Below are 112408 nucleotides of genomic sequence, written 5' to 3' on the forward strand. Positions count from 1 at the left end.
GAATTTCTTGACGACCATAGAGCGTTGGAACCACCTGATCCCATCCCGAACTCAGAAGTGAAACGATGCATCGCCGATGGTAGTGTGGGGTTTCCCCATGTGAGAGTAGGTCATCGTCAAGATTAAATTCCGAAACCCCAATTGCGAAAGCAGTTGGGGTTTTGTTTTGTCCGCAGGAAAGTGGTGTGCTTGATTTCTATGCAATCGCCCAGCTCATGGATATTATTCGGGCCTCATTGTGAGGCGAGACCTGCATGCTGACGTTGTTGAATCTTTTAAAGGATGGTCGATTCCATTCCGGCGAGGCTTTGGGGATAGCGCTGGGGATTAGCCGAAGTGCGGTCTGGAAGCAGCTTCAGCATCTTGAGGCTGAACTCGGGCTGTCCATTAACAAAGTCCGGGGTAGAGGCTATCAACTGGCCTCGCCCTTGACGCTGCTCGATCCCCTCAAGATTGCTGCTTTGGCACCGGTTTGGCCAGTTACAGTCTTTGATTCCATTGATTCCACCAATGCAGAGGCGCTGCGAGCGATCAATCAAGGTCGAGTGGCGCCGTTTCTGGTATTGGCAGAGAGGCAAATTTCTGGTCGCGGTCGCAGGGGGCGTAAGTGGGTAAGCCCTTTTGCTGAAAATCTCTATTACAGCCTTGTCCTGCGCATCGAAGGTGGCATGCGCCAGCTTGAGGGCTTGAGTCTTGTGGTCGGTTTGGCGGTTATGCATGCTCTTCGAAAGCTGGGAGTGTCAGGCGCGGGATTGAAGTGGCCCAACGATGTGCTGGTCGGAAACAAGAAAATCGCCGGTATTCTTCTTGAGCTTGTAGGGGATCCGGCAGATGTTTGTCATGTTGTGCTGGGTATAGGCGTTAATGTGAACATGCAGGTTGCTCAGGAGGTTGACCAGCTATGGACGTCGATTCGGCTCGAGACGGGCAAAAGCTGTGACCGCAATGTCTTGACGGCCGAGCTAAGCGAGCAACTGCGCGGCTATATCCATCGCCATCAGATCGACGGTTTCTCTGCGCTCCAGGAGGAGTGGGAAAAGGATCACATGTGGCAAGGTCGTCCGGTTTCGTTGATTGCGGGCGTTAGTCATATAGACGGCGTAGTGCTTGGCATTGATAGTCAGGGTGCGCTGCGCTTGAAGGTGGACGGCGTGGAAAAAGTATTTAGTGGTGGTGAGCTCAGCCTGAGGTTGCGTGATGATTCTTGAGCTCGACTGTGGGAATAGCTTTATCAAGTGGCGTGTATTGAATACAGCCGCTGGCGGTCTTTTCGCGGAGGGTGTGGTCGACTCGGATCAGACTCTGGTAGATAGCCTGTGTGCATTTGACAGCCTGTCGTTGCGTAAATGTCGGTTGGTCAGCGTAAGAACCAGTGAAGAAACTGCCGCGCTCACTCGAATTCTCGAGCAGACGTTCGGGGTCTCGGTCGTGTGCGCCAGGTCGGCCCGTGAAATGTCTGGCGTCAGGAATGGCTATGAGGACTATGAGCGCCTGGGACTGGACCGCTGGTTGGCGATGCTTGGTGGCTTTCACCTGGCTGAAGGTGCTTGCCTGATTCTGGATTTCGGTACTGCTGTGACGGCGGATTTTATTAGTGCCGAAGGTGAACATCTCGGGGGGTACATTTGTCCAGGGATGCCCTTGATGCGAAATCAATTGCGTACTCATACCCGGAAAATCCGTTATGGGGACTTGGCTGCCGAGCAAGCGCTGACGAGTCATGCTCCGGGACGCAGCACTGTTGAGGCGGTGGAGCGTGGGTGCTCTTTAATGTTGAGAGGTTTCGTCCTGACCCAGATGGAAATGGCTCGGACCTATTGGGGGGAGCGCTTTACTGTCTTTATTACAGGTGGCGATGCTGGATTGGTTGCGGACGTAGTGCCTGATGCTCGGATTGTCCCTGACCTCGTATTTGTAGGGTTAGCCATGGCGTGTCCTTTATCTTGAGGTTTATATGCGTTGGTTGTTCCTGCTGCTTGTTGTACTCAATGTGTTCTATTACGTCTGGCATCAGCAGGAAGCGCCCTTGCGTGCAAAGGATGTCACACCTCTCAGCATGTACCGTGGGTCCCAGCAAGATATTCGCCTGCTGAGTGAGGCAGGTGGTGACTCCCGAGAAGCGCAGGGCGCGCGACGTGTGGGGCAGGACTGTCTGTTTCTGGGTGGTTTGACTCGCGAGGAGGGTGTTTCCGGGCTGCAGCGGCGGCTGGTAGCCATGAATGTGAAGGCTCAGCCATTGCAAAAGGATCTCCCTGAGCCTGGTTACTGGTTGCGCATTGCGCCCGAAAGCCAGCGTTTATTGGGGGATGTGCAGTTGCAGAACCTTTCCAAGGAATTCAATGAGTTAAAACATAAAATAATGCTGTGTGAGGGGGTTGCACCGCTGGAATAGTTTGCATAGAATGGCGCCCGCTCCACAGCGAACACCTAAACAGGTTGTCAAAGCGGAGCGGTGTCAACGCAGCTAACCTCAGGTTTTTAATGAGAAAATGCTTGACAGAAGGTCGGCATAGTATAGAATGCCGGCTCGCTTAGGAGGGGTTCCCGAGCGGCCAAAGGGATCAGACTGTAAATCTGACGTCTACGACTTCGAAGGTTCGAATCCTTCCCCCTCCACCATTTTTAGCGTGAGCTGCAAGCTCCGCGGGTATAGTTTAGTGGTAGAACCTCAGCCTTCCAAGCTGATGATGCGGGTTCGATTCCCGCTACCCGCTCCAAGTTTGCAGGTTGTGCAAAGTGTTACGCTCTTGTAGCTCAGTTGGTAGAGCACACCCTTGGTAAGGGTGAGGTCAGCGGTTCAAATCCGCTCAAGAGCTCCATATAACAAGGCAGATATGAAAATATCTGCCTTTGTTTTAATGGTAGATATCGTTCGTCTAATTCTTCTGTTGAGGGTGTTATCGATGGCTAAGGAAAAATTTGATCGTTCCCTGCCCCACGTCAACGTAGGGACCATTGGTCACGTTGACCACGGTAAAACCACTCTGACCGCTGCTCTGACTCGCGTCTGCTCCGAAGTTTTCGGTTCGGCCGTAGTTGAATTCGACAAGATCGACAGCGCTCCAGAAGAAAAAGCTCGCGGTATCACCATCAACACCGCGCACGTTGAGTACAACTCGCTGATCCGTCACTACGCTCACGTTGACTGCCCAGGTCACGCTGACTATGTGAAGAACATGATCACCGGTGCTGCTCAAATGGACGGCGCTATCCTGGTTTGCTCGGCCGCTGATGGTCCGATGCCACAAACCCGTGAGCACATCCTGCTGTCCCGTCAGGTAGGCGTTCCGTACATCGTGGTTTTCCTGAACAAGGCTGACCTGGTAGACGACGCTGAGCTGCTGGAACTGGTTGAGATGGAAGTTCGCGACCTGCTGTCCACCTACGACTTCCCGGGCGATGACACTCCAATCATCATCGGTTCGGCTCGTATGGCGCTGGAAGGCAAAGACGACAACGAGATGGGCACCACTGCCGTCAAGAAGCTGGTTGAAACTCTGGACAGCTACATCCCAGAACCAGTTCGTATGATCGACAAGCCGTTCCTGATGCCAATCGAAGACGTATTCTCGATCTCGGGTCGCGGTACTGTTGTGACTGGTCGTATCGAGCGCGGTATCGTTCGCGTTCAAGATCCGCTGGAAATCGTTGGTCTGCGTGACACTACCGTTTCCACCTGCACCGGTGTTGAAATGTTCCGCAAGCTGCTCGACGAAGGTCGTGCTGGCGAGAACTGCGGCGTTCTGCTGCGTGGTACCAAACGTGACGACGTTGAGCGTGGTCAGGTTCTGGTTAAGCCGGGTTCGGTTAAGCCGCACACCAAGTTCACTGCAGAAGTTTACGTTCTGAGCAAGGAAGAAGGCGGTCGCCACACGCCGTTCTTCAAAGGCTACCGTCCACAGTTCTACTTCCGTACTACTGACGTGACTGGTAACTGCGAGCTGCCAGAAGGCGTTGAAATGGTAATGCCAGGTGACAACATTCAGATGACTGTTACCCTGATCAAAACCATCGCGATGGAAGACGGCCTGCGTTTCGCTATCCGTGAAGGCGGTCGTACCGTCGGCGCTGGCGTCGTAGCCAAAATCATCGAATAAGCGGTTGTAATGTATTTTTCGGGCCGGCATAATGGTCGGCCTGATTTTGTTTTAGGTCAGTAGCTCAATTGGCAGAGCGACGGTCTCCAAAACCGTAGGTTGGGGGTTCGATTCCCTCCTGACCTGCCAGATTCACTCGGTGTGTCTGGCTTTCTTTTCACAGGATCTTCATAGATGACTCCTAAAGCTGAAGCTCAAGGCTCTCGCTTCGATCTGCTCAAGTGGCTTGTAGTAGTTGCTTTGGTGGTTGTAGGCGTTGTTGGCAATCAGTATTACGCTGCTTCGCCGATCCTGTACCGTGTACTCGCTTTGCTCGTCATTGCTGCTGTAGCTGCATTTGTAGGCCTGCAGACTGCAAAGGGCAAGTCGTTCTTTGTACTGGTTAAGGAAGCTCGCACCGAGATTCGTAAAGTCGTATGGCCAACTCGCCAGGAAACCACGCAGACAACGTTGATCGTTGTTGCTGTGGTTATCGTTATGGCGTTGCTGTTGTGGGGTGTTGACTCCCTGCTCGGCTGGCTTGTTTCCTTGATTGTCGGCTAAGGGTGTCCCGTGGCTAAGCGTTGGTACGTTGTGCATGCTTACTCGGGTTACGAGAAGCATGTCATGCGCTCGCTGATTGAGCGCGTAAAGCTGGCTGGCATGGAAGATGGCTTCGGCGAAATTCTGGTTCCCACTGAAGAAGTGGTTGAAATGCGTAATGGCCAGAAGCGCAAAAGCGAACGCAAGTTCTTCCCAGGTTATGTGCTGGTACAGATGGATATGAACGAGGGTACTTGGCACTTGGTCAAGGATACTCCTCGGGTGATGGGCTTCATTGGCGGTACCGCCGACAAGCCTGCGCCAATCACTGATAAAGAGGCGGAAGCCATTCTGCGTCGCGTCGCTGATGGTAGCGATAAGCCGAAGCCGAAGACTCTGTTTGAGCCGGGTGAGGTGGTTCGTGTTACTGACGGTCCATTCGCTGACTTTAACGGCACCGTCGAAGAAGTTAACTACGAAAAGAGTCGTGTCCAGGTGGCAGTGCTTATTTTCGGTCGCTCTACTCCGGTAGAGTTAGAGTTCAGTCAGGTCGAAAAGGTCTAACTGAACAAGCATCCCAACCCCGCAGCCCTAGGCTGTGGGGTTTTGTCGTCACTGGGATAAACGCGCAAGTAACCGGGGAGCCTTTCGAGGCGTTCGAACCCGTAATTGGAGTGCCTCATGGCCAAGAAGATTACCGCTTACATCAAGCTGCAAGTGAAGGCCGCTCAGGCTAACCCAAGCCCACCTGTTGGTCCTGCTCTGGGTCAGCACGGCGTGAACATCATGGAATTCTGCAAGGCTTTCAACGCCCGTACTCAGGGTCTTGAAGCAGGTCTGCCGACTCCAGTGATCATCACTGTCTACAGCGACCGTAGCTTCACTTTCGAAACCAAATCCACCCCTGCTTCGGTTCTGCTGAAGAAGGCGGCCGGTCTGACCAGCGGTTCCGCTCGTCCGAACACCGTTAAGGTTGGCACTGTTACCCGTGCTCAGCTGGAAGAAATCGCGAAAACCAAAAACGCGGATCTTACTGCAGCTGATATGGATGCAGCCGTGCGTACTATCGCCGGTTCTGCTCGTAGCATGGGCCTTAACGTGGAGGGTGTGTAATGGCTAAGCTGACCAAGCGTCAAAAGGCTATCGCCGGCAAAATCGAAGCAGGCAAGGCCTACAACATTGTAGACGCTGCTGCTCTGCTGGCTGAGCTGTCGACTGTCAAGTTCAGCGAGTCGTTCGACGTTGCTGTAAACCTGGGCGTAGACCCGCGTAAATCCGACCAGGTTGTCCGTAGCGCTACTGTGCTGCCACACGGCACTGGCAAGACCGTTCGCGTTGCTGTGTTCACCCAGGGTCCAGCTGCTGAGGCCGCTCTGGCTGCCGGCGCTGACCGTGTAGGTATGGACGACCTGGCTGCCGAAATGAAAGGCGGCGACCTGAACTATGACGTAGTGATCGCATCCCCGGATGCCATGCGCGTTGTAGGTCAACTGGGTCAGATCCTCGGTCCACGTGGCCTGATGCCTAACCCGAAAGTCGGCACCGTAACTCCAGACGTAGCTACCGCGGTTAAAAACGCCAAGGCTGGTCAGGTTCGTTATCGCACCGACAAAAACGGCATCATCCACACTTCCGTTGGCAAGATCGGCTTCGATGCCGTCAAGCTGAAGGAAAACGTTGAAGCCCTGATCGCTGATCTGAAGCGCATCAAGCCCGCTTCCTCGAAAGGTATCTACGTCAAGCGCGTTACCCTGAGCACAACTATGGGCCCAGGTCTGGTTATCGACCAGAGCTCGCTGGACGCGTAAGACAAAGGTTGGTGCGATTATTCGCGCCAATTGAAAGATTGGGGTCCCTGCCTGGCGGGGGCTATCCAAGACCGTAGGCGGCGCAAGCCTTAAACCACAAGCCTACGCAGATGGTGCTCCCGGTTCCTTACCGAATCAGACACCAAAACGACATTCGGTTCCGACCGAGTGAAACGGTAACAAGCAGGAGTTAAACCCGTGGCAATTAATCTCGAAGACAAGAAGGCCATCGTCGCTGAAGTCAACGAGGCTGCCAAAGTCGCTCTGTCCGCTGTCGTGGTTGATGCCCGTGGCGTAACAGTAGGCGCAATGACCGGACTCCGTAAAGAGGCTCGTGAAGCTGGCGTTTACGTACGTGTTGTACGTAACACCCTGCTCAAGCGCGCTGTTGCCGACACTGAATACAGTGTCCTCAACGACGTGTTCACCGGCCCGACCCTGATCGCATTCTCGAACGAACATCCGGGCGCTGCTGCCCGTATCTTCAAAGAGTTTGCCAAGGGTCAGGACAAGTTCGAGATCAAGGCAGCTGCGTTCGAGGGCAAGTTCCTCGCAGCTAATCAGATCGACGTACTGGCAACTCTGCCGACCCGTGACGAAGCAATTTCTCAGCTGATGAGCGTGATTCAAGGCGCTACCAGCAAGTTGGCTCGTACTCTGGCGGCAATTCGCGACCAGAAAGAAGCTGCCGCAGCCTAAGGCTCGTCAACTTCTCGCGTTTTTTGTTTATTTCGATGGTCGCGTAGGCCGTCCCCCAATTCAGGAATTGAGTCATGTCTCTGACTAACGAACAAATCATCGAAGCAATCGGCCAGAAATCCGTAGTGGAAATCGTTGAGCTGATCAAAGCGATGGAAGAAACTTTCGGTGTTACCGCTGCTGCTGCTTCGGCTGGCCCAGCTGTAGCTGCTGCTGCTGTTGAAGAGCAAACCGAGTTCAACGTTGTTCTGCTGGAAGCTGGCGAGAAGAAGGTTAACGTGATCAAGGCAGTTCGTGAACTGACCGGTCTGGGCCTGAAAGAAGCCAAAGAGAAAGTAGACGGCGCTCCTCAGGTTGTAGCTGAAGGCGTTTCGAAAGAAGCTGCTGAAGACGCCAAGAAGAAGCTGGAAGAAGCAGGCGCTAAAGTCGAACTGAAATAAGTATCGACTTTGCTCCTCCAGCCCGAGCGTCAAGCGACAGGCTGATGGCTGGTGGCTCTTGCCACCGGCCTTTTTCCGTTATTGGCAGCCGACTGGGTCGGCGCCGATAACGAGCTGTAACCACCCGATGCGGTGGCGCAAACCATGGGGTTTGCACGATTTTCTGGCTGCTCCCGTCGGGAGGGGCCAAACAAGCAGGTGACCAAGCTGGGGAACGCTGATGGCTTACTCATATACTGAGAAAAAACGTATCCGCAAGGACTTTAGCAAGTTGCCGGACGTCATGGATGTGCCGTACCTCCTGGCCATCCAGCTGGATTCGTATCGTGAATTCTTGCAAGCGGGAGCGACTAAAGATCAGTTCCGCGACGTGGGCCTGCATGCGGCCTTCAAATCCGTTTTCCCGATCATCAGCTACTCCGGCAATGCTGCGCTGGAGTACGTCGGTTATCGCCTGGGCGAACCGGCATTTGATGTCAAAGAATGCGTATTGCGCGGTGTAACTTTCGCCGTACCTTTGCGGGTAAAAGTGCGCCTGATCATTTTCGACAAAGAATCGTCGAACAAAGCGATCAAGGACATCAAAGAGCAAGAAGTCTACATGGGCGAAATCCCATTGATGACTGAGAACGGTACCTTCGTAATCAACGGTACCGAGCGTGTTATCGTTTCCCAGCTGCACCGTTCCCCGGGCGTGTTCTTCGACCACGACCGCGGCAAGACGCACAGCTCCGGTAAACTGCTGTACTCCGCGCGCATCATTCCTTACCGCGGTTCGTGGCTGGACTTTGAGTTCGACCCGAAAGACTGCGTATTTGTGCGTATCGACCGTCGTCGCAAGCTGCCGGCCTCGGTACTGCTGCGCGCGCTCGGCTACACCACCGAAGAAGTGCTGGACGCTTTCTACACCACCAACGTATTCCACGTTAAAGGCGAAGGCCTGAGCCTGGAACTGGTGCCTCAGCGTCTGCGCGGTGAAGTAGCTGTCCTCGATATCCAGGACGATAAAGGCAAGGTTATTGTCGAGCAGGGCCGTCGTATTACTGCCCGCCACATCAACCAGCTGGAAAAAGCCGGGATCAAAGAGCTGGACGTGCCTCTGGACTACGTCCTGGGTCGCACTACCGCCAAGGTCATCGTGCATCCGGCTACCGGCGAAATCCTGGCAGAGTGCAACACCGAGCTTTCCACTGAAGTCCTGGCGAAAATCGCCAAGGCCGGCGTCGTTCGCATCGAAACTCTGTACACCAACGACATCGACTGCGGTCCGTTCGTCTCCGACACGCTGAAGATCGACTCCACCAGCAACCAATTGGAAGCGCTGGTCGAGATTTATCGCATGATGCGTCCAGGCGAGCCGCCAACCAAAGATGCTGCCGAGACCCTGTTCAACAACCTGTTCTTCAGTCCTGAGCGCTATGACCTGTCTGCGGTCGGCCGGATGAAGTTCAACCGTCGTATCGGTCGTACCGAGATCGAAGGTTCGGGCGTGCTGTGCAAGGAAGACATCGTCGCGGTCCTGAAGACTCTGGTCGACATCCGTAACGGTAAAGGCATCGTCGATGACATCGACCACCTGGGTAACCGTCGTGTTCGCTGCGTAGGCGAAATGGCCGAGAACCAGTTCCGCGTTGGCCTGGTACGTGTTGAGCGTGCGGTCAAAGAGCGTTTGTCGATGGCTGAAAGCGAAGGCCTGATGCCGCAAGACCTGATCAACGCCAAGCCAGTGGCTGCGGCGGTGAAAGAGTTCTTCGGTTCCAGCCAGCTCTCGCAGTTCATGGACCAGAACAACCCGCTGTCCGAGATCACCCACAAGCGTCGTGTCTCTGCACTCGGCCCTGGCGGTCTGACTCGTGAGCGCGCAGGCTTTGAAGTCCGTGACGTACACCCGACTCACTACGGTCGTGTATGCCCGATTGAGACGCCGGAAGGTCCGAACATTGGTCTGATCAACTCCTTGGCTGCTTATGCCCGCACCAACCAGTACGGCTTCCTGGAAAGCCCGTACCGAGTGGTGAAAGAAGGTGTCGTCACCGACGAGATCGTGTTCCTGTCCGCCATTGAAGAAGCCGATCATGTGATCGCGCAGGCTTCGGCGACCATGAACGAGCAGAAAGTTCTGATCGACGAACTGGTAGCCGTACGTCACCTGAACGAATTCACCGTCAAGGCGCCGGAAGACGTCACCCTGATGGACGTTTCGCCGAAGCAGGTAGTTTCGGTTGCAGCGTCGCTGATTCCGTTCCTCGAGCACGACGACGCCAACCGTGCGTTGATGGGTTCGAACATGCAGCGTCAAGCTGTACCAACCCTGCGCGCTGACAAGCCGCTGGTAGGTACCGGTATGGAGCGTAACGTGGCTCGCGACTCCGGCGTTTGCGTCGTGGCTCGTCGTGGCGGCGTGATCGACTCCGTTGATGCCAGCCGTATCGTGGTTCGTGTTGCCGATGACGAAGTTGAAACTGGCGAAGCTGGTGTCGACATCTACAACCTGACCAAGTACACCCGCTCGAACCAGAACACCTGCATCAACCAGCGTCCGCTGGTGAGCAAGGGTGATCGCGTTCAGCGTAGCGACATCATGGCCGACGGTCCGTCCACCGACATGGGTGAGCTGGCACTGGGTCAGAACATGCGCATCGCGTTCATGGCATGGAACGGCTTCAACTTCGAAGACTCCATCTGCCTGTCCGAGCGTGTGGTTCAGGAAGACCGCTTCACCACGATCCACATTCAGGAACTGACCTGTGTGGCCCGTGACACCAAGCTTGGCCCAGAGGAAATCACTGCGGACATCCCGAACGTGGGTGAAGCTGCACTGAACAAGCTGGACGAAGCCGGTATCGTTTACGTAGGTGCTGAAGTAGGCGCAGGCGACATTCTGGTGGGCAAGGTCACTCCGAAAGGCGAGACCCAACTGACTCCGGAAGAAAAACTGCTGCGTGCGATCTTCGGTGAAAAAGCCAGCGACGTTAAAGACACCTCCCTGCGTGTACCTACCGGTACCAAGGGTACTGTCATCGACGTACAGGTCTTCACCCGCGACGGCGTCGAGCGTGATGCTCGTGCACTGTCGATCGAGAAGTCCCAGCTGGACGAGATCCGCAAGGATCTGAACGAAGAGTTCCGTATCGTAGAAGGCGCGACCTTCGAGCGTCTGCGCTCCGCTTTGGTAGGCCATAAGGCTGAAGGCGGCGCCGGTCTGAAGAAAGGTCAGGACATCACCGACGAAGTACTCGACGGTCTTGAGCATGGTCAGTGGTTCAAACTGCGCATGGCTGAAGATGCTCTTAACGAGCAGCTCGAGAAGGCTCAGGCCTACATCGTTGATCGCCGCCGTCTGCTGGACGACAAGTTCGAAGACAAGAAGCGCAAACTGCAGCAGGGCGATGACCTGGCTCCAGGCGTGCTGAAAATCGTCAAGGTTTACCTGGCAATCCGTCGTCGCATCCAGCCGGGCGACAAGATGGCCGGTCGTCACGGTAACAAAGGTGTGGTCTCCGTGATCATGCCGGTTGAAGACATGCCGCACGATGCCAATGGCACCCCGGTCGACGTCGTCCTCAACCCGTTGGGCGTACCTTCGCGTATGAACGTTGGTCAGATCCTCGAAACCCACCTGGGCCTCGCGGCCAAAGGTCTGGGCGAGAAGATCAACCGGATGGTCGAAGAGCAGCGTAAAGTCGCTGAACTGCGGACCTTCCTGGACGAGATCTACAACCAGATCGGCGGTCGTAACGAAGATCTGGACAGCTTCTCCGATCAGGAAATCCTGGATCTGGCGAAGAACCTGCGTGGCGGCGTTCCAATGGCCACTCCAGTGTTCGACGGTGCCAAGGAAAGCGAAATCAAGGCCATGCTGAAACTGGCAGACCTGCCGGAAAGCGGCCAGATGCAGCTGACTGACGGCCGTACCGGCAACAAGTTCGAGCGTCCAGTTACCGTTGGCTACATGTACATGCTGAAGCTGAACCACTTGGTAGACGACAAGATGCACGCGCGTTCTACCGGTTCGTACAGCCTGGTTACCCAGCAGCCGCTGGGTGGTAAGGCACAGTTCGGTGGTCAGCGTTTCGGGGAGATGGAGGTCTGGGCACTGGAAGCATACGGTGCCGCTTACACTCTGCAAGAAATGCTCACAGTGAAGTCGGACGATGTGAACGGCCGTACCAAGATGTACAAAAACATCGTGGATGGCGATCACCGTATGGAGCCGGGCATGCCCGAGTCCTTCAACGTGTTGATCAAGGAAATTCGTTCCCTCGGCATCGATATCGATCTGGAAACCGAATAACACGTGACGCGATCGAGAGCGGGGCAGGATTGCCCGCTCTCTGCTCCGCCAGGAGGAAAGGCCTTGAAAGACCTACTGAATTTGCTGAAAAACCAGGGTCAAGTCGAAGAGTTCGACGCCATCCGTATCGGATTGGCCTCGCCTGAGATGATCCGCTCGTGGTCGTTCGGTGAAGTTAAAAAGCCGGAAACCATCAACTACCGTACGTTCAAACCTGAGCGTGACGGTTTGTTCTGCGCCAAGATTTTTGGCCCGGTAAAGGATTACGAGTGCCTGTGCGGTAAGTACAAGCGCTTGAAGCACCGTGGTGTGATCTGCGAGAAGTGCGGCGTTGAAGTTGCACTGGCCAAGGTTCGTCGTGAGCGCATGGCGCACATCGAACTGGCTTCGCCGGTTGCCCACATCTGGTTCCTGAAGTCGCTGCCGTCCCGTATCGGCTTGCTGATGGACATGACCCTGCGTGATATCGAGCGCGTTCTCTACTTCGAGAGCTATGTCGTTATCGATCCAGGCATGACCACCCTTGAAAAAGGTCAGCTGCTGAACGACGAGCAGTACTTCGAAGCGCTGGAAGAGTTCGGTGACGACTTCGACGCCCGCATGGGTGCAGAAGCTGTCCGTGAACTGCTGCACGCTATCGACCTGGAACACGAGATTGGCCGTCTGCGCGAAGAGATTCCGCAAACCAACTCGGAAACCAAGATCAAGAAGCTGTCCAAGCGTCTGAAGTTGATGGAAGCCTTCCAGGGTTCCGGCAACCTGCCAGAGTGGATGGTGCTGACCGTTCTGCCGGTTCTGCCGCCAGATCTGCGTCCGCTGGTCCCGCTGGATGGTGGTCGTTTCGCGACTTCCGACCTCAACGATCTGTATCGTCGAGTGATCAACCGTAACAACCGTTTGAAGCGCCTGCTGGATCTGTCCGCTCCGGACATCATCGTGCGCAACGAAAAGCGTATGTTGCAGGAAGCTGTCGATGCACTGCTCGACAACGGTCGTCGTGGCCGCGCTATCACCGGTTCGAACAAGCGTCCTCTGAAATCCCTGGCTGACATGATCAAGGGTAAGCAAGGTCGTTTCCGTCAGAACTTGCTCGGTAAGCGTGTTGACTACTCCGGTCGTTCGGTAATTACCGTAGGTCCGACCCTGCGTCTGCACCAGTGTGGTCTGCCGAAGAAGATGGCTCTCGAGCTGTTCAAACCGTTCATTTTCGGCAAGCTGGAAATGCGTGGTCTCGCGACCACCATCAAAGCGGCCAAGAAAATGGTCGAGCGCGAACTGCCAGAGGTTTGGGACGTTCTCGCTGAAGTGATTCGCGAACACCCGGTTCTTCTCAACCGTGCACCGACCCTTCACCGTCTGGGTATCCAGGCGTTTGAACCGGTACTGATCGAAGGTAAGGCTATCCAGCTGCACCCTCTGGTCTGCGCCGCGTACAACGCCGACTTCGACGGCGACCAAATGGCCGTGCACGTACCGCTGACGCTGGAAGCCCAGCTCGAAGCGCGTGCGTTGATGATGTCGACCAACAACATTCTGTCGCCAGCCAACGGTGAGCCAATCATCGTTCCGTCGCAGGACGTTGTATTGGGTCTGTACTACATGACTCGTGAAGCGATCAACGCCAAGGGCGAAGGTCGTGTATTCGCGGATCTGCAGGAAGTTGACCGTGTGTTCCGTGCCGGCGAAGCCGCACTGCACGCCAAGGTCAAGGTTCGTATCAACGAGACCGTCAACGACCGTGACGGCAACAGCGTGAGCGGTACCCGTATCGTCGACACCACCGTCGGCCGTGCGCTGCTGTTCCAGGTTGTGCCAAAAGGTCTGTCGTACGATGTCGTCAACCTGCCGATGAAGAAAAAGGCGATCTCCAAGCTGATCAACCAGTGCTACCGCGTGGTTGGTCTGAAAGAGACCGTGATCTTCGCTGACCAGTTGATGTACACCGGTTTCGCTTACTCGACCATCTCCGGCGTTTCCATCGGTGTTAACGACTTCGTTATCCCGGACGAAAAAGCCCGCATCATCGGTGCAGCCACCGACGAAGTGAAAGAGATCGAGAGCCAGTACGCCTCCGGTCTGGTAACCCAGGGCGAGAAGTACAACAAAGTGATCGACCTTTGGTCGAAGGCGAACGACGAAGTTTCCAAGGCGATGATGGCCAACCTCTCGAAAGAGAAAGTCATCGACCGTCACGGCGACGAAGTCGACCAAGAGTCCTTCAACTCGATGTACATGATGGCCGACTCGGGTGCGCGGGGTTCCGCAGCACAGATTCGTCAGCTGGCCGGTATGCGTGGTCTGATGGCCAAGCCGGACGGTTCCATCATTGAAACGCCGATTACTGCGAACTTCCGTGAAGGTCTGAGCGTACTCCAGTACTTCATCTCGACTCACGGTGCTCGTAAAGGTCTGGCGGATACCGCGTTGAAAACTGCGAACTCCGGTTACCTGACTCGTCGTCTGGTAGACGTGGCGCAGGATCTGGTTGTAACCGAGATCGATTGCGGCACCGAACACGGTCTGCTGATGACTCCGCACATTGAAGGCGGTGACGTTGTAGAGCCGTTGGGTGAGCGCGTATTGGGTCGTGTTATTGCCCGTGACGTATTCAAGCCAGGTACCGAGGACGTCATCGTTCCTGCCGGTACTCTGGTAGATGAGAAGTGGGTCGAGTTCATCGAGCTGAACAGCATCGACGAAGTGATCGTGCGTTCGCCAATCAGTTGCGAAACCCGCTATGGCATTTGCGCCAAGTGCTACGGCCGTGATCTGGCTCGTGGTCACCAGGTGAACATCGGTGAAGCGGTCGGCGTTATCGCTGCCCAGTCCATCGGTGAGCCGGGTACCCAGCTGACGATGCGTACGTTCCACATCGGTGGTGCGGCAAGCCGTACTTCCGCAGCCGACAGCGTTCAGGTGAAGAATGGCGGTACCGTCCGTCTGCACAACCTGAAACACGTTGAGCGTGTGGATGGCCATCTGGTTGCTGTGTCCCGTTCCGGTGAGCTGGCAATCGCTGATGACTTCGGTCGTGAGCGCGAGCGTTACAAGCTGCCGTACGGTGCCGTGATTTCGGTTAAAGAAGGTGACAAGGTCGACGCTGGCGCAATCGTGGCCAAGTGGGATCCGCACACTCACCCGATCGTTACCGAAATGAAAGGTACCGTGACCTACGTGGGCATGGAAGAAGGCATCACGATCAAGCGTCAGACTGACGAATTGACCGGTATGACCAACATTGAAGTACTCGACGCGAAAGATCGTCCAGCTGCCGGCAAGGAAATCCGTCCTGCAGTGAAGATGGTCGACGACAACGGCAAGGATCTGTTGCTGCCAGGCACTGACGTTATCGCTCAGTACTTCCTGCCAGCCAACGCCCTGGTTGGTGTTGCGGACGGTGCGAAGATCGCGATCGGTGATGTTATCGCTCGTATCCCGCAAGAAACTTCGAAGACTCGTGACATCACCGGTGGTCTGCCGCGTGTTGCCGACCTGTTCGAAGCTCGTCGTCCGAAAGAAGCGTCGATTCTGGCTGAAGTCAGCGGCACCATCGCGTTCGGTAAAGAGACCAAAGGCAAGCGCCGTCTGGTCATTACCCCGAACGACGGTAGCGATCCGTACGAAGAGCTGATTCCGAAGTGGCGTCACCTGAACGTGTTCGAAGGCGAACAGGTAAACCGCGGCGAAGTTATCTCCGACGGTCCAAGCGATCCGCACGACATCCTGCGTCTGCTGGGTGTGAGCGCGCTGGCCAAGTACATCGTGAACGAGATCCAGGACGTTTATCGTCTGCAAGGCGTGAAGATCAACGACAAGCACATCGAGACCATCCTGCGTCAGATGCTGCGTAAAGTTGAGATCTCCGAGTCTGGCGATTCCAGCTTCATCAAGGGCGACCAGATGGAACTGACTCACGTACTGGTAGAGAACGAGCGTCTGAACGCGGAAGACAAATTTGTCTCCAAGTTCACCCGCGTTCTGCTGGGTATCACCAAGGCGTCGTTGTCGACCGAATCGTTCATCTCGGCGGCTTCCTTCCAGGAAACCACCCGCGTACTGACCGAAGCGGCAGTCACCGGCAAGCGCGACTACCTGCGCGGCCTGAAAGAAAACGTGGTTGTGGGTCGTCTGATCCCGGCCGGTACCGGTCTGGCTTATCACAGCGAGCGCAAGCGTCGTCGTGATGCAGACAAGCCGTTGCGCGTAAGCGCCAGTGAAGTGGAAGCTGCACTGACCGAAGCGCTGAACTCGAGCGGTAACTGAGTTCTGCGATAAATGAGCTAAGGCCCTGATCGCTCCGTTCGTCGAATCGAGACAAATTGTCAAGGTTCGAAGGACGGGGAGGTCGGGGCCTTGCCTTGACTGGGGACAAGATCCTCTTTAGACTCTTGATCCCCTAAATTTGGCGGGAATCCGTTCCTGCCATTTTGCTTTTCTTGCAAGACAATAGCGTCGCAAGACAACAGTGGAGCTAGTAGATGGCAACTATCAACCAGCTGGTACGTCAGCCGCGTAAGCGTATCGTCGAGAAATCCGACGTACCTGCGCTGCAGAACTGCCCGCAACGTCGTGGCGTGTGCACCCGTGTGTACACCACTACGCCGAAAAAACCTAACTCGGCACTGCGTAAAGTATGCCGTGTGCGTCTGACCAACGGTTTCGAGGTTTCCTCGTACATCGGCGGTGAAGGCCACAACCTGCAAGAGCACAGCGTGGTACTGATCCGCGGCGGTCGTGTAAAAGACTTGCCAGGTGTTCGTTACCACACCGTTCGCGGCTCCTTGGATACTTCCGGCGTTAAAGGTCGTAACCAGGGTCGTTCGAAGTACGGTACCAAGCGTCCGAAGTAATCGGCCGTTTTGCAGATTTTCATTTTATTGAGTCGATAAGAGTAAGGTCGGGCTTGCATCCAATGGATCTGTCCCGAACTAACCTGAAGACCGCTTGAGGGCTTATCATGCCAAGACGTCGCGTAGCAGCAAAGCGTGAGATTCTGGACGATCCGAAATACGGAAGCCAGATCCTCGCCAAATTCATGAACCACGTTATGGAAAGCGGTAAGAAAGCCGTTGCCGAACGTATCGTTTATGGTGCCCTGGAAACCGTGAAGGCTCGTAAGGCCGGCACCGATCCCCTGGAACTCTTCGAAAAAGCACTCGACGCCATCGCTCCGCTGGTCGAAGTGAAGTCGCGCCGCGTTGGTGGTGCTACTTACCAGGTTCCGGTCGAGGTTCGTCCTTCCCGCCGTAACGCTCTGGCAATGCGCTGGTTGGTAGACTTCGCCCGTAAGCGTGGCGAGAAGTCTATGGCTCTGCGTTTGGCTGGCGAACTGCTGGATGCTGCTGAAGGTAAAGGTGCTGCTGTTAAGAAGCGTGAAGACGTGCACCGTATGGCCGAAGCCAACAAAGCTTTCTCGCACTACCGCTTCTAATTTTAGCTTCACTAATTTTGCGAGGGCTTTATGGCTCGTACTACTCCGATTAGTCGCTACCGTAACATCGGTATCGTCGCTCACGTGGATGCTGGTAAAACCACCACCACCGAGCGCGTCCTTTTTTACACTGGCAAAAGTCACAAAATGGGCGAGGTGCATGACGGCGCCGCGACCACAGACTGGATGGTTCAGGAGCAGGAGCGTGGTATTACCATTACTTCTGCTGCCATTACCGCCTTCTGGAAAGGTTCCGAGAAGCAGTATCCTCACGAACACCGCTTCAACGTCATCGATACCCCGGGCCACGTAGACTTCACCATTGAAGTTGAGCGTTCCCTGCGCGTACTCGACGGCGCTGTCGTTGTATTCTGCGGTACTTCGGGTGTTGAGCCACAGTCGGAAACCGTATGGCGTCAAGCCAACAAATACGGCGTTCCACGTCTTGTTTACGTAAACAAGATGGACCGTGCTGGTGCCAACTTCCTGCGCGTGATCGGTCAGATCAAGCAGCGTCTGGGTCACACTCCGGTGCCGATTCAGTTGGCTATCGGTTCGGAAGACAACTTCCAGGGCCAGATCGACCTGATCAACATGCAGGCTGTTTACTGGAACGACTCTGACAAGGGTATGGTTCCTGTTCGCAAGGAAATCCCTGCGGACATGCTCGAGCTGGCTACTGAGTGGCGCAGCAACATGGTTGAGGCTGCGGCCGAAGCCAGTGAAGAGCTGATGAACAAGTACCTGGAAGGCGAAGAGCTGTCGATCGAAGAGATCAAGGCCGCTCTGCGTCAGCGTACTATCGCTGGCGAAATCGTTCTGGCTGTGTGCGGTTCGTCGTTCAAGAACAAGGGTGTTCCCCTGGTTCTCGACGCCGTTATCGACTTCCTGCCTGCTCCAACCGACATTCCAGCTATCAAGGGCTCGAACCCTGATAACGAGGAAGAGGAAATGGAGCGTCACGCAAGTGACGACGAGCCGTTCGCGGCACTGGCGTTCAAAATCGCTACCGACCCATTCGTGGGTACCTTGACCTTCGTCCGCGTTTACTCGGGCGTGTTGAACTCCGGCGACGGCGTGATCAACTCGGTTAAAGGCAAGAAAGAGCGCGTGGGTCGTATGGTGCAAATGCACGCAAACGCCCGTGAAGAGATCAAGGAAGTACGCGCTGGCGACATCGCGGCCCTGATCGGCATGAAGGATGTCACCACTGGTGAAACCCTCTGCAACGCTGACAAGCCAATCATCCTGGTTCGCATGGACTTCCCGGAGCCGGTTATTTCGGTTGCCGTAGAGCCTAAGACCAAGGATGACCAGGAAAAAATGGGTATCGCACTGGGCAAGTTGGCTCAGGAAGACCCGTCTTTCCGCGTTAAAACTGATGAAGAGACTGGTCAGACGATCATCTCCGGCATGGGCGAGTTGCACCTGGACATCCTGGTTGACCGGATGCGCCGTGAGTTCAACGTCGAAGCCAACATCGGTAAGCCTCAGGTTTCCTATCGTGAGCGCATCACGAAGAACTGCGAAATCGAAGGCAAGTTCGTTCGCCAGTCCGGCGGTCGTGGCCAGTTCGGTCACTGCTGGATCCGTTTTGCTCCTGCTGACGAAGGTCAGGAAGGTCTGCAATTTGTGAACGAAGTCGTAGGTGGTGTGGTTCCTAAGGAATACATCCCGGCTATCCAGAAGGGTATCGAAGAGCAGATGAAGAACGGCGTTGTTGCCGGCTATCCGCTGATCGGCCTGAAGGCTACCGTGTTCGATGGTTCTTACCACGACGTCGACTCCAACGAGATGGCGTTCAAGGTGGCTGCTTCCATGGCGACCAAGCAACTGGCCCAGAAGGGCGGTGGTGAGTTGCTCGAGCCGATCATGGCGGTAGAGGTTGTTACGCCTGAAGACTATATGGGTGATGTAATGGGCGACCTTAACCGTCGTCGCGGCATGATCCAGGGTATGGAAGACACAGTGTCCGGCAAGGTTATCCGTGCCGAAGTTCCACTGGGTGAAATGTTCGGTTATGCGACCGACGTTCGTTCCATGTCTCAGGGTCGCGCAAGCTACTCTATGGAATTCAAAAAATACGATACGGCTCCGTCGCACATCGTCGAGTCCGTAACCAAAAAACAAGGCTGATTCAGCCCCTTTAGGCTAGGAGTTAATTGTCGTGGCTAAAGAAAAATTTGATCGTTCCCTACCGCACGTCAACGTTGGCACCATCGGTCACGTTGACCACGGTAAAACCACTCTGACCGCTGCTCTGACTCGCGTCTGCTCCGAAGTTTTCGGTTCGGCCGTAGTTGAATTCGACAAGATCGACAGCGCTCCAGAAGAAAAAGCTCGCGGTATCACCATCAACACCGCGCACGTTGAGTACAACTCGCTGATCCGTCACTACGCTCACGTTGACTGCCCAGGTCACGCTGACTATGTGAAGAACATGATCACCGGTGCTGCTCAAATGGACGGCGCTATCCTGGTTTGCTCGGCCGCTGATGGTCCGATGCCACAAACCCGTGAGCACATCCTGCTGTCCCGTCAGGTAGGCGTTCCGTACATCGTGGTTTTCCTGAACAAGGCTGACCTGGTAGACGACGCTGAGCTGCTGGAACTGGTTGAGATGGAAGTTCGCGACCTGCTGTCCACCTACGACTTCCCGGGCGATGACACTCCAATCATCATCGGTTCGGCTCGTATGGCGCTGGAAGGCAAAGACGACAACGAGATGGGCACCACTGCCGTCAAGAAGCTGGTTGAAACTCTGGACAGCTACATCCCAGAACCAGTTCGTATGATCGACAAGCCGTTCCTGATGCCAATCGAAGACGTATTCTCGATCTCGGGTCGCGGTACTGTTGTGACTGGTCGTATCGAGCGCGGTATCGTTCGCGTTCAAGATCCGCTGGAAATCGTTGGTCTGCGTGACACTACCGTTTCCACCTGCACCGGTGTTGAAATGTTCCGCAAGCTGCTCGACGAAGGTCGTGCTGGCGAGAACTGCGGCGTTCTGCTGCGTGGTACCAAGCGTGACGACGTTGAGCGTGGTCAGGTTCTGGTTAAGCCGGGTTCGGTTAAGCCGCACACCAAGTTCACCGCAGAAGTTTACGTTCTGAGCAAGGAAGAAGGCGGTCGCCACACTCCGTTCTTCAAAGGCTACCGTCCACAGTTCTACTTCCGTACTACTGACGTGACTGGTAACTGCGAGCTGCCAGAAGGCGTTGAAATGGTAATGCCAGGTGACAACATTCAGATGACTGTTACCCTGATCAAAACCATCGCGATGGAAGACGGTCTGCGTTTCGCTATCCGTGAAGGCGGTCGTACCGTCGGCGCTGGCGTCGTAGCCAAAATCATCGAGTAATCTCTTTTATAGAGTCTGCTTGATGAATTGAAAAAGCCCCCGCTCAGCGGGGGCTTTTTTATTGGGTTGACACCTATCTGGGGCGTCTATAGAATTGCGCCTCCTTTTAACGGGCGTATTGCGCCCGGTGGGAATAGCAGCCGGAGTCTGAAATCCAATGCAAAATCAGCAAATCCGTATCAGGTTGAAGGCCTTTGACCATCGCCTGATCGACCAATCAACCCAGGAAATCGTGGAAACCGCGAAACGTACTGGTGCTCAAGTGCGTGGTCCAATTCCACTGCCTACCCGTAAAGAGCGGTTCACTGTTCTGGTTTCCCCGCACGTCAACAAAGACGCGCGTGACCAGTACGAAATCCGCACTCATAAGCGCGTTCTGGACATCGTCCAGCCAACGGATAAAACCGTTGATGCTCTTATGAAGCTTGATCTTGCGGCCGGTGTGGAAGTGCAGATCAGCCTCGGCTAAGACTCGGTCTTGGTCGTGTAACGCTCTGAAATGGGCGGCCATAGCGGGTGAAAGCCCCGTACACTCATGAGGTTTACAACATGACTATTGGTGTAGTCGGTCGTAAATGCGGTATGACCCGTATTTTCACCGAAGAAGGTGTCTCCATTCCGGTCACGGTCATTGAGATCGAGCCGAATCGCGTCACCCAGTTCAAAACTGAAGAGACCGATGGCTATCGTGCAGTGCAAGTCACTGTCGGCGAGCGTCGTGCTTCGCGTGTAACAGCAGCTCAAGCTGGCCACTTCGCTAAAGCGAACGTTGCCGCTGGTCGCACCACCATGGAATTCCGTCTTGAAGAAGGCGAGTACCAGGCTGGCGATCTGATCAACGCTGAAATCTTCGCCGCTGGTCAACTGGTTGATGTAACCGGTCAGTCCAAGGGTAAGGGCTTCCAGGGTACGATCAAGCGTTGGAATTTCCGCGGGCAAGATAACACCCACGGTAACTCCGTATCCCACCGCGTCCCAGGCTCTATCGGCCAGTGCCAGACTCCTGGTCGTGTATTCAAGGGCAAAAAAATGTCCGGTCATATGGGCGCTGAGCGCGTGACCGTGCAGTCCCTGGAAGTAGTGCGCGTGGACGCTGAACGCAATCTGTTGTTGGTCAAGGGCGCTGTTCCTGGCGCTACTGGCGGCAACCTGGTTGTACGTCCAGCAGCCAAGGCTCGCGGTTAAGGGGAAGCTGACATGCAATTAAATGTAAATGACGCTCAAGCGATCGAAGTTTCCGAACTGACATTTGGCGGCGAATTCAACGAGACGCTGGTTCACCAAGCAGTCGTGGCCTACATGGCCGGCGGCCGTCAAGGTAGCAAGCAGCAGAAGACCCGTTCCGACGTTCGTGGTGGCGGCAAGCGCCCATGGCGTCAGAAAGGTACTGGCCGTGCTCGTGCCGGTACTATCCGTAGCCCAATCTGGCGTGGCGGCGGTACCACTTTCGCGGCTCGTCCACAGGATCACTCCCAGAAGCTGAACAAGAAGATGTATCGCGCAGCAATGCGTTCCATCCTTGCTGAGCTGGTGCGTACTGATCGTCTGGTCGTGGTTCAGGATTTCGCTGTTGAAACTCCGAAAACCAAAGATCTGCTGGGCAAGCTGAACAACATGAGCCTGACCGATGTTCTCATCGTGTCGGATGCTGTTGATCAGAACCTGTACCTGGCTGCTCGTAACCTGCCACACGTAGATGTACGTGACGTGCAAGGTTCCGATCCAGTTAGTCTGATCGCATACGACAAGGTGTTGATCACCGTGTCGGCCGTGAAGAAATTCGAGGAGCTGCTGGGATGAACCAGGAACGCGTATTTAAAGTTCTGCTTGGCCCGCACGTTTCCGAGAAGGCTACGGTTCTGGCAGACAAGAAAGGCCAGTTCGTTTTCAAGGTTGCTACTGATGCAACCAAGCTGGAAATCAAGAAGGCCGTCGAAAGCCTGTTCAGCGTGAAAGTAGAGCGCGTCACTACCCTGAACGTTCTGGGTAAGAGCAAGCGCACTGCTCGCGGTCTGGGCAAGCGTAATGACTGGAAGAAGGCAGTTATCTCCCTTCAGCCAGGCCAAGATCTCGATTTCAGCAGCAGTGCTGAGTAAGGAAGGGGTGCATCATGGCAATCGTTAAATGCAAACCGACTTCCCCTGGCCGCCGTTTTGTGGTCAAGGTGGTCAACCAGGAGCTGCATAAAGGCGCTCCTCACGCACCGCTGCTCGAGAAAAAATCGAAGACTGGTGGTCGTAACAACAATGGCCGTATTACCACTCGTCACATCGGTGGTGGTCATAAGCAGCATTACCGTATGGTCGATTTCCGTCGCAACGACAAAGATGGCATCGTCGCCACTGTCGAGCGTATCGAATACGATCCAAACCGTACTGCTCACATCGCACTGCTCTGCTACGCAGACGGCGAGCGTCGCTACATCATCGCCCCTAAAGGCGTGAGTGCTGGCGACCAGCTGATCGCAGGTGCTCTGGCTCCAATCAAGCCAGGCAACGCTCTGCAACTGCGCAACATTCCAGTCGGTTCTACCGTACACGGCATCGAACTGAAGCCAGGTAAAGGCGCGCAGATCGCTCGTTCCGCTGGTGCTTCGGCTCAGCTGATCGCTCGTGAAGGCGTGTACGTTACCCTGCGTCTGCGTTCCGGTGAAATGCGTAAAGTCCTGGCTGAATGCCGTGCGACCCTGGGCGAAGTCTCGAACTCCGAGCACAGCCTGCGTTCGCTGGGTAAAGCTGGTGCCAAACGCTGGCGTGGCGTTCGCCCAACCGTTCGTGGTGTTGCCATGAACCCGGTTGACCACCCACATGGTGGTGGTGAAGGTCGTACCTCTGGTGGTCGTCATCCGGTATCGCCATGGGGCTTCCCGACTAAGGGCGCGAAGACTCGTGGTAATAAGCGTACCGACAAAATGATCGTCCGTCGTCGCAAGTAAATAGAGGGATACGACAGTGCCACGTTCTCTGAAAAAAGGTCCTTTTATTGATCTTCACCTACTGAAGAAGATCGAAGTGGCGGCGGAAAAGAACGATCGCAAACCAATTAAGACTTGGTCGCGTCGTTCGATGATCCTGCCACAAATGGTCGGTCTGACCATCGCAGTACACAACGGCCGTCAGCACGTCCCAGTTCTCGTGAACGAAGACATGGTTGGCCATAAACTGGGCGAGTTCGCCGGTACCCGCACTTATCGTGGGCACGTGGCAGACAAGAAAGCCAAGCGTTAAGGGGTAAGGAAATGGAAGTAGCCGCTAAGTTGTCGGGCGCTCGAATCTCCGCCCAGAAAGCCCGCTTGGTCGCCGACCAGATCCGCGGGAAGAAGGTGGGCGAAGCGCTCAACCTGTTGGCTTTCAGCAGTAAGAAAGCCGCCGAGATCATGAAGAAAGTGCTGGAGTCGGCCGTAGCCAACGCCGAGCATAACGAAGGCGCAGACGTTGATGACCTGAAGGTCAGCACTGTTTTCGTCAACGAAGGGCGTTCGCTGAAGCGCATCATGCCACGTGCCAAAGGCCGTGCTGATCGCATCGTCAAGCGGTCTTGCCATATCACTGTCAAGGTTGCTGACAAGTAACGGAGTCGAAGAGATGGGTCAGAAAGTACATCCCATTGGCATTCGCCTGGGAATCGTCAAGGAGCACACCTCCGTCTGGTACGCAGACGGTCGGACTTATGCGGACTACTTGTTCGCAGATCTGAAAGTGCGTGAGTATCTCCAAGACAAACTAAAAAGCGCGTCCGTAAGCCGTATCGATATCCATCGTCCGGCCCAAACTGCACGCATCACCATCCACACCGCTCGTCCAGGTATCGTTATCGGGAAGAAAGGTGAAGATGTTGAGAAACTGCGTCAGGACCTGACCAAGCAAATGGGTGTGCCTGTGCACATCAATATCGAAGAGATCCGCAAGCCGGAGCTCGACGGTATGCTGGTTGCGCAGAGCGTAGCTCAGCAGCTGGAGCGTCGTGTAATGTTCCGTCGCGCTATGAAGCGCGCAGTACAGAACGCCATGCGCATTGGTGCCAAAGGCATCAAAATCCAAGTGAGCGGTCGTCTCGGCGGTGCTGAAATCGCACGTACTGAATGGTATCGCGAAGGTCGTGTGCCACTGCACACCCTGCGTGCCGACATCGACTATGCCAACTACGAAGCTCACACCACCTACGGTGTGATCGGTGTAAAGGTTTGGATCTTCAAAGGCGAAGTAATTGGTGGTCGCCAAGAAGAGCTGAAGCCACAAGCACCAGCGCCTCGTAAAAAAGCTGCTAAGTAAGGGGTACGCCAAATGTTGCAACCAAAGCGTACGAAGTTCCGCAAGCAGATGACCGGCCACAACCGTGGTCTGGCACTGCGCGGTAGCAAAGTCAGCTTCGGCGAGTTCGCGCTGAAGTCTGTTGCTCGTGGTCGTCTCACCGCTCGTCAGATCGAGTCAGCGCGTCGTGCTCTGACCCGTCACGTAAAACGTGGTGGCAAGATCTGGATCCGTGTATTCCCGGACAAGCCGATCTCCAAAAAACCTCTCGAGGTTCGTATGGGTAAAGGTAAGGGTAACGTGGAGTACTGGGTTGCCCAGATTCAGCCAGGCAAAGTCCTGTATGAAATCGAGGGTGTTTCTGAAGAGCTGGCGCGTGAGGCTTTCGCCCTGGCTGCTGCAAAGCTGCCGCTCGCCACCTCCTTTGTTAAACGGACGGTGATGTGATGAAAGCGAATGAACTTCGTGAAAAATCCGCACAGCAGCTGAACGAGCAACTGCTCGGCTTGCTGCGCGACCAGTTCAATCTGCGTATGCAGAAAGCAACTGGCCAGTTGGGGCAGTCTCATCTGCTCTCGCAAGTTAAGCGTGACATCGCTCGCGTGAAGACTGTGCTCAACCAGCAGGCAGGTAAGTGATCATGGCTGAAGCCGAAAAAACTGTCCGTACGCTGACTGGCCGTGTTGTCAGCGACAAGATGGACAAAACCATCACCGTTCTGATCGAGCGTCGCGTTAAGCACCCGATCTACGGTAAATACGTTAAGCGTTCGACTAAGCTGCACGCGCACGACGAAACCAATCAGTGCCACATCGGCGACAAAGTCACTATTCGTGAAACTCGTCCGATGGCCAAGACCAAGTCTTGGGCGCTGGTTGATGTTCTCGAACGCGCTGTGGAAGTCTAAGGGCTAGGGGTCGGAGAAATTATATGATTCAGACTCAATCCATGCTCGATGTGGCCGATAACAGCGGCGCTCGCCGCGTTATGTGCATCAAGGTGCTGGGTGGCTCCCATCGTCGTTACGCTGGTATCGGTGACATCATCAAAGTTACCGTGAAGGAAGCAATTCCTCGCGGTAAGGTGAAAAAAGGCCAAGTGATGACTGCTGTTGTAGTCCGCACTCGTCACGGCGTACGTCGTGCTGATGGCTCCATTATCCGCTTTGATGGCAACGCTGCTGTTCTTCTGAACAACAAGCAAGAGCCGATCGGCACCCGTATCTTTGGGCCAGTGACCCGTGAACTTCGTACTGAGAAGTTCATGAAGATCGTCTCGCTCGCCCCAGAAGTGCTGTAAGGAGATCCGACATGCAAAAGATTCGTCGTGACGACGAGATCATCGTGATCGCCGGCAAAGACAAAGGTAAGCGCGGTAAGGTGCTGAAGGTTCTTGCTGACAACCGTCTGGTTGTTGGTGGTCTGAACCTGGTCAAGCGTCATACCAAGCCTAACCCGATGTCGGGCGTACAGGGCGGTATCGTCGAGAAAGAAGCGCCACTGCACGCTTCCAACGTCGCCATCTTCAACGGCGAAACCAACAAGGCTGACCGCGTTGGTTTCAAAGTAGAAGACGGTAAGAAAATTCGTGTCTTCAAGTCGACCCAAAAAGCGGTTGATGCTTGAACACTGCTAGGTAGAAGACCATGGCACGACTAAAAGAGATTTACCGGAAGGAAATCGCTCCGAAACTTAAGGAAGAACTTAAGCTTTCGAACGTGATGGAAGTTCCGCGCGTTACCAAAATCACCCTGAACATGGGTCTGGGCGAAGCGATCGGCGACAAAAAAGTCATCGAGCACGCTGTTGCTGACCTGGAAAAGATCACCGGCCAAAAAGTCGTTGTGACCTACGCTCGTAAATCCATCGCTGGCTTTAAAGTCCGTGAAGGATGGCCGATCGGCGTCAAAGTGACTCTGCGCCGTGAGCGTATGTACGAGTTCCTGGATCGTCTGCTGTCGATCTCCCTGCCTCGGGTTCGCGACTTCCGCGGCCTGAATGCCAAGTCCTTCGATGGTCGTGGTAACTACAGCATGGGCGTGAAAGAGCAGATCATTTTCCCGGAAATCGACTACGACAAGATCGATGCTCTCCGCGGTCTGGACATTACCCTGACCACCACTGCCAAGAACGATGATGAAGGCCGCGCTCTGCTGCGTGCTTTCAAATTCCCGTTCCGCAACTGATTGGAGTAGGAAAATGGCCAAGAAGAGCATGAAGAACCGTGAGCTGAAGCGTCAGCTCACTGTTGCCAAGTACGCCACCAAGCGTGCAGCGCTGAAAGCTATCATCGTTGATCTGAACGCAAGTCCAGAAGCACGTTGGGAAGCTACCGTAGCTCTGCAGAAGCAACCACGTGACGCAAGTGCTTCGCGCATGCGTAACCGTTGCCGCCTGACTGGTCGTCCGCATGGCGTTTACCGCAAGTTCGGCCTGGGCCGTAACAAACTGCGTGAAGCGGCAATGCGTGGTGACGTTCCAGGTCTGGTTAAAGCCAGCTGGTAATCGCTGTCAAAGCCTTGATGGTCGGGTTTGCAAGAACCTGACCATCGGTGGCCTTGAATCTGAATCAAGCCCCTTTTGGGGCTTGATTCATTTCTGGGGTGTGTCTAGAATGACCGGCTCGCCTGAGCCCGTGTTTTTCTGCCCGGAGTTTCTCGGCGACAAGTAGTAGCCGCAAGGCTAATTTTTCTGTATTAGGAGCGTCTAGCCCATGAGTATGCAGGACCCGTTAGCGGACATGCTAACTCGAATCCGTAATGCCCAGATGGCTGAAAAGTCTGTCGTAAGCATGCCGTCTTCCACGCTGAAGGTGGCTGTAGCAAAAGTCCTGAAGGACGAAGGTTACATCGCGGATTTTCAGATCACCACCGACGCTAAGCCGTCGTTGTCCATCTCGCTGAAATACTTCGAAGGCCGTCCGGTCATCGAGGAAGTGAAGCGCGTTAGTCGTCCAGGCCTGCGTCAGTACAAGTCCGTTGAAGATCTGCCGAAAGTTCGTGGCGGTCTTGGCGTGTCTATCGTCTCCACCAACAAAGGTGTGATGACGGATCGTGCTGCGCGCGCTGCCGGTGTCGGCGGCGAAGTTCTTTGCACTGTGTTCTAAGGGGGGATAAGCATGTCTCGCGTCGCTAAGAACCCCGTTAAGCTGCCAGCCGGTGTCGAAGTAAAATTCGCAGGCCAACAGCTTTCGGTGAAGGGTGCCAAGGGTACTCTTGAACTGAACATCCATTCGTCCGTTGAGATCGTTGAAGAAGCTGGTGAGCTGCGTTTCGCTGCTCGCAATGGCGATCAACAGACTCGCGCAATGGCCGGTACCACGCGTGCGTTGGTAAACAACATGGTCCAAGGCGTAAGCCAAGGCTTCGAGCGCAAGCTCCAGCTGGTCGGTGTTGGTTACAAGGCGCAAGCAAAAGGTCAGGTGCTGAACCTGGCTCTTGGCTTCTCGCACCCAGTGGATTACGAACTGCCGCAAGGCATCACCGCTGAGACTCCTAGCCAGACCGATATCCTGATCAAGGGCATCGATAAACAGCTGGTAGGTCAAGTGGCCGCTGAGATCCGCGACTTCCGTCCACCAGAGCCGTACAAAGGCAAAGGTGTGCGCTACGCGGACGAAGTCGTCCGTCGTAAAGAAGCCAAGAAGAAGTAGGGCATAGCAAATGACCGACAAAAAAGTTACTCGACTGCGTCGCGCTCGCAAAGCACGCCTGAAAATGCACGAACTCGAAGTCGTGCGTCTCTGCGTGTTCCGCTCGTCGCAGCACATCTACGCCCAGGTCATCTCGGCCGACGGCAACAAAGTCCTGGCAAGCGCCTCGACTTTGGATAAAGAACTGCGTGATGGCGCCACTGGCAACATCGACGCGGCCACAAAGGTTGGCCAGCTGGTCGCTACGCGTGCTAAGGCCGCTGGCGTCTCGCAAGTGGCTTTCGACCGCTCTGGCTTCAAGTACCATGGCCGCGTTAAAGCGCTGGCTGATGCTGCTCGTGAAGCTGGGCTGGAGTTCTAAGTTATGTCAAATAACGACCAAAAGCGCGACGAAGGCTACATCGAGAAGCTGGTTCAAGTTAACCGCGTAGCCAAAACCGTTAAAGGCGGCCGTATCTTCACTTTCACCGCGTTGACCGTGGTTGGTGATGGTAAAGGGCGTGTTGGCTTCGGCCGTGGCAAGTCGCGTGAAGTGCCTGCTGCGATCCAGAAGGCAATGGAAGCTGCTCGCCGCAACATGATTCAAGTTGACCTGAACGGCACCACTCTGCAGTACGCAATGAAGTCCGCTCACGGCGCTTCGAAGGTGTACATGCAGCCTGCTTCTGAAGGTACCGGTATCATCGCTGGCGGCGCTATGCGTGCTGTCCTCGAAGTTGCTGGCGTTCAGAACGTTCTGGCCAAGTGCTACGGCTCGACTAACCCGGTAAACGTGGTTCACGCCACCTTCAAGGGTCTGAAAGCCATGCAATCTCCTGAGTCCATCGCTGCCAAGCGTGGCCTGACTGTCAAGGAGATCTTCTGATCATGGCTACCGTTAAAGTTACGCTGATCAAAAGCATGACCGGCCGCATCCCTAACCACAAACTGTGCGTTAAGGGTCTGGGTCTGCGTCGCATCGGTCACACTGTAGAAGTCCAGGATACTCCCGAGAATCGCGGGATGATCAACAAGGCTTACTACATGCTGCGTGTCGAGGGTTAATCGATGAAACTCAATGATCTGAGTCCAGCGCCGGGTTCCCGTCGCGAAAAGCATCGTCCGGGCCGTGGTATCGGTAGCGGTTTGGGTAAGACTGGTGGCCGTGGCCACAAAGGTCAAACCTCCCGCTCCGGTGGCACCATTGCTCCAGGCTTTGAAGGCGGTCAACAGCCGCTGCATCGTCGCCTGCCGAAGTTCGGTTTCGTTTCCCTGAAAGCCATGGACCGCGCAGAAGTGCGTCTGTCCGAGCTGGCTAAAGTGGAAGGCGACATCGTCACCGTGCAGTCCCTGAAAGATGCCAACGTGATCAACGTCAACGTACAGCGTGTGAAAATCATGCTGTCCGGTGAAGTGACTCGCGCTGTCACTATCGGCAAGGGAATCGGCGCCACCAAAGGTGCGCGTGCGGCTATCGAAGCAGCTGGCGGCAAGTTCGAGGAATAAATGGCTAAGCAAGGTGCTCTCTCTGCGCTCGGCAAAGGCGGTATGTCTGAACTCTGGGCTCGTCTGCGTTTTCTGTTCCTGGCGATTATCGTCTACCGAATAGGCGCACACATCCCGGTTCCAGGTATCAACCCGGACCGACTCGCAGACCTGTTTCGACAGAATGAGGGGACCATTCTTAGCTTGTTCAACATGTTCTCCGGCGGCGCGCTGGAACGGATGAGCATCTTTGCACTGGGGATCATGCCGTACATTTCGGCATCGATCATCATGCAACTGATGACCGCCGTCAGCCCGCAGCTGGAGCAGTTGAAGAAGGAAGGTGAAGCTGGCCGTCGCAAGATCAGCCAGTACACCCGCTACGGCACCGTCGTCCTTGCTCTCGTTCAGGCTATTGGCATGTCCATTGGTCTGGCAGGGCAGGGCGTTGCGTTCACTGGTGACTTTGGCTTCCATTTCGTCGCGGTATCCACTTTTGTGGCTGGTGCGATGTTCATGATGTGGCTGGGTGAGCAGATTACTGAGCGTGGTGTAGGCAACGGTATCTCGATGTTGATTTTTTCGGGTATCGTCGCCGGTCTTCCGAGAGCAATCGGGCAGTCTTTCGAGTCTGCACGTCAGGGTGATATCAATATCTTCGCCCTGGTTGCCATCGGTTTGCTGGCAGTAGCGATTATCGGTTTCGTGGTGTTTATTGAGCGTGGCCAGCGTCGTATCGCTGTTCACTACGCCAAGCGTCAGCAGGGCCGTAAGGTTTTCGCTGCGCAGACAAGCCACTTGCCGCTGAAGGTGAACATGGCCGGTGTTATTCCGGCTATTTTCGCGAGCAGCATTTTGCTGTTCCCGGCTTCGTTGGGTGCCTGGTTTGGTCAGTCTGAAGGTTTGGGCTGGTTGCAGGACATCTCGCAGTCGATCGCTCCTGGTCAGCCGTTGAATATTCTGCTGTTTAGTGCAGGGATTATTTTCTTCTGCTTCTTCTATACGGCGTTGATGTTCAATCCGAAAGACGTAGCGGAAAACCTGAAGAAGTCCGGTGCCTTTATTCCGGGTATCCGTCCAGGTGAGCAGTCTGCGCGCTATATTGATGGCGTTTTGACTCGCTTGACCATGTTCGGTGCTCTTTACATGACGGCCGTGTGCCTGTTGCCCCAGTTCCTGGTGGTTGCAGCAAACGTTCCGTTCTACCTTGGCGGGACCTCGTTGCTGATCGTGGTCGTGGTTGTGATGGACTTCATGTCCCAAGTACAATCGCACCTCGTTTCGCACCAGTACGAATCCCTGATGAAGAAAGCCAACCTGAAGGGTTACGGCAGCGGCATGTTGCGCTGAGTACCCATAAGGTTCGAGGAGTTGGTGATGAAAGTTCGTGCATCGGTGAAAAAGCTGTGCCGTAACTGCAAGATTATTCGCCGCGAAGGTGTTGTTCGAGTAATTTGCAGCGCGGAACCGCGTCACAAACAGCGCCAAGGCTGAGTGTGATTGTGCTTCAAGCCCGGCAGCTAGTGCGCTGCCGGGTTGATTATTTGTTATTACAGCGATATTATCTCGCGCCCTATTTCTTGGCTTCCGGGGCGTAGGTAGCTGTCAATTGGAGTCCCACTGAATGGCCCGTATTGCAGGCGTTAACATTCCAGATAACAAGCATACTGTTATCTCGCTGACCTACATCTATGGTGTCGGTCGCACTACTGCGCAGAAAATCTGTGCAGACACTGGGGTAAACCCAGCAGCAAAGATCAAAGATCTGAGCGACGAGCAAATTGAACAGCTGCGTGGCGAAGTGGCGAAGTTCACCACTGAAGGTGACCTGCGTCGCGAAATCAACATGAAAATCAAGCGCTTGATGGACCTCGGTTGCTATCGCGGTCTGCGTCATCGTCGCGGTCTTCCAGTACGCGGTCAGCGTACCAAGACCAACGCGCGTACCCGTAAAGGTCCGCGTAAGCCGATCCGCAAGTAATCGCCCCAGCGAATCGACAGGAATTTAATCATGGCAAAACCTGCTGCTCGTCCTCGTAAAAAAGTTAAAAAGACAGTGGTTGATGGCATCGCCCACATCCATGCTTCTTTTAACAACACCATCGTGACCATTACCGACCGTCAAGGTAACGCTCTTTCCTGGGCTACCTCCGGTGGTTCGGGTTTCCGCGGTTCCCGCAAGTCCACCCCGTTCGCTGCTCAAGTAGCTGCTGAGCGTGCTGGTCAAGCTGCGCTGGAATACGGCCTGAAAAACCTCGACGTTAACGTCAAGGGTCCAGGTCCAGGTCGTGAATCCGCAGTCCGCGCTTTGAACGGCTGTGGCTACAAGATCGCCAGCATCACCGACGTGACGCCAATCCCGCACAACGGGTGCCGTCCGCCGAAGAAGCGCCGCGTGTAATCCAGGAGATTGTAAAGAATGGCTCGTTACATTGGTCCAAAATGCAAACTCGCTCGTCGCGAAGGCACCGATCTCTTCCTGAAGAGCGGCGTGCGCGCGATCGAATCGAAGTGCAACATTGAAGCAGCACCTGGTATCCACGGCCAACGCCGCGGCCGCCAGTCCGACTACGGCACCCAACTGCGTGAAAAGCAGAAGGTCCGTCGTATCTACGGCGTTCTCGAGCGTCAGTTCAGCGGCTACTACAAAGAAGCTGCTGGCAAGAAAGGTGCAACCGGTGAAAACCTGCTGCAACTGCTCGAATGCCGTCTGGACAACGTTGTATACCGTATGGGCTTTGGTTCGACTCGTGCCGAATCCCGTCAGCTGGTATCGCACAAGTCGATCAGCGTTAACGGTCAGACCGTAAACGTTCCGTCGTATCAGGTTCGTGCTGGTGACGTGGTCGCAGTTCGCGAGAAAGCAAAAAACCAACTTCGCATTGTCCAAGCTCTCGATCTGTGTGCCCAACGTGGCCGCGTAGAATGGGTAGAAGTAGACACTGAGAAGAAGTCGGGCGTTTTCAAGAACGTTCCTGCTCGCAGTGATCTGTCCGCCGACATCAACGAAAGCCTGATTGTCGAGCTCTACTCCAAGTAAGGGCTAGAAAATAGGTGCATCCATGCAGATTTCGGTAAATGAGTTCCTGACACCCCGCCACATTGATGTGCAGGTTGTCAGTCCAACCCGCGCCAAGATCACTCTCGAGCCTCTCGAGCGTGGTTTTGGCCACACCCTGGGCAACGCGCTGCGCCGCATCCTGTTGTCCTCAATGCCCGGCTGCGCAGTAGTCGAGGCCGAGATTGACGGTGTGCTCCACGAGTACAGCGCCATCGAAGGTGTACAGGAAGACGTAATTGAAATCCTGTTGAACCTTAAAGGTCTGGCCATCAAGCTGCACGGTCGTGACGAAGTTACGCTGACCTTGTCGAAGAAGGGTTCGGGGGTGGTTACCGCTGCCGATATTCAGCTGGATCATGATGTCGAGATCGTTAACCCCGATCACGTAATCGCTAACCTGGCGTCTAACGGCGCCCTGAACATGAAGCTCACCGTAGCTCGTGGTCGTGGTTATGAACCAGCCGACTCGCGTCAGAGCGATGAAGACGAAAGCCGCAGCATCGGTCGCTTGCAGCTCGACTCTTCGTTCAGCCCGGTTCGCCGTATCGCATACGTGGTGGAAAACGCCCGTGTTGAGCAGCGTACCAACCTGGACAAGCTGGTTATTGATCTGGAAACCAACGGTACTCTGGATCCTGAAGAGGCTATCCGCCGCGCTGCAACCATCCTGCAACAGCAGTTGGCTGCGTTCGTCGACCTCAAAGGTGACAGTGAGCCAGTGGTTGTCGAGCAGGAAGACGAGATCGATCCGATCCTGCTTCGCCCGGTTGACGATCTGGAACTGACTGTACGTTCGGCTAACTGCCTTAAGGCGGAAAACATCTACTACATCGGCGACCTGATTCAGCGTACCGAAGTAGAGCTGTTGAAGACTCCGAACCTGGGCAAGAAATCCTTGACTGAAATCAAGGACGTTCTGGCCTCCCGCGGTCTGTCCCTCGGCATGCGCCTCGACAACTGGCCGCCTGCAAGTCTTAAGAAGGACGACAAGGCGACTGCCTGATCGTCGTAATCACCGAACGTAGTGTTTGGTAAGGAATGAACCATGCGTCATCGTAAAAGTGGGCGTCACCTGAGCCGCACCAGCTCGCACCGCAAGGCCATGTTCCAGAACATGGCGGTGTCGTTGTTCGAGCACGAGCTGATCAAGACTACTCTGCCAAAAGCCAAAGAACTGCGCCGCGTTGCCGAGCCGCTGATCACTCTGGCCAAGACAGACAGCCTGGCTAACCGCCGTCTGGCTTTCGACCGTACTCGTTCGAAAGCTATCGTTGGTAAGCTCTTCAACGACCTGGGCAAGCGTTACGCTACCCGTGAGGGTGGCTACCTGCGCATCCTCAAGTGCGGTTTCCGCGCTGGCGACAACGCGCCTATGGCGTACGTCGAGTTGGTTGATCGTGCTACTGCTGGCGAAGCTGTATCCGCCGAGTAAGACGTCAGTCTGAAACGAAAAACCGGGCCTAGTGCCCGGTTTTTTGTGCCCGCAAGAAATGCGCTGTTCGTACAAGCTTCTGACATTGTTCTGTTGTCACTATGTGCCGGGAAGCATCATTAGTAATTATCTATCGGTGACTACAAGTTAATGAATTTGTAGGTGTCACATCGATGATCAATACTTCCCAGCAAGCCGATTAGCCGGCAGTTTCAAGACTGACAGAGGAAGAAGACCGTATGAGCCAGATCAAAACGCTTACGACCGCCAGTGGCGCACCTGTCGCTGATAACCAGAATTCTCGCTCCGCCGGCCCTCGTGGCCCGCTGCTGCTCGACGATTTTCATCTGATCGAAAAGCTTGCCCATTTCAACCGTGAAAACATTCCTGAGCGCCGTGTGCACGCAAAAGGCTCGGGTGCTTACGGTACGTTCACCGTGACCCGTGATATCACCGAATACACCAGCGCCAAACTGTTTGAGGCCGTCGGCAAACAAACCCCGACGTTCCTGCGCTTCTCCACTGTAGGCGGCGAACGTGGCTCGGCTGACACCGAACGTGATCCGCGTGGTTTCGCCCTCAAGTTCTACACCGAAGAAGGCAACTGGGACATCGTTGGCAACAACACCCCTGTGTTCTTCATTCGTGATCCGCTGAAGTTTCCCGACTTTATCCACACCCAGAAACGCCTGCCGCAGAGCAACCTGAAAAGCGCGCAAATGATGTGGGACTTCTGGTCGCATTCGCCTGAAGCGCTGCACCAGGTAACTATCCTGTTCTCGGATCGCGGCATCCCTGACGGCTACCGCCACATGCACGGCTTCGGTAGCCACACTTACAGCCTGATCAACGCACAAGGCGAGCGTCACTGGGTGAAATGGCACTACAAGACCCAGCAAGGGATCAAGAATCTCGCGCCGGCGGAAGCTGCTCGTCTGGCGGGTACCGATCCGGATTACGCCCAGCGCGACCTGTTCGAGGCGATCGAGCGTGGTGACTTCCCGAAATGGCGGGTATGCATCCAGATCATGACCGAGGCGCAAGCCGCAGCGCATTACGAAAATCCGTTCGATGTGACCAAGACCTGGTCGCAGAAGGAGTTCCCGCTGATCGAAGTCGGTGAGCTGGAGTTGAACCGTAACCCGCTGAACTACTTTGCTGAAGTTGAGCAAGCGGCGTTCGGTCCGAGCAACATGGTGCCGGGTGTCGGTCTGTCGCCGGATCGCATGCTGCAAGGCCGCGTCTTCGCCTATGCGGATGCGCACCGCTACCGTGTTGGCACCAACCACCAGCAGTTGCCGGTGAACGCTCCACGCAGCCCGGTGAACACTTACCAGCGCGATGGTTCGATGGCCTTCGGCAGCAATGGTGGTGCAGCGCCTAACTACGAACCGAACAGCTACATCGAATCGCCGAAGCAAGCGCCGCGCTACGCCGAGCCTGCGCTGGCCTTGAGCGGTGCTGCTGACCGTTACGATCATCGCGAAGACACCGATTACTACAGCCACGCCGGTGCGCTGTTCCGTCTGATGAGCGACGAGCAAAAAGCCTTGCTGGTCAGCAATATCGCCGGCGCCATGAACGGTGTTTCGCCTGATGTGGTGGACCGGCAGTTGCAGCATTTCTACAAGGCCGATCCGGCGTATGGAGAAGCAATCGCAAAGCTGCTCGACGTACAGCTGAACGAAGTCTAAACGAGAAGCAGAACCGCCCTCATTAGGGCGGTTTTTGCGTTATTTAGGCCGCTTTTCTCAGAATATCTTCGCTTTTATTGCGCAAGATGGGTGACCTTCCGGTCAGCTTGGTTCAAACTACAGACTTTCAAGCAGGGAGATGTAGGGCGATGCAAGGCCACCCAGACGTTATCGATTACCTCAACACGTTGCTGACCGGCGAACTGGCCGCGCGTGACCAATATTTTGTGCACTCGCGGATGTATGAGGACTGGGGTTTCACCAAGCTCTACGAACGAATCAACCACGAGATGGAAGAAGAGGCCGGTCACGCCGACGCACTGATGCGCCGGATCCTGATGCTCGAAGGCACGCCGCGCATGCGCCCGGACGATCTCGACGTCGGCACCACCGTGCCGGAGATGCTCGAAGCCGATCTGCGACTTGAGTACAAAGTCCGCGCTGCACTGTGCAAAGGCATCGAGCTGTGCGAGCAGCACAAGGATTACGTCAGTCGAGAGATCCTGCGGGTTCAGCTCAATGATACCGAAGAAGATCACACTTACTGGCTGGAAAAGCAGTTGGGCCTGATCAAACTCATCGGTCTCGAGAATTACCTGCAATCTCACACCTGATTGCCGGATACAAAAAAGCCCCTGTCACTTCATCAGTGACAGGGGCTTTTTCATGCCTGGAGATCAGGCCCGATCGCGAATCAACAACGGCTTGAGGTAATGACCAGTGTGAGACTGCTTCATCTCGGCCACTTCCTCAGGGGTGCCGGTGGCAATGATCTGCCCACCCTTGGAGCCGCCCTCCGGCCCCAGGTCCACCAGCCAGTCGGCAGTCTTGATCACGTCCAGGTTGTGCTCGATCACCACCACGGTATTGCCGTGGTCGCGCAAGCGGTGCAACACGTCGAGCAGTTGCTGGATATCCGCGAAGTGCAGGCCAGTGGTCGGCTCGTCGAGGATGTACAGGGTCTTGCCGGTGTCACGCTTGGACAGCTCGCGTGACAGTTTGACCCGCTGCGCTTCACCACCTGAGAGTGTGGTCGCGGACTGCCCGAGTTTGATGTACGACAGGCCCACATCCATCAACGTCTGCAGTTTGCGCGCCAGCGCCGGTACCGCGTCGAAGAACTCCCGTGCCTCCTCGATGGTCATCTCGAGGGTTTCATGGATGCTCTTGCCCTTGTATTTGATCTCAAGGGTTTCGCGGTTGTAGCGCTTGCTCTTGCACACGTCGCACGGCACGTAGATGTCCGGCAGGAAGTGCATTTCGACCTTGATCAGACCGTCACCCTGGCACGCCTCGCAGCGCCCGCCCTTGACGTTGAACGAGAACCGCCCCGGGCCGTAACCACGGGAGCGCGACTCGGGCACGCCGGCGAACAGTTCGCGGATCGGCGTGAACAGCCCGGTGTAGGTCGCCGGGTTGGAGCGCGGCGTACGGCCGATCGGGCTCTGATCGATATCGACGACCTTGTCGAGATGTTCCAGCCCCTTGATGCTGTCGTGCGCCGCTGCTTCCAGCGTGGTCGCACCATTGAGTGCAGTAGCGCTCAACGGGAACAGCGTGTTGTTGATCAGCGTCGACTTGCCGGAGCCGGAAACACCGGTCACGCAGGTCAGCAGGCCGATCGGGATTTCCAGATCGACGTTGCGCAAGTTGTTGCCGCGTGCGCCTTTGAGCGACAGCGTCAGCTTCTTGTTGCGCGGCGTGCGTTTGGCCGGCACTTCGATCTTCACCCGGCCCGACAGATATTTGCCGGTCAGCGAATCCGGATGTGCCATCACTTCGGCCGGCGTACCTTCAGCCACGATCTGCCCGCCGTGCACCCCGGCGCCAGGCCCGATATCCACCACATAGTCGGCCAGACGAATCGCGTCTTCATCGTGCTCGACCACGATCACCGTGTTGCCGATGTCGCGCAAGTGCTTGAGGGTGCCGAGCAAGCGGTCGTTATCGCGCTGATGCAGGCCAATGGACGGCTCGTCGAGGATGTACAGCACCCCGACCAGACCGGCGCCGATCTGGCTGGCCAGGCGAATGCGCTGCGCCTCGCCACCGGACAGGGTGTCAGCACTGCGATCCAGCGACAGGTAATCGAGGCCGACATTGACCAGGAATTGCAGACGCTCGCGGATTTCCTTGAGGATCTTGTCGGCGATCTCGCCACGCCGGCCGGTCATCTTCAGCTCGCCGAAGTACTCGCAGGCATCGCCGATCGGCAGGTTGGTCACTGCCGGCAGGGTTTTCTCGCCCACCCACACGTGCCGCGCTTCACGTCGCAGACGGGTGCCACGGCAATCCGGGCAGGCCTGAGTGCTGAGGAACTTGGCCAGTTCTTCGCGCACGCTGGCCGATTCGGTTTCGCGGTAGCGACGCTCAAGGTTAGGCACGATGCCTTCGAACGGGTGCGAACGTTTGACGATGTCGCCGCGGTCGTTGAGGTACTTGAAGTCGACATTCTGTGAGCCGCTGCCGTGCAGGATTTGCTTCTGCTGTTCGGCGGTCAGCTCGTTGAATGGTTTCTCCAGGCTGAACTTATAATGCGACGCCAGTGAGCCGAGCATCTGGAAGTAATAGACGTTGCGCCGGTCCCAGCCACGGATCGCGCCCTCGGCCAGGGTCAGTTCACCATTGACCAGGCGCTTGATGTCGAAGAACTGTTTCACGCCCAGGCCATCGCAGGTCGGGCAGGCGCCGGCCGGGTTGTTGAAGGAGAACAGCTTCGGTTCCAGTTCGCTGATCGCGTGGCCGCAAATCGGGCAGGCGAAGCGCGCGGAGAAGATCATCTCTTCACCCGGCTCATCGTCCATCGGCGCAACCAGGGCAATGCCGTCCGCCAGCTTCAGTGCGGTTTCGAACGATTCGGCCAAGCGCTGCTGCAGGTCGGCACGGACCTTGAAACGGTCAACGATCACATCGATCGAGTGCTTCTTCTGCTTGTCCAGTTTTGGCAACTCGTCGAGTTCGCAGATCCGCCCGTTGACCCGGGCGCGGACGAAGCCTTGGGCGCGCAATTCTTCAAACACTGACAGGTGCTCGCCCTTGCGCTCGCGGATCACCGGCGCCAGCAACATCAGCTTGCTGCCTTCCGGTTGCGCCAACACCAGGTCGACCATCTGGCTGACGGTCTGCGCTTCCAGCGGAATGTCGTGATCCGGGCAGCGCGGCGTACCGACGCGTGCATACAGCAGACGCAGGTAATCGTAGATTTCGGTGATGGTGCCGACCGTGGAGCGCGGGTTGTGCGAGGTCGACTTCTGTTCGATGGAGATGGCCGGCGACAAACCTTCAATGGTGTCGACGTCGGGCTTTTCCATCATCGACAGGAACTGTCGGGCGTAGGCCGACAGGGATTCGACATAGCGGCGCTGACCTTCGGCGTACAGCGTGTCGAAGGCCAGGGAAGACTTGCCGGATCCGGACAGGCCGGTGATGACGATCAGTTTGTCCCGTGGCAGGGTCAGGTCGATGTTCTTCAGGTTGTGGGTACGGGCCCCACGTATCAGGATCTTGTCCAAAGTGGCCTCGCTCGGCGGGCGTCGAAAACGTAGGAGTATACGGGCAAATACTGGATGGATGCACACTATCAAACGAAGGGTTTTTACCTTGCATGAAGAGAGTTTCATCTATACGCGTCATAGCGTCGCGATATACCCCGTCTTTCGATGGGACTGGTAGAATCGCCGCCGGTTCACACGAGGTTTTTCCATGCACGATCCCCACAGCGAACGCATGAGTGGCAGCGAGACCCGCGCAGCGAGCGGTCTGGCCCTGGTGTTCGCCTTCCGTATGCTTGGCATGTTCATGGTGTTGCCGGTACTGGCGACCTACGGCATGGACCTGGCGGGAGCGACCCCGGCCCTGATCGGGCTGGCGATTGGCGCTTACGGCCTGACCCAGGCGATTTTCCAGATTCCGTTCGGGATCATTTCCGACCGTATTGGCCGGCGTCCGGTGATTTTCCTCGGGCTGGTGGTCTTCGCCCTCGGCAGTGTGCTGGCGGCTCAGGCCGATTCGATCTGGGGCGTGATTGCCGGACGCATTCTGCAGGGCGCCGGGGCGATTTCCGCGGCGGTCATGGCACTGCTTTCCGACCTGACCCGTGAACAACACCGCACCAAAGCCATGGCCATGATCGGCATGACCATCGGTCTGTCGTTCGCCGTGGCCATGGTGGTCGGGCCGTTGCTGACCCGCGCGTTCGGCCTGTCCGGGCTGTTCCTCGCCACTGGCGGCATGGCCCTGTTCGGGATCGTCATCGTGATGTTCATGGTGCCGAAATCCACCGGGCCGTTGAGCCATCGTGAGTCCGGCGTGGCGCGTCAGGCCTTGATGCCGACGCTCAAACATCCGGATCTGCTGCGCCTGGACCTAGGCATTTTCGTGCTGCACGCGATGCTGATGTCGAGCTTCGTCGCACTGCCGCTGGCGCTGGTGGAAAAGGCCGGTTTGCCCAAGGAGCAGCACTGGTGGGTTTACCTGACCGCGCTGCTGATTTCTTTCTTCGCCATGATCCCGTTCATCATCTACGGCGAGAAGAAACGCAAAATGAAACGAATTTTGCTCGGCGCCGTCCTGACGCTGATGCTCACTGAGCTATTCTTCTGGCAGTTCGGTGACAGCTTGCGGGCGCTGGTGATCGGCACGGTGGTATTCTTCACCGCGTTCAATCTGCTGGAGGCTTCGTTGCCGTCGCTGATCAGCAAGGTTTCACCGGCAGGCGGGAAGGGCACGGCCATGGGCGTGTATTCCACCAGCCAGTTCCTCGGTTCGGCACTCGGCGGGATACTCGGTGGCTGGCTGTTTCAGCATGGCGGTCTGTCGGTTGTGTTCCTTGGATGTGCCGGTCTGGCTGCCATCTGGCTGGCCTTTGCTGTTACCATGCGCGAACCTCCCTATGTGACGAGCCTGCGCTTGCCGTTGTCGCCCGAGGCGATCCGCGAAGCGGGTCTGGTCGAGCGCCTCAAGGCCCTCGTAGGGGTAACAGATGCAGTGATAGTTGCTGATGAAGCGGCTGTTTACATCAAACTGGACAAAGAATTAGTGGATCGCGACACCCTCGAACGCCTGGTGAACAACCCGGCCGGGGCTGCTTGCGAAGCCTAGGAGAACGTTATGGCCCGTGGGGTTAACAAAGTCATATTGGTCGGCACTTGCGGCCAGGATCCCGAAGTTCGCTACCTGCCTAACGGTAACGCCGTGACCAACCTGAGTCTGGCAACCAGCGAACAGTGGACCGACAAGCAAACCGGTCAGAAGGTCGAGAAGACCGAATGGCACCGTGTTTCGATGTTCGGCAAGGTTGCGGAAATCGCCGGCGAATACCTGCGTAAAGGTTCGCAGGTGTACATCGAAGGCAAGCTGCAGACCCGCGAGTGGGAAAAAGACGGTATCAAGCGTTACACCACCGAAATCGTGGTCGACATGCAAGGCACCATGCAACTGCTCGGCGGCCGTCCACAACAGGGCGACCAACAAGGCGGTGGCAACAACTATCAGCAGCAGGCGCCACGTCAACAGGCTCCGCGTCCGCAGCAGTCGGCTCCGCAACAGCGTCCAGCCCCGGCTCCACAGCAGGCTGCACCGCAACCGGCTCCGGATTTCGACAGCTTCGATGACGACATTCCGTTCTGATTCGTTGCTGCATCTGCGTTGAATAAAAAGGCCCGTCGTTCAAAACGACGGGCCTTTTTTGTGGTGCGTAATTTTACGGTCATCACCCGTAGGAGCTGCCGAAGGCTGCGATCTCTTGATCTTTTAAATCAAAAGATCGCAGCGTGCCGCTCCTCCTACAAGGGGCGGTGTCTCAGTCGAGGATCAGGTGCGGCAGAAACCGGCTTGAATCCTTGGTGATCAGACTGTTGTCTTCCCGCACGCCGATCCCCGCCGCCTGATCTCCAATCACCCACGAGCCGATCAGCGTGTAGCTGTTGTCGAACTTCGGCAATGGCGCAAACTCCTGCAGGATGAACGGCGCGTCGGTATAGGGCCCGTCCTCTTTGACGATCAGACCCTCTGCCGTTTGCAGCTCGATATTGGCGCCTTCGCGGGAGAAGTACGGTTTGCGTACCCAGCCCTTGGGCACTGCACTGGCCGGATTCGGATCAAGATGCGCCGCGAGCAGATTCGGATGGCCCTTGTGCAGTTCCCACAGCAGCGGCAGTGCACCTTTGTTCGACAGGATCGATTTCCACGCCGGTTCAAAGAACTGCGTATCGCTTTCGGCGATTGCTGCACCGAACGGCTCGTGGAAGATGAACTCCCAGGCGTGCAGTTTGAACAGGTGTGGGATCCAGCGATCCTGCAGATCGACGAAGCGACCTTCGGCGGTCAGGCCAATGTCTTCGATGTCGATGTGCCGGGATTCGATGCCGACCTTTTCCGCGATCAGGCGCAGGTAATCGGTGGTGCCCTTGTCTTCGACCGAGTCTTTCATCGAAGCAAAGTAGAACGGCCGCTTGAGCTGCAACTCGGCAAACGCTTGATGCAGCCTGGTGTCGATGCTGTTGAACTGATCGGCGTGGCGCGGCAGCATTCCGCGCTCGATGCACTGCTCCAGCCAGCCCCACTGAAACGCTGCCGCCTCATAGAGGCTGGTCGGGGTGTCGTAGTTGAGTTCCAGCAACTTGGCGGGGCCGTTACCGCTGTAGGAAAAGTCCATGCGCCCGTACAGATGCGGATGACCTTCCAGCCAGGAAGTACGAATCATGTCGTAGTACGGTGTCGGGATGCTCAGGCGATCCAGCAGCTCTTCGCTGTGCACCACCCGGTCGACCAGGTCCATGCACATCTCGTGCAGTTCGGTGGTCGGATCCTCCAGATCATTTTCAATCTGCGCGAGCGTGAACTGGTAGTAGGCGCTTTCGTCCCAGTATGGCTCGTCGTCGATGGTGTGGAACAGAAAACCGAGGCTTTCGGCAGTCTGTTTCCAGTCAGGGCGCTCGGCGCAGTGGATCTTCTTCATGGTCAGCTGCTCGAACTGCCCCAGCCGCCCCAACCACTGCGGGCGGAAGACTGGCTGCCGAAACCGCCGCGGGACGTCGACGAAGCGACGTTGACCGGTTTGCTTCGGGAGCTGTCGTAGCGGGTGTCGGTACGGGGAGCCGGCGCCGATTCGATTTTGCGGTACTGCGTCGAAGTGTTGTAGGTCTGGCGCGTATCGCGATCGCGATAGACCGTGCGATTGGCGTTGTTGCTCATCGCATTGCCGATCAGCCAGCCAGAGAGCCAGCCATTGCCGCCGCCACCACCGGAGGCGTGCGAAGTGCTTTGCACGTTCTGCGCGGCAGCCGTGTCGCCGGCAGGCATCTGCGCATTGGCAATCGCATTCAGGTCCTGCGGCGCGTCAGCGTTCTGCGGCACCTTGAAACCGCTGAGCTTCGGCACGAAGCGACCGTCGGAGTTTTTTTGGCACCAGTCGGCAGCAAAGTCTGCGTCGCACTTGGCCTTGTCGTCGTAGGCCGGTGCAATGCGTCGGTGTTCGGTGAGTGCCGCGACGTAGGCGTTCGAGCAGACGTCGGCCGCGACCGAGGCATCGACGCACTGTTCGACCGTTTGAAAGCGTTGCGGGTCCAGCGCTGCCGCTTCGCCGGAAATGGCCATGGCCACCGAGGCGGCGAGGGACAGTTGAACGTACTTGCTGCGTTTCATCGAAGGCTTCCTGCCGATCAGTTGGACGGGGTCATGCACGCGGCATTGAGCATGCCGACGCTGATGGCCACCGCGGCCACGTAGATACCCGAGGCGATTTCACCGTTGGCGATACGCTGCGACGTGCCCTTGAGCACCAGCCCCGTGGCGAGGAAGGCCAGCAGTTGCACCACGGCTGCAATCACGGCCCACAGCACGAAATCGAGAACGTTGACCGAAAACGCGATCACATTGCTGGCCGGAATCGCGAAGCCGATGATCGCACCCGCCAGGGCAATGGCGGCGGCGATGTTGCCGGAGCGGATCAGTTCGAACTCTTTATGTGGCGTGATGCGGGTGTAGACGAACTGGAACAGCATGAACAGCAGCACGGCGCCGATCAGGTAGACGACGAAACCGACCAGTGCGGTCTTGTTCAGGGAAACGGCCAGCACTTCCAGCATGGAAAACTTCCTTTTTCAAATGGTGCTCAAATCAGTCGTGTACAGCGAAATGCCCAGCGAGGTGCTCAAGCTGACGGTGCCTTCCTCATCCTGTTCGACGGAGAACAGCAGCAGTTCGCGGCGATCGGTCAGGCCGGTCTCGCGGGCGTAGAGCATCGAGTGGTGCTCGATGGTGTAGGACTCGTCAGGGTTGACCACGTGTTCGGTCAGCGGCACCAGTTCGGTCTGGCCTTGCTCGGTACCCCATTCACGGCTGTACTGGATGCCGTCATGGGTGTAGCTCGGCAGGCCGATCGGGCTTGCGGGGCCGGCGAGGCGCTGCAGTTCGGCGTCACTGTTGACGGTCACGTAACTGAGGTAGTTGAACAGGGTGACCGACTCGATCTGATCGTCACCGGTGACGTGGATCTGTACCCAGAAGTCCTCGTTGTTGAGGTAGTAGCGATGCAGCTTGTTGGATTGACCGAGATCGATCCAGCCGGCGCTCCAGATTGCCTCTGCAGCCGGAACCTGTACCGAGGTGCTGCCATCGAGCAGCAAGGCCAGAGTCGAATCGAACCGCACGCCTTTGCCTTGTGCCATTCCGAGTGGGCCGCCGGCCACTGGAGCGGGCGCGGCAGACTGCCAATTGCTGGTGCCCAGCAAGTCTTTGAACCATCCCATGGGTACATTCCTTGAGGCGGGTGGAGGTGTTCGTCGTAAAAAGCGCCGCTAGTGTACCGGGCCGGGCGACGAACGAGCAGGCAAAATGCAAATGTTGTGGATGCAAAAAACTGTAGGAGCTGCCGCAGGCTGCGATCTTTTGATCTGCATTCAAGATCAAAAGATCGCAGCCTGCGGCAGCTCCTACAGGAGAGCGATTTTACTGCGCGGACTTCTGCTTCAGACGCTCAAGGATCGCATTGGCGCTGCCTTCGTTCGGCGTGATGCCGGCGTCGCGCAGTTTGCGGTCCAGGTCGTTACCGGTCGAAGCGTCAGCCAGCTCATCGGCGGCGCTCAGCTCGGCAGCGCGTTGCTGCTGCTTGGCCTGCAGACGGTTCAAGGTGCCGACGGCGGTTTCCAGCTTGCCGTTGGCGCCGCCGCTGGCGATGGACGCGCTGACCTGCGCCTTCTGCACGCTTTCCCGGGCCTTGGCCATGTCCACCTGCTGGCGCAGGCTCTTGATCCGCGACTCAGCCTTGCTGATGTCCTTGCGCATGTTTTCGGCGTAGGTGCCGAACTCATCGCTCTGGGCTTTCTCGGCGGTCAGGTCGTTGGTCAGGGTCGAAATCGCTTCGGCCACTTCCATGGCCAGGTCTTCACGACCGGCGTTCAGCGCGGAAACCGCCTTGGCTTCCAGATCCTTGATCTTGGCGTCGTACTCGCTCACGCGGTCAGCGGCCAGTTTGTGCTTGGCCATGATGGTGACCAGCTCACGGCGGGCATTCGACAGCGCGGTGTCGGCGTCGCGGATTTCCTGGTCGAGGATGCGCAGGGCCTGTTGGTCGACGATCGCTTCGCCGACTTCATTGGCGCCGCCGCGCAGAGCGGTGAACAACTTGCTCCAGATGGACTGAGTCATTGGATATTCCCTGTTGATTACTTGAAGAAGTGTTCGAAGGCTTCGCTCGCGCGCTGCACGTTGTCGACCAGGGTTTTCACCTCGGTGACGACGTTGGTCAGGCTCGAGTCGGCGCTGAGGGCGCCAAACATGTTGTAAACGGTCTGGCCGTTAGGCATCGACTCGATACCGATCGACGACAGCGGGAACATTTCCCGGCTGCGCAGCACGGCGTCGTTGAAGGCGCGCACGTCAGTAATCGAATCGATATCCACCAGCACGGTGTCGACGATGATCTGCTGACCGGCCACGGCGATGTGAATCGGCAGACCGCCGAATTCGTTCATTTCCAGCCTGATGCTGGGTTCGGAGCTCTGGATCAGAGACAGCGTGATCTCATGCGAAGCCACCTCGTCCAGTGCCTTGAGGGCGTTGAAGAGGCTATCGATGTTCCAGTTGTTGCCTGCGCTCATGTAATTCTCCGACATGAATGAGCCAGCCAGAATCGGTTGGCGTAGCTGTTGCTCCATCTGCTTGAGCAAGCTTCGGTTTTCCGGAAGCACCCAAGTTTCGTGTTTCACATAACCGGCGGCAGCCAGGCCCGCGCGCATCTGCTTCATGTAGAAGCTCGACGGTTTTTTCGCGGACGGTTTCGAGCGCTCTCCCTTTGGGCTCTCTGACGCAACAGTGGGGGAGCGGCTTTTCATGGCAATGATTCCGTTATGAACATCTCACGCGTGAGCCACACTACAACCAATTCAAAGTGCCATCAATGGCTCACGCGTGAGATTTTTATGACAGCCGAAAAAGCGCCCGCAGCGTGGCGGGCGCAAGTTTTTACCAAGTGTGTCTGATCTCTCAGTGGCTGAGGAACTCGTCGGCTGACACCACGCTGGCGTAAGCAAAACCCAGTGCCGACATGAATGCCGCGTGCACCTGGGCAGCAGGCACCGTGACGCCGTTGAACTCCAGGTCGCGGCTGGCGCAGGCGTCATGAATCACCGTGACGCCGTAGCCCAGATCCGCCGCCGCACGGGTGATGCCGTCGATGCACATGTGGCTCATGCTGCCGACGATCACCAGATCCTTGATGCCTTGTTGATCGAGGATCGATTGCAACTCGGTTTCGCGGAAAGAATTGACGAAATGCTTGAGCACCACCGGTTCGTCGTTGCGGTTGAGCACTTTCGGGTGCAACTTGGCGCCCTCCGAACCCGGGACGAAGAAAGGGGCGTCCGCCGAGGTGAACTCATGGCGGATATGCACCACCGCATCACCGGCTTCGCGGAACGCGGCGATCAGCCGGGCGGCGTTGTCGGCGGCGGCGTCGACGCTCACCAGCGGCCACTTGCCTTGAGGGAAGTAGTCGTTCTGGATATCAACTACGATGAGCGCTTGTCTGGTCATGGGTGTGTCCTCGATGCATGGGCTGGAAGTGGCTTCAGTATTGACGCTGGCCGGCGATTCGAGGATTGGCCGGACCGACAATAAGCAGGGGAAAACTGACATGGGTGCAGAAACAGCCGCCGTGGAACTGGGCGTACTGATTTACCCGGGGGCGCAACTGGCGGCGGTGCACGGTTTGACCGACCTGTTCGCGGTCGCTAACCGGATTGCTGCCGAGCATCAAAGCGCGCAGTTGCCGGTGCTGCGGGTCAGTCATTGGCAATGCGATGCCGAGCAGGCGCCGCAGCGGGTCTACGACAGCCAGCCGGGCAACGACAGTGCTTTGTTGGCGGTGCTGATTCCGCCGTCCATCGGTGGTTTTTCTGCGTCCCGTGTGCCTGCCGCGTTGCTGCAGTGGTTGCGCGAGCAGCATGCCGGCGGCGCGACCCTCGGCGGTGTCTGCGTTGGTTCGTTGCTGCTGGCCGAAAGCGGCCTGCTCGACGGTCGCAGTGCCACCACGCACTGGACTTCGGCCAAGGCGTTTGCCGAGTGTTATCCGAACATCCGGCTCAAGGCGGACACGCCGATTGTCGATGACGGCGACCTGATCACCACCGCTGGGCTGATGGCCTGGTCGGAGCTGGGTTTGCGTCTGGTTGATCGTCTGCTCGGGCCAGGCATCGCCAGCGGCACCGCACGGTTTCTGGTGATGGAGCACAGCGACAGCGCCAGTGCCTGCGGGAGCAATTTTGCGCCGATCCTCAGTCATGGCGATGCGTCGATTCTCAAGGTGCAACATTGGCTGCAAAGCACCGGCGCCACCGATGTGTCGCTCGGCGGGATGGCCGAACGCGCGGGGCTGGAAGAGCGCACATTTCTACGCCGATTTCGCGCTGCGACCGGATTGAAACCGACCGAGTATTGCCAGCATCTGCGGGTAGGCAAAGCGCGGGAACTGCTGGAGTTCACCAATGGCACCATCGACCACATTGCGTGGACGGTGGGCTATCAGGATCCGGGAGCGTTTCGCGCGCTCTTCAAGAAAATCACCGGGCTGGCGCCGAGTGATTATCGGGCGCGGTTTGGTAGCATGTAGCGACTCATGGGACGTTGAACGTTGATAAACGACCTGCCTTGGCCGTCTGCAATGAGCTGATCGGCTTTTGATTCAAGTTAAATCAACAAGGACGTAAATGAACGATTCTCTGGACCAAAATCCGCGCGGTTCCGCTGGCGGCGCTGCTAGTACTGTTGGAGCGGTCTATGCCGGTTCAGTCGCTGCATGGTGTGCAGTTCAGCTCTTGCTCGGCAAGGGTGCGTCGCTTCCCTGGAAGTTAAGCGACGACCACAGCCTTGCATCGATTGCATGCGAAAGCTCGACCCATGTCGATGATCTGGTGTTGCAGCTCTTGCCTGAGGGCACTGTTTACATTCAGATCAAACATGGTCTGAAGTTTGGGCCGGAGTTCGACAAAGCCATGGCCCAATTGGTCCGACAGTTCTGGAGCAGCAGTTTTTCCTGCGCGAAAGATCGGTTGGTGATCGCTACCGACCAGTCAGCCTCAGATACGGTCAGGGTGGCAGTACGCAATGTTTTGCGCGCATGTCACGATTTGGCGACTGATGCCGCGCTGGAAGACAGGGCTACCAGTGAAGTCATGAAAAAGGCTTTCAGGCGGCTCAAGAAGTGTTTCGAATATGAGTCGGCGGTACTGCAGAAGTCCGCGCATGACATCACCCGTCGGTTCCGCGACTTTTTGGGCTGCACCCACCTCAGTATTTTTGAAACACTGGATGGGTGCCAGGAACACCAGGCGATAGAAAGTCTGCGCCAAGTCGTCAAACCGCAGCAGGCTCGGCAAACATGGACGTTGTTGAATTCAACGTGCCTGGATGTTGCAACCCTCAGACAGTCCCTCGATCGCCCGGGATTCTGGGGCATTCTTCGACGCTCCCAGATCGAGGTGTCTCATCGCCGCCTGTTGTTAGCGGGCGAGCATGTACAGCTTGAAGATGTCCTCAGAGGAATGACCAGGCAGCGGGTCGACCAACTGATAGCGTTGCGGCAATTCGATGAAAACCTCTACGTGGCGCGCGCAGTGCTCGATCAGCATTTCGAGGCATTCTGCGAATCGGCCGACAGTTTGATGGTGATCAGTGGCGGTTCCGGCCAAGGGAAAAGCTGTTGGTGTGCATACCGTAGCAAGTCGAGCCTGGATCGACCGACATTGCTCGTTGCGGCAGAAAACCTTGAAGCCAGCGATGCGAGTCTGAATGCAACGCTGATTCGACTTCTCAATCAACATATTCAAGCGCACGGCGGCTACCCACTGCCTCTGTTCGAGCTCACTGAGTGGCTTAAAAACACAAACATTCTGGTGATGATCGATGGCCTGGATCGCGCGCCTTCGTTCAGTCAGAGTCTGAGCCCTTGGATGGACGCCACGCTGGCGCAACTGAAGCAGTCGAAGCTGCAGGTCGTATTGACCGGACGCCCGGAAACCATGGTGCGCTTGAGATCCACTCTGGAAATGTCGCCGCAGGTTTATCGTCCGAAGAAGGATGTCTGGCAGGTCCAGCTCGAGGATTTTACTGGCAAGGAGGCCAGTATCGCTGCCGACCGTCTAGGTGATCCTGCGCTGGCTCAATATTCCCATCCGAGCATGATGTCCTTCTGCGCACAGATTCAGGAGCACGGTGACGTATTGCTGTCGGAGGTGCAGATTGTTGAACGGTTCATCCAGTGGCGGATCAGTCAGGTGAATATCCGCGCTGACATCCTCGATGAACACCTGAGTTTGTTTATCGAGCTTTTGTCGAAAGCGCTGGCGACCTCAGAGCAGGGCGTGCTGAGCAGCAATGAGGTGCTCGCTATGCCCGGCTTCGACAGACAGGCCTATGACGCACTGAGGCGCGGAAATTTTATTGTCGAGGCGCACGGTGTACTCCGTGTCGAACCGGACAAAATTTCCGAGCGTCTCCAAGGCCGGTATCTGGATGCAGTACAAACCATTACAGATCTGGACCAGGTAAAGGCCTTCCCGTTGAAAATGGGAGCATTGCGTTTTGCGTTGCTCGATCTGGCGATGCGCGATGAACGACAGGCCATCGAGCAATTGAAGCGACTGGTCGACCATTCGAAGAGCTTACGCATGCAGATGGCCCTTGGTCTGGCCTGCACATTGTTTGAAGCATTGCCTGACTGGAGCTCGCTGGAGCCTTTGGCAAGCGAGTTGGGCAAAGCCTCTGGGGACAACAATGTGCTGATGTATCTCGGCTCCGGCGGTGCCTTGATTGATCTGTTGGGATCCAGGCGCTGGAGGGGTGAGCAAAGACTTCGGCTGCTCTGGACACTGGCTCCTACGGAGTCAGGGTTTGACTGGCGGCAGAAGCATTGGGAGTACCCCTCCCGGTTTTCGAATTTTCATGTAACCCCTTGGCGCAAGCGAATGTTGGCAGTCTTGCAGGAACCCGACGTCGATGCCTGGAACTTTCTGGTGGAGCGATTCGATTCACAGGAGCCTTTTGAAGATTGCAATGAAGCGAATATGGGCCACCTCGCTCAAGGCTTGTTCTTCCTCGGCGCTGAAACTCGAATGTGGCCGGCGCTGCAAGCATTGGCACATTGCACAAACCGCCAACAACTGCTGATGCTGCAGATGCTGGCCAGGAACTACAGCGATCAAGTGGCGGTTTTGATGGAGCAGATTCTGTCTTCCGGCCTTTTCAGTCTGGACGAAAAGTACGAGTTGGCTGTTGGTCTGCAAGCGAACCTGCCTACACCTGCAATCATGGCCGCATTCAACCAATTGCTGGCTGACAGCGAAGACCCCGAGTTGCAAGCAGTTTGCCTGCGTGGGCTGGGATGTGGTGGCGATATCGCTGCAGTGCTGAAGTTGATCAATAGCCCAAGCGTGTGTGATTCCGATGTTGCCGTGTGCATGAGTTACTCCGGCGAGCAGTTTCAAGTGTTCGCCAAGCGGATTTTTGAAAGGGTTTGGCGGCGCGAAGTCACTGCACACGTATTGAACGGCTTTCTATATGGGGTGGGTAACCATGATCAAGCGCTGGCCCACTTCAAAATACTGGAACCGCTCTTCATGAAGGCTCTGCGGCAGATACCCGAAGCAGGGATCTCAGTAGCTCCAATTATTGAAATCTTCATCCGCATGGCTATTGACCATCCCGAGAAATGGCAGGGACTGTTTGAGCTGACCGAGGTTATCTTGTCCTCGACGGATGAGCGCGCCCGCAGGTTCATTGTGTATGCCTGTACAGCAGAGGAAAGCAATGCGCAAAGCGTGGAAGGTCTATGCCTGCGAGCCAGGATCATTCAGACGTTGATAGAGCGAGAAACCGATCGCGAGAATCTTGAACTGCTTCAGTTCAAGCTTCTGACCGTTCTTATCGATAACCCGACACTGCCGCAATGGCTGGCGGGGTTGATCGGAAAATTTCCTGACATGCCCAGCAAACGTACGGTGATCATCGCCGAAGCTAAAGGAATCGACGCGCAAAGGCTTGAGCAACTCGTGAGCAATGCACGATCCTTCGTCGCGACCTCCTGCCCTGTAAACGCTGTAGGTGTGGTTGACTAACGGGGACGGTCGACTAGTCTGATGCTGGCAGATTGACGCTATTGTCAATGCCCCTACGCATCCAAGGACGAACCCATGTCGACCATTCCCTTTGCCAGGTTTTTCAGGGCGGCAGCGTTGTCGGCTGTCAGCACGGCATTGATTGTCGGGTGTGCAGTGCCTACTGGAAAGGCACATCTGTATCGGGCCAAGAACGCTGCCAATGGCGACAACTCTGCTCAGGAATTGATCAACATCTATGATCCGTCCACCCGAGACACTGCGATAAAAAAAGCCGTGAAGGACAGTCTGGCGCAACAGGACGTCTTCGCTATTTATCTCACCGATGGGTACTTCAAATACCTGCGTGATTACGACGGTGTAAACGAAGTGGTGGTGGTCGCAGAGTTTACGGAAGTGAATTCTGGAACAAAAACCGACACGGTAAGCAAAGTCCTGGGGCCGTATCTGGGAGTCGCTGATCAGTCGGGAACGCCCTTTGTCGGAAAATTGCTATACGGACCGAAGAAGCTCGAGTCAGATCACGTCAATGTGCGTTTGACTGTTCTCGAGTATGACCAGGGCGAGAACGCCAACTCGGCGGCCTTTCTTGACTTCATCAGCTCCGCCAGCCAGACACTTTCCTTGGCAAACCCGGTCACGGCAGCGGAAATCACCTTTGCCAGGGAAGTCGCCAAAAGCCTGCTGAGCCTGAACAAGGATGATGTCGTCATGCAGATCGATTTCGATCTGGTGGGTGATACCGGTCAGGTGGGTCAAGGCAACTTTATTCCGCTGGCGCCTGGCAACTATGTCTTGATCAATCAGGAACGTTGCTCACTTGGGAACTGCTTTGGTTATTTGACCCATGATGGTCACTCTTACAATCCGGTGGCATGGGCCGGTGATGCAGTGCTCGCGATTCCTGTTGCCTTGCGCCGAGGGCTGACCGACACCCCGGACCAGGATGCCTTGAGTCCGATCAATCCGGAAAACATCAAACACTACAATCAGCAGGTCGTCAGTGAGACTGGCGGCAAGACCAATATTTTTACCGACAAGACCTGGCTAAGCTTTTCCGTGGTCAAGGGAGGCGATGCGGCTCTCTGGGAAAAACGTCGTTTACTGGCGACGGCCGAAGAGGCCATTCAGAACCTGAACAAGAAAAGCTCGGTGAGCGGACTTGAGAGCTCCGACTATAAGTTGGCGAAGGACGCGCTGGACGCAGCCCGGGCCAAGGAGTTGCAAAGCCGCGCTGCGCTGTCGTTCGTTTTACCAGTCAACGACAAAGGCGAGTTCGCGCCGACGATCACCACTGACCGGTATTGCCTGGCGCATCCAGCGACAGTGAAAGTCAGTAACGCGCAGTTTTATCGCTTGAGCGAAAATGCCTTTCCGAAGGAAATCGTTGCTCCAGATATTCAGAAAGTTGCCTTGGGTACGCCCAACAACACATGTTTTACGGTTGATCCGAAAAAAATAACGGCGGGTCAGTACCAGATGGTCGCGATTTATGGCACGGGTAGTGGCAATCAAGTGCAGACGCTTTCCTACACGGTGATTGACCCGGCTGCAAAACCACCAGCACCGGCGGCACCGGTTGCCGCGAAGGCACCTGGCAACACTGTTCCTTGATCGAATTCGTGCAAAATGCCGGGCAAATAAGCCCAGTCGTGCAAAATCTACAAGGCGTGATGCCATTATCTTTTGAGCAAGCAACTGATTTCATGACGTTTTCATTCTGATACTGCTTGGCCTGATCTCTGCACCGCTTACCGCTGAATCCATTGAGTCGCTGGAAGGGGGACGCATGACCCCGACACCCCGCAGAAAAATCGTCGTCGCACACTCGGTGCGCACTGATGCGCCGCAACACGAAGTGCAGACCAACAAGGCGCTGGCCCGTTGGCTGGCGCAAATTCTCGGGCTCAAATTTGCTGGCAGCTACGACCCGGAAAAACACCGCGGTCGTGACCTGTACTGGCTGCCCACGCAAACCATTGTCGGCGCCAGACAGGCGCAGGCCCTGGGCATCAAAAGCGCGGACGATTTGTGGGGCGGATTCGTCGAACACGATTTCATCTGCACCAAAGCCATCAGCCACGGCCTGCGTAGTCATCTGGCCCACGCGCCGCAGGGCTGGGCGCCGCTGTTTTCTGAGCGCGTGCGCGATGTGGTGCTCGACGGCTTGACGGTGTTTGCCGTGGAAGACGCGCGACCCGCTGCCGAACATCTGCTGTACAGCGGGCCGATCCGCCTGAAGCCGATTCACGCCTGCGCCGGTCGCGGCCAGGAAGTTATCAACAGCCTCGACGCGTTCGATGAAGTGCTCGCCCGTGCGGAGGCTGCCGAGCTGTTCCGCGATGGCGTGGTGCTGGAGCAGGACTTGAGCAAGGTTTTCACCCACAGCGTCGGCCAGTCATTCATCGGCGACAAAGTGCTGAGCTACTGCGGTGATCAATACTTGACCCAGGATGCTCACGGTGAAGACGTCTACGGCGGTTCGAATCTGTTGGTGGTGCAGGGCGGTTACGCCGATCTGCTGGCGCTGGACTTGCCGGACGATGTGCGGCTGGCCATCGAGCAGGCGCAGATTTTTGACCGGGCGGCAGACGAGGCCTACCCGGGGTTCTACGCCTCACGCCGCAATTACGACATCGCTCAGGGCCTGGACAGCAATGGCAACCCCCGCAGCGGGGTACTCGAACAATCCTGGCGCATGGGCGGTGCCAGCGGCGCGGAACTGGCCGCGCTGCAAAGCTTCGTCAATGATCCGCAGATGCCCGCGATCCGCGTGTCGACGGTGGAGACCTACACCGATCAGACCCTGCCGGCCGATGCCATCGAAATCTATCGCGGGCCGGCAGAGAACAGCGACTTCCTTCTCAAATACGTAACGGTCAAATCCTATGACGGCTAGAAGCGAAAGCATTCAGATCGACATTGATGACGAACAGATGAGCGGGACGTTTCTCAGTCCAAAATCGAAAGTCCCCGGCGTGTTGTTTGTGCACGGTTGGGGCGGTAGCCAGGAACGTGATCTTGAGCGCGCCAAGGGCATCGCCGGTCTCGGTTGTGTATGCCTGACCTTCGACCTGCGCGGGCACACCGGTGGCACCGGCATTCCGCTGACGCGGGTGACGCGCGAAGACAACCTGCGTGACCTGCTCGCAGCCTACGACCGCCTGCTCGCGCACCCGGCGCTCGACACCTCGGCGATTGCGGTGGTCGGCACCAGTTATGGCGGTTACCTCGCTTCGATCCTCACTTCGTTGCGTCCGGTGCGCTGGCTGGCGCTGCGAGTGCCGGCGCTGTATCGCGACGAGCAATGGCACACGCCCAAGCGCGAACTGGACAAGGCCGATCTGCGCGACTATCGGGCGACGTTGGTGCGGGCCGACAGTAACCGTGCGCTGCACGCCTGTTCGCAGTTCACCGGGGATGTGTTGCTGGTGGAATCGGAAACCGACGACTACGTGCCCCACGCGACGATCATGAGTTACCGCGCCGCCTGTCAGCAGACGCATTCGCTGACGCACCGGATTATCGACGGCGCCGACCATGCCTTGAGCGAGCCGGTTTCGCAGCAGGCCTATACCTCGATTCTGGTGGACTGGATTACCGAGATGGTGGTCGGTGAGCGGTTGAGCATTATTCAGGCAACATAATCTTTGGCGCCCTTTCGGCCGCCATCGCGAGCAGGCTCACTCCTACAATGTGCGACGTGCGCCCCTGTAGGAGTGAGCCTGCTTGCGATAGCCTTTTCAGTTTCACAGCAAAGTCAGGAAGGTTTCTTCTCGATCCGCAACGCCTTGGCCTTGGCCTCCACCAGCAAATACATCACCACCGTAATCAGTAACGGCAGCAGAAAGTAAATCGCCCGATACGCCAGCAACCCCGCCACCAGACTGCCCCGCGAAGCCTCATGCTGCAGCAGCGCGACGAACACCGCTTCCAACACCCCGAGCCCTGCCGGAATGTGCGTGATCACCCCGGCAATCGCGCTGATCAACAGCACGCCGAGCACCAACGGATAATCCAGTTTGCTCGGCAACAGAGTGAAAATCACCGCCGCCATCAGCGACCAGTTCAATGCACCGAGCAGCAACTGCAGCACAGCCATGCGCAGTGACGGCAGGTTGATTTCCACCCCGCGAATCGACCACTCGCGGCGCTTGGAGAATTGGCACGCGGCGAGGTAACCGGCACTCAACAGCAGCAACAGCACGCCGATGCCTTGCAATGCGCCACTGCTGATTTTCCAGCCCGGCGGCATGCTCACCAGGCCGCTGCTGAACACCACGCCGGCAATCGTCATGTAACCGAACCAGTTGGTGGCCAGGCTCAGACCGAGAATCTTGGCGATGTTGCTTTTGCTCACCCCCAAGCGCGAATACAGCCGATAGCGCATGGCAATCCCGCCGACCCAGGCGCTGAGATTGAGGTTGAACGCATAGCTGATGATCCCCACCGGGAGGATCTGTTTCCAGGTCAGGTCCTGGCGAATGTAGGTGCGTCCGATCAGGTCGAAACTGGCGTAGGTGAGAAAGCTCAGCAGGGTCAGGCTGGCGGCAATGATCAGCGTGCGCACCTTGAAGTCGGCCAGGGTTTGCAGGACTTCCGCCCATTCGATGCGGGTGGCGAACATCGTCAGCAACACAATCAACGCGAGGAAAAACAGCAGCGTCAGCGGGCGCTTCCAGCGACTCCATCGGGAATGCACAGCGGGTGCCGCTTGCGCTTGGGAATGGCTCATGACGTGTGCCCCCGAAATGGCTTGAGCCGCGGTTTGTGCGCCGGTAACCAACCGGCCATCGCCGGAAAATGCCGTAAAAAGTGAAACACCAGAAACCCCACGGTCATGTGCCAGATCCGTCCACGCGGCGAAATGCTCGCGTCCATCGCTTTGCAGTGATTCTGGCTCAGGTCATCCAGGCGCTGAAACAGATGCTGATTGAACGCGCGATCGCGGATCAGCACGTTGGCTTCCAGGTTCAGTGACAGGCTCAGCGGGTCGAGATTGCTCGAGCCGACGGTGCTCCATTCCTCGTCCACCAGCGCGACTTTGCCGTGCAGCGGGCGCTGGCAATATTCGTGGATTTGCACCCCGGCCTTGAGCAGATAGTCGTAGGTCATGCGCGCTGCCAGTTTGGCCACCAGCATGTCCGGTTGACCTTGCAGGATCAGCCGCACCTCGACGCCACGGCGCGCAGCATTGCGAATCTCGCGCAGCAGGCGGTAGCCGGGGAAGAAATAGGCGTTGGCGATCACCACCCGGCGTTTGGCCCGGCGCAATGCGTGCAAGTACACATCTTCGATGTCGGTGTGATGCTGATCGTTATCACGAAACACCAGACGTACCTGCCCGTCGTGGTCACTGAAGGCCATGTCCGCCCGGCGCTGGCGCCGACGTTGCCACCAGAACCGCGCGCGCCCCGGCCGACCACTTTGCAGCAGGGCGAAATGATGGATGTCAGCGACCGCCGGCCCCTGAATCTGCACCGCATAATCCTGTTTCGCCTCGGGGCCGAAATCGGCCAGGTGATCGCCGGAGAAGTTGATCCCGCCAATGAACGCGATCAGTCCGTCGACCACCACGATCTTGCGGTGCAGGCGGCGGAACCAGTTGGTACGAAAACCCAGGTGTTTGGGCGCCGGGTCAAACATCTGCAGGTGCACACCCGCATCGCTCAGTGCCGCGAGATAAGCGGTGGTCAACTCGCCGCAACCAAAACCGTCAAGGCTGACGGTGGTGCGCACGCCGCGCCGGGCGGCGTCGATCAAAATCTGCTGCAACTCTGCGCCGACCTTGTCTTCGAAAACGATGAAGGTCTCCAGCAGAATTTCACTCTTTGCCGCACGCATGGCGTCGAACACTCGGGGGAAATACTCCTCGCCGTTTTCCAGCAACTCGACACGGTTGTTGCCCTGCCAGCCGTACTCGACATCAACATGCCCGGGTTCGCGCACCGGCGGGTTGATGCTGATCGGTTCCACGGCGGATTTCTCCAGCGGTGCGCTGCTCATAGTTCGATCTCCACCGATAACGGGACGTGGTCGGAAAGGTGTGACCAGGGCCGGTTGGCCAGGACTTTCGGCTGGCTGGCCTTGAGGTTGCGTACGTAAATACGATCGAGCCGCAGCGTCGGCAGGCGCGCCGGAAAGCTGCGCGCCGGTTTGCCGTGATGCTCGGCGAACACCTCGCGCAGACCGCAGGGTTCAAGCAGTGCATCGGCGCGCTGGCGCCAGTCGTTGAAGTCACCGGCGACGATCACCGGCGCGTCAACCGGCAGCTCCGCCAGACGCTCGCCGAGCAGTTTCAATTGCGCATTGCGATGGCTTTCGCGCAGGCCCAGATGCACACAGATCGCATGCACCTCGACGCCATCGCCCGGCATGCGCAGCACGCAATGCAGCAGCCCGCGGTTCTCGTGGCCGCTGATCGAGACGTCGAGGTTGTCGTGGCGGATGATCTGGAACTTCGACAGCAACGCATTGCCGTGATCGCCCTCCGGGTACACCGCGTTGCGCCCATAGGCGAACTGCGGCCACAGACTGTCGGCGAGGAACTCGTATTGCGGCATCGTCGGCCAGTTGCTGTAGCGCTTGGGATGATGTTCGTGGGTGCCGTGGACTTCCTGCAAAAACACCACGTCGGCCGCCACGCTACGCACCGCTTCGCGCAACTCCGGGAGGATGAAACGGCGATTGAGGGCGGTGAAGCCTTTGTGCGTGTTGACCGTCAACACAGTGAAGCGGCGCACCGACACTTCAACGCTGGTCTGCTCGTCGGTGAACCCGACCGGCTCTGGAATACTCATGCCAACACCCCTTCGGCAGCCGGTTCGCCGGGGGTGGTGGCGAGCGTTTTATCCAGCTCGAATCGGTGGAGCAAACTGCGCGCGTCGTAGGGCGCGCGAACTTTGATGTCGTTGTCGAAATAGCAGAACACTTCGCGGGATTTGCGCGCCCGCGGCTTGAGGCGCGGCGCGATCAGATGTGCATCGCCGGGCTGCTGACCGTGGTGCCAGGCGTCGATGCGTTCGGCCCAGTTCTGCAACGCCGATTCGGTGTAGCCGCTGGCGTACAGCTCTTCGGCGCCGTGCAGACGCAGGTAAACGAAATCGCTGGTGAGGTCTTCGCGGTACGGCCATTTGCCGGCGGTGTCGGCGATCACCAGGGCGGTGTTGTAGCGTTTCAACAAGCGCACGAAGTCGGGGTCGATGAACGTGTCGTTGCGCACTTCCACGGCATGACGCAACGGTTTTTTGCGCCAGGCTTTGAGGCTGGCGTGGCCGTGCAGGTGCGAGTCGTGCTGACGGGCGAGGGCGGCGGCCGCTGCAGTGTCGTGGGGCAACAAGGCAAGAAAGTGTTCGAAGCGCCCGGGATCGAATTTGAAGTTCGGCGGAAACTGCCAGAGGATCGGCCCGAGCTTGTCCTTGAGCTCCAGCACCCCGGAGGCGAAGAAATTCGCCAGCGGTTTTTCGATCTCGCGCAAACGCCGGACGTGGGTGATGAAACGCGGCGCCTTGACGCTGAACACGAAGTCGTCGGGCGTTTCGCTGTACCACTGGGCGTAACGTTCGGGCCGTTGCAGGGCGTAGAACGATCCATTGATTTCGATGCTGTTGACCGCCCGCGAAGCGAATTGCAGTTCGCGCTTCTGCGTCAGTCCTTTCGGGTAGAAATCCCCGCGCCACGGAGCGTAGCGCCAGCCGGAAATACCGATGTGAATCGTTGTCATGCCGCCCTCCCGTTGTCAGTCCTCGTACAGCCTGTGTCTGCTGATGACTGCGGGCGGTTCGGGAAAGTTTCGGTGGCGTTACGGACGGTAGTCTGTAGGAGCTGCCGGAGGCTGCGATCTTTTGATGTTGCCTTTCAAGATCAAAAGATCGCAGCCTCCGGCAGCTCCTACAGAGGGATATCATTGAGACAGATATTTGATCAGTGGCCGGTGACGACTCGCGAAGTGCTTTCAGCATAGGCCGGGCCGAGGCGATCCAGTCGCCCGCTCCACGCGGTCAGCGCCAGCGCCAGCAACACCACCAGCCCGCCGATCCACGCCGTGTGAATCAGGCCCAGATGTTCGACGATCAGGCCACCGCCCCATGCACCGCCGGCAATTCCGAGGTTGAACGCAGCAATGTTCAGTCCCGATGCCACATCCACTGCCTGCGGCGTGTGATGTTCAGCCTGACGCACCACATACACTTGCAGCCCCGGCACGTTGCCGAACGCCACCGCGCCCCATACCAGCACCGTGGCCAGCGCCAGCCAAGGATTGCCGGCGGTGAAGGTCAGCACGAACAGCACCGCCGCCAGCAGAGCGAAGATGATTTTCAGGGCGCTGATCGGCCCGCGTTTGTCTGCCAGTTTGCCGCCCCAGATATTGCCGACCGCCACCGACACGCCGTAAACCAGCAACACCAGGCTGACAGTGCTGGCGCTGAAGCCGGAGATGTCCTGCAGGATCGGCGCGAGGAAGGTGAAGGCGATGAACGAGCCGCCGTAACCGATCGCGGTCATGGCGTACACCAGCAGCAGACGCGGTTGTTTCAGCACTTGCAGTTGCTGCAGCAAGGACGCCGGTTTGCTATGGGTGATGTTGTTCGGCACGTACAGCAGGCTGCCGATGAAGGCGATCACACCCAGCGCCGAAACGGCGAGGAAGGTTTCGCGCCAGCCGAAATGCTGACCGATGAATGTGCCCAGCGGTACGCCGGTGACCAGGGCCACGGTGAGACCGGTGAACATGATCGCGATCGCACTGGCAGCTTTTTCCTTGGGCACCAGGCTGGTGGCGATGGTCGAGCCGATGGAGAAGAACACCCCGTGCGCCAGACCCGTGACGATCCGCGCCAGCACCAGCGATTCATAACTCGGCGCCATCCAGGCCAGCAGGTTGCCGAGGGTGAACAGCACCATCAGCGACAGTAGCAACAATTTGCGCGGGACTTTGCCGGTGAGGGCGGTCAGCACCGGCGCGCCAATGGCAACACCCAGCGCATACAGACTGACCAGCAGCCCGGCGGACGGCAGGCTGACGCCGAGATCGGCGCCAATGGTGGGTAACAGGCCAACGATGACGAACTCGGTCGTCCCGATGGCGAATGCGCTGAGGGTCAGCGCGAGCAAGGCAATGGGCATGACAGCACTCCGGTAGAGGTTTGAATGGAGCGCAGTGTCGGGGTTTGGGTTGTGCGGAAAAATACAGGGTTGGGCATTTGATATTTGCTGCTGACGCAAATATCCACGGAGTGCTGTGAACCCTGTGATGAGGGGATTTATCCCCGATGGGTTGCGAAGCAACCCCAACCGGTTCCAAAGGGTGTGAAGGCAGATGTTTACGACTGCTGCGCAGCCGATCGGGGATGAATCCCCTCGCCACAGGGGAAGGGTTAATGAGGCAAAAACCGAACTTGTCCGCCATTCACCGATCAGTTCCTTACAGGTTCAGCCAAGAGGGATCGGAGTTTTGATCAAGTTCAGGATCGTCATTCTGCTGGGAGCGCTGCTGATGCTCGGCACCAGCGAACTCGAAGCCGCGGCGCTGCCGGGCCTTCCGGCCGCTGCTGAAGAACCGGCCAAACCCGAGCCGATTGTGCAGGGTGGTTTGCTCGGTGCGATCAGTTCGAGCATCGACGACGTGCAGGACAAGCTCGATCTCAACGAACACTTGGTCGACGCTTGGCGGCTGCGTGCCGATCGCGCGGCGGATGAGGTCGACAAGCTGGTCAACCAGCCGTCGAACCGATCCGGCTGGAGTGTCGCCGGGGATTTCCTGACGCTGTCCGGCGTGTGGCTTGGCGCCTTCGCGTTGCTTACGGTGCTCGGCAGCCTGCTGGCCAAGCGGCTGAGTCAGGGGCGTTGGTTGCGTACCCGCCAGCGCAGTCAGGACTTGGTCGGGTACTTGCTGCCGTACACGCTGCCAGCGCTGATCTGCCTGCCGCTGACGCTGTACGTCAGCCACTTTCTGCAGGCCTCGGTTGGGCGGGCGCTGGCGCTGTGTTTTGCCTACGCCACCAGCAGCGGGATTTTCTCCACCTCGATGCTTTTGTGCGTGGTGGTGATGTTCAACGTCGGGCACAAACGGTCGGCCGCGCGGATCATCCGCGACTACTGCCCGAAACCGCTGTTCCTGATCGGTTTTCTCGCCGCCCTCAGTGATGCGTTGACCAGCCCACAGATCGCCCGTCAGTTGGGCGGTAACATCACCAGCAGCGTCGCGGTGTTCACCGGGCTGATCGCCTCGATCATCTTCGGTCTGCTGGTGATTCGCCTGCGTCGGCCGGTGGCGCATCTGATTCGTAACCGACCGCTGGCGCAACGTCTGAAACAGCCGTCGCTGCAGGAGTCGCTGCGGATTTTTTCCGGGCTCTGGTATTGGCCGATTGTGCTGATGGTGCTGGTTTCGGCGGTCAATCTGATCGGTATCGGCGAAGACAATCAAAAGGCCCTGCGTTGTGCGCTGTTCACCACCGTGCTGCTGATCGGCACGGTGTTCCTCAGCACCATCCTCCAACACGTGTTCAAGTCGCGAAAAGCCGAAGCGATCCAGCGCAGCAGCGCTTACAAGGAACGCTTTCTCAGCCTGTTGCACGCCTTGCTGCGGATTGTCATTGCGATTGCCTTCATCGACATTCTCGGACGGATCTGGGGCGTTTCACTGCTCGACTTCGCCCAGAGCAGCACGATTGGCCGGGCGATCAGCAATGCGTTGAGCAGCATCGGCCTGATCTTCCTCGTCACGTGGCTGTTGTGGGTGGTGCTCGACACGGCGATTCAGGAAGCATTGAAACCACCGGTGAGCAAACGCTCGTCGCGTCAGCCCAGCACCCGGGTGAAAACTATCCTGCCGCTGCTGCGCAACGCGATCAAAATCATCCTGGTGGTGATCTGCGCGATCACCACCATGGCCAACCTCGGCATCAACGTTGCGCCACTGTTGGCCGGTGCCGGGGTGGTCGGTCTGGCGATCGGTTTCGGTTCGCAGCAACTGGTGCAGGACGTGATCACCGGGCTGTTCATCATCATCGAAGACACCCTGTCGATCGGCGACTGGGTGGTGCTCGATTCCGGGCATGCCGGCACGGTCGAGGGCCTGACCATCCGCACCCTGCGCCTGCGTGACGGCAAGGGGTTTGTACACTCGGTGCCGTTCGGCCAGATCAAGGCTGTGACCAACCAGTCACGGCAGTTCGCCTATGCGTTTTTCTCGGTGCAGTTCACCTACGACACCGATGTCGACAAGGCCATCGAGCTGATCCGCGAGACTGGTGATTCGATCCGTGAAGACCCGTTCCTCAAGTACAACCTGCAAGGGCCGCTGGATGTGTTCGGGGTGGACAGGATGGACTTGAACGGCGTGGTGCTGACCGCGCAATTCCGTACCGTGTCGGGCGGGCAATATGCGGTGAGCCGGGCGTTCAACCAGCGTTTGAAAAAGCTTGTGGATAACAGCCCTGACGTGCATTTTGCGCAGACTTATCCACAGCAGGTTTTGTTGCCCAAGCGGCAGGGTGAGGGGGCGCTGGTGGCGAGCGAGGTGCCGCAGGAATCGCGGACTTGATTTCAGGTTTGGTGTTGGTAGTACCGGCCTCATCGCGAGCAGGCTCACTCCTACAGGGGGGAACGCAGTCCAAAGTAGGAGTGAGCCCGCTCGCGATAGCGCCAAAACAATCGACATCAATGCCGGATCAGCTTGCTGCGCACCTGCTCCATGCAGATCTGATCCAGCTCCAGCCAAAACTGTTGCTTGCCGGCAATCTCTGCAGCAACCGGCACGCCATCGCGATACACCAGCCGATTACTCGCCAGTGCCGGCACTTTTGCCCCCGGCAACAACGTCCCGGCCAGGTTCAACGGATCCACTCCGCACACCGTGATCAAACTGCCGTCATGCGCTCGCCGCCGAACCTCCCGCAGCAACGGAATCGCCTCGGGCAAGGCAAACTGTTCCCCCGCCAGGCCACTGACAAAGCGCCCGCCGCGAATCTCGCCACGGGCCTCCAGCCGATGAAACGTGCGCAGTAATTCGCGCCAGCTCGGCAGCCAATCCGCCTCGCGCTCCAGCAGGCGCCAGAACACTACGCCATAGCGGCGCAGCAACGTCATGGCGACATGTTCGAGGGTTTCTGCTGACGCCATCTGGCCGCTTTCCAGCAGTGGACCGCGCCGCAACAACGCCCAGCGACCGGCATCGTCCATGCCGCCGACAAACGCTCCGCGCCCGCGACGACTGCTGCGTTGCTGGCGCTTGCTCGCCGGGGTGATCAGGGCGCGCAAACCGGCGAAGCTGTCGGCGTTCACCAGACCGGCACCGACCAGTTCCTGCAGGGCGATTTCCAGCTCGGTGCGCAGCAGGTGCGCCTCGTGAATCAACTCATCGAAAAACAACGCGCCGTGCTGACTCAGCGCCTCGTAGACCTTTTGCGTTTTCGCTGACAGTTCACTGACCGGCGTCTGCTCGGCCAATCCACTCCACAACCCGACCTGACTGCGCGGCAACAGCACAATCGGCGTACTGCGCAACGCCGTGCCGCTGACTTTCTGCCGGGCACTGAGGCGCGTCCACACCAGTTTGCCGTTGCGGCACAGGTCATCCAGCCAGCTCGGTGAATAGTCTTTCAGGCGCGTTGGAAGAATGTCGCGGTCCCACGCCGAAGCCGCTGCCGGGTAACCTTCGAACTGGCCGACAATCGCCGGCAACACCGTGCTGCCCTGACCGCGCGTAGCGGGGGACAGATGTTGCCAGTCGAACAGAAATCGCATGAAATCCTGCAGTGCTACCGGCTCGATTTCCCGGCGCAAACGCTTGACGGTGTAGCGATGAATGCGCGCCAGCAGATGCCGCTCGCACCATTCCTCAACGGCCACACCCGGGGTGAAATGACCGCGCAGCACATAGCCTTCGCGCTCCAGTTGCGCGAGGGCCTGATTGACCTGCGGTATCGGCAACGCGAGTGGTTCGGCAATGGCGGCTAACGGCAGCGGACCGAAGGCGCCGAGTCGGGCGCGGATCACTTCGATCAATGCGTCATCGAACGTCCAGACATCATTGAACCCGGGCAGCGCTGCTTGCGGCGGTTGCAACGTGGCCTGTGGATAAAGCGCCAACAGGCACGTCAGGCGTTCACGTGCCAGCCACAACGAGCCAGGCTGTGGATGTGGAGCGACTGTGAGGCCGTCTTCGCGAGCAGGCTCGCTCCCACAGTTGACTGTGTTCCAACTGGCGGAACGCGGTTGAATGTGGGAGCGAGCCTGCTCGCGAAGCTTTTCTTTTGCCGTTACTTGCGCAACGGCCAAGCGGCAGGCGCGACCGCTCGCAGTCAGCGCGTCAAGCCATTCGCGCCAGTGTTCGCCAGCCTGAACTTCAAGGTCGCTGATGCAGGCCAGGCTCATCAGCGCCTCGTGCATTTCATCGACGTTGGCCGGCGTCGGCCACGCTTCCTCGCGCACCGCGTTGATGGCGTCGGCGTCCAGCGCACCGAGATCGTCGGTGGACTGCGGATCGCTCCAGCGCCGGTTGATCACCGCTTGGGTGCGGCGTTCTTCCAGCGGCGCATCGTCGAGAAAGGTGTAAGGCCGCGCGCTGAGAATTTCTGCCGCCAGCGGTGACGGCGCCGGCAGATCGCGGCTGATCAACTGCACCTCGCCGCGCTCCATGCGCCGCAGCAGATTGAGCCAGCCGTCGCTGTCCATGGCCTCGTGCAGGCAATCGTCGAGGGTCTGTTCCACCAGCGGATGTTCAGGGACTTCCCGCTCGCCGGCGAGGTTTTCCAGGCAGGCGATCTGATCGGGAAACACGCTGGCAATCAGGTCTTCACTTTTCATCCGCTGCAACTGCGGCGCGACTTTGCGCCCGCCGGTAAAACGCGGCAACGCCAGCGCCACCCCGGCATTCCAGCGCCAGCGCACGCCGAACAATGGCGCGTCGAGAATCGCCTGAATCAGGATGTGCTCGGCGCTGTTGCTGTGCAGGTAACGCCAGACGTCATCCAGTTCAAAACTATGGCTGGTGGACAGAGACAGGACGATCGCGTCTTCGCTGGCGGCAGCTTGCAACTCGAAATTGAACGTGCGGCAGAAACGCTTGCGCAGGGCCAGGCCCCAGGCACGGTTGATGCGGCTGCCGAACGGTGAATGGATGATCAACTGGGTGCCGCCGGACTCGTCGAAAAACCGCTCCATCAGCAGCGTGTCCTGCGAGGGCAGGGCGCCGAGGGTCAGGCGAGCGCGGGCGAGATAGTCCACCAGTTGTTCGGCGCTGGCGCGGTTCAGGCCGAGGCTTGCGGTCAGCCAGTCGAGCGCCGGTTGCAGATCGCCGGGGTGGGCGCCGAGCAGATCGTCGAGGGTCGCTTGCAGGCGCGCCACCGCCGCAGACAATTCATCGCTGCGCCCCGGTGCTTCGCCGAGCCAGAACGGAATGGTCGGCGGCTGGCCTTGGGCATCCTCGACCCGCACCTTGCCGGTTTCCACCCGCAGGATTCGGTAGGAAGTATTGCCGAGCTGGAACACATCACCCGCGATGCTTTCCACGGCAAAGTCTTCGTTGACGCTGCCGATGCTCAGGCCCTGCGGCTCCAGCAGCACGCTGTAGTCGGCGTTGTCGGGGATGGTGCCGCCGCTGGTCACGGCGGTCAGTTGCGCGCCGCGACGGCCGCGCAGAGTACGGCTGACGGCGTCGCGGTGCAGGTAGGCGCTGCGGATGCCCTGACGACCGTTATAGCCTTCGGCGAGCATCGTCAGCAGCGCCTGATAGTGTTTTTCGTCGAGATCGCGGTATGGCGAGGCTTTGCGAAACAGTGCCAGCAGCGCATCTTCCGCCCATTCGCGGCAACTGACTTCGGCGATGATCTGCTGCGCCAGTACATCCAGCGGCGCCTTGGGGATGTGCAGGGTGTCGAGTTCGCCACGGCGCACGCAGTCGAGCAGGGCGGCGCATTCGATCAGGTCGTCGCGGGTGGTCGCGAACAAGCGGCCCTTGGGCGTGCCGCCGACCTGGTGCCCGGAGCGACCGACTCTTTGCAGAAACCCGGCAATCGAACGCGGCGAGGCGATCTGACAGACCAGATCGACTTCGCCGATATCAATGCCCAATTCCAGTGAGGCCGTGGCGATCAGCACTTGCAGTTCGCCGCGCTTGAGCCGCTGTTCGGCGTCGAGGCGGAATTCCTTGGCCAGGCTGCCGTGGTGCGCGGCCACCGCGTGTTTGCCGAGGCGCTCGCTGAGGTGGCGGCTAAGGCGTTCGGCCAAGCGTCGGGTGTTGACGAAAATCAGCGTGGTGCGGTGTTCGCGGGCCAGTTCGGCGAGGCGGTCATAAACCAATTCCCAGACATCGTTGGCCATCACAGCCGACAACGGCACCGGCGGCACTTCGATGCCCAGATTCCGTGGCCGGGCGTGGCCGATGTCGATGATCTCGCAGGGGCGATCAGTGCCGACCAGAAACCGCGCCACGGCATCGATCGGCTTTTGCGTGGCGGACAAGCCGATGCGGGTCAATGGTTCGGCACACAGCGCCTGCAGGCGTTCGAGGCTCAGCGCCAGATGACTGCCGCGTTTGCCGGCAGCGATGGCGTGGATCTCGTCGATGATCACCGTGCGTGTGCTGCCGAGCATTTTGCGTCCGGACTCGGAGCCGAGCAGCACGTAGAGCGATTCCGGGGTGGTCACCAGAATGTGCGGCGCACTTTTGCGCATGGCTGCGCGGTCTTTTTGCGGAGTGTCGCCGGTGCGTACGGCGGTGGTGATCTGCAATTCGGGCAGGCCCATCTGGCGCAACTGCTCGGTGATCCCCGCCAACGGGTTCTGCAGGTTGATGCGGATGTCGTTGGACAACGCCTTGAGTGGCGAAACGTAGACCACCAGGGTTTCGTCCCGCAGGCCTTCAGGGTTTTCCAGGCCTCGGTGGACGAGGTCGTCAAGCACCGCAAGGAACGCGGTGAGGGTTTTACCGGAGCCGGTGGGCGCGGCAATCAGCGTCGAGCGGCGCTGGCGGATCAACGGCCATGCGCGGGCCTGGGCGGCGGTGACCGTCGGGAAGGTGCTGCTGAACCAGGCGCTGACGGCGGGGTGAAAGCCTGCCAGTGCCGCGTCCTTGGGGATGGGCAGATTCATGGCTCAAGTTATGCGGGTGGGGGCGGCAAGATGCAAGTACCGCTCGGGATCTCCAGTGGCTGACAGGGCTTCATCGCGAGCAGGCTCACTCCTGCAGGGGAATGCGAGCCTGCTCGCGATGGGGCCAGTAGATTCAGCACAATTCCCGGCGATCTACACTTTACGGGTGACGGTTGCGCACTAAACCCGCAAAATGCAACGATTCCGGCAATTATCGATGACGGTGTCACCAGCACCGTCGCTAAAGCCATCGTTCCAATCAGACTGGGCCTGCTGACTCTATGCGAATGCGCCTTATGTTACTGGGCGGCGGAAATGCCCTTGGGCAGGCGCTGATTCGCCTCGGTGCGGAAGAAGACATCGGTTTCCTCGCCCCCCGCCCGCCAGAAGACGGCTGGGATGCCGCGAGCCTGACGCAACTGCTCGACGATACCCGTCCGGATGCGTTGATCAACCTCGCCTACTATTTCGACTGGTTCCAGGCCGAGACCGTCAGCGAAAACCGTCTGGCCGGTCAGGAGCGCGCCATCGAAAGGCTGGCCGAGTTGTGCCAGCACCACAACATCATCCTCGTGCAGCCTTCCAGCTATCGGGTGTTCGACGGTTCGCGGGCGACCGCCTACAGCGAAAAGGACGAGCCGGTGCCGCTGGGCCTGCGTGGTCAGGCGCTGTGGCGCATCGAGCAAAGTGTTCGCGCCACTTGCCCGCAACACGTGTTGCTGCGCTTCGGCTGGCTGCTTGATGACAGCCCCGAAGGCACCCTCGGGCGCTTCCTCGCTCGCGCCGAACAACCGGACGAATTGCTCATGGCCGATGATCGCCGGGGCAATCCGACCCCGGTGGATGACGCGGCACGGGTGATCATTTCGGTGCTCAAACAACTCGATTGCGCGGCGCCGCTGTGGGGCACTTATCATTACGCCGGCCACGAAGCGACCACGCCGCTGGCGCTCGGTCAGGCGATTCTGACCGAAGCGCGCGGCCTGCATCAGTTGGCAATCGAAGCACCGACCGCTCAGGCCCACGCCGCGCGGCCGGACGCCGCCGAGGAACCGCAACACGCGGTACTCGCCTGCAAGAAAATTCTGCACACTTTCGGGATCAAGCCCCGCGCCTGGCGCGCCGCACTCCCGGCTTTACTGGATAGGTTTTATCGTCATGGCTGAAGGCCCTGTTTTAATCACCGGCGGCGCCGGTTTCATCGGCTCGCACCTGACGGATGCGTTGCTCGCTGCGGGCCACTCGGTGCGGATTCTCGATGATCTGTCGACCGGCAAACGCGCCAACCTGCCGCTGGACAACCCGCAGGTCGAACTGATCGTCGGTGACGTCGCCGATGCCGCGCTGGTCGCGCAGGCCATGCACGGCTGCAGCGCTGTCGCCCACTTGGCGGCGGTGGCCTCGGTGCAGGCGTCGGTGGATGATCCGGTGAAGACGCATCAAAGCAATTTCATCGGTACCCTGAATGTCTGCGAAGCCATGCGCCAGGCCGGGGTCAAACGTGTGCTCTACGCGTCGAGTGCAGCAGTGTACGGCAACAACGGTGAAGGCGAGTCAATCGACGAAGACACGCCAAAAGCCCCGCTGACCCCGTATGCCTCGGACAAACTGGCCGGCGAACACTACTTCGATTTTTACCGTCGCCAGCATGGCCTGGAGCCGGTGATCTTCCGCTTCTTCAACATCTTCGGCCCGCGCCAGGATCCTTCCTCGCCGTACTCCGGGGTCATCAGCATCTTCAGCGAGCGGGCACAGAAAGGCCTGCCGATCACCGTGTTCGGCGATGGCGAGCAAACCCGAGATTTCCTCTATGTCGAGGATCTGGTCGATGTGCTGGTGCAGGCGATCGACAAGCCTGAAGTGGAAGTGGGCGCGATGAACGTCGGCTGGAACCAGGCGATGAACCTCAAGCAGATGCTGCAAGCGCTGGAGGAAGTGGTCGGCGAGCTGCCCCCGGTCAGCTACGGCCCGGCGCGCTCCGGCGACATCCGTCATTCGCGGGCGAACAACGCGCGTTTGCTGCAACGCTTCAAGCTGCCAGAGCCGACGCCGATGCGTGTGGGGCTGGCGCGGCTGCTGGGACGCTAAATCGAAAAAACAAAAAAGGCGCCTTTGCAGGCGCCTTTTTTGTGGGCGGGGTATTGCTTTGACGCTCGGTGCAATCCCTGTGGCGAGGGAGCTTGCTCCCGCTGCGCAGCAGTCGCAAATTCAGTCAACGCGGTTTTTCTGAAGCACCGCTTTTGCCTTGTTCAGGGCTGCTTCGCAGCCCAGCGGGAGCAAGCTCCCTCGCCACATTAGCCCGCATTCACCACCACGCGAATGTTCGAATGTTGCTTAGAACTTGTAGCCCAGACCCACCATGTACACAAACGGATCGACATCAACATTCACCTTGGCACGGGTGCCCGGCGCGACCGCGTTGTTCTCGACGGTGGCGCGAGTATCGATGTCGATGTAGCGCACCTGGGCGTTGAGCATGATGTTGTCGGTCAGCATGTAGTCAGCGCCGACCTGCCAGGCCAGGCCCCAGGAGTTTTTCGCCTTGAAGTTGCTGAAGCCGTTGGACTGGGCTTCGCTGCCGACGTGCTCGTCGTAGATCCAGGTGTAGTTGATGCCGCCGCCGATGTACGGCTGGAATGGTGATTTCGCATCCAGCGGGTAGTACACGACGCTGAGGGTGGGCGGCAGGTGTTTCAAAGTGCCGAGTTTGCCGTTGGCGGCTGGCAGCGCGGTGCCTTTGATTTTTACGTCATGCTCGAATGGCGAGGCCGCCAGCAACTCGATACCGATGTTGTTGGTCAGCATGTAGGCGAAGTTCAGACCCAGTTGGGTGTCGCTGCTCATGGTCGCCTTGCCGCCCAGGTTGGTGCCGCTCAACGGACCCTGATCGACCTTGACGCTGGAGCTGTCGGCCTTCGGGTTGACGGTGATCGCACCGGCGCGAACGATGATGTCGCCGGCTTCGTGGGCGTGGGCGAGCGGGGCTGCGAGCGCGACTGCAAACAGCGAAGCGCTGAGCAAGGACTTGTTCATGGGAGCTCCAAAAGGACGTTAAAAGTGTCTGATGTCCTATGGTACGAAGCCAACTGATACGGTCTTTTGACTCAGCTCAATGAAACAGTGATGGCTCCAAAAGATCGCAGCCTTCGGCAGCTCCTACAGGGGATCGCATTTCAACTGTAGGAGCTGCCGAAGGCTGCGATCTTTTGACTTTAAAACTGCCGGAATTCACTCCGGCAGCTCATACACATAAATCTTGTCCGCTGCCATCTGATACCCGGCATCGGCCAGTTCGCTGGTGGACGCCTTGACCTGCAGCGGTCCTTCGACCCAGTACGGCTGATACAGCTCGTCGAGCTTCACGCCCAACTCGCTTTTCACATGCACGATCTGGTTCGATGGCGGTGGCGGCACATGGATGCAGGCGCCGAAGTACGGCACCAGCAGGAAGTCCGTGGTGCGTCCTTCCTCGTTCACTTCCAGCGGTACGATGTACCCTGGCAGGCGGATGTTCTGCCCGTCGAGACTCTGCACCACCGGCGCGTTGGGCATGTCCTGCTTGGCGGCAGGCGCCGACTCGGCCGAGAGCGCATCACTCATCTTCGACATGTCGTGCAGCGGCGTCATGTTCGGCACTTCCGGCGCGGCGTCCGGCGGGATCATCTCCGACCAAGTCAGGTCTTTCGGCGCCGCTGCCCACACGGGCATGGCAACCAGCAACAGCAGCGCGAGCACGGCGCGGGGCATGGTGAACATCCTCATAAACGGATCGACAGGCCATCGGCCAGGGATTGGCGATACGCCCGCCAGGCCGGCACGCTGCCCATCAGCAGCGCGGCCGCCAGAATGCCACCGAGCAGCGTCCATTCATACTCGCTCGGCCACGCCAGCGGCAGATACAAACCGTAATTGGCCTGCACATAGCCCTGCGCGGCGGCGATGCCGATATACAGCAACGCCAGCCCGGCGATTACGCCGGTCAGCGCCAGCGCGAAGGCTTCCAGCACCAGCAGACTCGCGATGTGCCACGGCCGCGCGCCGACCGAACGCAGAATTGCCATCTCGCGGCGACGCTCGTTGAGGCTGGTAAGAATCGCCGTGAGCATGCCGATCAACCCAGTCAGCACCACGAACAGCGAGACCACGAACAAGGCTTTTTCCGCCGTGCTCATCAGGCTCCACAATTCCTGCAAGGCCACGCCCGGCAGGATCGCCAGCATCGGCTCACCGCGGTATTCGTTGATTTCGCGTTGCAGGGCGAAGGTGGAAATCTTGCTGTTGAGGCCAAGCATGAACGCGGTGATCGCCTGTGGCGTCAGGTCCATGTTGCGTGCCTGATCAGCACTGATTCTTCCATTGCCGCGCGCCGGCACGCCGTTGTGCCAATCGATGTGGATTGCTTCCATGCCGCCGAGGCTGATGTGCAGCGTGCGATCCACCGGCGTGCCGGTACGCTTGAGAATGCCGACCACGGTGAACGGTTTGTCGTCGTGCTTGACCAGACTGATCGCCGCCACGCCGTGGGCCAGCACCAGTTGGTCGCCGAGCTTGTAATGCAGGGCTTCGGCGACTTCAGCACCGAGCACCACTTCGAACGGATCGGTGGCGAAGGCACGGCCGTCGGCCAGTTCCAGGTGTTGCTGGCGGCCGTACTGGTAATGCTCGAAATAGGCTTGGGTGGTGCCCATCACTCGGTAGCCGCGATGGGAGTCGCCGAGGGACATCGGGATTGCCCACTTCACTTTCGGGTTGCTGGCGAAGTGTTCGAAGCTGTCCCAACGGATGTTGTTGGTCGCGTTGCCGATGCGAAACACCGAGTACAGCAGCAGGTTCACCGAACCGGAACGGGCACCGACGATCAGGTCGGTGCCGCTGATGGTGCTGGCGAAACTGGCTTTGGCTTCGGTGCGCACGCGCTCGACGGCGAGCAACAGGCACACCGACAGGGCAATCGCGAACGCGGTGAGCAGGGCGGTAAAGCGGCGGTTGGCCAGGCTGGCCATGGCCAGACGAAACAGATACATCTCAGACCTCGGCAGACGTGGCGGCGCGATTGAGCTCGGCCAGGGACAGATGACGGTCGAACAGCGGTGCCAGGCTCTGGTCGTGACTGACGAACAACAGGCTCGAACCGGCCTCGCGGCATTCGGCGAACAGCAGACGAATGAAGTTTTCCCGAGCATCGTAATCCAGCGCCGAGGTCGGTTCGTCGGCGATCACCAGTTCCGGTTGGCCGATCAACGCACGAGCGGCGGCGACCCGTTGTTGCTGACCGATCGACAGCGAATCGGCACGACGACCGAGGATGCTTTCATCCTTCAAACCCAGGTGAGCGAGCAGGGTGGCTGCAGCCTGATCGACGCTGCCGTGACGCTGTTTCGCCCGCTCGGCACGCAGTTTGGAGAAGTGGCACGGCAACTCGACGTTCTCGCGTACCGAGAGAAACGGCAGCAGGTTGAATTGCTGGAAGATGTAGCCGGTGTGATCGACGCGAAAGCGGTCGCGGGCGCCGGCACCGAGTTCGGTCAGCTCCTGGCCGAGCAGGCGGATGCTGCCGCGCCCGGGTTTCTGCACGCCACCGAGCAGGCCGAGCAGGGTGGTCTTGCCACTGCCGCTGGGGCCTTTGAGGAACAGGGTTTCGCCCGGCTCCAGGCGAAACGCCGGGATGTCCAGCAGCGGCGGGTGACCGGGCCAGTTGAAGCCCAGGTCGGACAGTTCGATGAGTGCTTGGGTCATGGCACCAGTTTCATGGTTGAACACGGGCCCGTGCAGGAGCTGCCGCAGGCTGCGATCTTTTGATCTTGTTCGTTAAAAGCAAGATCAAACGATCGCAGCCTCGTTTCACTCGTCAGCTCCTACAGGGGATATTTCAGAAAATCAGAATTTCAGGGCAGCCGCCTTGGCGGTCACTTCCGTACCCTGCTGGCCGCTCGGGCCGATCAGTTGTACCTGAATTTTCTGAGTGGCCGGGAAGGTATTGAAGAGGTTCGCCAGATCCAGGGTCTTCAAGGCACCCGGTGCAGCGCAACTGAATTGATAGTGCGCGTGGATTTCGCTGTGATCGTGGTGATGCGCTTCACCGCCCTTGGCATCTTCGTCGTGATCATCATCGTCATGCTCGTCGGCAGCCGGCTTGTCGCCGAACAGCGGGCTTTCCAGTTCCTGGCCGGTGACCTTGCAACCAGCAGCGGCCGGCAGGTTGAACAGCACCAGCGGGTTTTCCAGTTTGGCGCGGGCGGCGGCGACCTTGGCCTTGTCGGCGTCGGAGGTGGCGGCATGTTCGAAGCCCACCAGGTTCATCGCCGGGCTTTCCAGTTCCAGCTCCAGAGTCTGGCCGTCGAGTGCGGCGTTCAGTCGGCCGACGCCATGTTCGTGGGCACCGAGACTGCCGTGCTCGTGGTCATGATCGTGCTCATCGGCGGCGTGGGCGATGGCCAGCGGCAACAGGGCAAACGGCAAAGCGAGCAGCAGACGACGCATGGCGGTCTCCGGAAAGTAAAGTGAAGAGTTTGTTATGTAATCTTATAACGAAAGCCCGCAGAGTTTGCCCGTGCGCTTGGCGTTGCACAAGTCCCGTGGGAGCATGCAGGACAGAAATGTGCAGGAGCGAAGCAGATGTTGCGGATACGCGGAACCGTCGGCGCGATGCCGGTGGATTTGACGGTGGAGCTGGATGACAGCGATTGGGTGAAGCTCGGTTCGGCTCTGAATGTGCAGTCGCCGGCTCAGCCGGAGATGGCGGTTGCCCCTGCAGCCAAACCGCTGAATCAGGACGATGCGTTGTGGCAGGTTGCGCAGGATCTGTTGCGCAAGGCCGGGCAGCTCAGCGGGCCGGATTTGCTGGAGCAGCTTGAGGGGCTGACCGGCAGCGCGTCGGCGGGCAAGCGCCTGCTCGTGCGCTTGCGCCACAGTTCGGATGTAAAAGTGGTGAGTGGCGGGGATACGCCGCTTTACAGCTGGATCGAGTGAAACGAAAAAGATCGCAGCCTGCGGCAGCTCCTACAGGTTCATCCGCAAAATATGGATGAACCTGTAGGAGCTGCCGCAGGCTGCGATCTTTTGATCTTAATAAAGCGCTGCGAACACTTTACGGCGGTAAGCGGTCACCAGCGGATGATCGTTGCCCAGCAGTTCGAACACCTGCAGCAATGTCTTGTGCGGCAACCCTTCGCCATAACTGCGGTTCCGGATGAACAGCTTGAGCAACGCCTCCAGCGCCGCTTCGTATTGCTGACGAGCCAATTGCTGGATCGCCAGTTGATACACCGCTTCGTCGTCCTGCGGATCTTTGGCCAGACGCGCCTTGAGGTCGGCGGCATCCGGCAGGTCGCGGGCCAGACCGAGGAACTTGATCTGCGCCTTGGCCCCGGCCAGTGCAGCCTTGTGTTCATCGCTCTTGACTGCGTCGAGCACGGTTTGCGCTTCGCCCAGTTCGCCGCGCTCGGTCAGGCAGCGGGCGTAGAGGATCAGCGCCTTGGCGTTGCTGTTGTCTTCGGTGAGCATGACCACCAGCGCGGCTTCTGCTTCAGCGTAACGACCTTCATCGAACAGCGCCTGAGCCTGTTCGAACGGATCGGCGGCGGCCGGCGGTGGCATCTGCACATGCGGCTCAAGCAGGGCGCGCACGGCGGATTCCGGTTGCGCACCGGCAAAACCGTCGACCGGTTGGCCGTCCTTGAACAGCACCACGGTCGGCAGGCTGCGAATGCCGAAGCGGGCGACGATGTCCTGCTCGATGTCGCAGTTGACCTTGGCCAGCAGCAGTTCGCCCTGATAGCTCTCGGCAATGCCTTGCAGCATCGGCATCAACGCCTTGCACGGCGCACACCATTCGGCCCAGAAATCCACCAGCACCGGTTTGTTGAAGGAAGCTTCGATCACCGACTGGTCGAAATCGGCAGTCGTGGCGTCGAAGATGTACGGCGTTTGCTGACTCATGGGGAATCTCGTAAAAGCGTGGATGGGGCAACTATACGGCTTGGCGGGGTGTGGCCGGAAGCGGTCAGTCTTTGAGAGGTGTGTTGCCTGCCAGAATGCTTTCGCGAGCAGGCTCTCTCCCACATTTGGAATGCGTTACCCCTGTGGGAGCGAGCCTGCTCGCGAAGCTTTTAGTCACGCCGCGCATGGTAAAGACTGACATGTCTGAACTCTTCCGGCTCAGCCAGGTCCGGCAAGGTCATCGCCTCAAGCATTTCAATGCGCTCATACAACGGATGACGAAAATCCCGAACCCGAGAATCCGCCACCAGCGCCTCGCGGCCACGGCTGAGAAACGCGTCGAGCAGCGGCAGGTTCTCGCGGTCGTAGAGCACGTCCGCCACCAGGATCAGATCGAAGCGATCAGCCTCGGCAAAGAAGTCCGTCGAATAACTCATCTGCACATCATTGAGTTCAGCGTTGGCCCGACACGCAGCAATCGCCAGCGGATCCAGATCACAGGCCACCACTTCCAACGCTCCGGCCTTGACCGCCGCAATCGCGGCAATCCCGGAGCCGGCGCCAAAATCCAGCACCCGCTTGCCGCGCACCCACTCGGGAAACTCCGCCAGATAACGCGCCACCGCCAGGCCGCTGGCCCAGCAGAAACTCCAGTAGGGCGGTTCGTGGAGGATGCGCCGGGTTTCGTCCGGGCTGAATTCACGATCCATGTTGTCGCCGTCGATCAGCCACAACTGCAAATCAGTGCCCGGCAGTGCGCAAGCCTTGAGCCGCGCATCACCGAGCAACTCACCCAACGGCTGTTGCAGATCAAGCGGTGCCGTCATGGTGCTTTGACAAGTTGCAGCTGGCCCAGCGCCTGAGTGGTCGGCTGGGTGATGGTCTGCGACGGCAGGTGCAGGATCAACTGGCCGGACTGCGTGGCACGACCGCGCAGCTCGACCCGTGCGCCGGCCGGAAATGACTCCGGATTGAAGCGCAGGCGGAACGGCAAAATCTGGTTGTTGCCGATCAGGCTGGAACTGGCGAGCAGTTGTTGCGGGCGCGATTTTTCATCGATCACCAGCAGCGCCAGTTCGACTTCGGCCCCGGCCGGCACGCCTTGCAGGGTGCCGCTCAGTTCCCGTTGATAGGCCGGCAGGGGGCCGAGGTCAGCAGCTTCCCGGGCTTTTTTCTGCGCCTGTTGCGGCGCCGGGCCTGGTGTCGGCGGCTGCGGCTTGGGTTTGTCGCTGCCGCAGGCCACCAGCAGGGCGAAAAGACTGAGCAAAACGAGCGGTCGTAGCGGCATTGGCAGCTCCAGCAAAATGAAATCCATGGATCAAATGATCATGGCAGTCTGTATACCGCAAACCCTATGGCTTGTCTTGCCACCGGGATGCGCTACCATGGCCCTCCCTTTTTTTGTTGCCAGCCACCATGCACTGTCCCTTCTGCGGTGCCAACGACACCAAGGTCATCGACTCGCGTCTGGTCGCCGAGGGCGAACAGGTGCGCCGCCGGCGTGAATGCCTGGCCTGCGGCGAACGTTTCACGACATTCGAGACGGCCGAACTGGTGTTGCCGCGCCTGATCAAAACCGACGGCAGCCGCCAACCGTTCGACGAAGAAAAACTCCGCGCCGGCATGCAACGCGCGCTGGAGAAACGTCCGGTGAGCGTCGAGCGCCTCGAATCCTCTCTGGTTCACATCAAGCACAAGCTGCGCGCCACCGGCGAGCGCGAGGTCAAATCCCTCGTGGTCGGCGAACTGGTGATGGCTGAACTGCAAAAACTCGATGAAGTGGCCTATATCCGTTTCGCTTCGGTGTACCGGCGCTTCCAGGACCTCAACGAGTTCCGTGAAGAGATCGACCGCCTCGCCCGCGAACCGGTGAAAGAATGACCCGCGCCGCCGAGCAGGCGATCCTCGACGCCCACTTCATGGCACGCGCGCTGGAGCTGGCGCGCAAGGGCCACTACACCACCCATCCCAATCCCCGGGTTGGCTGCGTGATCGTGCGTGACGGGCAGATTGTCGGCGAAGGCTTTCACGAGCGTGCCGGCGAACCCCACGCCGAAGTTCACGCCCTGCGCGCCGCCGGTGAACGGGCCCGGGGCGCCACGGCTTACGTGACCCTTGAGCCGTGCAGCCACCATGGGCGCACGCCGCCGTGCGCCGATGCGCTGGTGACTGCCGGCGTTGCTCGGGTGGTCGCCGCGATGCGCGATCCGAATCCACAGGTCGCCGGGCGTGGCTTGCAGCGTCTGAGCGACGCCGGGATCGCTACCGAAAGTGGCGTGCTCGAAGCCGAGGCGCGCCAGCTCAATCAAGGTTTCCTGAAGCGCATGGAGCACGGCTTGCCGTTCGTGCGGGTCAAGTTGGCGATGAGTCTGGACGGTCGCACGGCGATGGAAAGTGGCGAGAGCCAGTGGATCACCGGCCCGGCCGCGCGTTCCGCCGTGCAGCGTTTGCGCGCGCAGGCTGCCGTGGTGTTGACCGGCGCCGATACCGTGCTGGCCGACGGCGCACGTTTGACCGTGCGCGCCGACGAACTGGGTCTGAATGCCGAACAAACCGCACTGGCCATGAGCCGTCCGCCGCTACGGGTGCTGATTGACGGGCGCCTGCGGGTGCCGTTGGATGCGCCGTTCTTCAAGGCCGGCCCGGCGCTGGTCGCCACCTGCATGGCGGTCGAAGAGCAATACGCCAACGGCCCGGAATGCCTGATCGTGCCGGGTGATGACGGTCAAGTCGATCTGCAGCAGTTGCTCATCGAACTGGCCAACCGTGGCGTCAACGAGGTGCTGGTCGAGGCCGGCCCGCGTCTGGCCGGCGCGTTTGCCCAACTCGGTCTGGTCGACGAGTTCGTGATCTTCATCGCCGGCAAGTTCCTCGGCTCCTCGGCGCGGCCGCTGCTGGACTGGCCGCTGGCCTATATGAAGGACGCTCCCGAGCTGAAAATCACTGAAATCCGCGCGGTTGGCGATGACTGGCGAGTCACTGCGACGCCAGTCGTTTCGGCGAGCGTATAATTCCTGGCCATCGCCTTAGCGCTGGCTTCGTTCTCAAGGAGAACCCCATGTTTACCGGCATCATCGAATCCATCGGCAGTATCCGTGCACTGACCCCCAAGGGCGGTGATGTGCGGGTGCATGTCGAAACCGGCAAGCTCGACCTGAGCGACGTCAAACTCGGCGACAGCATCGCGGTCAACGGCGTCTGCCTGACAGCGGTTGAACTGCCGGGCAACGGCTTTGCCGCCGACGTCAGCCGCGAAACCCTCGACTGCACTGCCATGAATGACCTGAAAAGCGGCAGCCCGGTCAATCTGGAAAAAGCCCTGACCCCGACCACCCGTCTCGGTGGGCATCTGGTCAGCGGTCACGTCGATGGTGTCGGCGAAGTGGTGTCGCGCAGCGACAATGCCCGCGCTGTGGAATTTCGCATTCGCGCGCCGAAAGAACTGGCCAAGTACATCGCCCATAAAGGTTCGATCACCGTCGACGGCACCAGCCTGACCGTGAACGCGGTCGATGGCGCCGAATTCCTGCTGACGATCATTCCCCACACCCTGAGCGAAACCATCATGGCTTCCTACAAGCCGGGCCGCCGGGTGAACCTGGAAGTCGACTTGCTGGCGCGTTATCTGGAGCGTTTGCTGTTGGGCGACAAGGCTGCAGAGCCGACGTCCGGTGGCATCACTGAAAGCTTTCTGGCCCAAAACGGCTACCTCAAATCCTGAAGCTCTAAATTCGAAAGAAGGGGGGTGCCTTGTGGCGCTCAATAGCATCGAAGAACTGGTTGAAGACATCCGCCAAGGCAAGATGGTCATCCTCATGGATGACGAAGACCGCGAGAACGAAGGCGACCTGATCATGGCCGCCGAGTGCTGCAAGGCCGAGCACATCAACTTCATGGCCAAGCACGCCCGTGGCCTGATCTGCATGCCGATGAGCCGCGAGCGCTGCGAGCTGTTGAAGCTGCCATTGATGGCGCCACGCAACGGTTCCGGTTTCGGCACCAAGTTCACCGTATCGATCGAAGCTGCCGAAGGTGTCACCACCGGTATCTCCGCCGCCGACCGTGCGCGCACCGTGCAAGCGGCGGCGGCAAAAGACGCCAAGGCTGAAGACATCGTCAGCCCGGGCCACATCTTCCCGCTGATGGCTCAGGCCGGCGGCACCCTGGCGCGCGCCGGTCACACTGAAGCCGCCTGCGACCTCGCACGCATGGCCGGTTTCGAGCCAAGCGGCGTGATCTGCGAAGTGATGAACGACGATGGCACCATGTCCCGTCGCGCCGAACTGGAAGCTTTTGCCGCCGAACACAACATCAAGATCGGCACCATCGCCGACCTGATTCACTACCGGATGATCCACGAACGTACCGTTCAGCGGATTGCCGAGCAGCCGCTGGACAGCGAACTGGGCCAATTCAACCTGGTGACCTATCGTGATTCGGTGGAAGGCGACGTGCACATGGCCCTCACACTGGGCACCGTTTGCGCCGAGGAACCGACCTTGGTTCGCGTGCACAACATGGACCCGCTGCGCGACCTGCTGATGGTCAAGCAACCGGGCCGCTGGAGTCTGCGCGCCGCGATGGCTGCGGTGGCCGAGGCCGGCAGCGGTGTGGTGCTGTTGCTCGGTCACCCGCTGGACGGCGACGTGTTGCTGGCGCATATCCGCGAAACCGCTGATCAGGCGGCGGTGAAAAAACCGACCACCTACAGCATCGTCGGTGCCGGTTCGCAGATCCTGCGTGACCTCGGTGTGCGCAAAATGCGCCTGATGTCTGCGCCAATGAAATTTAATGCGATATCCGGTTTCGATCTGGAAGTTGTAGAATACGTGCCCTCCGAATAATGACCGGTCGTTTCCGGCATTGTTGACGTAGATCCTTGTGGTGAGGGGATTCATCCCCGACGGGCTGCGCAGCGGCCCTATTTGGTTGGGACTGCTGCGCAGTCCATCGGGGATGAATCCCCTCGCCACAGGGTGTAGTCGAACAGCAATGCGGTGTTTCCGGTCATGAATTTGTGGCTAATATCACTGAGGGATGCGTACGAAACGTGTCCCGGCTCTTTAAGAGATCTGACGAATGACCCTGAAGACCATCGAAGGTACCTTCATCGCCCCTAAAGGCCGCTACGCTCTGGTAGTGGGCCGTTTCAACAGCTTCGTGGTTGAAAGCCTGGTCAGCGGTGCAGTTGATGCCCTGGTTCGCCACGGCGTGAGCGAAAGCGACATCACCATCATCCGCGCGCCTGGCGCCTTCGAAATCCCGCTGGTTGCGCAGAAAGTCGCCCAGAAAGGCGAGTTCGCAGCCATCATCGCCCTCGGCGCGGTCATTCGTGGCGGCACTCCGCACTTCGAATACGTGGCAGGCGAGTGCACCAAGGGTCTGGCCCAGGTGTCCATGGAGTTTGGCGTACCGGTCGCGTTCGGCGTCCTGACCGTTGATTCCATCGAGCAAGCCATCGAACGTTCCGGCACCAAGGCCGGCAACAAAGGTGCTGAAGCTGCCCTGTCCGCTCTGGAAATGGTCAGCCTGCTGGCGCAGTTGGAGGCCAAGTGATTAGCGACGATAGCGATCGTTTCAACCCGCGCGATCCGAAACCTGCGGATGCCGGCAAGCCATCGAAAAGCGCCAAGCGTCGCGAAGCCCGTCAGCTCGCGACTCAGGCTCTGTATCAATGGCATATGGCCAAGGCTTCGCTGAACGAGATCGAAGCGCAGTTCCGCGTTGATAACGATTTCACCGATGTCGATGGCGCGTATTTCCGCGAAATTCTCCACGGAGTTCCGGCGAACCGCACCGAAATCGACACCGCGCTCAAGCCTTGCCTGGACATCGAAATCGAAGAGCTGGACCCGGTTGAACTGGCCGTTCTGCGCCTGTCCACCTGGGAGCTGCTCAAGCGCGTCGACGTGCCGTACCGCGTTGTGATCAACGAAGGTATCGAGCTGGCCAAAGTCTTCGGTTCGACCGACGGCCACAAGTTCGTCAACGGCGTACTCGACAAGCTGGCTCCGCGCCTGCGTGAAGCTGAAGTGAAGGCGTTCAAGCGCTGATACGCGCTTGAGACCTCATGGGCGAGTTTGAGCTGATCCGCAATTTCTTCGCCGCCGCGCCTTGTGCGCAGGGCGGCGAAGGCGTTGCTCTGGGGATCGGCGACGACTGCGCCTTGCTGGCGGTTCCCCCCGGGGAACAGCTGGCGATCTCCACCGATACGCTGGTGGCCGGCGTGCATTTCGCCGATCCCTGCGATCCGTTTCTGCTCGGTCAGCGCTCGCTGGCCGTCGCGGTCAGCGATCTGGCCGCCATGGGCGCCACGCCCGTTGCCTTTACCCTTGCCCTGACTGTGCCGACGGTGACCGCCGATTGGCTGCAAGCCTACGCCCGCGGTTTGAACGGCATGGCGCAGAGCTGCAGCGTCGCGCTGGTCGGAGGCGACACCACGCGCGGCCCGTTGAGCCTCACGGTGACGGTGTTCGGCCGCGTGCCGGCCGGGCAGGCCTTGACCCGCAGCGGCGCACAACCGGGCGATCTGCTCTGTGTTGGCGGCGAGCTGGGCAATGCTGCCGGGGCGTTGCCGCTGGTGCTTGGCCAGCGTGAAGCCGAAGCGGATATCGCCCAGCCGTTGCTCGATCATTACTGGTCGCCCCAGCCGCAACTGGCTCTTGGTCAGGCGCTGCGTGGCAAGGCCACTGCGGCTCTCGACATCTCCGATGGCCTCCTTGCCGACTGCGGGCATATCGCTCTGGCTTCGCAGGTTCGACTCGAAGTTGAACGTGAGCGCGTGCCGTTGTCCGATGCTTTAGTGGCGTTTCTCGGCCAGCGCGGCGCGGAGCGGGCGGCGTTGAGCGGCGGCGATGATTACGTGCTGGCCTTCACGCTGCCGTCCGTCGAGTTGCCGGCGTTGCTCGCCGATGGCTGGCCGATTCATGTGATCGGACGGGTGGTGCAGGGTCAGGGGGTAGCGCTGCTGGATCGCGAAGGACACGACATCACCCCGCAAATCCGGGGTTATCAACATTTTCAGGAGACACCGTGACAGATCACCCGAAACAGGTTCCGGCCGAATTCGTTCCGCCGTCGGTCTGGCGCAATCCCTGGCATTTCCTCGCGTTCGGCTTCGGCTCAGGCACCTTGCCGAAAGCGCCGGGCACGTGGGGTTCGTTAGTTGCGCTACCCTTTATCCCGTTGTGGCAGATGTTGCCCGACTGGGGTTACTGGCTGATGCTCGGGATCACCATGCTGTTTGGCTTCTGGCTGTGCGGCAAGGTTGCCGACGATCTGCGGGTTCACGATCACGAAGGCATCGTCTGGGACGAAATGGTCGGGATGTGGATCACCCTGTGGCTGGTGCCGGAAGGTTGGTACTGGTTGCTCGCGGGTTTTCTGGTGTTCCGTTTCTTCGACATTCTCAAGCCATGGCCGATCCGCTGGATCGACCGGCATGTCCACGGCGGCGTCGGTATCATGCTCGACGACGTGCTGGCCGGTGTGTTCGCCTGGCTGGCGATGCAGGGGCTGGTGTGGATTTTCGCCTGATCCGCAGGGGCCGGGTTCGGTGAGGAGGCTTGGGATGGCTCGACGCTGGCTGGCGTTTGTGTTTTTTGCCTTGCTGGGCACTGTCGCCAGTGCGCAAGACGCTGTGCCGACGCCTGCGGTCATCCATCTGGCCAGCGAAGACTGGGAAGACTACACCGCCGCCGACGGCCATGGCCTGGGTTGGGACGTGCTGCGCAAGGTGTTCGAACCCGTCGGGGTGAAACTCGACATTCGCAGCGAACCGTACACCCGCTCCGTGGGCCTGGCGGAGCGCGGCGAAGTCGATGCCTGCGTCGGTTCGTATAAAAACGAGGCCAGCGACCTGCTATACCCGCGCTGGAACTTTGACACCGACCACATCTACGCGCTGGGCCTGTCGAGCAGTCCTTCACCGACTCCGGAGACCCTCGGCAGCTATCGCCTGGCCTGGGTGCGCGGCTACGACTATCAGGATTATTTGCCCAATGTGCGCAACTACAATGAGGTCGTGCGACGTACCGGGATCCTGTCGATGCTCACCCACAACCGCGCCGACTATTACATCGATGCGCAGACCGAAATCGATTACGTCGTCGGCCGGGCCAAGGATCCGACGCAGTTTCACAAGACCCATATCGCCGAATTGCCGCTGTATCTGTGCTTTGCCAATACGCCGCAAGCGCGCACATTGATGGCGCTGTTCGACAGGCGCATGGAGCAACTGGTGAAGAGTGGCGAGCTGAAGCCGATTTTCGAGCAGTGGCAGCAGCCATATCCGTTTTAGACGAACTGATGCGAACCCCTGTAGGAGCTGCGGCACGCTGCGATCATTTGATCTTGATCTTAAAAAAACGGATCAACAGATCGCAGCCACGTTTCACTCGACAGCTCCTGCCGGGATCCCTGTTGTCCGAGGAGTTATCAAACTTTTTGATCGTTATGCCCGATAATTCAGCCTAAGCGTCTGCAGGAACCTGCTGTTACAATGCCGGCCTGCGAATCTTCAGACTTTTTTAGATCAGGAGCACACCGGTGCCTGTCGTTTTTGTCGCCGCTTCCAAGCTGCCAACGCCTTTTGCGCAATTCACCATGCACGGTTTTCTCGATGAGGCCACCGGCCGCGAGCACGTGGTGCTGAGCCTGGGTGATTTCGCCGACGGTGCCCCGGTTCTCGGCCGGTTGCACTCCGAGTGCCTGACCGGTGACGCGCTGTTCAGCCAGCGCTGCGACTGCGGTTCGCAGCTCGAAGCGGCGCTCAAGGCCATTGCCCGTGAAGGCCGTGGCGTGCTGCTGTACCTGCGTCAGGAAGGTCGTGGCATCGGTCTGCTGAACAAGATCCGCGCCTACGAGTTGCAGGACGGCGGCGCCGACACCGTTGAAGCCAACGAGCGTCTGGGCTTTGCCGCCGATCAGCGTGATTACGCCATGTGCCTGCCGATGCTCGAGCATCTGGGCGTGAAGTCGCTGCGTCTGATGACCAACAACCCGCGCAAGGTCAAAGCCCTGACCGACATGGGCATCGTCGTCGCCGAGCGCGTGCCGCTGCACACCGGCCACAACCCGCACAACAAACTGTACCTGGCGACCAAGGCCAGCAAGCTCGACCACATGATGGGCAACGAGCATCAGGGCGAGGTCGACCGCGCGTGACCCGCGGTCAGGTGCGACGCCGCCTGGCGGTCGACTGGTGGAAATACCTGGCGCTGGCGCTGGTGCCGCTGTTTGTCCTCAATGGCCTGTTCGGCCAGGGCGAAGGCATTCTGCCGGTGCTGGCCATGCCGTTGTTCATTGCCGGCGTGGCCTCGATGTTTGTCAGCCTGAAGTTTTTCGGCCGCTACAAGCACGCGCTGATCGCCACGCAAAAAGCCCTCGATACGCCTGACGAACCCGCAGCCTGGATTGCCTTGGCGGCCCGGCGTCGCAGTGCATTTCTCGCGGCCGCACTGCCGGCATGGATCGGCGCGCTGGCGGTGTTCGTCGGCCTTGAAGCGGTACCGTTGATGCTGCTGGCGCTGTCCACGGCCGTGCTGTTCTACCTCTACCGTATCCCGCGTCAACTCGGCTGATGCGCCGTCTGTGGCTGGCGGTTCTGCTGCTGGTCTGTGCCGGCCCGGTGCTGGCGAGTCTGCGGGTGGTCAGCCTCGCGCCTTCGCTGTCTGAAATCGTTGTCGAGCTGGACTCGGCCGATCTGCTGGTTGGCGTGCTCGATGCCGGCGAGCGTCCGGCTGCGCTCAAGAATGTCCCGTCAGTGGGGCGCTACGGTCAGCTCGACATGGAACGTCTGCTCAGCCTCAAGCCGGATTTGTTGCTGTTGTGGCCCGGCAGCGTCGGCCCCGCACAACGCGATCAGCTCAAACGCCTGAACATCCCGACCTACGTCGCCGAGCCACATAATCTCGAACAGCTGTCTGCGCAGATCGAGACTATCGCCGCGCAACTGGGGCGACCTGAACGTGGGACGAAACTGGCGGCGGACCTGCGCCAGAAACTCGCTGAGCTGCGCCAACGCTATCGTCGGAACACGCCGCTGAAGGTGTTCTATCAAGTCTGGGACAAGCCGTTGTACACCGTCGGTGGCGGGCAGATCATCAGTGATGCGCTCGAAGTCTGCGGCGCACACAATGTGTTTGCCGACCTGAGTTTGCCGGCCCCGCAGGTGAGTATCGAAGCAGTGCTGCAGCGCGATCCGCAGGTGATACTGGCCGGTGAGCAGGCCCAGCTCGATGCATGGAAAGACTGGCCGCAGGTGGCAGCAGTGAAGCAGGGGAAACTGCTGTTGGTTACCGATAAAGGCCTGGAGCGCCCAAGCGGCCAAATGATCGATGCCACCGCCAAACTCTGCCAATTGATCGCGCCTGACCGCTGAAGCCGAGGTGACTTCTTCGCGAGCAGGCTCGCTCCCACCGGGGGATTGCATTCCAAATTGTGGGAGCGAGCCTGCTCGCGAAGGGGCCAGTCAAATCAGCGAAGCTTCAAATCAAAGCTGGGGAGTCCAGGTGACGCCAAACATCCAGGCCCGACCTTCCTCGCGATAGCCATACTGGCTGCCGTCATAGCTGTACAACGCGCGGCTGTAACCCTTGTCCAGCAGGTTATCGACCTTCAAATCCAGTTTGATCTCGCGGTTCAGCGCCCAGCTGCTGCGCAACCCGACGGTGCCGTAGCCACCCAGCGGCTGGGTGTTTTTCAGGTCGTCATAACTGCCACTGACCAATTGCCAACTCGCGCCGATGCCGAGTCGATCAAACTGGCGATCCAGATCCCAACTCATCGTGCGCCGCGCACGCCGCGCCAGGGTGTGCCCAGTATCGCGATCACGCGGATCGATAAAGGCCACACCGAGGCTACTCTGCCAGCCGGACAGTTCCTGTTTCAGCGCCGCTTCAAAGCCATTGATCCGTGCCGAGGCCACGTTCTCCGGGCGTGAGTTGCTGCCGAAGATGATCGCGTCTTCCAGATCCGTGCGGTAAATCGACGCCTCCAGTCGGCTGCTACCACTCAACTGACTGCGCCATTGCAGTTCGTAGCTCTTCGAGGTTTCCGGCTTCAGGTCAGGGTTGCTGAAGTTCGGGTAGTACAGGTCGTTGAAGGTCGGCGCGCGGAAACCTTCGCTGTAGCTCAGCAGCAGATCATTGTCCGGGTTCAGCGGCAGGGTGAAGGTGCCGCTCCAGGTGTTCTGGCTGCCGAATTGCTGGTTGTCGTCGTGGCGCAGACCCAGCTCCGTGGAGAAGCTGTCGGCCTGATAACGATGCTGGATGAATGCGGCACGGTTCCAGCGGCTGTCTTCGTCCAAGGAGCTGCGCTTACCGAAATCGTCGAAATCACTGTTGATTCGATCTTCGTACCAGTCTCCGCCCAAAATCAGGCTGTTGCGCGCATCCAGGGTCAGGTCGTTCTGCCAGTTCACCGAGTCACGATAGGTATTGAACACCGTGCGCTCGTCGCTGAGCTTGTCGAGGGTCTTTTCGCGGTTCTCGGTGTGGCCGAGTTCGACGCGGGTTTTCCAGGTGTTGTTGACCCGTGCGTCGAAGTAACTATTGATGCTGCTGACGTTGAAGTCGCTATATGGCTGCTGTTGGTAGGTGCCAAACGGACTGTCGAATTCGCTTTTGCCGCGGTTATCCAGCAGGTTGGCGCCGACTTCGATGTCATCGGTCAGCGCATGGCTGAGGCTCAGGCTGACGGATTTATTGCGATAGGCATCATGATCGCTGTCGCTGGGGTACGACTCGTGAGTGCGGTCCAGGCCTGCGGTGTCATCGAGGCTGGCGCCCAGGTTGAAGCGGGTCTTGTCATCGCCACCGGACAGGCCGAGGCTGCGTTCCCAGGTCTGGTTGCTGCCGAAGCCGACGTGCAAGCGCGGCTGCAGGCCTTGCTCGTTGCCGCGGCGGGTGAAAATCTGAATCACCCCGCCAATCGCATCGCTGCCGTAAATCACCGAGCGCGAACCGCGCAACACTTCCACGCGCTCGATCTGGTCGATGTTCAGGTGCTGCAGATTGCTGTCGCCGGAGGTCGAACTGCCGATGCGCTGGCCGTCGACCAGCACCAGACTCTGCGCCGACTGCGTGCCGCGAATGTAGATCCCCGGCAGGCTGCCGCGTCCGCCGGCTTGCGCCACTTGCACGCCCGGCACACGTTGCAGCAGGTCGGTGACACTGCCCGGTTGCAGGCGGTCGATGTCTTCGCGGGTGAACACCGTGTTGGCCGCGCTGCTGTCGTTGCGTGCTTCGACCTGGCGGTTGGCGCTGATCAGCATGTCTGGCAGCTTCAGAGCCTGATCGCGTTCGAAGGTGTCGGCGAGGGCGTTGGTGGCTGGCAGCAGGAAGAGGGGCAGGGCGAGACGCGAGAGGTTCATGGACGTTCCACTGGTGTTTCAGGTGTACACAAATCAAATGTGGGAGCGAGCCTGCTCGCGAATGCGGTGTATCAGTCAGCATTACTTTGACTGACAATCCGCATTCGCGAGCAGGCTCGCTCCCACAAGAGTATTGCGTTTATTTGTCGAGTAAAGCCAGGCGCTCGCGGATCGACGCTTCGATTCCCGCTTCATCCAGCCCGCACTCGGCCAGCATCTGCGCCGGTTTGGCGTGCTCGACGTAGATGTCCGGCAAGCCCAGGTGCAGCATCGACCTGAGGATGTTCTCGCGCGCCAGGAACTCGCTGACCGCGCCTCCGGCGCCGCCCATGATCGCGTTCTCTTCGATGGTCACCAGCAACTCGTGGCTGCCGGCAATCTCGCGTACCAACGCTTCATCCAGTGGCTTGACGAAGCGCATGTCGATCACCGTTGCATCCAGCTTCTCGGCGACTTTCAGGGCTTCGGTCAGTTGCACGCCGAACACCAGCAGAGCAACTTTGCTGCCCTGACGACGGACGATGCCCTTGCCGATTTCGATCGGTTCGAGATCCTTGTCGATGGTCGCGTTCGGGCCGGTGCCGCGCGGGTAACGCACCGCCGCCGGGCCGTTGTACAGGTGGCCGGTGGTGAGCATTTTACGCAGTTCGTTTTCATCGCTCGGGGTCATGATGACCATACCCGGGATGCAGCGCAGGTACGACAGATCAAAGCTGCCCGCGTGAGTCGGGCCGTCTTCGCCCACCAGACCGGCGCGGTCGATGGCGAACAGCACATCGAGGTTCTGCACCGCGACGTCATGCACCAACTGGTCGTAGCCGCGTTGCAGGAACGTCGAGTAGATCGCTACCACCGGTTTGGCACCTTCGCAGGCCATGCCGGCAGCGAACGTCACGGCGTGCTGTTCGGCAATCGCCACGTCGAAATAGCGCAGCGGGAAACGTTCGCTGAACGCCACCAGGTCCGAGCCTTCCTTCATCGCCGGGGTAATGCCCACCAAGCGCGGGTCAGCCGCGGCCATGTCGCACAGCCATTCGCCGAACACCGCCGAATACTTCGGCCCGCCGGCCTTTTTCGGCGCAGCGGCCGGGGCGTCGACCGGTTCGAGCTTGGTAATCGCGTGGTAACCAATCGGGTCGACTTCCGCCGGGGCGAAGCCTTTGCCTTTCTTGGTGACGATATGCAGGAACTGCGGGCCTTTCAGATCGCGCATGTTGCGCAGGGTGGCGATCAGGGTCGGCAGGTCGTGGCCATCGATCGGGCCGATGTAGTTCCAGCCCAGCTCCTCGAACAGGGTGCCGGGAACCAGCATGCCCTTGGCGTATTCTTCGGTGCGACGGGCGATTTCCCAGGCGCCGGGCAGGCGCGACAGGACTTTCTTGCTGCCCTCACGCATGCTCGCGTAAGTGCGGCTGGAAAGGATCTTCGCCAGATAGTTGGACAAGCCGCCAACGTTGCGCGAGATCGACATGTCGTTGTCATTGAGGATCACCAGCATGTTGGCGTTGACTTCCGGCGCGTGGTTCAGCGCCTCGAAGGCCATGCCGGCGGTCAGCGCGCCATCACCGATCACCGCAATCGCCTTGCGATCGCTGTCTTGCAGGCGGGCGGCAATCGCCATGCCCAGCGCTGCACTGATCGAGGTGCTGGAGTGGCCGACGCCAAAGGTGTCGTACTCGCTCTCGGCGCGACGCGGGAAGGCGGCGATGCCGTCCTTCTGGCGCAGGGTTTCCATGCGCTGGCGACGACCGGTGAGGATCTTGTGCGGATACGCCTGATGACCGACGTCCCACACCAGCCGGTCATCCGGGGTGTCGAAGACGTAATGCAACGCGATGGTCAGCTCGATGACGCCCAGGCCGGCACCGAAATGCCCACCGGTCTGGCCGACCGTGTAGAGCAATTCCAGGCGCAACTCATCGGCCAGGGTTTCCAGCTCGGCTTCGCCTAACCGGCGCAGGCCGTCCGGCGTGTTCGCGCGGTCGAGCAGGGGCGTGGTCGGGCGCTTGCGGGGAATCTCATGAAACGTCGTGGGCATCAGGCGAATCGTTATAGGTATAAAAGATGCGGCAGTTTACCTGATGCATCGCCCCCTGCCCACGCGTTGGTCTTTTTTGGCAGGTTGGCGTTCAGTTACGCCGCTCGACGATATACCGGGCCAGGTCGCGCAAAGGCTCGGCTGCCGCGTCAAACGGTCGCAGCGCGTGCAGGGCTTGATCGCGCAGTTCCAAAGCGTAGACCTTGGCCGCGTCCAGCCCCAGCAGGGCCGGATAGGTCGGTTTGTCGCGGGCGATGTCGGCGCCCTGGCGTTTGCCGAGGGTTTCGGTATCGCTTTCGACGTCGAGAATGTCGTCCTGCACCTGGAAGGCCAGACCAATGGCCTGTGCATAAGTCTGCAGGGCCTTGAGTTCATCCTGCTCGGCATGGCCGCTGGCCAGGGCGCCGAGCTTGACGCTGACTTCGATCAGCGCGCCGGTCTTGTGCCGGTGCATCTGCTCCAGCGCTTGCTGATCCAGCTTCAGACCGACCGAACCGAGGTCGATGGCCTGACCGCCGACCATGCCCGCCGGGCCTGCCGCGTGCGCCAGCGCCGTGACCTGTTGCAGACGGATGTCAGCGTCCAGATCGCTCAGACGCGGATCGAGCAGGGCGCTGAACGCCAGGCTCTGCAAGCCGTCACCGGCGAGGATCGCGCAGGCTTCGTCGAATTTTTTGTGGGTGGTGGGTTGGCCGCGACGCAAATCGTCGTCGTCCATCGCCGGTAAATCGTCGTGCACCAGCGAATAGGCGTGGATCAGCTCCACCGCGCAGGCCGCGCCGTTGGCTTGTTCAGCCTTGCCGCCCAGCGCTTCGCACGCGGCGTAGGCCAGCAGCGGACGCACGCGTTTGCCGCCGATCATCACGCTGTAGTGCATCGCCTCATACAGGCGCGACAGCTCCGGCAGCGGTGCCTTGAAGAGGATTTCCAGTGCCGCATTGACTCGCGCCTGACTGGTCGCCGAATACGCTGCAATCATTCTGGCTGTTCCGCGTCGAAGGGTTCCTCGGCGAGTTCGCCATCACGCTCCAGCAGCACTTGCACCTTCTGCTCAGCCTGGGCCAGCGCTGCCTGGCAGTCACGGGTCAGACCGATGCCCTGCTCGAAAGCGGTCAGCGAGTCTTCCAGCGACAATTCACCGTTCTCCAGACGCTCGACCAGTGTTTGCAGGTCGGCGAGGGACTGTTCGAAATCCAGTGCAGCTTTTTTGCGGGCCATGGCGGCGATTTCCGGTTGACGTTAAACCGGCGCGACACTAGCAGATAGGGGGTTTATGGGCAAATGAGCCTCCCCGGACGAACCCACTTTACTGTGGCGAGGGAGCTTGCTCCCGCTGGGTTGCTCAGCAACCCCAAAATCCGCCACCGCACTTATTCAGGCAGATTGCGGGGACCGTTTTGGGCCTGCTGCGCAGTCCAGCGGGAGCAAGCTCCCTTGCCACAGGATTTGTGGTGATTCTGGAAGGTTGGAGCTTATTCGGCTCACGTCCAACAACAAACCTGCGTGATTCTCGCCGCAAATCCAGATGTATCCGATTGTTAAAAAACTGCCGAATCGCTAATCTTCGCGCCTTCTACGACCCCATAGTCACGGGTCTTTCAGACGAAACGCAGTTTCCACCGCTGTGAAGTACCGAGGATCGGGTGCAAGGTTTCGTTCAGGCATGGCAGGAGGCATTACATGCGTTCATTTCTTTGGCTGCTGATCGGCCTGGCTTGCGCGCCTGCACTGCTGGCGGCGCCGACTGCCGAGCTGTCGGAACCGTCCGGTGGCTGGCGTTATAACGGTCTGCTCGATCGCAGTGAAAACCCGCAAGTCGCTTACCCCACGCCGCCGATCGATCGCGGCGTTCAGCGCAATCGCACGATGATCCAGGGCCAGCTCAAGGCCATCGGCAATCAGCGCGGGCCGCACACGCTGGCGGTCAACGGCAATCCACTGAATCTGTACACCGACGATGACGGGCGTTTCGCCCGGCCGTATGCGTTCGGCGCCGGCTCCAACAGTGTCGAAGTGCGCAGCGCCGAGGGCCAGTCGCTCAAGCGCGTGCAGTTCTATGAAGCGAACAACCTGCGCACCCCGGCGAAGATTCGTGTGGTGCTCGGCTGGGACGATCCCAAGGCCGAACTCGACCTGCACATCATTACGCCGGACGGCCAGCACGCGTTCTTCGCCCACACGGCGCTGACCAACGGCGGCGGTCTGGACCCGGATGGCGTCGATGGGCCCGGCCCGGAAATGTTCACCATGACCGCGCCGCTGCATGGCACCTATCTGGTTTACGTCAACTATTGGGGCAACTTCGGCGACGGCGGCTATAACTTCGAGGAGGCCAGCAATCAGAACGAGGTCATCACCTCGCAAATCACGCTGGTGCTCAACGAAAACACGATCGACGAAAAACGTGAAACGTTCATCGTGCCCCTGCGGGCGATCGGTGATCTGCTGCTGGTCAAGACTTTCAACTATTAAGCATCCCGCACCACGGATGAACTTCGGGTTTTGTGAACATGAGTGATAACGCTGCTTCTCCGGTCGTCCCGACTCCTGCCGGCCAACCTTCCCGGCGCTGGCCGGCGCTGCTGATCGGCCTGGTCCTGGTGGCCGGGGTGGCCGGTGGTCTTGGCTGGCTGCTGCACAAGCCCAAGGTGCCGGCGGCCATACTTGCCGGCGACAAGCTCGGCCTGAGCCGCCCGGATGCGCTGCTGGAAACCCGCTCCCTGAGCCAGTTGCCCAAGGACCTGCTGACGGTGCCGTTCCTCAAGGCCACACTCACCGAAGATTTCGTCTTCTATTACGAAACCCACGCCGACCGCCTGGGGCTGATCGGCAGCCTGCGCCGGATCATCTACGAACACGACCTGAAGTTGCAGGACAGCCTGATCGAACAGCTTTTCGATCAACCGGCCGACGTCGCTTTGTGGCGTGGTGCGGATGGCCGGCTCAAGGATTTTCTGCTGGTGATGGATCGCGGCGGCTTGGCGAAAGTGTTGGAGCCGCTGGCGAAAGTGGCGCTGGACGATTCGCAGCTCAGCGTCTTCGGCAACCTCAAGGTCGGCAGCGACGAGGTGCCGCTGTACCAGCTCAGCTATAACGCCAGCAAATCGCTGCTGTTCGCTTCGCGCGGCGACAAACTGGTGGTGCTGTCCAACCCGAACAAATATTACGACCCGGCCAACGGCGAATCCGAGGAGTCCGGGCACGTCTCGCCGCAAGCGCTGGCGGCCTTGCTCAACGGCGACAAACTGTTCCCCGAGGCCTTCGGTCTGCCGGCCAAGGCGCCGGAGATCAAGCAGCGTCTGTCGGTCAATTCCAGCGTCCTTGCCATGGGCTATCAACGCTTCATCCCGAACTTCGCCGGGCTGCGCTTCGACATGGACGACAAGGGCTGGCACAGCTACCTCGCCATGGACGAACTGGATAATCAGCCGGACTTCGATTTCAAACCGGTGTGGCAAGCCATGCCGCTGGGCGCCAGTGCCTGTGTGACTCTGCCGGTGGCGGCGGAGCCGCAGAAACCGCTGCTGGTGAAACTCGGTGCCGACGAAACGGTGGCGCAGAAACTCACCGAGCACGTCGCCGGTGCGGCGGGCCTGTGCTGGTACGCCGATTCACGGTTGTACACGCCGTTGCTGGTCGCCAGCCTGAAGGACGAAGACAGCGGCAAGCTCGATGGCGACCTGGGCACGTTGTTCGGTTCGATGGTGGGCGCCTACGAGTCGAATGTCGACGAACACGCGTTCCCGGTCGTCGAGAAGCAGGCAGGCCAGAGCCATGTCTGGCAGCGTCAGGTCAGCTCGAACTTCGGCCCCTACGCAGCGAAGACTGCCGAGAATCCGGACGCGATCAGCGGCCGTGCTTTCATGAAAGTCAGCCTCGCGCGTCACGGTTCGACGCTGCTGTTCTCCCTCGATGACAAACTGGTCGACAAGGCCCTCGGTACCCTCGACAAACGCTTCCCGCCGATGGCCGACGTGCTGCCGAAAGATGTGCTGATGCCGATCTACTTCGGCCCGGATTCGATGGCGCAACTGATGCAGCAGGAAACCCTCGACAGCCTGCCGCAAGATATGGAGCCGGTGTTCTACAACGCCGCGCAAACCTACCTGATCCCTAAATTGCGCACCCTCGGCGGCTACGGCAAATACGCCCTGACCCTGCCGGAAGGCAGCGAGCCTGACGGCCACTGGCAATGGTTGCCGCTGGAATGGAAAGCGCTGTGACGGCACTGATCCGCAGCCTCGGCTTGCTCGCGCTGCTGCTCAGCGCCGGTGCCCGTGCGGTCGAAGCGCCGGCGCTCGATCCGGCGCAGTCCCAGGTGTTCCGCGCCTGGTTCGTGCGCATCGCTCAGGAGCAACTGAGCCAGGGCCCGAGCCCGCGCTGGTATCAGCAGGACTGCGCCGGGCTGGTGCGTTTCGCGGCCAACGAAGCGCTGAAGGTTCACGACGACAAGTGGCTGCGCAGCAATGGCCTGTCCAATCGCTACCTGCCGCCGGAGCTGACGCTCAGCGATGAGCAGCGCAAGCTCGCCCAGCAATGGCAGCAGGGCGGCGGCAAGGTCGGGCCGTACGTCAACGCGATCAAACTGATTCAGTTCAACAGTCGTCTGGTCAGCCGCGACGTGTCCCAGGCACGCCCCGGCGACCTGATGTTTTTCGATCAGGGCGACGACCAGCACCTGATGATCTGGATGGGCCGCTACATCGCCTATCACACCGGCACGACCACCCCCACTGACAACGGCATGCGTTCGGCAAGCCTGCAGCAACTCATGACATGGAAGGACACCCGATGGATACCCGACGCAGCCAACCCCAACTTCATCGGCGTCTATCGACTGAACTTTCTCTCCCAATGACCGGTGCCCGCATGCTGCGACTCTGCGCTCGAATTCCTCTGCTGCTGGCGCTGTTGCTGCCATTGGCGACCGTCAACGCTGAAGATTCGGTGGAGCCGAGCGGCTACACGCCGGTCGCCGGTGAAAGCTTTTTCCTGCTGGCCGACAGCAGTTTCGCCGCCGACGAGCAGGCGATGGTCCGTCTCGAAGCGCCGGGCCGCGACTACCGGCGCTTCCGCATGGAGCCGTACGGCGGCGCCGACATCCGCGTGTACCGCATCGACAAGCCGCTGGATTTCCTCAAGCGCCAGAAGAACCTGCACCGCGTGGTCAGCGACGGCCAGTTCAAGGGCGAAGGCCTGTCCAACACCCTCGCGTACCTGTGGGACAACTGGTACCGCAAATCGCGGCGGGTGATGCAGCGCGCGTTCTCCTACGAGTCGCGCAAGCAGGTCACCGAGGAAGTGCCGGAACTGAAGATGGGCAACGCCATCGCCGCGCCGACCCCGTACGATGCGCAGCCGCAATTTGCGCTGATTCCGGGTCTGCCGGTGGTCAGCCAGTTCCGTTATCCGCTGTGGCAGGCCAAACCGATCCAGCCGCCGACCGGGGTCAATCTGGCCGGTTCTTCCAGCGAGTTCGTCAGCGTTGCACCGGGTAACGTGTACATCCCGCTGGGCAATCTGAAGCCGGGCCTGTACCTGGTCGAAGCGCTGATCGGCAAGTACCGCGCGACTACCATGGTGTTCGTCTCCAACACCGTGGCGGTGAGCAAGATTGCCGGTGATGAGTTGCTGGTCTGGGCCGCACGCAAGCACGAAGGCAGTTCGGTGCCGAAGGTCAATGTGCTGTGGACCGACGGCCTCGGGGTGATGAGCAGCGGCGCCACCGATGCCGATGGTTTGCTGCGCCTGAAACACGTCAGCCCCGAGCGCTCGTTCGTCATCGGCGAGGACGAGGAGGGTGGTGTATTCGTCTCGGAAAACTTCTATTACGACAGCGAAATCTACGACACCAAACTCTATGCGTTCACTGATCGACCGCTGTATCGTCCGGGGGATTGGGTGTCGTTGAAAATCGTCGGTCGCGAGTTCAAGAATGCGCGGGATTCGGTGCTACCCGGTGCGGCGGACGTCACGGTCAGTGTACTGGATGCCACCGGCACCGAGCTGCAACACCTCGACCTGAAACTCGATTCCAAGGCCGGCACCCAAGGCCGGTTCCAGTTGCCGGACAACGCCGTGGCCGGTGGTTACGAGATCCGTTTCAACTACAAGGACCAAGCCTACAGCAGCGCCTTCCGCGTGGCCGAATACATCAAGCCGCACTTCGAAATTTCGCTGAATCTGGCCAAGCAGGATTACCGTACCGGCGAGCCGGTGAAGGGCAGTCTGGTGCTGCTGTACCCGGACGGCAAACCGGTGGCCAACGCCAAACTGAGCTTGAGCCTGCGCGCCCAGCAACTGTCGATGGTCGACAACGAGCTGCAATACCTCGGGCAATTCCCGGTGGAGTTGACCAGCACCGAACTGACCACTGACAGCAAGGGTAACGCGACCCTCGACCTGCCGGCCGCCGACAAACCGAGCCGCTACATGCTCACGGTGTTTGCCAGCGATGGCGCGGCGTATCGGGTCAAGACCACCAAGGAGATCCTCATCGACCGTGGTGCCGCGAGCTTCCGCTTGAGCGCGCCGCAACGCTTCAGCGCGGTCAGCGACAAAGTCGCGTTCAGCTACGCCAACGAAGGTGGCAGCGAGCAAAGCAAAGCCGTCACCCCAAGCAGCTATAGCTGGGTGCGTCTGGAAGACCAGAGCACTGGCGAAGGCAAACTCGCGGCGACTGACAAAGGCTTCAGCATCGCGTTCGAACGTCCGGGCACTTACAACCTGACGCTGAAAGATCAGCACGGTCGCGTCCTCGGCGCCACCGGTCATTCGGTCACCGGCGACGGTGTCAAAGCGGTGCCGGGCACCGTGGAAATCGTCCTCGACAAGCCCGAGTACAAGGCCGGCGATGAAGCGCTGGCGCTGATCACGTTCCCGGAGCCGGTCAGCGATGCACTGCTGTCGCTGGAGCGCGACAAGGTCGAAGCCACCGCGCTGCTGGCCAAGGGTGGTGACTGGTTGAAACTGGAAAAACTCAGCGACACCCAATACCGCGTACGCATTCCGGTGAAGGACAATTTCGCGCCGAACCTGACCTTCTCCGTGCTGTACACCAAGGGCGGTCAGTACAGTTTCCAGAATGCCGGGATCAAAGTGATCGCGCCGCAAATCGACGTGGCGATCAGTACCGACAAACAGGTGTATCTGCCGGGTGACACGGTGACCGTCGACCTGACTACGCAGTTCGCCGGTAAAGCAGTTCCGGCGCATCTGACGGTGAGTGTTGTCGACGAAATGGTTTACGCGTTGCAGCCGGAAGTCGCGCCGACCATCGACCAGTTCTTCTACCACCCGCGTCGCAATAATGTGCGCACCAGCGCCAGCCTGTCTTTCATCAGTTACGACGTCGCGCTGCCTGGCAGCCCCGGTGCGCCGGGCAAGGCCAACCGCAGCGAGCGAGGGGTGAAAGTGTTGGAGCGGCCGCGTCGTGAAGACGTCGATACCGCTGCGTGGCAACCGGAATTGCTGACCGGTGCCGACGGCAAAACCCGCTTCACCTTCAAGATGCCGGACTCGCTGACCCGCTGGCGCATCACCGCCCGGGCCATCGCCGATGACGGTCAGGTCGGGCAGAAGAAGCAGTTCGTCCGTTCGGAAAAACCGCTGTATCTGAAATGGAGCGGGCCGAGCAAATTCCGCAAGGGCGATCAGCCGCAACTCGGTGTATTCGCCTTCAGCCAGGTCGAAAAACCGGTCAGGGCTGAATTGGTCACCCATTACGCGGGCGCCGAACAACGCCTGCCGGTGACCCTGAACAACGGCATCAACTACCTGCCGCTGCCGGCGTTCGCCCTGGCCTCGAGTGAGTGGACTGCCGAACTGGTGCAGGACGGCAAAACCGCGGACGCCCTCGCCGTGCGCCTGAGCGCCACCGGTGACGGCTGGCAAGTCACGCAAACCCAGAGCCTCGATGTGGCCAGCGGCGACACCCCATTGAGCCTGCCGGCCGACGCCACCGACATTCGCCTGCGTCTGGATGACAGTCCGCAAGCACTGTTCCGTTCCGCGCTCGATGATCTGCTGAGCTACCCGTACGGCGGCGTCGAGCAGACGGCCAGCCGTTTGCTGCCGCTGAGCATCGCTTATCCGTCGCTGGCGTCGAGCCCGCAGATCCGCGATCGCCTGCGCCTGATCATGCAGAACAGCCGTTTGCGTCTGGTGCAAATGGCCGGGCCGTCGGCGAGCTTCACTTGGTGGGGCTTCGACGGTGAGCCGGATGCATTCCTCACTGCTTACGCCTACTACGCCGACTGGAACGCCAGTCAGGTGCTGGAACTGACCCTGCCGCCGGAGCACTGGCAGCGAGTGCTGGAGGTTTACGCCAAGCAAGCGCCGAACACGCCGTTGCTGCAGCGAGCGCTGATCCTGTCGTTCGCCAAGCAGATGCACCTGCCGGTGAATACTTTGCTCAGCGGTTTGATGGACGATCTGGCCAAGGCCGGCGAGGGCAATGCCGAAACCCTGATGGACGATGGCGAAGACAGCCTGGTGATGAGCGATCCGGATTCGGCGCTCGGTCTGGCGGCGGCGCGGGTGTTGACTGCGGCGCTGGTCACCCAGTCGAAAGTCGCGTTGCCGGAGGCATTCAGTCGTCAGGTCGGCGCCGCGCAACAGCGTCTGGCGGTCAGTTCGCAGCCGTTCGCCGAAGCGCTGAACCTGTCGTTGCAACCGTTCGATCAGACCCGCGCGACGGCGTTGCTGCAACGTCTGTTGCCGCAGCAATCGACCCTCGAACGTGCGCTGGCACTGAGCTGGCTGCAACGCAGCATCGCCCAGGCGTCGCCGACCATCGCGCTGATGCCGGGTGAAGGCTGGAAGAAAAACTACGGTGCAACCGGTGAGATGTTCTGGACCTGGCAGGGTACGACGCCGGTGCCGAGTGTGTTGTCGGTGTCCGGTACCCAGGAGCGTCCGCTGCGTGCGGCACTGAGCTTCCAGACCCAGCAAGCGGCCGTCGATCCAATGGCCGTGACCGTCACCCGGCGCCTGTCGCGTCTGGTGCCGGGCGACGAAGCGTTCACCTTCAAACTGGAGCCGGTCGGCAGCAAACCGCTGTCCAGCGACAGCCTGTATCTGGACGAAGTGATCCTCACCAGCAAGGCGCCGAAACCGCTGCGCTACGGCATGCTCGAGGTGCCGCTGCCACCGGGCGCCGATGTCGAGCGCACCACCTGGGGCATCAAGTTGCAGGGCAAAGATGGCACCGAACCAACCGCGCTGGAGAAAGCGCGATTCGAGCCGGGGCAACTGGCTTATGCGGTGCCGGTGGATGCGCTGAGCGGCGAATTGCGTCTGCGCCATCTGGTGCGCTTCTCGCAGAAGGGCCAGTTCAACCTGCCGCCGGTGCGCTTCACTCAGGTCTACGCGCCGCAGCATCAGGCCCAGGAAGCGAAAGCCGCCCTCGGTCAGGTCACGGTCAACTGACATGAACCGGCCGCTGCTGTGGCTGCTGATGTGTGTGATGCCTGCGCTGGCGACGGCGCAGGATGAGCCGCTGCGGCTGGCGTACAAGGGCGAGTTGCTGTCGTTGAATCACTCGCAACTGATCGCTCGCGAGCCCTTGCCGGCGACGCTGGATACGCCGCTGGGCAGTCTGTGGAAATTGTTCGTGTACGCGTGGCTGGTGGATACCGGCGCGCGCGAGCCGGCGTATGAATGTCGCGGGGAGTCCAAGGAAGAGGTTTATTGCTGCGCGGCGGGCGGCAAGATCGACCGTGATCAGGCGTTGGTGAAATCCTGCGGGTTGTATTTTGAACCGGCGCGACTGGGCATAGCTGCTGCCGATTGGCGCACGTATTGGCAGGCGCGGCAGGCGCCTTCGTGGTTGCTGGATTTGCCAACCGTGCAACCGGCTACCCGGGTTTCCGTGGCTGACTTGCTGAAGGTGTTGTCGTTGCTGCCGGCGCAGGATCAGATGCGCCGCGTGTTGCTCGACGTGGTGCTGAGTGCGGCGGACGGCAATGTCGTTGGTGAACTGGGCGGGCGTTTGCGGGTGAAGACCTGGAGCTGGCTCGGCGATCAGGATCCGCAATCGCGGCAGGGCGGTTTCGCCGGTTGGACGGCGGACGGCTCGCCGATCTGGGCCGGTGGGCGTGGCACCAGTCAGATGGTTCTGCGCCATTACGGGCAGGCGTTGGCGACGGTGATGCCTTCTTCCTGGCCAGCGGAAGCAGGACGTTGTGTTGAGGTTGGACTGTTCTCGCGTTATCCGCTTTCGCGAGTCCTGTCAGGTGAGCGCGTTGCTGGCTCCGGGCCTTTGCAGGGCGACTACCGCGTCGAATTCGCCAACGGTAACGCGCTGGATATCCACAGCGCCGGCGAACTGTTTCTGCTCAACGACAAACTCGTCGCACGGCTCGATCGTGAAGAATACGTCGCCCGCGTTCTTGAGCGCGAAGCCAGACCCGAACCCGCCGAAGCCGCCAAGGCGCTGGCCGTGGCGATCCGCACCTATCTGCTGCAAAACGCCACGCGCAACGGCGATTGCCTGAGCATCGACGACAGCAGCAACCGTCAGCGCGTCGCTCCGCGTCCAGCCTCCGCCGAGTCGCGCAACATCGCGGCGTGGACCGCGGATCTGGTGCTGGCCGGCAGCACGGTCACCTATCACTCCGATCAACCCGGCCCGGACAAACTCGCCTGGCAACAAGCCGTCGAACAGGCCAACGCCGGCCAGCGCTATGACGCGATTCTGCTGCACGCCTATCCGCGCGCGAGCCTCAGCCGTTGGGACAACCCGGTCGCTTCCTGCGAAGCACTGCCCGCCGCGCAAGACTGGCTGCAAAAGCAGCGCCGCGGCTGGCGTCCGACGCTGGAAAGCGAAACCGGCTACAACGAAGTCAGCACCTTTGCCGTGTGCAAACTGGCGTTCGGCCGCCCGTTTGTCGACCGCGAACGCCAGCGTATCTACGTGCGCGGCGTGCTGACGCTGCAGGATCGCCTCGACCTGACTCACGAATATCTGCACCTGGCTTTTGAAGCACATCCCAATGGTCAGGATGAAACCTACATCGAAGGGCTTGCCCGTCACCTCTTGCTGGAATAGACCATGACACTCCGTTACCCACAGGTCTTGCTGTTGCTCTGCGCGTTCCATGCGTTGCCGATGGCAATGGCCGCCGACAGCGTCAAACTCGACACCCCGGTCGGCGGCTGGCGCACCGGCGCGCCCGAGGGCGAAGGCGAGAACTTCCGCCAGACCGTCAACTACCCGGCCTCCTCGGTCAACACCCCGGTCGGCCAGGCCAACACCGCGCGCATCAGCGGTGAAATCAAAGCCACCCCCAAGAGCAAGGAGCCGGGCCGACTGATCGTCAACGGCGTCAGCATGCCGCTGAAAATCGACGACAGCGGCCGCTTCGATCGCCCGTTCTCCTTCCCCAACGGCAGCAACAGCGTCGAAGTGCGCAGCCCCGACGGCCAACAACGCCACCGCACCCAATTCCTCAACACCAGCGGCGGCGCCACCCCGGCCAAACTGCGCGTGCTACTGGCCTGGGACAGCGACGGCACCGACCTCGACCTGCACCTGATCACCCCCGACGGCGCACACATCTGGTACGGCGACCGCGTCGCCGCCAACGGCGCCGCCCTCGACGTCGACGTCACCACCGGCTACGGCCCGGAAATCTTCGCCATGCCGGCACCGATCAAGGGCCAGTATCTGGTGTACGTGAACTACTTCGGCGGTGGGTATCGCGGGGATGACGAGGGCGGGGAAGAGGCGGTGCAGCCGCTGACCACGGCGCAGGTAACGGTGATTACCGAAGAGGGGACGCCGAGCGAGAAGATCGAGACGTTTGTGGTGCCGATGCGGGCGGTGGGTGAACTGACGTTGGTTAAATCGTTCAGTTATCCGTGATGGGGAATTCGGCAGCGGGTTGCTGCCCGATTTCAAAAAAGCTCAGGACTGGGGCGACAGCCGATCTTGTGCGACCTCGTAAGCAGCCTCTCGCTCACGTTTACCGATAGCGACTACGAACACCACGATCTCTTGATCAATCACCTGATAGATCAAGCGATATCCAGCACTTTTGAGCTTCACTTTGTAGCAGTCCGGCAGCTCGCGAAGTCGATTGGCTTCTATGCGAGGGCTTTCCAATACCTCTACGAGCTTCTTTTTGAATTGTTGACGAACCGTATCGCCCAGTTTGTTCCACTCCTTTAAAGCACGACGATCGAATTCAAGGTTATAGGTCATCCAGACTTACCTTGACTCGTTGAGGAGAGGCGAGACGTTCGCTGACTACGGCGATGAGAGCTTCATCTTCTTCGCTGATGAGTGCGGTCTTGAACGGCAGTTTGCCCCGCTCAGCAACGTATTGAAGTGTTTGGCGCAGAAGCTCCGAAGGTGTGACGCCAAGCTTTTCCAGCTCTGCGAACGAGCGTTGTTTCAGCTCATCATCAATGCGGATGTTGATGGAGGCCATGATGCGATACCTGTAATGACGTTTGTCGTTACGGTATCAAGGGGGGGCGTCCTCGACAAGTGGGAATTCAGGTATCAGACGGTAGGCTTGGCTTACTTTCAGGCATTAAAAAGCCGGCTTGTGGCCGGCTTCTCGGGGACTGGCTTGGTTTATTTTTGGTAAACCGCGTCAGCCTTCAAAACGTACACCCGGATCTGCGTCCGGCTGTGGGACTTGGTCAGACGTTGGTCTGCCGCGTCGGGCGTCATCTGAGCCGCGGGAGCGGGGCGATGCGCAAATGTGGGGCGCAGGATACTGAGTTTTGTTGGGGATTCCCAGTCTCAACTGCGGAATAGAGCCACTGCGGTGGTCGATATTTGTAATTTGTACTGATTTTCGGGGCCTCTTCGCGAGCAGGCTCGCTCCCACAGGGTTTGGTACAGGGTTGAAGATCCGTATCCGATCAGAGAAACGGCACCACCGGCCGGCGTTTGCCTAGGGTCGACCACCAGAATACCCAGCCCAGAATATGGATTCTCTGCTCATCGATCTGCGCTGCGCGGAAGATTTCGTCCGGGTATTCGGCGCTGTTGTGGCTGCGCAGGCGCAGGGCATTGCCGGGCATACGGTGCAGGTATTTGATGCGCAGCATGCCGTCGTGTTCGATGGCATAGATTTCGCCGTCGACCACCTGGGTCAGGCCGCGGTCGATGCCGATGATCGATCCGTCTTCGATGCGCTCGGCCATGCTGTTGCCGATCATGTGTGCACAGATGGCGTCGCCGGGGCGGATTTCCAGTTGCGCGAGATGGGCGCGAGGCAGACGGACGGTTTGCTCGGGGTCGAGGATGACGTGGGTCTTGTCGGCGCCGGCGCTGAGCGGTGTTTCCTTGAAAAACGGCAGTTCGATGTCGTTGGGGTTGATGATGGAATAGACGCCGTTGACGGACTGGGCGTCAAAGGTGTCGCCGTTGCTGGCAGGGGTGTGCAGGCGTGGTGATTCTTTGCTGCCTTCGCCGGTTTTCAGCCAGTCGCTGTTGACCGAGAGCAGGCGTGAGACTTCCTCCATGCGATACGCCGGGACGCCTCGGGTGTACCAGTTATGAATATTTTGGGCTTCCGTGCCCCAGAACTTTGCGAATCCCGTGGTGGTGATGTTCGCTGCTTCCAGGAGTGCCTTGAATCTTGGACCGCTAGTGTTCTTTCTCATAAACACGGAGTCTACGGCCGTGCTAGAGCGGTTTGAATAAACTGGGTGTTCAAAAAGCGGCTGTATTTTGCGACCGGATGTAAGACGTGCTTGTGGGAAATTACACACCTTAAAACTTTTCTGTAGTCCGTCGTAAACACACTGTTTAAGACAGCTTTACCCAGGCACAAAAAACCCCGGATCAACCGGGGTTTTCTTCAAGCGTCATGCAGCAAGCAGGTGCTTAGCCCTTGTAGGCCGCAACCGACTTGGTGATCGCGTCGCGAGCGGCGTCAGCGCCAGCCCAGCCTTCGATCTTGACCCATTTGCCTTTTTCGAGATCTTTGTAGTTCGCGAAGAAGTGCTCGATCTGCTGAATCAGCAGCGCAGGCAGGTCGGTGTATTCCTTCACGTCGACGTACAGCTGCGACAGCTTGTCGTGTGGAACTGCGATGACTTTGGCATCGCCGCCACCGTCGTCGGTCATGTTCAGGATGCCGACTGGACGCGCGCGGATCACCGAGCCTGGAGCAACCGGGTAAGGGGTCACAACCAGCACGTCGAGGGGGTCACCGTCGTCAGCCAGGGTGTTCGGGATGTAACCGTAGTTGGCCGGGTAGAACATTGGGGTGGCCATGAAACGGTCAACGAACAGGCAATCGCTGTCTTTGTCGATTTCGTATTTGATCGGCGCGTGGTTGGCCGGGATCTCGATCGCGACGTAGATGTCGTTCGGCAGGTCTTTGCCAGCCGGAATCTTGCTGTAGCTCATTGGGCGTTGCCCCCGTAGTTGACCAAAAACACTTGGCCGGATTGACCAAAAAGTGGCGGCGATTATAGGCACATTCCTACGCCGACGCCACGTACCAGAAGTCGTGCAGCGCTTACTCGTGCGCCTGATAGACCGGGTCTGTGGCCTGAAGTTGCCGCAGCCTGCCCAACGGATCCTGCCGGTAGAAAAGCTGCAGTTGCAAGTAGACCTGTGGATAAGCCGCGTGCAGCAGATCCGGAGCGCTGAAGAAGTATTCGCTGGTGACCGCGAAGAACTCCGCCGGGTTTTCCGCGGCGTACGGGTCGATGGCGGTTTCGGCATCGGGATTGTGGTCGAGCTGGCGGTTGAGGTCGTCGTAGGCGTGCTGCATGACTTCGGCCCAGTCGCTGACGCGCATGTCGGCGTGCAGCGGCGGCAGGCCGTTGGCGTCGCCGTTGAGCATGTCGAGTTTGTGCGCCAGTTCGTGGATCACCAGGTTGTAGCCTTCCCAGCCACCACTGGCCATCACGCCCGGCCAGGCGAGGATGATCGGCCCCTGTTGCCAGGCTTCGCCGCTGTGCTCGCCGTCCCACTCGTGCTCGACGCCGCTGGCATCGCGATGGCGTTGCGGGCTGAGGAAGTCGTCGGGATAAAGGACGATTTCGTGGAAACCCTGATACCAGTTCAACTCACCCAGATTGAGCAACGGCAACTGTGCCTGGGCAGCGAGCAGCAGGCGTTGTTCCTGATGCAGTTCGACGCCAGGCAGGGCGGTCAGGTGTTTTTCTTCGAGAAACAGCACACTGGCTTCGCGCAGCCACTGGTCTTCGGCGGCACTGATGCCGTCGAGGAAGCTCAGGTGATGGCGCACCCGCTGCCACATATCGTCGGCAATCGGATGCCTGGCCAGAATGCGCCGGCGACGCCAGGCGCTCAACGACCACATTGGATCAGTGGGTTTCGGCTTTCGCGCCGCCGAAACGGCTGCGCACCACGCCGATGATCATCGGCACCAGCGACAGCAGGATGATGCCAACCACCAGCAGCGACAGGTTCTTCTTGATGAACGGCACGTTGCCGAAGAAGTAACCCAGGGTTACCAGACCACCGACCCACAGGACGGTGCCGAACACGCTGAAAGCGAAGAAGCGCGGGTAGGGCATTTTTCCGACGCCGGCGACGAACGGGGCAAATGTACGGATGATCGGCAGGAAGCGCGCCAGGGTCACGGTCTTGCCGCCATGCTTGTCGTAGAAATCGTGGGTTTTCTGCAGGTAGTCGCGACGGAAGATTTTCGAGTTCGGGTTGCTGAAGAGTTTTTCGCCCGCCGTTCGGCCAATCACATAGTTGGTGCTGTCGCCGAGGATCGCCGCGAGCATCAGCAGACCGCCCAACAGCACCGGATCCATACCACCGCCCGCTGCCACGGCACCGGCGATGAACAACAGCGAATCACCCGGCAGGAACGGCATCACCACCAGACCGGTTTCACAGAAGATGACAGCGAACAAAATCGCGTAGATCCACGGCCCGTAGTTGGTCACCAGCAAATCGAGGTACACATCGAGATGCAGGATAAGGTCGAGCGGGTTGAAATCCATGGGGGCACCTGTGGTGACGGCCCGACTCGGCAGGCCTGTGCGGATGATTCGGGTGTAAGCCTACAGCGGGGTGTAGTTTTTCTTACAAGCCGGAAAGCTCGGGATTATACGGTCTGAGAGGTGAAAAGCGCGTTGGTTTTGTAGCGAGGGATGTCGGGGTGTGATGAATTGTCAGGAATAACGGGAGGGGCTGAAAGATCGCAGCCTTCGGCAGCTCCTACAGGGCAACGCATTCCAGATGTAGGAGCTGCCGAAGGCTGCGATCTTTTCGATTCAGAGCTCGTCGCTGATCGGCAACACGTAGTTCTTGAACTCGGTGTCTTCCTTGAATCCGATGGATTCGTAGGTTTTCTGCGCCACTTCGTTATTGCTGCTGGTGGAAACGCGCATGCGCACAGCATGGGTTTCCTTGGCCATTTTCTTCGCGGTGCGGATCAGGTTGTCGGCCACCAGTTGGCGGCGGGCGTCTTCGGCGACATAAATGTCGTTGAGGATCCACACGCGCTTGAGCGATAGCGAGGAGAAGCTTGGGTAGAGCTGGCAGAAACCCATCAGTTTCTTGTCGTCATCATCGGCCAGGGCCAGATAAATCACCGATTCCTTGCGGCGCAGGCGTTTTTCGAGAAACGCGCGGGAGGAATCCGGGTAGGGCAGGGAACCGTAGAACTCGCGATATTTGACGAACAACGGGGTCAGCAAATCCAGGTGTTCGAGGGTCGCTTGAATAATCCGCATGATAGGTCTCGTCTTCAAGTGGCTGTCTTCAACTGCTCTGACGGCGATGGGAAACCCTGCGGCCGTGCGTCGATCCTGCCTGAAAGCAGCGCAGAAACGCAATGCGGAAACGGTTCAGGTTGTGGGTGGATCGAGCAGGAAGTTTCCCTTCATGTCCGCACCGGCGTCCGACTCCAGCGTCTGCACCTGTGCTTCGTCCTTCAGATTGACCCCCGACAGCTGCCGCCGGCAGGCTTCGCGCATCAGATACAACAAGCGATGCGCGGCCATGCCGTAGCTCAAGCCTTCAAGCCGCACGTTGGAGATGCAATTGCGGTAGGCATCGGTCAGCCCGATCTTTGGATTGTAGGTGAAATACAACCCCAGGCTGTCGGGCGAGCTAAGGCCCGGACGCTCTCCGATCAGCATCACGACCATTTTTGCGCCAAGCAACTGACCGACCTCGTCACCGATGGCGACTCGACCCTGTTCCACCAACACCACGGGGGCAACCGACCAACCGTCGGCGCTCATCTGCTCCTCCAGGCGGGTCAGAAACGGCAAGGTATGCCGATGCACCGCCAGCGCCGACAATCCGTCCGCCACCACAATCGCCAGATCGACCCCGCCGGGGTGCGCTAAAGCGTAATCCCGCAGGGTCTGCGCCGAGGCGTCGCTGAGCTTGCGCCCCAGATCCGGGCGTTGCAGGTAGCTGTTGCGATCGGTCGCCGCGCTGTGCAGCAACAAGCTGTCACGTCCGCGTTCGCTCAGTTGCGCGCTGAGCCCGGCATGATCGAACGGTAGATGCACCGCATCTCGCGCCTGAGCGTGGGCGAACTGGAAATCCAGCTGGGCGCTGGTCGGCAGGCTGGTACCGGTGCGGCCGAGGGCGATGCGCGCCGGGGTCAGGCGGCGCAGCTCCAGCCATGGGTTTTGCGGGTCGACAGGCGGTTTTTCCATCACACTCATCCCAGTTGCGCCAGCGCCTGGCGGAAGGCCGGCGGCAGGTTGTTGCCAAAGCGAACCTTGCCGTCCGCCTGGGTGAAAATGCCCATGTTCGCCAGCCATTGCTCAAACTCCGGCGCCGGTTTCAGGCCCAGGGTCTGGCGCGCGTAGAGCGCGTCGTGGAACGAGGTGGTCTGGTAGTTGAGCATGATGTCGTCGGAGCCGGGGATGCCCATGATGAAGTTGATCCCGGCCACACCCAAGAGGGTCAGCAGGGTGTCCATATCGTCCTGATCGGCTTCGGCATGGTTGGTGTAGCAGATGTCGCAGCCCATCGGCACGCCGAGCAACTTGCCGCAGAAGTGGTCTTCGAGGCCGGCGCGGATGATCTGTTTGCCGTTATAGAGGTATTCCGGGCCGATGAAGCCGACCACGGTATTCACCAGAAACGGCTTGAAATGCCGCGCCACGGCGTAGGCCCGGGTTTCGCAGGTCTGCTGGTCGACGCCGTGGTGGGCGTTGGCCGACAGCGCGCTGCCCTGACCGGTCTCGAAATACATCAGGTTCTGCCCGAGGGTGCCGCGCTTCAGGCTCAGCCCGGCGTCATAGCCTTCCTGCAATACGTTGAGATTGATGCCGAAACTGGCGTTGGCCGCTTCAGTGCCGGCAATCGACTGGAACACCAGATCCAGCGGCACCCCCCGGTTGATCGCCTCGATCGAGGTGGTGACGTGCGTCAGCACGCAGGCCTGAGTCGGGATGTCGTAGCGCTGGATGATCGCATCGAGCATCTCCAGCATCGCGCAGATCGAGGCGATGCTGTCGGTGGCCGGGTTGATCCCGATCATCGCGTCGCCGTTGCCGTACAGCAGGCCGTCGAGAATGCTCGCGGCGATACCGGATGGCTCGTCGGTCGGATGGTTCGGTTGCAGACGGGTCGACAAGCGTCCGCGCAGGCCGAGGGTGCCGCGAAACTTTGTGACCACGCGGATCTTCTGCGCAACCAGCACCAGATCCTGCACGCGCATGATCTTCGATACGGCGGCGACCATTTCTGGAGTCAGGCCGGGGGCGAGCGCGCGCAGGCTGGTTTCGTCAGCGGCGTCGCTGAGCAGCCAGTCGCGGAAACCACCGACGGTGAGGTGGCTGACCACGGTAAAGGCTTGTTTGTCGTGGGTGTCGATGATCAGTCGGGTGACTTCATCGCTTTCGTAGGGAATCAACGCTTCTTGCAGGAAGTGCGTGAGCGGGATGTCGGCCAGCGCCATTTGTGCGGCCACGCGTTCGCCGTCGTTGAGCGCGGCAACGCCGGCCAGAAAGTCCCCGGAGCGCGCGGGGCTGGCCTTGGCCATGACATCCTTGAGGCTGTCGAAGCGGTAGGTCTGGGCGCCGACGGAATGGGCAAATGCGGCCATGCTGTCCTCCTGTAATTGATTCACCCCTGTAGGAGCTGCCGAAGGCTCGGGCCGCGTTCGGCAGCTCCTACAGGGTTCCAGCACAGTGCCTGGATGGGCGCTGTGCACTTTTATATGGCAGTCAGATACCTTCGAGCATAGCGTCTGTCGGGGCTTCGGCGCGTTGCTTGGCGGTCAGTTGGAAGTACAGATAACCAGCGGCCATGAAACCAAGGAACACACAGCCGATCAGCGTGTTGAACCACGCCATCGCCACCAGGCACACCACCGCCAGGAACAGCGCAATCGCCGGCACCACCGGATAGCCTGGCGCGCGGAAGGTGCGTTCCAGGTTCGGTTCGGTTTTGCGCAGTTTGAACAGGCTGAGCATGCTGATGATGTACATCACGATCGCGCCGAATACCGACATGGTGATCATCGCTGCAGTCAGGGTCATGCCTTGCAGGTTGACCAGGCCATCGCTGTAGATCGCCGCGATACCGATCACCCCGCCGGCCAGAATCGCCCGGTGCGGGGTCTGGAAGCGCGACAGCTTGGCCAGGCTTTTCGGCAGGTAACCGGCGCGGGCGAGGGCGAAGAACTGCCGCGAGTAACCGAGGATGATCCCGTGGAAACTCGCCACCAGGCCGAACAGGCCGATCCACACCAGCATGTGCATCCACGTCGAGTTATTGCCGACTACGGCTTTCATTGCCTGTGGCAGCGGGTCATTGATGTTCGACAGTTGGCGCCAGTCGCCGACGCCGCCGGCCATCACCATCACGCCGATGGCGAGGAACACCAGGGTCAGGATGCCGCTGACATAAGCCTTGGGAATCGTGCGTTTCGGGTCCTTGGCCTCTTCCGCGGCCATGGCCGCGCCTTCGATGGCGAGGAAGAACCAGATCGCAAACGGGATCGCGGCAAAGATTCCGGGGATCGAGCCCATGGTGAACTCGTTGGCACCCGACCAGCCGTTGAGCACGAAGTTGCTGAAGCTGAAGCCCGGTGCGACCACGCCCATGAACACCAGCAGTTCGGCGACCGCCAGCACAGTGACCACCAGCTCAAAAGTCGCGGCAATGCTGACGCCGAGGATGTTCAGGGTCATGAACACGAAATACGCGCCGACCGCTGCCACCTTCGGATCAAGCTCCGGGTACTGCACGTTGAGGTAGGCGCCGATGGCCATGGCGATCGCCGGTGGGGCAAAAACGAATTCGATCAGGGTGGCGATGCCGGCGATCAATCCGCCTTTTTCGCCGAACGCCCGGCGGCTGTAGGCAAACGGTCCGCCCGCGTGCGGAATCGCGGTGGTCAGTTCGGTAAAGCTGAAGATGAAGCAGGTGTACATGGTCGCGACCATCAGCGCCGTGACCAGAAATCCGAGGGTGCCCGCGGTGCCCCAGCCGTAACTCCAGCCGAAGTATTCGCCGGAAATCACCAGGCCGACGGCAATGCCCCAGAGGTGCAGGGTGCCGAGTGTGGGTTTGAGCTGTGTGGTGGAAGTCATAAGTCCTCTCTGTTTTTTATTGTTCGATCTGTTGGACTTTCGGGTGTAGCGGTTGAGGTGGATGGATGCTGTTCACGCAGCGGCAGTTTTTCTGCAAAACCTGAATGACGGGTACGCAAGGGCCGTGCCAGAGCGGCCAGGCCATTGATGGTGTGTCAGACAGGACGCCTTCGCGAGCAGGCTCGCTCCCACAGTGGATTTGTGGCTAGCCTGCGTATGTGGTGCGACACGACTCCCTTGTGGGAGCGAGCCTGCTCGCGATAGCGGTTGAACGGGCGACACGGAAATATCTGTATCGCCCTCGGGTTTTAGAAGAAGCCCAACGGATTGATGTCGTAGCTCACCAGCAGGTTTTTGGTCTGCTGATAGTGATCGAGCATCATCTTGTGGGTTTCACGGCCGACGCCGGACTTCTTGTACCCGCCGAACGCGGCGTGCGCCGGGTACAGGTGGTAGCAGTTGGTCCACACACGACCGGCCTTGATCGCGCGGCCCATGCGATAGGCGCGGTTGATGTCGCGGGTCCACAGACCGGCACCGAGGCCGAACTCGGTGTCGTTGGCGATCGCCAGGGCTTCGGCTTCGTCCTTGAAGGTGGTGATGCTCACCACCGGGCCGAAGATTTCTTCCTGGAACACGCGCATTTTGTTGGTGCCCTTGAGCAGGGTCGGCTGGATGTAATAGCCGGTCGCCAGATTGCCCTCGAGTTTTTCCACCTTGCCGCCGGTCAGCAGCTCGGCGCCTTCGCCCTTGGCGATTTCCAGGTACGAAAGGATCTTGTCGAATTGCTGCTCGGACGCCTGCGCGCCAACCATGGTGTCGGTGTCCAGCGGATCGCCACGTTTGATCTGCAGGACTTTCTTCATCACCACCTGCATGAATTCGTCATAGATCGATTCCTGCACCAGCGCGCGGGATGGGCAGGTGCAGACTTCGCCCTGGTTGAAGAACGCCAGCACCAGCCCTTCGGCGGCCTTCTCGATGAAGGTCGGTTCGGCCTGCATGATGTCTTCGAAGAAGATGTTCGGCGACTTGCCGCCCAGTTCCACGGTGGACGGAATGATGTTCTCGGCCGCGCATTTCATGATGTGCGAGCCGACCGGGGTCGAGCCGGTGAAGGCGATCTTGGCGATGCGTTTGCTGGTGGCCAGGGCTTCGCCGGCTTCTTTGCCGAAGCCTTGCACCACGTTGAGCACGCCCGGTGGCAGCAGATCACCGATCAACTCCATCAGCACGCAGATGCCCAGCGGGGTTTGCTCGGCCGGCTTGAGCACCACGCAGTTGCCGGCGGCCAGCGCCGGGGCGAGTTTCCACGCGGCCATCAGCAACGGGAAGTTCCACGGGATGATCTGGCCGACCACGCCCAGCGGTTCATGGATGTGATAGGCCACGGTGTTGCCGTCGATTTCGGCTGCGCTACCTTCCTGGGCGCGCAGGCACCCGGCGAAGTAGCGGAAATGGTCGGCCGCCAGCGGGATGTCGGCGTTGAGGGTTTCGCGGATGGCTTTGCCGTTGTCCCAGGTTTCGGTGATCGCCAGCAGTTCGAGGTTCTGTTCGATGCGGTCGGCGATTTTCAGCAGGATCAGCGAGCGCGCCTGCACGGAGGTCGCGCCCCACGCATCGGCA

The 112408-nt window shown here is 59.2% G+C and carries 112 protein-coding genes, 4 tRNA genes and 1 rRNA gene (1 of these 117 cut by a window edge); 80 read left to right on the forward strand and 37 right to left on the reverse strand.

Going from position 1 to position 112408, the window contains the following annotated elements; translation table 11 throughout:
- Positions 1-6: 6 nt before the first annotated feature.
- From rrf to bfr, 51 genes are all read left to right on the forward strand, one after another.
- Positions 7-122: ribosomal RNA gene (rrf, locus tag BW33_RS26685) — 5S ribosomal RNA — on the forward strand.
- Positions 123-254: 132 nt separating this feature from the next.
- Complete coding sequence (gene birA / locus BW33_RS26690; protein WP_047602463.1) at positions 255-1208, forward strand: bifunctional biotin--[acetyl-CoA-carboxylase] ligase/biotin operon repressor BirA; 954 nt, start codon at positions 255-257, stop codon at positions 1206-1208.
- Complete coding sequence (locus tag BW33_RS26695; protein ID WP_047602466.1) at positions 1198-1947, forward strand: pantothenate kinase; 750 nt, start codon at positions 1198-1200, stop codon at positions 1945-1947. The genes birA and BW33_RS26695 overlap by 11 nt, the downstream gene beginning before the upstream one ends.
- Before the next feature lie 7 nt (positions 1948-1954).
- Positions 1955-2392 (forward strand): hypothetical protein, encoded by a 438-nt coding sequence (locus BW33_RS26700; protein ID WP_047602468.1) that lies wholly within the window; start codon positions 1955-1957, stop codon positions 2390-2392.
- A gap of 142 nt (positions 2393-2534) precedes the next feature.
- A tRNA-Tyr gene (locus BW33_RS26705) sits at positions 2535-2619 on the forward strand.
- A gap of 24 nt (positions 2620-2643) precedes the next feature.
- Positions 2644-2717 (forward strand) — tRNA-Gly (locus tag BW33_RS26710).
- A gap of 26 nt (positions 2718-2743) precedes the next feature.
- Positions 2744-2819, forward strand: a tRNA-Thr gene (locus BW33_RS26715).
- Between the two features lie 84 nt (positions 2820-2903).
- The gene (gene tuf, locus BW33_RS26720) at positions 2904-4097 is read left to right on the forward strand and encodes an elongation factor Tu (protein ID WP_038362141.1); all 1194 of its coding nucleotides are present in this window, start codon (positions 2904-2906) and stop codon (positions 4095-4097) included.
- 53 nt (positions 4098-4150) lie between these two features.
- A tRNA-Trp gene (locus BW33_RS26725) sits at positions 4151-4226 on the forward strand.
- 45 nt (positions 4227-4271) lie between these two features.
- Entirely contained in the window at positions 4272-4640 is a 369-nt protein-coding gene (secE, locus tag BW33_RS26730) for a preprotein translocase subunit SecE (protein WP_007962231.1), read from the forward strand.
- A 9-nt stretch (positions 4641-4649) separates the two neighbouring features.
- A complete protein-coding gene (gene nusG / locus BW33_RS26735; RefSeq protein ID WP_025113545.1) occupies positions 4650-5183 on the forward strand; it encodes a transcription termination/antitermination protein NusG in 534 nt (177 codons plus the stop codon).
- Between the two features lie 117 nt (positions 5184-5300).
- Complete coding sequence (gene rplK / locus BW33_RS26740) at positions 5301-5732, forward strand: 50S ribosomal protein L11 (RefSeq protein WP_003228756.1); 432 nt, start codon at positions 5301-5303, stop codon at positions 5730-5732.
- Positions 5732-6427 carry a 50S ribosomal protein L1 gene (rplA, locus tag BW33_RS26745; protein WP_003228754.1) on the forward strand — a complete coding sequence of 232 codons (696 nt, stop codon included), beginning with the start codon at positions 5732-5734 and terminating at the stop codon, positions 6425-6427. Before rplK ends, rplA begins: the two co-directional genes overlap by 1 nt.
- 198 nt (positions 6428-6625) lie before the next feature.
- Positions 6626-7126 (forward strand): 50S ribosomal protein L10, encoded by a 501-nt coding sequence (rplJ, locus tag BW33_RS26750; protein ID WP_003228752.1) that lies wholly within the window; start codon positions 6626-6628, stop codon positions 7124-7126.
- A gap of 74 nt (positions 7127-7200) precedes the next feature.
- Positions 7201-7566 (forward strand): 50S ribosomal protein L7/L12, encoded by a 366-nt coding sequence (rplL, locus tag BW33_RS26755; protein ID WP_007962228.1) that lies wholly within the window; start codon positions 7201-7203, stop codon positions 7564-7566.
- Between the two features lie 220 nt (positions 7567-7786).
- Positions 7787-11860: a DNA-directed RNA polymerase subunit beta gene (rpoB, locus tag BW33_RS26760; RefSeq protein ID WP_047602474.1), complete on the forward strand. Its 4074-nt coding sequence runs from the start codon at positions 7787-7789 to the stop codon at positions 11858-11860.
- Positions 11861-11923: 63 nt separating this feature from the next.
- Positions 11924-16123: a DNA-directed RNA polymerase subunit beta' gene (gene rpoC / locus BW33_RS26765; protein WP_007962225.1), complete on the forward strand. Its 4200-nt coding sequence runs from the start codon at positions 11924-11926 to the stop codon at positions 16121-16123.
- Between the two features lie 215 nt (positions 16124-16338).
- On the forward strand, positions 16339-16710 hold the full coding sequence (gene rpsL / locus BW33_RS26770; protein WP_003186084.1) for a 30S ribosomal protein S12: 372 nt from the start codon (positions 16339-16341) through the stop codon (positions 16708-16710).
- A 107-nt stretch (positions 16711-16817) separates the two neighbouring features.
- On the forward strand, positions 16818-17291 hold the full coding sequence (rpsG, locus tag BW33_RS26775; RefSeq protein ID WP_003228745.1) for a 30S ribosomal protein S7: 474 nt from the start codon (positions 16818-16820) through the stop codon (positions 17289-17291).
- A 30-nt stretch (positions 17292-17321) separates the two neighbouring features.
- Positions 17322-19427 carry an elongation factor G gene (fusA, locus tag BW33_RS26780; RefSeq protein ID WP_007962223.1) on the forward strand — a complete coding sequence of 702 codons (2106 nt, stop codon included), beginning with the start codon at positions 17322-17324 and terminating at the stop codon, positions 19425-19427.
- 31 nt (positions 19428-19458) lie between these two features.
- Complete coding sequence (tuf, locus tag BW33_RS26785; RefSeq protein ID WP_038362141.1) at positions 19459-20652, forward strand: elongation factor Tu; 1194 nt, start codon at positions 19459-19461, stop codon at positions 20650-20652.
- A 157-nt stretch (positions 20653-20809) separates the two neighbouring features.
- Positions 20810-21121 (forward strand): 30S ribosomal protein S10, encoded by a 312-nt coding sequence (gene rpsJ, locus BW33_RS26790; protein WP_003186070.1) that lies wholly within the window; start codon positions 20810-20812, stop codon positions 21119-21121.
- A gap of 80 nt (positions 21122-21201) precedes the next feature.
- Positions 21202-21837: a 50S ribosomal protein L3 gene (gene rplC, locus BW33_RS26795; protein WP_003228738.1), complete on the forward strand. Its 636-nt coding sequence runs from the start codon at positions 21202-21204 to the stop codon at positions 21835-21837.
- Between the two features lie 12 nt (positions 21838-21849).
- A complete protein-coding gene (gene rplD, locus BW33_RS26800; protein WP_003228735.1) occupies positions 21850-22452 on the forward strand; it encodes a 50S ribosomal protein L4 in 603 nt (200 codons plus the stop codon).
- On the forward strand, positions 22449-22748 hold the full coding sequence (rplW, locus tag BW33_RS26805) for a 50S ribosomal protein L23 (RefSeq protein WP_002555488.1): 300 nt from the start codon (positions 22449-22451) through the stop codon (positions 22746-22748). The genes rplD and rplW overlap by 4 nt, the downstream gene beginning before the upstream one ends.
- Before the next feature lie 14 nt (positions 22749-22762).
- Positions 22763-23587, forward strand: coding sequence for a 50S ribosomal protein L2 (gene rplB, locus BW33_RS26810; RefSeq protein WP_003228734.1), 825 nt, complete (start codon positions 22763-22765; stop codon positions 23585-23587).
- A gap of 16 nt (positions 23588-23603) precedes the next feature.
- Positions 23604-23879: a 30S ribosomal protein S19 gene (rpsS, locus tag BW33_RS26815; protein ID WP_003228731.1), complete on the forward strand. Its 276-nt coding sequence runs from the start codon at positions 23604-23606 to the stop codon at positions 23877-23879.
- An 11-nt stretch (positions 23880-23890) separates the two neighbouring features.
- A complete protein-coding gene (rplV, locus tag BW33_RS26820; RefSeq protein WP_003103908.1) occupies positions 23891-24223 on the forward strand; it encodes a 50S ribosomal protein L22 in 333 nt (110 codons plus the stop codon).
- 13 nt (positions 24224-24236) lie between these two features.
- Positions 24237-24923 carry a 30S ribosomal protein S3 gene (gene rpsC / locus BW33_RS26825; RefSeq protein WP_003176422.1) on the forward strand — a complete coding sequence of 229 codons (687 nt, stop codon included), beginning with the start codon at positions 24237-24239 and terminating at the stop codon, positions 24921-24923.
- 12 nt (positions 24924-24935) lie between these two features.
- Positions 24936-25349: a 50S ribosomal protein L16 gene (gene rplP / locus BW33_RS26830; protein ID WP_003228729.1), complete on the forward strand. Its 414-nt coding sequence runs from the start codon at positions 24936-24938 to the stop codon at positions 25347-25349.
- Positions 25349-25540, forward strand: a complete 192-nt coding sequence (gene rpmC, locus BW33_RS26835) for a 50S ribosomal protein L29 (protein ID WP_002555481.1) — start codon at positions 25349-25351, stop codon at positions 25538-25540. Before rplP ends, rpmC begins: the two co-directional genes overlap by 1 nt.
- Positions 25541-25542: 2 nt before the next feature.
- Positions 25543-25809, forward strand: a complete 267-nt coding sequence (gene rpsQ, locus BW33_RS26840; protein ID WP_003194644.1) for a 30S ribosomal protein S17 — start codon at positions 25543-25545, stop codon at positions 25807-25809.
- 23 nt (positions 25810-25832) lie between these two features.
- Complete coding sequence (rplN, locus tag BW33_RS26845) at positions 25833-26201, forward strand: 50S ribosomal protein L14 (protein WP_002555479.1); 369 nt, start codon at positions 25833-25835, stop codon at positions 26199-26201.
- Between the two features lie 11 nt (positions 26202-26212).
- The gene (rplX, locus tag BW33_RS26850; protein WP_003186046.1) at positions 26213-26527 is read left to right on the forward strand and encodes a 50S ribosomal protein L24; all 315 of its coding nucleotides are present in this window, start codon (positions 26213-26215) and stop codon (positions 26525-26527) included.
- A 20-nt stretch (positions 26528-26547) separates the two neighbouring features.
- Positions 26548-27087, forward strand: a complete 540-nt coding sequence (rplE, locus tag BW33_RS26855; protein WP_003210069.1) for a 50S ribosomal protein L5 — start codon at positions 26548-26550, stop codon at positions 27085-27087.
- A 13-nt stretch (positions 27088-27100) separates the two neighbouring features.
- Positions 27101-27406, forward strand: a complete 306-nt coding sequence (gene rpsN / locus BW33_RS26860; RefSeq protein WP_003228726.1) for a 30S ribosomal protein S14 — start codon at positions 27101-27103, stop codon at positions 27404-27406.
- A 208-nt stretch (positions 27407-27614) separates the two neighbouring features.
- The gene (rpsH, locus tag BW33_RS26865; protein WP_007966178.1) at positions 27615-28007 is read left to right on the forward strand and encodes a 30S ribosomal protein S8; all 393 of its coding nucleotides are present in this window, start codon (positions 27615-27617) and stop codon (positions 28005-28007) included.
- Between the two features lie 12 nt (positions 28008-28019).
- Positions 28020-28553 (forward strand): 50S ribosomal protein L6, encoded by a 534-nt coding sequence (gene rplF / locus BW33_RS26870; protein ID WP_007966176.1) that lies wholly within the window; start codon positions 28020-28022, stop codon positions 28551-28553.
- A 10-nt stretch (positions 28554-28563) separates the two neighbouring features.
- The gene (rplR, locus tag BW33_RS26875; protein ID WP_003186037.1) at positions 28564-28914 is read left to right on the forward strand and encodes a 50S ribosomal protein L18; all 351 of its coding nucleotides are present in this window, start codon (positions 28564-28566) and stop codon (positions 28912-28914) included.
- 3 nt (positions 28915-28917) lie between these two features.
- Positions 28918-29418, forward strand: coding sequence for a 30S ribosomal protein S5 (gene rpsE / locus BW33_RS26880; RefSeq protein WP_003176409.1), 501 nt, complete (start codon positions 28918-28920; stop codon positions 29416-29418).
- A 2-nt stretch (positions 29419-29420) separates the two neighbouring features.
- Positions 29421-29597, forward strand: a complete 177-nt coding sequence (rpmD, locus tag BW33_RS26885) for a 50S ribosomal protein L30 (protein ID WP_003176408.1) — start codon at positions 29421-29423, stop codon at positions 29595-29597.
- 3 nt (positions 29598-29600) lie between these two features.
- Positions 29601-30038 (forward strand): 50S ribosomal protein L15, encoded by a 438-nt coding sequence (rplO, locus tag BW33_RS26890; protein ID WP_003228720.1) that lies wholly within the window; start codon positions 29601-29603, stop codon positions 30036-30038.
- The gene (gene secY / locus BW33_RS26895) at positions 30039-31367 is read left to right on the forward strand and encodes a preprotein translocase subunit SecY (RefSeq protein WP_007966172.1); all 1329 of its coding nucleotides are present in this window, start codon (positions 30039-30041) and stop codon (positions 31365-31367) included.
- 27 nt (positions 31368-31394) lie between these two features.
- Positions 31395-31511, forward strand: coding sequence for a 50S ribosomal protein L36 (gene rpmJ / locus BW33_RS28735; protein WP_002555468.1), 117 nt, complete (start codon positions 31395-31397; stop codon positions 31509-31511).
- Between the two features lie 130 nt (positions 31512-31641).
- Positions 31642-31998 carry a 30S ribosomal protein S13 gene (gene rpsM, locus BW33_RS26900; RefSeq protein ID WP_008374135.1) on the forward strand — a complete coding sequence of 119 codons (357 nt, stop codon included), beginning with the start codon at positions 31642-31644 and terminating at the stop codon, positions 31996-31998.
- Positions 31999-32028: 30 nt separating this feature from the next.
- Complete coding sequence (gene rpsK, locus BW33_RS26905; protein ID WP_002555466.1) at positions 32029-32418, forward strand: 30S ribosomal protein S11; 390 nt, start codon at positions 32029-32031, stop codon at positions 32416-32418.
- An 18-nt stretch (positions 32419-32436) separates the two neighbouring features.
- Positions 32437-33057 (forward strand): 30S ribosomal protein S4, encoded by a 621-nt coding sequence (rpsD, locus tag BW33_RS26910; RefSeq protein WP_003176404.1) that lies wholly within the window; start codon positions 32437-32439, stop codon positions 33055-33057.
- 22 nt (positions 33058-33079) lie between these two features.
- Entirely contained in the window at positions 33080-34081 is a 1002-nt protein-coding gene (locus tag BW33_RS26915; protein WP_003186012.1) for a DNA-directed RNA polymerase subunit alpha, read from the forward strand.
- A gap of 42 nt (positions 34082-34123) precedes the next feature.
- Positions 34124-34510 (forward strand): 50S ribosomal protein L17, encoded by a 387-nt coding sequence (gene rplQ / locus BW33_RS26920; protein WP_003176402.1) that lies wholly within the window; start codon positions 34124-34126, stop codon positions 34508-34510.
- 239 nt (positions 34511-34749) lie between these two features.
- The gene (locus BW33_RS26925; protein ID WP_047602476.1) at positions 34750-36204 is read left to right on the forward strand and encodes a catalase; all 1455 of its coding nucleotides are present in this window, start codon (positions 34750-34752) and stop codon (positions 36202-36204) included.
- Positions 36205-36353: 149 nt separating this feature from the next.
- Complete coding sequence (bfr, locus tag BW33_RS26930; protein ID WP_003228714.1) at positions 36354-36818, forward strand: bacterioferritin; 465 nt, start codon at positions 36354-36356, stop codon at positions 36816-36818.
- Positions 36819-36881: 63 nt separating this feature from the next.
- Here bfr and uvrA read toward each other — a convergent pair whose 3' ends face one another.
- Positions 36882-39716 (reverse strand): excinuclease ABC subunit UvrA, encoded by a 2835-nt coding sequence (gene uvrA, locus BW33_RS26935; protein ID WP_027614251.1) that lies wholly within the window; start codon positions 39714-39716, stop codon positions 36882-36884.
- 190 nt (positions 39717-39906) lie between these two features.
- Here uvrA and BW33_RS26940 point away from each other — a divergent pair, with 190 nt between their 5' ends.
- Positions 39907-41304, forward strand: coding sequence for an MFS transporter (locus BW33_RS26940; RefSeq protein WP_027614250.1), 1398 nt, complete (start codon positions 39907-39909; stop codon positions 41302-41304).
- 9 nt (positions 41305-41313) lie between these two features.
- On the forward strand, positions 41314-41832 hold the full coding sequence (locus BW33_RS26945; protein WP_007966163.1) for a single-stranded DNA-binding protein: 519 nt from the start codon (positions 41314-41316) through the stop codon (positions 41830-41832).
- Positions 41833-42004: 172 nt separating this feature from the next.
- Here BW33_RS26945 and BW33_RS26950 read toward each other — a convergent pair whose 3' ends face one another.
- The 7 genes from BW33_RS26950 to BW33_RS26980 form a co-directional block, all read right to left on the reverse strand.
- Positions 42005-43162: a glutathionylspermidine synthase family protein gene (locus tag BW33_RS26950; protein ID WP_047602478.1), complete on the reverse strand. Its 1158-nt coding sequence runs from the start codon at positions 43160-43162 to the stop codon at positions 42005-42007.
- Between the two features lie 2 nt (positions 43163-43164).
- Complete coding sequence (locus BW33_RS26955; RefSeq protein ID WP_047602480.1) at positions 43165-43848, reverse strand: DUF1190 domain-containing protein; 684 nt, start codon at positions 43846-43848, stop codon at positions 43165-43167.
- Between the two features lie 17 nt (positions 43849-43865).
- Entirely contained in the window at positions 43866-44291 is a 426-nt protein-coding gene (locus BW33_RS26960; protein ID WP_027614247.1) for a DUF350 domain-containing protein, read from the reverse strand.
- A 15-nt stretch (positions 44292-44306) separates the two neighbouring features.
- The gene (locus tag BW33_RS26965; protein WP_047602481.1) at positions 44307-44954 is read right to left on the reverse strand and encodes a DUF2491 family protein; all 648 of its coding nucleotides are present in this window, start codon (positions 44952-44954) and stop codon (positions 44307-44309) included.
- Between the two features lie 199 nt (positions 44955-45153).
- The gene (locus BW33_RS26970; RefSeq protein ID WP_047602483.1) at positions 45154-45852 is read right to left on the reverse strand and encodes a PspA/IM30 family protein; all 699 of its coding nucleotides are present in this window, start codon (positions 45850-45852) and stop codon (positions 45154-45156) included.
- A gap of 17 nt (positions 45853-45869) precedes the next feature.
- Complete coding sequence (locus BW33_RS26975; protein ID WP_047602485.1) at positions 45870-46538, reverse strand: YjfI family protein; 669 nt, start codon at positions 46536-46538, stop codon at positions 45870-45872.
- A gap of 151 nt (positions 46539-46689) precedes the next feature.
- The gene (locus BW33_RS26980) at positions 46690-47238 is read right to left on the reverse strand and encodes a cysteine hydrolase family protein (protein WP_047602486.1); all 549 of its coding nucleotides are present in this window, start codon (positions 47236-47238) and stop codon (positions 46690-46692) included.
- Positions 47239-47338: 100 nt separating this feature from the next.
- On the opposite strand from BW33_RS26980, the gene BW33_RS26985 reads away from it, so the two are divergent.
- From BW33_RS26985 to BW33_RS27005, 5 genes are all read left to right on the forward strand, one after another.
- On the forward strand, positions 47339-48313 hold the full coding sequence (locus BW33_RS26985) for a GlxA family transcriptional regulator (RefSeq protein ID WP_047602637.1): 975 nt from the start codon (positions 47339-47341) through the stop codon (positions 48311-48313).
- A gap of 97 nt (positions 48314-48410) precedes the next feature.
- A complete protein-coding gene (locus BW33_RS26990) occupies positions 48411-51815 on the forward strand; it encodes a hypothetical protein (RefSeq protein WP_047602488.1) in 3405 nt (1134 codons plus the stop codon).
- 75 nt (positions 51816-51890) lie between these two features.
- A complete protein-coding gene (locus tag BW33_RS26995) occupies positions 51891-53429 on the forward strand; it encodes a hypothetical protein (RefSeq protein WP_052032771.1) in 1539 nt (512 codons plus the stop codon).
- 175 nt (positions 53430-53604) lie between these two features.
- Positions 53605-54714 carry a DUF3182 family protein gene (locus BW33_RS27000; RefSeq protein ID WP_047602489.1) on the forward strand — a complete coding sequence of 370 codons (1110 nt, stop codon included), beginning with the start codon at positions 53605-53607 and terminating at the stop codon, positions 54712-54714.
- Positions 54704-55462 (forward strand): alpha/beta hydrolase family protein, encoded by a 759-nt coding sequence (locus BW33_RS27005; RefSeq protein WP_047602490.1) that lies wholly within the window; start codon positions 54704-54706, stop codon positions 55460-55462. The genes BW33_RS27000 and BW33_RS27005 overlap by 11 nt, the downstream gene beginning before the upstream one ends.
- Before the next feature lie 113 nt (positions 55463-55575).
- Here the strand turns inward: BW33_RS27005 and BW33_RS27010 are convergent, their stop codons facing one another.
- From BW33_RS27010 to BW33_RS27030, 5 genes are all read right to left on the reverse strand, one after another.
- On the reverse strand, positions 55576-56550 hold the full coding sequence (locus BW33_RS27010; RefSeq protein ID WP_047602492.1) for a lysylphosphatidylglycerol synthase domain-containing protein: 975 nt from the start codon (positions 56548-56550) through the stop codon (positions 55576-55578).
- Entirely contained in the window at positions 56547-57821 is a 1275-nt protein-coding gene (gene clsB, locus BW33_RS27015) for a cardiolipin synthase ClsB (protein WP_047602493.1), read from the reverse strand. Before clsB ends, BW33_RS27010 begins: the two co-directional genes overlap by 4 nt.
- Entirely contained in the window at positions 57818-58615 is a 798-nt protein-coding gene (locus BW33_RS27020; protein ID WP_047602496.1) for an endonuclease/exonuclease/phosphatase family protein, read from the reverse strand. Before BW33_RS27020 ends, clsB begins: the two co-directional genes overlap by 4 nt.
- A complete protein-coding gene (locus tag BW33_RS27025; RefSeq protein ID WP_047602497.1) occupies positions 58612-59538 on the reverse strand; it encodes a DUF72 domain-containing protein in 927 nt (308 codons plus the stop codon). The genes BW33_RS27020 and BW33_RS27025 overlap by 4 nt, the downstream gene beginning before the upstream one ends.
- Before the next feature lie 200 nt (positions 59539-59738).
- The gene (locus tag BW33_RS27030) at positions 59739-60941 is read right to left on the reverse strand and encodes an MFS transporter (RefSeq protein ID WP_047602498.1); all 1203 of its coding nucleotides are present in this window, start codon (positions 60939-60941) and stop codon (positions 59739-59741) included.
- A 328-nt stretch (positions 60942-61269) separates the two neighbouring features.
- Here BW33_RS27030 and BW33_RS27035 point away from each other — a divergent pair, with 328 nt between their 5' ends.
- Complete coding sequence (locus BW33_RS27035; protein WP_047602499.1) at positions 61270-63363, forward strand: mechanosensitive ion channel family protein; 2094 nt, start codon at positions 61270-61272, stop codon at positions 63361-63363.
- A 116-nt stretch (positions 63364-63479) separates the two neighbouring features.
- On the opposite strand, the gene BW33_RS27040 is transcribed toward BW33_RS27035, so the two are convergent.
- Entirely contained in the window at positions 63480-67913 is a 4434-nt protein-coding gene (locus BW33_RS27040; RefSeq protein ID WP_047602500.1) for a DEAD/DEAH box helicase, read from the reverse strand.
- Between the two features lie 281 nt (positions 67914-68194).
- Between BW33_RS27040 and BW33_RS27045 the strand changes: the two genes are divergently transcribed.
- Together BW33_RS27045 and BW33_RS27050 are read left to right on the forward strand one after the other, a co-directional pair.
- A complete protein-coding gene (locus BW33_RS27045) occupies positions 68195-69079 on the forward strand; it encodes a sugar nucleotide-binding protein (RefSeq protein ID WP_047602501.1) in 885 nt (294 codons plus the stop codon).
- The gene (locus tag BW33_RS27050) at positions 69072-70001 is read left to right on the forward strand and encodes an NAD-dependent epimerase/dehydratase family protein (protein WP_047602502.1); all 930 of its coding nucleotides are present in this window, start codon (positions 69072-69074) and stop codon (positions 69999-70001) included. Before BW33_RS27045 ends, BW33_RS27050 begins: the two co-directional genes overlap by 8 nt.
- Positions 70002-70247: 246 nt before the next feature.
- On the opposite strand, the gene BW33_RS27055 is transcribed toward BW33_RS27050, so the two are convergent.
- The 5 genes from BW33_RS27055 to BW33_RS27075 form a co-directional block, all read right to left on the reverse strand.
- The gene (locus BW33_RS27055) at positions 70248-70946 is read right to left on the reverse strand and encodes an OmpW/AlkL family protein (protein ID WP_041074487.1); all 699 of its coding nucleotides are present in this window, start codon (positions 70944-70946) and stop codon (positions 70248-70250) included.
- Between the two features lie 195 nt (positions 70947-71141).
- On the reverse strand, positions 71142-71660 hold the full coding sequence (locus BW33_RS27060; RefSeq protein WP_047602639.1) for a DUF3299 domain-containing protein: 519 nt from the start codon (positions 71658-71660) through the stop codon (positions 71142-71144).
- Positions 71661-71671: 11 nt separating this feature from the next.
- The gene (locus tag BW33_RS27065) at positions 71672-72937 is read right to left on the reverse strand and encodes an ABC transporter permease (RefSeq protein WP_047602503.1); all 1266 of its coding nucleotides are present in this window, start codon (positions 72935-72937) and stop codon (positions 71672-71674) included.
- Between the two features lies 1 nt (position 72938).
- A complete protein-coding gene (locus tag BW33_RS27070) occupies positions 72939-73649 on the reverse strand; it encodes an ABC transporter ATP-binding protein (protein ID WP_007966120.1) in 711 nt (236 codons plus the stop codon).
- A gap of 141 nt (positions 73650-73790) precedes the next feature.
- A complete protein-coding gene (locus BW33_RS27075; RefSeq protein WP_047602504.1) occupies positions 73791-74393 on the reverse strand; it encodes a DUF2796 domain-containing protein in 603 nt (200 codons plus the stop codon).
- 135 nt (positions 74394-74528) lie between these two features.
- Between BW33_RS27075 and BW33_RS27080 the strand changes: the two genes are divergently transcribed.
- Positions 74529-74882, forward strand: a complete 354-nt coding sequence (locus BW33_RS27080; protein WP_047602505.1) for a hypothetical protein — start codon at positions 74529-74531, stop codon at positions 74880-74882.
- A 96-nt stretch (positions 74883-74978) separates the two neighbouring features.
- Here the strand turns inward: BW33_RS27080 and trxA are convergent, their stop codons facing one another.
- From trxA to BW33_RS27095, 3 genes are all read right to left on the reverse strand, one after another.
- On the reverse strand, positions 74979-75851 hold the full coding sequence (gene trxA, locus BW33_RS27085; RefSeq protein ID WP_047602506.1) for a thioredoxin: 873 nt from the start codon (positions 75849-75851) through the stop codon (positions 74979-74981).
- 170 nt (positions 75852-76021) lie between these two features.
- The gene (locus BW33_RS27090) at positions 76022-76678 is read right to left on the reverse strand and encodes a class I SAM-dependent methyltransferase (RefSeq protein ID WP_047602507.1); all 657 of its coding nucleotides are present in this window, start codon (positions 76676-76678) and stop codon (positions 76022-76024) included.
- Positions 76675-77139, reverse strand: coding sequence for a YbaY family lipoprotein (locus BW33_RS27095; protein ID WP_047602640.1), 465 nt, complete (start codon positions 77137-77139; stop codon positions 76675-76677). Before BW33_RS27095 ends, BW33_RS27090 begins: the two co-directional genes overlap by 4 nt.
- Positions 77140-77267: 128 nt before the next feature.
- Between BW33_RS27095 and nrdR the strand changes: the two genes are divergently transcribed.
- The 12 genes from nrdR to BW33_RS27155 all read left to right on the forward strand — a co-directional run bounded on the left by nrdR (position 77268) and on the right by BW33_RS27155 (position 86232).
- Positions 77268-77732 carry a transcriptional regulator NrdR gene (nrdR, locus tag BW33_RS27100; RefSeq protein WP_003228656.1) on the forward strand — a complete coding sequence of 155 codons (465 nt, stop codon included), beginning with the start codon at positions 77268-77270 and terminating at the stop codon, positions 77730-77732.
- A complete protein-coding gene (gene ribD / locus BW33_RS27105; protein WP_047602508.1) occupies positions 77729-78862 on the forward strand; it encodes a bifunctional diaminohydroxyphosphoribosylaminopyrimidine deaminase/5-amino-6-(5-phosphoribosylamino)uracil reductase RibD in 1134 nt (377 codons plus the stop codon). The genes nrdR and ribD overlap by 4 nt, the downstream gene beginning before the upstream one ends.
- Before the next feature lie 47 nt (positions 78863-78909).
- The gene (locus BW33_RS27110) at positions 78910-79572 is read left to right on the forward strand and encodes a riboflavin synthase (RefSeq protein ID WP_047602509.1); all 663 of its coding nucleotides are present in this window, start codon (positions 78910-78912) and stop codon (positions 79570-79572) included.
- 31 nt (positions 79573-79603) lie between these two features.
- A complete protein-coding gene (gene ribBA, locus BW33_RS27115) occupies positions 79604-80695 on the forward strand; it encodes a bifunctional 3,4-dihydroxy-2-butanone-4-phosphate synthase/GTP cyclohydrolase II (protein WP_007966103.1) in 1092 nt (363 codons plus the stop codon).
- Between the two features lie 235 nt (positions 80696-80930).
- Positions 80931-81407 (forward strand): 6,7-dimethyl-8-ribityllumazine synthase, encoded by a 477-nt coding sequence (gene ribH, locus BW33_RS27120; RefSeq protein WP_003228649.1) that lies wholly within the window; start codon positions 80931-80933, stop codon positions 81405-81407.
- Positions 81404-81904: a transcription antitermination factor NusB gene (gene nusB, locus BW33_RS27125; protein ID WP_047602510.1), complete on the forward strand. Its 501-nt coding sequence runs from the start codon at positions 81404-81406 to the stop codon at positions 81902-81904. Before ribH ends, nusB begins: the two co-directional genes overlap by 4 nt.
- A 17-nt stretch (positions 81905-81921) precedes the next feature.
- Positions 81922-82887, forward strand: a complete 966-nt coding sequence (gene thiL / locus BW33_RS27130) for a thiamine-phosphate kinase (protein WP_047602511.1) — start codon at positions 81922-81924, stop codon at positions 82885-82887.
- Positions 82884-83387, forward strand: a complete 504-nt coding sequence (locus BW33_RS27135; RefSeq protein WP_007910933.1) for a phosphatidylglycerophosphatase A family protein — start codon at positions 82884-82886, stop codon at positions 83385-83387. The genes thiL and BW33_RS27135 overlap by 4 nt, the downstream gene beginning before the upstream one ends.
- A 34-nt stretch (positions 83388-83421) precedes the next feature.
- Entirely contained in the window at positions 83422-84150 is a 729-nt protein-coding gene (locus BW33_RS27140; RefSeq protein ID WP_047602512.1) for a substrate-binding periplasmic protein, read from the forward strand.
- A gap of 248 nt (positions 84151-84398) precedes the next feature.
- The gene (gene ribA / locus BW33_RS27145) at positions 84399-85016 is read left to right on the forward strand and encodes a GTP cyclohydrolase II (RefSeq protein WP_027612931.1); all 618 of its coding nucleotides are present in this window, start codon (positions 84399-84401) and stop codon (positions 85014-85016) included.
- Positions 85013-85432, forward strand: a complete 420-nt coding sequence (locus tag BW33_RS27150) for a hypothetical protein (RefSeq protein ID WP_047602513.1) — start codon at positions 85013-85015, stop codon at positions 85430-85432. The genes ribA and BW33_RS27150 overlap by 4 nt, the downstream gene beginning before the upstream one ends.
- A complete protein-coding gene (locus tag BW33_RS27155) occupies positions 85432-86232 on the forward strand; it encodes a cobalamin-binding protein (RefSeq protein WP_047602514.1) in 801 nt (266 codons plus the stop codon). Before BW33_RS27150 ends, BW33_RS27155 begins: the two co-directional genes overlap by 1 nt.
- Before the next feature lie 111 nt (positions 86233-86343).
- Here the strand turns inward: BW33_RS27155 and BW33_RS27160 are convergent, their stop codons facing one another.
- The 4 genes from BW33_RS27160 to BW33_RS27175 form a co-directional block, all read right to left on the reverse strand.
- Positions 86344-88224: a TonB-dependent receptor domain-containing protein gene (locus tag BW33_RS27160; RefSeq protein WP_047602515.1), complete on the reverse strand. Its 1881-nt coding sequence runs from the start codon at positions 88222-88224 to the stop codon at positions 86344-86346.
- Between the two features lie 139 nt (positions 88225-88363).
- Positions 88364-90262: a 1-deoxy-D-xylulose-5-phosphate synthase gene (gene dxs, locus BW33_RS27165; RefSeq protein WP_047602516.1), complete on the reverse strand. Its 1899-nt coding sequence runs from the start codon at positions 90260-90262 to the stop codon at positions 88364-88366.
- A gap of 91 nt (positions 90263-90353) precedes the next feature.
- Complete coding sequence (gene ispA / locus BW33_RS27170) at positions 90354-91241, reverse strand: (2E,6E)-farnesyl diphosphate synthase (protein WP_047602517.1); 888 nt, start codon at positions 91239-91241, stop codon at positions 90354-90356.
- Positions 91238-91480 (reverse strand): exodeoxyribonuclease VII small subunit, encoded by a 243-nt coding sequence (locus BW33_RS27175; protein WP_003228627.1) that lies wholly within the window; start codon positions 91478-91480, stop codon positions 91238-91240. The genes ispA and BW33_RS27175 overlap by 4 nt, the downstream gene beginning before the upstream one ends.
- A 462-nt stretch (positions 91481-91942) precedes the next feature.
- Between BW33_RS27175 and BW33_RS27180 the strand changes: the two genes are divergently transcribed.
- Genes BW33_RS27180 through BW33_RS27205 form a run of 6 tightly spaced genes read left to right on the forward strand, consistent with a single transcriptional unit; the run spans position 91943 to position 102128 of the window.
- A complete protein-coding gene (locus tag BW33_RS27180) occupies positions 91943-92734 on the forward strand; it encodes a YfaP family protein (protein WP_047602518.1) in 792 nt (263 codons plus the stop codon).
- Between the two features lie 38 nt (positions 92735-92772).
- Positions 92773-94485 carry a DUF2138 domain-containing protein gene (locus BW33_RS27185; RefSeq protein WP_047602519.1) on the forward strand — a complete coding sequence of 571 codons (1713 nt, stop codon included), beginning with the start codon at positions 92773-92775 and terminating at the stop codon, positions 94483-94485.
- Positions 94470-95120, forward strand: coding sequence for a DUF1175 domain-containing protein (locus tag BW33_RS27190; RefSeq protein ID WP_047602520.1), 651 nt, complete (start codon positions 94470-94472; stop codon positions 95118-95120). The genes BW33_RS27185 and BW33_RS27190 overlap by 16 nt, the downstream gene beginning before the upstream one ends.
- A complete protein-coding gene (locus BW33_RS27195; RefSeq protein ID WP_081794274.1) occupies positions 95117-99691 on the forward strand; it encodes an alpha-2-macroglobulin family protein in 4575 nt (1524 codons plus the stop codon). Before BW33_RS27190 ends, BW33_RS27195 begins: the two co-directional genes overlap by 4 nt.
- Position 99692: 1 nt before the next feature.
- A complete protein-coding gene (locus BW33_RS27200) occupies positions 99693-101312 on the forward strand; it encodes a DUF2300 domain-containing protein (RefSeq protein WP_047602521.1) in 1620 nt (539 codons plus the stop codon).
- A 3-nt stretch (positions 101313-101315) separates the two neighbouring features.
- Positions 101316-102128: a YfaP family protein gene (locus BW33_RS27205; RefSeq protein WP_047602522.1), complete on the forward strand. Its 813-nt coding sequence runs from the start codon at positions 101316-101318 to the stop codon at positions 102126-102128.
- 42 nt (positions 102129-102170) lie between these two features.
- Here BW33_RS27205 and BW33_RS27210 read toward each other — a convergent pair whose 3' ends face one another.
- From BW33_RS27210 to exaC, 11 genes are all read right to left on the reverse strand, one after another.
- The gene (locus BW33_RS27210) at positions 102171-102467 is read right to left on the reverse strand and encodes a type II toxin-antitoxin system RelE family toxin (protein WP_047602523.1); all 297 of its coding nucleotides are present in this window, start codon (positions 102465-102467) and stop codon (positions 102171-102173) included.
- The gene (locus tag BW33_RS28740) at positions 102457-102696 is read right to left on the reverse strand and encodes a type II toxin-antitoxin system RelB/DinJ family antitoxin (protein ID WP_041064933.1); all 240 of its coding nucleotides are present in this window, start codon (positions 102694-102696) and stop codon (positions 102457-102459) included. Before BW33_RS28740 ends, BW33_RS27210 begins: the two co-directional genes overlap by 11 nt.
- A gap of 442 nt (positions 102697-103138) precedes the next feature.
- Positions 103139-103885, reverse strand: a complete 747-nt coding sequence (locus BW33_RS27220) for a S24 family peptidase (RefSeq protein WP_047602525.1) — start codon at positions 103883-103885, stop codon at positions 103139-103141.
- A 223-nt stretch (positions 103886-104108) separates the two neighbouring features.
- Positions 104109-104636, reverse strand: a complete 528-nt coding sequence (ppa, locus tag BW33_RS27225; RefSeq protein WP_007894323.1) for an inorganic diphosphatase — start codon at positions 104634-104636, stop codon at positions 104109-104111.
- Between the two features lie 112 nt (positions 104637-104748).
- Positions 104749-105561 (reverse strand): zinc-dependent peptidase, encoded by an 813-nt coding sequence (locus BW33_RS27230; RefSeq protein ID WP_047602526.1) that lies wholly within the window; start codon positions 105559-105561, stop codon positions 104749-104751.
- A 4-nt stretch (positions 105562-105565) separates the two neighbouring features.
- The gene (locus BW33_RS27235) at positions 105566-106216 is read right to left on the reverse strand and encodes a DedA family protein (RefSeq protein WP_047602527.1); all 651 of its coding nucleotides are present in this window, start codon (positions 106214-106216) and stop codon (positions 105566-105568) included.
- A gap of 273 nt (positions 106217-106489) precedes the next feature.
- Positions 106490-106951, reverse strand: coding sequence for a GNAT family N-acetyltransferase (locus BW33_RS27240; RefSeq protein WP_047602528.1), 462 nt, complete (start codon positions 106949-106951; stop codon positions 106490-106492).
- A gap of 114 nt (positions 106952-107065) precedes the next feature.
- The gene (gene eutC, locus BW33_RS27245; protein WP_047602642.1) at positions 107066-107890 is read right to left on the reverse strand and encodes an ethanolamine ammonia-lyase subunit EutC; all 825 of its coding nucleotides are present in this window, start codon (positions 107888-107890) and stop codon (positions 107066-107068) included.
- Between the two features lie 5 nt (positions 107891-107895).
- Positions 107896-109290 carry an ethanolamine ammonia-lyase subunit EutB gene (locus BW33_RS27250; RefSeq protein WP_047602529.1) on the reverse strand — a complete coding sequence of 465 codons (1395 nt, stop codon included), beginning with the start codon at positions 109288-109290 and terminating at the stop codon, positions 107896-107898.
- A gap of 121 nt (positions 109291-109411) precedes the next feature.
- Positions 109412-110782: an ethanolamine permease gene (gene eat / locus BW33_RS27255; protein ID WP_047602530.1), complete on the reverse strand. Its 1371-nt coding sequence runs from the start codon at positions 110780-110782 to the stop codon at positions 109412-109414.
- Positions 110783-111090: 308 nt separating this feature from the next.
- A protein-coding gene (gene exaC, locus BW33_RS27260) for an acetaldehyde dehydrogenase ExaC (protein WP_025108675.1) crosses the window boundary here: on the reverse strand, positions 111091-112408 show its 3' portion. 203 nt of this gene lie beyond the right edge of the window; only the last 1318 of its 1521 coding nucleotides appear in the window; the start codon falls outside the window, past its right edge; its stop codon occupies positions 111091-111093.

It is taken from the genome of Pseudomonas sp. RIT288 (genome assembly GCF_000631985.1).
Lineage (GTDB): Bacteria > Pseudomonadota > Gammaproteobacteria > Pseudomonadales > Pseudomonadaceae > Aquipseudomonas.

What these genes read in the sequence shown, in the direction of transcription:
- birA (WP_047602463.1), top strand. Translation starts at nt 255, where the DNA reads ATGCTGACGTTGTTGAATCTTTTAAAGGATGGTCGATTCCATTCCGGC.
- BW33_RS26695 (WP_047602466.1), top strand. Translation starts at nt 1,198, where the DNA reads ATGATTCTTGAGCTCGACTGTGGGAATAGCTTTATCAAGTGGCGTGTA.
- BW33_RS26700 (WP_047602468.1), top strand. Translation starts at nt 1,955, where the DNA reads ATGCGTTGGTTGTTCCTGCTGCTTGTTGTACTCAATGTGTTCTATTAC.
- tuf (WP_038362141.1), top strand. Translation starts at nt 2,904, where the DNA reads ATGGCTAAGGAAAAATTTGATCGTTCCCTGCCCCACGTCAACGTAGGG.
- secE (WP_007962231.1), top strand. Translation starts at nt 4,272, where the DNA reads ATGACTCCTAAAGCTGAAGCTCAAGGCTCTCGCTTCGATCTGCTCAAG.
- rplK (WP_003228756.1), top strand. Translation starts at nt 5,301, where the DNA reads ATGGCCAAGAAGATTACCGCTTACATCAAGCTGCAAGTGAAGGCCGCT.
- rplA (WP_003228754.1), top strand. Translation starts at nt 5,732, where the DNA reads ATGGCTAAGCTGACCAAGCGTCAAAAGGCTATCGCCGGCAAAATCGAA.
- rplL (WP_007962228.1), top strand. Translation starts at nt 7,201, where the DNA reads ATGTCTCTGACTAACGAACAAATCATCGAAGCAATCGGCCAGAAATCC.
- rpoB (WP_047602474.1), top strand. Translation starts at nt 7,787, where the DNA reads ATGGCTTACTCATATACTGAGAAAAAACGTATCCGCAAGGACTTTAGC.
- rpsL (WP_003186084.1), top strand. Translation starts at nt 16,339, where the DNA reads ATGGCAACTATCAACCAGCTGGTACGTCAGCCGCGTAAGCGTATCGTC.
- rpsG (WP_003228745.1), top strand. Translation starts at nt 16,818, where the DNA reads ATGCCAAGACGTCGCGTAGCAGCAAAGCGTGAGATTCTGGACGATCCG.
- fusA (WP_007962223.1), top strand. Translation starts at nt 17,322, where the DNA reads ATGGCTCGTACTACTCCGATTAGTCGCTACCGTAACATCGGTATCGTC.
- rpsJ (WP_003186070.1), top strand. Translation starts at nt 20,810, where the DNA reads ATGCAAAATCAGCAAATCCGTATCAGGTTGAAGGCCTTTGACCATCGC.
- rplC (WP_003228738.1), top strand. Translation starts at nt 21,202, where the DNA reads ATGACTATTGGTGTAGTCGGTCGTAAATGCGGTATGACCCGTATTTTC.
- rplD (WP_003228735.1), top strand. Translation starts at nt 21,850, where the DNA reads ATGCAATTAAATGTAAATGACGCTCAAGCGATCGAAGTTTCCGAACTG.
- rplW (WP_002555488.1), top strand. Translation starts at nt 22,449, where the DNA reads ATGAACCAGGAACGCGTATTTAAAGTTCTGCTTGGCCCGCACGTTTCC.
- rplB (WP_003228734.1), top strand. Translation starts at nt 22,763, where the DNA reads ATGGCAATCGTTAAATGCAAACCGACTTCCCCTGGCCGCCGTTTTGTG.
- rplV (WP_003103908.1), top strand. Translation starts at nt 23,891, where the DNA reads ATGGAAGTAGCCGCTAAGTTGTCGGGCGCTCGAATCTCCGCCCAGAAA.
- rpsC (WP_003176422.1), top strand. Translation starts at nt 24,237, where the DNA reads ATGGGTCAGAAAGTACATCCCATTGGCATTCGCCTGGGAATCGTCAAG.
- rplP (WP_003228729.1), top strand. Translation starts at nt 24,936, where the DNA reads ATGTTGCAACCAAAGCGTACGAAGTTCCGCAAGCAGATGACCGGCCAC.
- rpmC (WP_002555481.1), top strand. Translation starts at nt 25,349, where the DNA reads ATGAAAGCGAATGAACTTCGTGAAAAATCCGCACAGCAGCTGAACGAG.
- rpsQ (WP_003194644.1), top strand. Translation starts at nt 25,543, where the DNA reads ATGGCTGAAGCCGAAAAAACTGTCCGTACGCTGACTGGCCGTGTTGTC.
- rplN (WP_002555479.1), top strand. Translation starts at nt 25,833, where the DNA reads ATGATTCAGACTCAATCCATGCTCGATGTGGCCGATAACAGCGGCGCT.
- rplX (WP_003186046.1), top strand. Translation starts at nt 26,213, where the DNA reads ATGCAAAAGATTCGTCGTGACGACGAGATCATCGTGATCGCCGGCAAA.
- rplE (WP_003210069.1), top strand. Translation starts at nt 26,548, where the DNA reads ATGGCACGACTAAAAGAGATTTACCGGAAGGAAATCGCTCCGAAACTT.
- rpsN (WP_003228726.1), top strand. Translation starts at nt 27,101, where the DNA reads ATGGCCAAGAAGAGCATGAAGAACCGTGAGCTGAAGCGTCAGCTCACT.
- rpsH (WP_007966178.1), top strand. Translation starts at nt 27,615, where the DNA reads ATGAGTATGCAGGACCCGTTAGCGGACATGCTAACTCGAATCCGTAAT.
- rplF (WP_007966176.1), top strand. Translation starts at nt 28,020, where the DNA reads ATGTCTCGCGTCGCTAAGAACCCCGTTAAGCTGCCAGCCGGTGTCGAA.
- rplR (WP_003186037.1), top strand. Translation starts at nt 28,564, where the DNA reads ATGACCGACAAAAAAGTTACTCGACTGCGTCGCGCTCGCAAAGCACGC.
- rpsE (WP_003176409.1), top strand. Translation starts at nt 28,918, where the DNA reads ATGTCAAATAACGACCAAAAGCGCGACGAAGGCTACATCGAGAAGCTG.
- rpmD (WP_003176408.1), top strand. Translation starts at nt 29,421, where the DNA reads ATGGCTACCGTTAAAGTTACGCTGATCAAAAGCATGACCGGCCGCATC.
- rplO (WP_003228720.1), top strand. Translation starts at nt 29,601, where the DNA reads ATGAAACTCAATGATCTGAGTCCAGCGCCGGGTTCCCGTCGCGAAAAG.
- secY (WP_007966172.1), top strand. Translation starts at nt 30,039, where the DNA reads ATGGCTAAGCAAGGTGCTCTCTCTGCGCTCGGCAAAGGCGGTATGTCT.
- rpmJ (WP_002555468.1), top strand. Translation starts at nt 31,395, where the DNA reads ATGAAAGTTCGTGCATCGGTGAAAAAGCTGTGCCGTAACTGCAAGATT.
- rpsM (WP_008374135.1), top strand. Translation starts at nt 31,642, where the DNA reads ATGGCCCGTATTGCAGGCGTTAACATTCCAGATAACAAGCATACTGTT.
- rpsK (WP_002555466.1), top strand. Translation starts at nt 32,029, where the DNA reads ATGGCAAAACCTGCTGCTCGTCCTCGTAAAAAAGTTAAAAAGACAGTG.
- rpsD (WP_003176404.1), top strand. Translation starts at nt 32,437, where the DNA reads ATGGCTCGTTACATTGGTCCAAAATGCAAACTCGCTCGTCGCGAAGGC.
- BW33_RS26915 (WP_003186012.1), top strand. Translation starts at nt 33,080, where the DNA reads ATGCAGATTTCGGTAAATGAGTTCCTGACACCCCGCCACATTGATGTG.
- rplQ (WP_003176402.1), top strand. Translation starts at nt 34,124, where the DNA reads ATGCGTCATCGTAAAAGTGGGCGTCACCTGAGCCGCACCAGCTCGCAC.
- BW33_RS26925 (WP_047602476.1), top strand. Translation starts at nt 34,750, where the DNA reads ATGAGCCAGATCAAAACGCTTACGACCGCCAGTGGCGCACCTGTCGCT.
- bfr (WP_003228714.1), top strand. Translation starts at nt 36,354, where the DNA reads ATGCAAGGCCACCCAGACGTTATCGATTACCTCAACACGTTGCTGACC.
- BW33_RS26940 (WP_027614250.1), top strand. Translation starts at nt 39,907, where the DNA reads ATGCACGATCCCCACAGCGAACGCATGAGTGGCAGCGAGACCCGCGCA.
- BW33_RS26945 (WP_007966163.1), top strand. Translation starts at nt 41,314, where the DNA reads ATGGCCCGTGGGGTTAACAAAGTCATATTGGTCGGCACTTGCGGCCAG.
- BW33_RS26950 (WP_047602478.1), bottom strand. Translation starts at nt 43,162, where the DNA reads ATGAAGAAGATCCACTGCGCCGAGCGCCCTGACTGGAAACAGACTGCC.
- BW33_RS26955 (WP_047602480.1), bottom strand. Translation starts at nt 43,848, where the DNA reads ATGAAACGCAGCAAGTACGTTCAACTGTCCCTCGCCGCCTCGGTGGCC.
- BW33_RS26960 (WP_027614247.1), bottom strand. Translation starts at nt 44,291, where the DNA reads ATGCTGGAAGTGCTGGCCGTTTCCCTGAACAAGACCGCACTGGTCGGT.
- BW33_RS26965 (WP_047602481.1), bottom strand. Translation starts at nt 44,954, where the DNA reads ATGGGATGGTTCAAAGACTTGCTGGGCACCAGCAATTGGCAGTCTGCC.
- BW33_RS26970 (WP_047602483.1), bottom strand. Translation starts at nt 45,852, where the DNA reads ATGACTCAGTCCATCTGGAGCAAGTTGTTCACCGCTCTGCGCGGCGGC.
- BW33_RS26975 (WP_047602485.1), bottom strand. Translation starts at nt 46,538, where the DNA reads ATGAAAAGCCGCTCCCCCACTGTTGCGTCAGAGAGCCCAAAGGGAGAG.
- BW33_RS26980 (WP_047602486.1), bottom strand. Translation starts at nt 47,238, where the DNA reads ATGACCAGACAAGCGCTCATCGTAGTTGATATCCAGAACGACTACTTC.
- BW33_RS26985 (WP_047602637.1), top strand. Translation starts at nt 47,339, where the DNA reads ATGGGTGCAGAAACAGCCGCCGTGGAACTGGGCGTACTGATTTACCCG.
- BW33_RS26990 (WP_047602488.1), top strand. Translation starts at nt 48,411, where the DNA reads ATGAACGATTCTCTGGACCAAAATCCGCGCGGTTCCGCTGGCGGCGCT.
- BW33_RS26995 (WP_052032771.1), top strand. Translation starts at nt 51,891, where the DNA reads ATGTCGACCATTCCCTTTGCCAGGTTTTTCAGGGCGGCAGCGTTGTCG.
- BW33_RS27000 (WP_047602489.1), top strand. Translation starts at nt 53,605, where the DNA reads ATGACCCCGACACCCCGCAGAAAAATCGTCGTCGCACACTCGGTGCGC.
- BW33_RS27005 (WP_047602490.1), top strand. Translation starts at nt 54,704, where the DNA reads ATGACGGCTAGAAGCGAAAGCATTCAGATCGACATTGATGACGAACAG.
- BW33_RS27010 (WP_047602492.1), bottom strand. Translation starts at nt 56,550, where the DNA reads ATGAGCCATTCCCAAGCGCAAGCGGCACCCGCTGTGCATTCCCGATGG.
- clsB (WP_047602493.1), bottom strand. Translation starts at nt 57,821, where the DNA reads ATGAGCAGCGCACCGCTGGAGAAATCCGCCGTGGAACCGATCAGCATC.
- BW33_RS27020 (WP_047602496.1), bottom strand. Translation starts at nt 58,615, where the DNA reads ATGAGTATTCCAGAGCCGGTCGGGTTCACCGACGAGCAGACCAGCGTT.
- BW33_RS27025 (WP_047602497.1), bottom strand. Translation starts at nt 59,538, where the DNA reads ATGACAACGATTCACATCGGTATTTCCGGCTGGCGCTACGCTCCGTGG.
- BW33_RS27030 (WP_047602498.1), bottom strand. Translation starts at nt 60,941, where the DNA reads ATGCCCATTGCCTTGCTCGCGCTGACCCTCAGCGCATTCGCCATCGGG.
- BW33_RS27040 (WP_047602500.1), bottom strand. Translation starts at nt 67,913, where the DNA reads ATGAATCTGCCCATCCCCAAGGACGCGGCACTGGCAGGCTTTCACCCC.
- BW33_RS27045 (WP_047602501.1), top strand. Translation starts at nt 68,195, where the DNA reads ATGCGAATGCGCCTTATGTTACTGGGCGGCGGAAATGCCCTTGGGCAG.
- BW33_RS27050 (WP_047602502.1), top strand. Translation starts at nt 69,072, where the DNA reads ATGGCTGAAGGCCCTGTTTTAATCACCGGCGGCGCCGGTTTCATCGGC.
- BW33_RS27055 (WP_041074487.1), bottom strand. Translation starts at nt 70,946, where the DNA reads ATGAACAAGTCCTTGCTCAGCGCTTCGCTGTTTGCAGTCGCGCTCGCA.
- BW33_RS27060 (WP_047602639.1), bottom strand. Translation starts at nt 71,660, where the DNA reads ATGCCCCGCGCCGTGCTCGCGCTGCTGTTGCTGGTTGCCATGCCCGTG.
- BW33_RS27065 (WP_047602503.1), bottom strand. Translation starts at nt 72,937, where the DNA reads ATGTATCTGTTTCGTCTGGCCATGGCCAGCCTGGCCAACCGCCGCTTT.
- BW33_RS27070 (WP_007966120.1), bottom strand. Translation starts at nt 73,649, where the DNA reads ATGACCCAAGCACTCATCGAACTGTCCGACCTGGGCTTCAACTGGCCC.
- BW33_RS27075 (WP_047602504.1), bottom strand. Translation starts at nt 74,393, where the DNA reads ATGCGTCGTCTGCTGCTCGCTTTGCCGTTTGCCCTGTTGCCGCTGGCC.
- BW33_RS27080 (WP_047602505.1), top strand. Translation starts at nt 74,529, where the DNA reads ATGTTGCGGATACGCGGAACCGTCGGCGCGATGCCGGTGGATTTGACG.
- trxA (WP_047602506.1), bottom strand. Translation starts at nt 75,851, where the DNA reads ATGAGTCAGCAAACGCCGTACATCTTCGACGCCACGACTGCCGATTTC.
- BW33_RS27090 (WP_047602507.1), bottom strand. Translation starts at nt 76,678, where the DNA reads ATGACGGCACCGCTTGATCTGCAACAGCCGTTGGGTGAGTTGCTCGGT.
- BW33_RS27095 (WP_047602640.1), bottom strand. Translation starts at nt 77,139, where the DNA reads ATGCCGCTACGACCGCTCGTTTTGCTCAGTCTTTTCGCCCTGCTGGTG.
- nrdR (WP_003228656.1), top strand. Translation starts at nt 77,268, where the DNA reads ATGCACTGTCCCTTCTGCGGTGCCAACGACACCAAGGTCATCGACTCG.
- ribD (WP_047602508.1), top strand. Translation starts at nt 77,729, where the DNA reads ATGACCCGCGCCGCCGAGCAGGCGATCCTCGACGCCCACTTCATGGCA.
- BW33_RS27110 (WP_047602509.1), top strand. Translation starts at nt 78,910, where the DNA reads ATGTTTACCGGCATCATCGAATCCATCGGCAGTATCCGTGCACTGACC.
- ribH (WP_003228649.1), top strand. Translation starts at nt 80,931, where the DNA reads ATGACCCTGAAGACCATCGAAGGTACCTTCATCGCCCCTAAAGGCCGC.
- thiL (WP_047602511.1), top strand. Translation starts at nt 81,922, where the DNA reads ATGGGCGAGTTTGAGCTGATCCGCAATTTCTTCGCCGCCGCGCCTTGT.
- BW33_RS27140 (WP_047602512.1), top strand. Translation starts at nt 83,422, where the DNA reads ATGGCTCGACGCTGGCTGGCGTTTGTGTTTTTTGCCTTGCTGGGCACT.
- BW33_RS27155 (WP_047602514.1), top strand. Translation starts at nt 85,432, where the DNA reads ATGCGCCGTCTGTGGCTGGCGGTTCTGCTGCTGGTCTGTGCCGGCCCG.
- BW33_RS27160 (WP_047602515.1), bottom strand. Translation starts at nt 88,224, where the DNA reads ATGAACCTCTCGCGTCTCGCCCTGCCCCTCTTCCTGCTGCCAGCCACC.
- dxs (WP_047602516.1), bottom strand. Translation starts at nt 90,262, where the DNA reads ATGCCCACGACGTTTCATGAGATTCCCCGCAAGCGCCCGACCACGCCC.
- ispA (WP_047602517.1), bottom strand. Translation starts at nt 91,241, where the DNA reads ATGATTGCAGCGTATTCGGCGACCAGTCAGGCGCGAGTCAATGCGGCA.
- BW33_RS27175 (WP_003228627.1), bottom strand. Translation starts at nt 91,480, where the DNA reads ATGGCCCGCAAAAAAGCTGCACTGGATTTCGAACAGTCCCTCGCCGAC.
- BW33_RS27180 (WP_047602518.1), top strand. Translation starts at nt 91,943, where the DNA reads ATGCGTTCATTTCTTTGGCTGCTGATCGGCCTGGCTTGCGCGCCTGCA.
- BW33_RS27185 (WP_047602519.1), top strand. Translation starts at nt 92,773, where the DNA reads ATGAGTGATAACGCTGCTTCTCCGGTCGTCCCGACTCCTGCCGGCCAA.
- BW33_RS27190 (WP_047602520.1), top strand. Translation starts at nt 94,470, where the DNA reads ATGGAAAGCGCTGTGACGGCACTGATCCGCAGCCTCGGCTTGCTCGCG.
- BW33_RS27195 (WP_081794274.1), top strand. Translation starts at nt 95,117, where the DNA reads ATGACCGGTGCCCGCATGCTGCGACTCTGCGCTCGAATTCCTCTGCTG.
- BW33_RS27200 (WP_047602521.1), top strand. Translation starts at nt 99,693, where the DNA reads ATGAACCGGCCGCTGCTGTGGCTGCTGATGTGTGTGATGCCTGCGCTG.
- BW33_RS27205 (WP_047602522.1), top strand. Translation starts at nt 101,316, where the DNA reads ATGACACTCCGTTACCCACAGGTCTTGCTGTTGCTCTGCGCGTTCCAT.
- BW33_RS27210 (WP_047602523.1), bottom strand. Translation starts at nt 102,467, where the DNA reads ATGACCTATAACCTTGAATTCGATCGTCGTGCTTTAAAGGAGTGGAAC.
- BW33_RS28740 (WP_041064933.1), bottom strand. Translation starts at nt 102,696, where the DNA reads ATGGCCTCCATCAACATCCGCATTGATGATGAGCTGAAACAACGCTCG.
- BW33_RS27220 (WP_047602525.1), bottom strand. Translation starts at nt 103,885, where the DNA reads ATGAGAAAGAACACTAGCGGTCCAAGATTCAAGGCACTCCTGGAAGCA.
- ppa (WP_007894323.1), bottom strand. Translation starts at nt 104,636, where the DNA reads ATGAGCTACAGCAAGATTCCGGCTGGCAAAGACCTGCCGAACGACATC.
- BW33_RS27230 (WP_047602526.1), bottom strand. Translation starts at nt 105,561, where the DNA reads ATGTGGTCGTTGAGCGCCTGGCGTCGCCGGCGCATTCTGGCCAGGCAT.
- BW33_RS27235 (WP_047602527.1), bottom strand. Translation starts at nt 106,216, where the DNA reads ATGGATTTCAACCCGCTCGACCTTATCCTGCATCTCGATGTGTACCTC.
- BW33_RS27240 (WP_047602528.1), bottom strand. Translation starts at nt 106,951, where the DNA reads ATGCGGATTATTCAAGCGACCCTCGAACACCTGGATTTGCTGACCCCG.
- eutC (WP_047602642.1), bottom strand. Translation starts at nt 107,890, where the DNA reads ATGGAAAAACCGCCTGTCGACCCGCAAAACCCATGGCTGGAGCTGCGC.
- BW33_RS27250 (WP_047602529.1), bottom strand. Translation starts at nt 109,290, where the DNA reads ATGGCCGCATTTGCCCATTCCGTCGGCGCCCAGACCTACCGCTTCGAC.
- eat (WP_047602530.1), bottom strand. Translation starts at nt 110,782, where the DNA reads ATGACTTCCACCACACAGCTCAAACCCACACTCGGCACCCTGCACCTC.